Annotated in this window: 106 protein-coding genes, 1 tRNA gene and 1 riboswitch (1 of these 108 running past the window's edge); of the genes, 44 read left to right on the top strand and 63 right to left on the bottom strand. The window is 55.9% G+C overall.

Annotation, left to right across the window (positions count from 1 at the left end):
- Positions 1–27: 27 nt before the first annotated feature.
- Positions 28–660 (bottom strand): retropepsin-like aspartic protease family protein, encoded by a 633-nt coding sequence (locus B3K78_RS08510; protein WP_286695115.1) that lies wholly within the window; start codon positions 658–660, stop codon positions 28–30.
- Positions 661–757: 97 nt separating this feature from the next.
- Positions 758–1,675 carry a LysR substrate-binding domain-containing protein gene (locus B3K78_RS08515; RefSeq protein ID WP_286695116.1) on the bottom strand — a complete coding sequence of 306 codons (918 nt, stop codon included), beginning with the start codon at positions 1,673–1,675 and terminating at the stop codon, positions 758–760.
- A gap of 93 nt (positions 1,676–1,768) precedes the next feature.
- On the opposite strand from B3K78_RS08515, the gene B3K78_RS08520 reads away from it, so the two are divergent.
- Positions 1,769–2,629, top strand: coding sequence for a sterol desaturase family protein (locus tag B3K78_RS08520; protein WP_027873170.1), 861 nt, complete (start codon positions 1,769–1,771; stop codon positions 2,627–2,629).
- Here the strand turns inward: B3K78_RS08520 and thiD are convergent.
- From thiD to nrdR, 21 genes are all read right to left on the bottom strand, one after another.
- Positions 2,626–4,092, bottom strand: a complete 1,467-nt coding sequence (gene thiD, locus B3K78_RS08525; protein ID WP_286695117.1) for a bifunctional hydroxymethylpyrimidine kinase/phosphomethylpyrimidine kinase — start codon at positions 4,090–4,092, stop codon at positions 2,626–2,628. The two genes, B3K78_RS08520 and thiD, sit on opposite strands and share 4 nt — an antisense overlap.
- Positions 4,093–4,128: 36 nt before the next feature.
- A complete protein-coding gene (locus B3K78_RS08530) occupies positions 4,129–4,764 on the bottom strand; it encodes a glutathione S-transferase family protein (protein ID WP_286695118.1) in 636 nt (211 codons plus the stop codon).
- 100 nt (positions 4,765–4,864) lie between these two features.
- Positions 4,865–5,662 (bottom strand): thiazole synthase, encoded by a 798-nt coding sequence (locus B3K78_RS08535; RefSeq protein WP_286695119.1) that lies wholly within the window; start codon positions 5,660–5,662, stop codon positions 4,865–4,867.
- 32 nt (positions 5,663–5,694) lie between these two features.
- Positions 5,695–5,898: a sulfur carrier protein ThiS gene (gene thiS / locus B3K78_RS08540; protein WP_286695120.1), complete on the bottom strand. Its 204-nt coding sequence runs from the start codon at positions 5,896–5,898 to the stop codon at positions 5,695–5,697.
- On the bottom strand, positions 5,895–6,971 hold the full coding sequence (thiO, locus tag B3K78_RS08545) for a glycine oxidase ThiO (RefSeq protein WP_286695121.1): 1,077 nt from the start codon (positions 6,969–6,971) through the stop codon (positions 5,895–5,897). The genes thiS and thiO overlap by 4 nt, the downstream gene beginning before the upstream one ends.
- Before the next feature lie 6 nt (positions 6,972–6,977).
- Positions 6,978–8,864 carry a phosphomethylpyrimidine synthase ThiC gene (thiC, locus tag B3K78_RS08550; protein ID WP_286695122.1) on the bottom strand — a complete coding sequence of 629 codons (1,887 nt, stop codon included), beginning with the start codon at positions 8,862–8,864 and terminating at the stop codon, positions 6,978–6,980.
- A gap of 71 nt (positions 8,865–8,935) precedes the next feature.
- A riboswitch (TPP riboswitch) is annotated at positions 8,936–9,050 on the bottom strand.
- A gap of 116 nt (positions 9,051–9,166) precedes the next feature.
- The gene (locus B3K78_RS08555) at positions 9,167–9,370 is read right to left on the bottom strand and encodes a DUF6447 family protein (RefSeq protein WP_286695123.1); all 204 of its coding nucleotides are present in this window, start codon (positions 9,368–9,370) and stop codon (positions 9,167–9,169) included.
- Positions 9,371–9,614: 244 nt separating this feature from the next.
- Positions 9,615–10,187 (bottom strand): hypothetical protein, encoded by a 573-nt coding sequence (locus B3K78_RS08560; protein WP_286695124.1) that lies wholly within the window; start codon positions 10,185–10,187, stop codon positions 9,615–9,617.
- 249 nt (positions 10,188–10,436) lie between these two features.
- The gene (locus tag B3K78_RS08565) at positions 10,437–14,744 is read right to left on the bottom strand and encodes a beta strand repeat-containing protein (RefSeq protein WP_286695125.1); all 4,308 of its coding nucleotides are present in this window, start codon (positions 14,742–14,744) and stop codon (positions 10,437–10,439) included.
- 412 nt (positions 14,745–15,156) lie between these two features.
- The gene (locus B3K78_RS08570; RefSeq protein WP_286695126.1) at positions 15,157–16,335 is read right to left on the bottom strand and encodes a beta-barrel domain-containing protein; all 1,179 of its coding nucleotides are present in this window, start codon (positions 16,333–16,335) and stop codon (positions 15,157–15,159) included.
- Complete coding sequence (locus B3K78_RS08575) at positions 16,332–18,551, bottom strand: ATP-binding cassette domain-containing protein (RefSeq protein ID WP_286695127.1); 2,220 nt, start codon at positions 18,549–18,551, stop codon at positions 16,332–16,334. Before B3K78_RS08575 ends, B3K78_RS08570 begins: the two co-directional genes overlap by 4 nt.
- A gap of 8 nt (positions 18,552–18,559) precedes the next feature.
- Complete coding sequence (locus tag B3K78_RS08580; RefSeq protein ID WP_286695128.1) at positions 18,560–20,008, bottom strand: TolC family protein; 1,449 nt, start codon at positions 20,006–20,008, stop codon at positions 18,560–18,562.
- A gap of 379 nt (positions 20,009–20,387) precedes the next feature.
- A complete protein-coding gene (gene purT / locus B3K78_RS08585; protein WP_286695129.1) occupies positions 20,388–21,569 on the bottom strand; it encodes a formate-dependent phosphoribosylglycinamide formyltransferase in 1,182 nt (393 codons plus the stop codon).
- Between the two features lie 34 nt (positions 21,570–21,603).
- Positions 21,604–22,077: a phosphatidylglycerophosphatase A family protein gene (locus B3K78_RS08590; protein ID WP_286695130.1), complete on the bottom strand. Its 474-nt coding sequence runs from the start codon at positions 22,075–22,077 to the stop codon at positions 21,604–21,606.
- Between the two features lie 6 nt (positions 22,078–22,083).
- Positions 22,084–23,043, bottom strand: coding sequence for a thiamine-phosphate kinase (gene thiL, locus B3K78_RS08595; protein WP_286695131.1), 960 nt, complete (start codon positions 23,041–23,043; stop codon positions 22,084–22,086).
- 5 nt (positions 23,044–23,048) lie between these two features.
- Positions 23,049–23,528 carry a transcription antitermination factor NusB gene (nusB, locus tag B3K78_RS08600; RefSeq protein WP_286695132.1) on the bottom strand — a complete coding sequence of 160 codons (480 nt, stop codon included), beginning with the start codon at positions 23,526–23,528 and terminating at the stop codon, positions 23,049–23,051.
- 70 nt (positions 23,529–23,598) lie between these two features.
- Positions 23,599–24,060, bottom strand: a complete 462-nt coding sequence (gene ribH, locus B3K78_RS08605; protein ID WP_027873186.1) for a 6,7-dimethyl-8-ribityllumazine synthase — start codon at positions 24,058–24,060, stop codon at positions 23,599–23,601.
- Between the two features lie 52 nt (positions 24,061–24,112).
- Positions 24,113–25,237, bottom strand: a complete 1,125-nt coding sequence (gene ribBA / locus B3K78_RS08610) for a bifunctional 3,4-dihydroxy-2-butanone-4-phosphate synthase/GTP cyclohydrolase II (RefSeq protein ID WP_204994712.1) — start codon at positions 25,235–25,237, stop codon at positions 24,113–24,115.
- Between the two features lies 1 nt (position 25,238).
- Positions 25,239–25,901 carry a riboflavin synthase gene (locus B3K78_RS08615; RefSeq protein WP_286695133.1) on the bottom strand — a complete coding sequence of 221 codons (663 nt, stop codon included), beginning with the start codon at positions 25,899–25,901 and terminating at the stop codon, positions 25,239–25,241.
- Positions 25,901–27,046 carry a bifunctional diaminohydroxyphosphoribosylaminopyrimidine deaminase/5-amino-6-(5-phosphoribosylamino)uracil reductase RibD gene (gene ribD / locus B3K78_RS08620; protein ID WP_286695134.1) on the bottom strand — a complete coding sequence of 382 codons (1,146 nt, stop codon included), beginning with the start codon at positions 27,044–27,046 and terminating at the stop codon, positions 25,901–25,903. The genes B3K78_RS08615 and ribD overlap by 1 nt, the downstream gene beginning before the upstream one ends.
- Before the next feature lie 6 nt (positions 27,047–27,052).
- Positions 27,053–27,535, bottom strand: a complete 483-nt coding sequence (nrdR, locus tag B3K78_RS08625; RefSeq protein WP_027873190.1) for a transcriptional regulator NrdR — start codon at positions 27,533–27,535, stop codon at positions 27,053–27,055.
- A gap of 167 nt (positions 27,536–27,702) precedes the next feature.
- Between nrdR and B3K78_RS08630 the strand changes: the two genes are divergently transcribed.
- The 7 genes from B3K78_RS08630 to B3K78_RS08660 are packed head-to-tail and all read left to right on the top strand — an operon-like array spanning position 27,703 to position 36,139.
- Positions 27,703–28,950: a transglycosylase SLT domain-containing protein gene (locus B3K78_RS08630; protein WP_286695135.1), complete on the top strand. Its 1,248-nt coding sequence runs from the start codon at positions 27,703–27,705 to the stop codon at positions 28,948–28,950.
- Between the two features lies 1 nt (position 28,951).
- On the top strand, positions 28,952–29,704 hold the full coding sequence (locus tag B3K78_RS08635; RefSeq protein ID WP_286695136.1) for an ETEC_3214 domain-containing protein: 753 nt from the start codon (positions 28,952–28,954) through the stop codon (positions 29,702–29,704).
- Positions 29,704–31,230: a COG3014 family protein gene (locus tag B3K78_RS08640; protein WP_286695137.1), complete on the top strand. Its 1,527-nt coding sequence runs from the start codon at positions 29,704–29,706 to the stop codon at positions 31,228–31,230. Before B3K78_RS08635 ends, B3K78_RS08640 begins: the two co-directional genes overlap by 1 nt.
- 8 nt (positions 31,231–31,238) lie before the next feature.
- The gene (locus B3K78_RS08645) at positions 31,239–31,832 is read left to right on the top strand and encodes a penicillin-binding protein activator LpoB (RefSeq protein WP_239547404.1); all 594 of its coding nucleotides are present in this window, start codon (positions 31,239–31,241) and stop codon (positions 31,830–31,832) included.
- Positions 31,829–32,830 carry an LPP20 family lipoprotein gene (locus B3K78_RS08650; RefSeq protein WP_286695138.1) on the top strand — a complete coding sequence of 334 codons (1,002 nt, stop codon included), beginning with the start codon at positions 31,829–31,831 and terminating at the stop codon, positions 32,828–32,830. Before B3K78_RS08645 ends, B3K78_RS08650 begins: the two co-directional genes overlap by 4 nt.
- A 31-nt stretch (positions 32,831–32,861) precedes the next feature.
- On the top strand, positions 32,862–33,884 hold the full coding sequence (locus tag B3K78_RS08655; protein ID WP_286695139.1) for a hypothetical protein: 1,023 nt from the start codon (positions 32,862–32,864) through the stop codon (positions 33,882–33,884).
- A 14-nt stretch (positions 33,885–33,898) separates the two neighbouring features.
- Positions 33,899–36,139 carry a PKD domain-containing protein gene (locus B3K78_RS08660; protein WP_286695140.1) on the top strand — a complete coding sequence of 747 codons (2,241 nt, stop codon included), beginning with the start codon at positions 33,899–33,901 and terminating at the stop codon, positions 36,137–36,139.
- A gap of 100 nt (positions 36,140–36,239) precedes the next feature.
- Here the strand turns inward: B3K78_RS08660 and B3K78_RS08665 are convergent, their stop codons facing one another.
- Complete coding sequence (locus B3K78_RS08665) at positions 36,240–36,815, bottom strand: hypothetical protein (RefSeq protein ID WP_286695141.1); 576 nt, start codon at positions 36,813–36,815, stop codon at positions 36,240–36,242.
- Between the two features lie 211 nt (positions 36,816–37,026).
- Complete coding sequence (gene glyA / locus B3K78_RS08670; protein ID WP_204994727.1) at positions 37,027–38,289, bottom strand: serine hydroxymethyltransferase; 1,263 nt, start codon at positions 38,287–38,289, stop codon at positions 37,027–37,029.
- Between the two features lie 188 nt (positions 38,290–38,477).
- On the opposite strand from glyA, the gene B3K78_RS08675 reads away from it, so the two are divergent.
- Entirely contained in the window at positions 38,478–38,882 is a 405-nt protein-coding gene (locus tag B3K78_RS08675; RefSeq protein WP_286695142.1) for a gamma-butyrobetaine hydroxylase family protein, read from the top strand.
- Positions 38,883–38,928: 46 nt separating this feature from the next.
- Here B3K78_RS08675 and B3K78_RS08680 read toward each other — a convergent pair whose 3' ends face one another.
- Both B3K78_RS08680 and B3K78_RS08685 read right to left on the bottom strand, forming a co-directional pair.
- A complete protein-coding gene (locus B3K78_RS08680; protein ID WP_286695143.1) occupies positions 38,929–39,171 on the bottom strand; it encodes a hypothetical protein in 243 nt (80 codons plus the stop codon).
- Between the two features lie 108 nt (positions 39,172–39,279).
- Positions 39,280–40,665: a PhoH family protein gene (locus tag B3K78_RS08685; protein WP_027873200.1), complete on the bottom strand. Its 1,386-nt coding sequence runs from the start codon at positions 40,663–40,665 to the stop codon at positions 39,280–39,282.
- A gap of 223 nt (positions 40,666–40,888) precedes the next feature.
- Here B3K78_RS08685 and B3K78_RS08690 point away from each other — a divergent pair, with 223 nt between their 5' ends.
- On the top strand, positions 40,889–42,904 hold the full coding sequence (locus B3K78_RS08690; RefSeq protein WP_286695144.1) for a VacB/RNase II family 3'-5' exoribonuclease: 2,016 nt from the start codon (positions 40,889–40,891) through the stop codon (positions 42,902–42,904).
- Between the two features lie 22 nt (positions 42,905–42,926).
- On the opposite strand, the gene asnS is transcribed toward B3K78_RS08690, so the two are convergent.
- Positions 42,927–44,321, bottom strand: a complete 1,395-nt coding sequence (gene asnS, locus B3K78_RS08695) for an asparagine--tRNA ligase (RefSeq protein WP_286695145.1) — start codon at positions 44,319–44,321, stop codon at positions 42,927–42,929.
- Positions 44,322–44,453: 132 nt separating this feature from the next.
- Between asnS and B3K78_RS08700 the strand changes: the two genes are divergently transcribed.
- The 3 genes from B3K78_RS08700 (at position 44,454) to B3K78_RS08710 (ending at position 46,758) form a co-directional block, all read left to right on the top strand.
- Positions 44,454–45,188 (top strand): glycerophosphodiester phosphodiesterase family protein, encoded by a 735-nt coding sequence (locus tag B3K78_RS08700; RefSeq protein WP_286695146.1) that lies wholly within the window; start codon positions 44,454–44,456, stop codon positions 45,186–45,188.
- Positions 45,181–46,359, top strand: a complete 1,179-nt coding sequence (locus tag B3K78_RS08705) for a glycerol-3-phosphate dehydrogenase/oxidase (protein WP_286695147.1) — start codon at positions 45,181–45,183, stop codon at positions 46,357–46,359. The genes B3K78_RS08700 and B3K78_RS08705 overlap by 8 nt, the downstream gene beginning before the upstream one ends.
- 276 nt (positions 46,360–46,635) lie before the next feature.
- Positions 46,636–46,758 (top strand): hypothetical protein, encoded by a 123-nt coding sequence (locus B3K78_RS08710; protein WP_267878898.1) that lies wholly within the window; start codon positions 46,636–46,638, stop codon positions 46,756–46,758.
- Between the two features lie 340 nt (positions 46,759–47,098).
- On the opposite strand, the gene B3K78_RS08715 is transcribed toward B3K78_RS08710, so the two are convergent.
- Positions 47,099–47,875: a methyltransferase domain-containing protein gene (locus B3K78_RS08715; RefSeq protein ID WP_286695148.1), complete on the bottom strand. Its 777-nt coding sequence runs from the start codon at positions 47,873–47,875 to the stop codon at positions 47,099–47,101.
- A gap of 248 nt (positions 47,876–48,123) precedes the next feature.
- Complete coding sequence (locus B3K78_RS08720; protein WP_027873205.1) at positions 48,124–48,324, bottom strand: YdcH family protein; 201 nt, start codon at positions 48,322–48,324, stop codon at positions 48,124–48,126.
- A 214-nt stretch (positions 48,325–48,538) separates the two neighbouring features.
- On the opposite strand from B3K78_RS08720, the gene B3K78_RS08725 reads away from it, so the two are divergent.
- On the top strand, positions 48,539–49,666 hold the full coding sequence (locus B3K78_RS08725) for a nitronate monooxygenase (protein WP_204994735.1): 1,128 nt from the start codon (positions 48,539–48,541) through the stop codon (positions 49,664–49,666).
- 36 nt (positions 49,667–49,702) lie between these two features.
- On the opposite strand, the gene B3K78_RS08730 is transcribed toward B3K78_RS08725, so the two are convergent.
- Positions 49,703–50,329 carry a riboflavin synthase subunit alpha gene (locus B3K78_RS08730; protein ID WP_286695149.1) on the bottom strand — a complete coding sequence of 209 codons (627 nt, stop codon included), beginning with the start codon at positions 50,327–50,329 and terminating at the stop codon, positions 49,703–49,705.
- Between the two features lie 96 nt (positions 50,330–50,425).
- Between B3K78_RS08730 and B3K78_RS08735 the strand changes: the two genes are divergently transcribed.
- Positions 50,426–50,698: a DUF1145 domain-containing protein gene (locus B3K78_RS08735; RefSeq protein ID WP_286695150.1), complete on the top strand. Its 273-nt coding sequence runs from the start codon at positions 50,426–50,428 to the stop codon at positions 50,696–50,698.
- Between the two features lie 75 nt (positions 50,699–50,773).
- Positions 50,774–51,568: a ParA family protein gene (locus tag B3K78_RS08740; protein ID WP_027873209.1), complete on the top strand. Its 795-nt coding sequence runs from the start codon at positions 50,774–50,776 to the stop codon at positions 51,566–51,568.
- A gap of 8 nt (positions 51,569–51,576) precedes the next feature.
- Here the strand turns inward: B3K78_RS08740 and B3K78_RS08745 are convergent, their stop codons facing one another.
- From B3K78_RS08745 to B3K78_RS08765, 5 genes are all read right to left on the bottom strand, one after another.
- Positions 51,577–52,038, bottom strand: a complete 462-nt coding sequence (locus B3K78_RS08745) for an LEA/WHy family protein (protein ID WP_027873210.1) — start codon at positions 52,036–52,038, stop codon at positions 51,577–51,579.
- A gap of 60 nt (positions 52,039–52,098) precedes the next feature.
- Positions 52,099–52,749 carry a YiaD family glycine zipper/OmpA-like lipoprotein gene (locus tag B3K78_RS08750; protein ID WP_204995019.1) on the bottom strand — a complete coding sequence of 217 codons (651 nt, stop codon included), beginning with the start codon at positions 52,747–52,749 and terminating at the stop codon, positions 52,099–52,101.
- A 157-nt stretch (positions 52,750–52,906) separates the two neighbouring features.
- Entirely contained in the window at positions 52,907–55,639 is a 2,733-nt protein-coding gene (locus B3K78_RS08755; protein ID WP_286695151.1) for a CehA/McbA family metallohydrolase, read from the bottom strand.
- A 36-nt stretch (positions 55,640–55,675) separates the two neighbouring features.
- On the bottom strand, positions 55,676–56,809 hold the full coding sequence (locus B3K78_RS08760; protein WP_286695152.1) for an alpha/beta hydrolase family protein: 1,134 nt from the start codon (positions 56,807–56,809) through the stop codon (positions 55,676–55,678).
- A 136-nt stretch (positions 56,810–56,945) separates the two neighbouring features.
- Entirely contained in the window at positions 56,946–57,719 is a 774-nt protein-coding gene (locus B3K78_RS08765) for a ferredoxin--NADP reductase (protein ID WP_286695153.1), read from the bottom strand.
- Between the two features lie 120 nt (positions 57,720–57,839).
- Between B3K78_RS08765 and B3K78_RS08770 the strand changes: the two genes are divergently transcribed.
- Complete coding sequence (locus tag B3K78_RS08770) at positions 57,840–58,718, top strand: LysR family transcriptional regulator (RefSeq protein WP_204994741.1); 879 nt, start codon at positions 57,840–57,842, stop codon at positions 58,716–58,718.
- Between the two features lie 16 nt (positions 58,719–58,734).
- Here B3K78_RS08770 and B3K78_RS08775 read toward each other — a convergent pair whose 3' ends face one another.
- A complete protein-coding gene (locus B3K78_RS08775; RefSeq protein WP_286695154.1) occupies positions 58,735–59,946 on the bottom strand; it encodes a multidrug effflux MFS transporter in 1,212 nt (403 codons plus the stop codon).
- Between the two features lie 90 nt (positions 59,947–60,036).
- Here B3K78_RS08775 and B3K78_RS08780 point away from each other — a divergent pair, with 90 nt between their 5' ends.
- The gene (locus B3K78_RS08780) at positions 60,037–60,525 is read left to right on the top strand and encodes a MarR family winged helix-turn-helix transcriptional regulator (RefSeq protein WP_204994743.1); all 489 of its coding nucleotides are present in this window, start codon (positions 60,037–60,039) and stop codon (positions 60,523–60,525) included.
- Positions 60,526–60,541: 16 nt separating this feature from the next.
- Here B3K78_RS08780 and B3K78_RS08785 read toward each other — a convergent pair whose 3' ends face one another.
- The 3 genes from B3K78_RS08785 to B3K78_RS08795 form a co-directional block, all read right to left on the bottom strand.
- A complete protein-coding gene (locus B3K78_RS08785) occupies positions 60,542–62,179 on the bottom strand; it encodes a ShlB/FhaC/HecB family protein (protein WP_286695155.1) in 1,638 nt (545 codons plus the stop codon).
- A gap of 38 nt (positions 62,180–62,217) precedes the next feature.
- The gene (locus B3K78_RS08790; protein ID WP_286695156.1) at positions 62,218–63,057 is read right to left on the bottom strand and encodes an OmpA family protein; all 840 of its coding nucleotides are present in this window, start codon (positions 63,055–63,057) and stop codon (positions 62,218–62,220) included.
- A gap of 174 nt (positions 63,058–63,231) precedes the next feature.
- On the bottom strand, positions 63,232–63,978 hold the full coding sequence (locus B3K78_RS08795; protein WP_204994746.1) for a DUF4126 family protein: 747 nt from the start codon (positions 63,976–63,978) through the stop codon (positions 63,232–63,234).
- 225 nt (positions 63,979–64,203) lie between these two features.
- On the opposite strand from B3K78_RS08795, the gene B3K78_RS08800 reads away from it, so the two are divergent.
- Positions 64,204–64,986, top strand: a complete 783-nt coding sequence (locus tag B3K78_RS08800; RefSeq protein ID WP_286695157.1) for a DUF2889 domain-containing protein — start codon at positions 64,204–64,206, stop codon at positions 64,984–64,986.
- A 197-nt stretch (positions 64,987–65,183) separates the two neighbouring features.
- Here the strand turns inward: B3K78_RS08800 and B3K78_RS08805 are convergent, their stop codons facing one another.
- Positions 65,184–65,882 (bottom strand): SIMPL domain-containing protein, encoded by a 699-nt coding sequence (locus tag B3K78_RS08805; RefSeq protein ID WP_286695158.1) that lies wholly within the window; start codon positions 65,880–65,882, stop codon positions 65,184–65,186.
- Between the two features lie 118 nt (positions 65,883–66,000).
- On the opposite strand from B3K78_RS08805, the gene B3K78_RS08810 reads away from it, so the two are divergent.
- The 4 genes from B3K78_RS08810 (at position 66,001) to B3K78_RS08825 (ending at position 70,120) form a co-directional block, all read left to right on the top strand.
- Positions 66,001–67,449: a coniferyl aldehyde dehydrogenase gene (locus B3K78_RS08810; RefSeq protein WP_286695159.1), complete on the top strand. Its 1,449-nt coding sequence runs from the start codon at positions 66,001–66,003 to the stop codon at positions 67,447–67,449.
- Between the two features lie 146 nt (positions 67,450–67,595).
- Positions 67,596–68,042 carry an ATP-dependent zinc protease family protein gene (locus B3K78_RS08815; protein ID WP_286695160.1) on the top strand — a complete coding sequence of 149 codons (447 nt, stop codon included), beginning with the start codon at positions 67,596–67,598 and terminating at the stop codon, positions 68,040–68,042.
- Between the two features lie 37 nt (positions 68,043–68,079).
- Positions 68,080–68,985 (top strand): 30S ribosomal protein S6--L-glutamate ligase, encoded by a 906-nt coding sequence (gene rimK / locus B3K78_RS08820; RefSeq protein WP_204994751.1) that lies wholly within the window; start codon positions 68,080–68,082, stop codon positions 68,983–68,985.
- Positions 68,986–69,016: 31 nt separating this feature from the next.
- Positions 69,017–70,120 carry a succinylglutamate desuccinylase/aspartoacylase family protein gene (locus B3K78_RS08825; protein WP_204994752.1) on the top strand — a complete coding sequence of 368 codons (1,104 nt, stop codon included), beginning with the start codon at positions 69,017–69,019 and terminating at the stop codon, positions 70,118–70,120.
- Here B3K78_RS08825 and B3K78_RS08830 read toward each other — a convergent pair.
- Positions 70,117–71,325, bottom strand: a complete 1,209-nt coding sequence (locus B3K78_RS08830; RefSeq protein ID WP_286695161.1) for an alpha/beta hydrolase family protein — start codon at positions 71,323–71,325, stop codon at positions 70,117–70,119. The two genes, B3K78_RS08825 and B3K78_RS08830, sit on opposite strands and share 4 nt — an antisense overlap.
- A 146-nt stretch (positions 71,326–71,471) precedes the next feature.
- On the opposite strand from B3K78_RS08830, the gene xerC reads away from it, so the two are divergent.
- Both xerC and B3K78_RS08840 read left to right on the top strand, forming a co-directional pair.
- Positions 71,472–72,365 (top strand): tyrosine recombinase XerC, encoded by an 894-nt coding sequence (gene xerC / locus B3K78_RS08835; RefSeq protein WP_286695162.1) that lies wholly within the window; start codon positions 71,472–71,474, stop codon positions 72,363–72,365.
- Positions 72,366–72,367: 2 nt separating this feature from the next.
- Positions 72,368–73,075 carry an HAD family hydrolase gene (locus tag B3K78_RS08840; protein WP_286695163.1) on the top strand — a complete coding sequence of 236 codons (708 nt, stop codon included), beginning with the start codon at positions 72,368–72,370 and terminating at the stop codon, positions 73,073–73,075.
- On the opposite strand, the gene B3K78_RS08845 is transcribed toward B3K78_RS08840, so the two are convergent.
- From B3K78_RS08845 to B3K78_RS08865, 5 genes are all read right to left on the bottom strand, one after another.
- Entirely contained in the window at positions 73,072–73,269 is a 198-nt protein-coding gene (locus B3K78_RS08845) for a hypothetical protein (RefSeq protein WP_286695164.1), read from the bottom strand. The two genes, B3K78_RS08840 and B3K78_RS08845, sit on opposite strands and share 4 nt — an antisense overlap.
- Positions 73,270–73,469: 200 nt before the next feature.
- Complete coding sequence (gene glnK, locus B3K78_RS08850; RefSeq protein WP_027873226.1) at positions 73,470–73,808, bottom strand: P-II family nitrogen regulator; 339 nt, start codon at positions 73,806–73,808, stop codon at positions 73,470–73,472.
- Between the two features lie 145 nt (positions 73,809–73,953).
- Positions 73,954–75,213 carry an ammonium transporter AmtB gene (gene amtB, locus B3K78_RS08855; RefSeq protein WP_204994756.1) on the bottom strand — a complete coding sequence of 420 codons (1,260 nt, stop codon included), beginning with the start codon at positions 75,211–75,213 and terminating at the stop codon, positions 73,954–73,956.
- A 70-nt stretch (positions 75,214–75,283) separates the two neighbouring features.
- Positions 75,284–75,622: a P-II family nitrogen regulator gene (gene glnK / locus B3K78_RS08860; RefSeq protein ID WP_027873228.1), complete on the bottom strand. Its 339-nt coding sequence runs from the start codon at positions 75,620–75,622 to the stop codon at positions 75,284–75,286.
- Positions 75,623–75,683: 61 nt separating this feature from the next.
- Positions 75,684–76,373, bottom strand: a complete 690-nt coding sequence (locus tag B3K78_RS08865; protein ID WP_348655189.1) for a TorF family putative porin — start codon at positions 76,371–76,373, stop codon at positions 75,684–75,686.
- 339 nt (positions 76,374–76,712) lie between these two features.
- Here B3K78_RS08865 and B3K78_RS08870 point away from each other — a divergent pair, with 339 nt between their 5' ends.
- The 3 genes from B3K78_RS08870 (at position 76,713) to B3K78_RS08880 (ending at position 79,839) form a co-directional block, all read left to right on the top strand.
- Complete coding sequence (locus B3K78_RS08870) at positions 76,713–76,970, top strand: accessory factor UbiK family protein (RefSeq protein ID WP_027873229.1); 258 nt, start codon at positions 76,713–76,715, stop codon at positions 76,968–76,970.
- Between the two features lie 60 nt (positions 76,971–77,030).
- Positions 77,031–78,509, top strand: coding sequence for a YifB family Mg chelatase-like AAA ATPase (locus B3K78_RS08875; protein ID WP_286695165.1), 1,479 nt, complete (start codon positions 77,031–77,033; stop codon positions 78,507–78,509).
- Between the two features lie 91 nt (positions 78,510–78,600).
- The gene (locus B3K78_RS08880; protein WP_286695166.1) at positions 78,601–79,839 is read left to right on the top strand and encodes a GGDEF domain-containing response regulator; all 1,239 of its coding nucleotides are present in this window, start codon (positions 78,601–78,603) and stop codon (positions 79,837–79,839) included.
- A 3-nt stretch (positions 79,840–79,842) separates the two neighbouring features.
- Here B3K78_RS08880 and B3K78_RS08885 read toward each other — a convergent pair whose 3' ends face one another.
- Positions 79,843–80,835, bottom strand: a complete 993-nt coding sequence (locus tag B3K78_RS08885; protein WP_286695167.1) for a helix-turn-helix domain-containing protein — start codon at positions 80,833–80,835, stop codon at positions 79,843–79,845.
- Between the two features lie 109 nt (positions 80,836–80,944).
- Here B3K78_RS08885 and B3K78_RS08890 point away from each other — a divergent pair, with 109 nt between their 5' ends.
- From B3K78_RS08890 to rep, 5 genes are all read left to right on the top strand, one after another.
- Positions 80,945–81,463, top strand: coding sequence for a 2,4'-dihydroxyacetophenone dioxygenase family protein (locus B3K78_RS08890; RefSeq protein ID WP_204994760.1), 519 nt, complete (start codon positions 80,945–80,947; stop codon positions 81,461–81,463).
- Positions 81,460–82,446, top strand: coding sequence for an NAD-dependent epimerase/dehydratase family protein (locus B3K78_RS08895; RefSeq protein WP_286695168.1), 987 nt, complete (start codon positions 81,460–81,462; stop codon positions 82,444–82,446). The genes B3K78_RS08890 and B3K78_RS08895 overlap by 4 nt, the downstream gene beginning before the upstream one ends.
- 15 nt (positions 82,447–82,461) lie before the next feature.
- The gene (locus tag B3K78_RS08900) at positions 82,462–83,280 is read left to right on the top strand and encodes an SDR family NAD(P)-dependent oxidoreductase (RefSeq protein ID WP_286695169.1); all 819 of its coding nucleotides are present in this window, start codon (positions 82,462–82,464) and stop codon (positions 83,278–83,280) included.
- A complete protein-coding gene (locus B3K78_RS08905; protein WP_286695170.1) occupies positions 83,277–84,104 on the top strand; it encodes an alpha/beta fold hydrolase in 828 nt (275 codons plus the stop codon). The genes B3K78_RS08900 and B3K78_RS08905 overlap by 4 nt, the downstream gene beginning before the upstream one ends.
- A 109-nt stretch (positions 84,105–84,213) precedes the next feature.
- The gene (rep, locus tag B3K78_RS08910) at positions 84,214–86,220 is read left to right on the top strand and encodes a DNA helicase Rep (protein WP_204994764.1); all 2,007 of its coding nucleotides are present in this window, start codon (positions 84,214–84,216) and stop codon (positions 86,218–86,220) included.
- A gap of 1 nt (position 86,221) precedes the next feature.
- Here the strand turns inward: rep and B3K78_RS08915 are convergent, their stop codons facing one another.
- From B3K78_RS08915 to B3K78_RS08940, 6 genes are all read right to left on the bottom strand, one after another.
- On the bottom strand, positions 86,222–87,121 hold the full coding sequence (locus B3K78_RS08915; protein WP_286695171.1) for a S1 family peptidase: 900 nt from the start codon (positions 87,119–87,121) through the stop codon (positions 86,222–86,224).
- Positions 87,122–87,275: 154 nt separating this feature from the next.
- Complete coding sequence (locus B3K78_RS08920) at positions 87,276–87,704, bottom strand: c-type cytochrome (protein WP_204995020.1); 429 nt, start codon at positions 87,702–87,704, stop codon at positions 87,276–87,278.
- A gap of 201 nt (positions 87,705–87,905) precedes the next feature.
- Positions 87,906–88,895: a DUF4785 family immunoglobulin-like domain-containing protein gene (locus tag B3K78_RS08925; protein ID WP_286695172.1), complete on the bottom strand. Its 990-nt coding sequence runs from the start codon at positions 88,893–88,895 to the stop codon at positions 87,906–87,908.
- Between the two features lie 23 nt (positions 88,896–88,918).
- A complete protein-coding gene (locus B3K78_RS08930; RefSeq protein ID WP_286695173.1) occupies positions 88,919–89,926 on the bottom strand; it encodes a hypothetical protein in 1,008 nt (335 codons plus the stop codon).
- A gap of 201 nt (positions 89,927–90,127) precedes the next feature.
- Positions 90,128–90,745 carry a hypothetical protein gene (locus B3K78_RS08935; RefSeq protein ID WP_286695174.1) on the bottom strand — a complete coding sequence of 206 codons (618 nt, stop codon included), beginning with the start codon at positions 90,743–90,745 and terminating at the stop codon, positions 90,128–90,130.
- 49 nt (positions 90,746–90,794) lie between these two features.
- Complete coding sequence (locus tag B3K78_RS08940; protein ID WP_286695175.1) at positions 90,795–93,086, bottom strand: fimbria/pilus outer membrane usher protein; 2,292 nt, start codon at positions 93,084–93,086, stop codon at positions 90,795–90,797.
- Positions 93,087–93,242: 156 nt separating this feature from the next.
- Between B3K78_RS08940 and B3K78_RS08945 the strand changes: the two genes are divergently transcribed.
- From B3K78_RS08945 to B3K78_RS08955, 3 genes are all read left to right on the top strand, one after another.
- Positions 93,243–93,866: a hypothetical protein gene (locus tag B3K78_RS08945; RefSeq protein ID WP_286695176.1), complete on the top strand. Its 624-nt coding sequence runs from the start codon at positions 93,243–93,245 to the stop codon at positions 93,864–93,866.
- A 59-nt stretch (positions 93,867–93,925) separates the two neighbouring features.
- Positions 93,926–94,636: a fimbrial biogenesis chaperone gene (locus B3K78_RS08950; RefSeq protein ID WP_286695177.1), complete on the top strand. Its 711-nt coding sequence runs from the start codon at positions 93,926–93,928 to the stop codon at positions 94,634–94,636.
- A gap of 223 nt (positions 94,637–94,859) precedes the next feature.
- Positions 94,860–95,552, top strand: coding sequence for a fimbrial biogenesis chaperone (locus tag B3K78_RS08955; protein ID WP_286695178.1), 693 nt, complete (start codon positions 94,860–94,862; stop codon positions 95,550–95,552).
- A gap of 99 nt (positions 95,553–95,651) precedes the next feature.
- Here the strand turns inward: B3K78_RS08955 and B3K78_RS08960 are convergent, their stop codons facing one another.
- Positions 95,652–96,458 (bottom strand): helix-turn-helix transcriptional regulator, encoded by an 807-nt coding sequence (locus B3K78_RS08960; RefSeq protein ID WP_286695179.1) that lies wholly within the window; start codon positions 96,456–96,458, stop codon positions 95,652–95,654.
- A gap of 155 nt (positions 96,459–96,613) precedes the next feature.
- Between B3K78_RS08960 and B3K78_RS08965 the strand changes: the two genes are divergently transcribed.
- The 3 genes from B3K78_RS08965 to B3K78_RS08975 all read left to right on the top strand — a co-directional run bounded on the left by B3K78_RS08965 (position 96,614) and on the right by B3K78_RS08975 (position 99,376).
- Positions 96,614–96,690, top strand: a tRNA-Arg gene (locus B3K78_RS08965).
- 321 nt (positions 96,691–97,011) lie between these two features.
- A complete protein-coding gene (locus B3K78_RS08970) occupies positions 97,012–98,430 on the top strand; it encodes an SDR family NAD(P)-dependent oxidoreductase (protein ID WP_286695180.1) in 1,419 nt (472 codons plus the stop codon).
- Positions 98,431–98,452: 22 nt separating this feature from the next.
- Positions 98,453–99,376 (top strand): TIGR01777 family oxidoreductase, encoded by a 924-nt coding sequence (locus B3K78_RS08975; protein ID WP_286695181.1) that lies wholly within the window; start codon positions 98,453–98,455, stop codon positions 99,374–99,376.
- Between the two features lie 341 nt (positions 99,377–99,717).
- Here the strand turns inward: B3K78_RS08975 and B3K78_RS08980 are convergent, their stop codons facing one another.
- Positions 99,718–100,413 (bottom strand): FKBP-type peptidyl-prolyl cis-trans isomerase, encoded by a 696-nt coding sequence (locus B3K78_RS08980; protein WP_286695182.1) that lies wholly within the window; start codon positions 100,411–100,413, stop codon positions 99,718–99,720.
- A gap of 197 nt (positions 100,414–100,610) precedes the next feature.
- Here B3K78_RS08980 and B3K78_RS08985 point away from each other — a divergent pair, with 197 nt between their 5' ends.
- Positions 100,611–101,366: a hypothetical protein gene (locus B3K78_RS08985; RefSeq protein ID WP_286695183.1), complete on the top strand. Its 756-nt coding sequence runs from the start codon at positions 100,611–100,613 to the stop codon at positions 101,364–101,366.
- Between the two features lie 8 nt (positions 101,367–101,374).
- Here B3K78_RS08985 and B3K78_RS08990 read toward each other — a convergent pair whose 3' ends face one another.
- Positions 101,375–101,872, bottom strand: a complete 498-nt coding sequence (locus B3K78_RS08990; RefSeq protein WP_286695184.1) for a TIGR02444 family protein — start codon at positions 101,870–101,872, stop codon at positions 101,375–101,377.
- 45 nt (positions 101,873–101,917) lie between these two features.
- Here B3K78_RS08990 and B3K78_RS08995 point away from each other — a divergent pair, with 45 nt between their 5' ends.
- Positions 101,918–103,798, top strand: coding sequence for an ATP-binding cassette domain-containing protein (locus B3K78_RS08995; protein WP_286695185.1), 1,881 nt, complete (start codon positions 101,918–101,920; stop codon positions 103,796–103,798).
- Positions 103,799–103,817: 19 nt separating this feature from the next.
- On the opposite strand, the gene B3K78_RS09000 is transcribed toward B3K78_RS08995, so the two are convergent.
- Positions 103,818–104,474, bottom strand: a complete 657-nt coding sequence (locus tag B3K78_RS09000; protein ID WP_286695186.1) for a glutathione S-transferase family protein — start codon at positions 104,472–104,474, stop codon at positions 103,818–103,820.
- Between the two features lie 136 nt (positions 104,475–104,610).
- On the opposite strand from B3K78_RS09000, the gene B3K78_RS09005 reads away from it, so the two are divergent.
- On the top strand, positions 104,611–105,237 hold the full coding sequence (locus B3K78_RS09005; RefSeq protein WP_027873251.1) for a class I SAM-dependent methyltransferase: 627 nt from the start codon (positions 104,611–104,613) through the stop codon (positions 105,235–105,237).
- 1 nt (position 105,238) lies between these two features.
- On the opposite strand, the gene B3K78_RS09010 is transcribed toward B3K78_RS09005, so the two are convergent.
- Together B3K78_RS09010 and B3K78_RS09015 are read right to left on the bottom strand one after the other, a co-directional pair.
- Positions 105,239–105,895, bottom strand: a complete 657-nt coding sequence (locus B3K78_RS09010; protein WP_286695187.1) for a 2OG-Fe(II) oxygenase — start codon at positions 105,893–105,895, stop codon at positions 105,239–105,241.
- Between the two features lie 69 nt (positions 105,896–105,964).
- The gene (locus B3K78_RS09015) at positions 105,965–106,837 is read right to left on the bottom strand and encodes a hypothetical protein (RefSeq protein WP_286695188.1); all 873 of its coding nucleotides are present in this window, start codon (positions 106,835–106,837) and stop codon (positions 105,965–105,967) included.
- Positions 106,838–106,943: 106 nt separating this feature from the next.
- Between B3K78_RS09015 and argA the strand changes: the two genes are divergently transcribed.
- Together argA and B3K78_RS09025 are read left to right on the top strand one after the other, a co-directional pair.
- Entirely contained in the window at positions 106,944–108,251 is a 1,308-nt protein-coding gene (argA, locus tag B3K78_RS09020; protein ID WP_286695189.1) for an amino-acid N-acetyltransferase, read from the top strand.
- Between the two features lie 19 nt (positions 108,252–108,270).
- On the top strand, positions 108,271–109,002 hold the full coding sequence (locus B3K78_RS09025) for a 16S rRNA (uracil(1498)-N(3))-methyltransferase (RefSeq protein ID WP_286695190.1): 732 nt from the start codon (positions 108,271–108,273) through the stop codon (positions 109,000–109,002).
- Between the two features lie 3 nt (positions 109,003–109,005).
- On the opposite strand, the gene B3K78_RS09030 is transcribed toward B3K78_RS09025, so the two are convergent.
- The 3 genes from B3K78_RS09030 to B3K78_RS09040 form a co-directional block, all read right to left on the bottom strand.
- On the bottom strand, positions 109,006–109,485 hold the full coding sequence (locus B3K78_RS09030) for a CheW domain-containing protein (RefSeq protein ID WP_286695191.1): 480 nt from the start codon (positions 109,483–109,485) through the stop codon (positions 109,006–109,008).
- Positions 109,482–114,755, bottom strand: a complete 5,274-nt coding sequence (locus tag B3K78_RS09035) for a hybrid sensor histidine kinase/response regulator (RefSeq protein ID WP_286695192.1) — start codon at positions 114,753–114,755, stop codon at positions 109,482–109,484. The genes B3K78_RS09030 and B3K78_RS09035 overlap by 4 nt, the downstream gene beginning before the upstream one ends.
- A gap of 64 nt (positions 114,756–114,819) precedes the next feature.
- Positions 114,820–115,343, bottom strand: the 3' end of a protein-coding gene (locus B3K78_RS09040) for a methyl-accepting chemotaxis protein (protein WP_027873257.1). The gene runs 1,504 nt beyond the window's last position; only the last 524 of its 2,028 coding nucleotides appear in the window; its start codon lies off the right edge, out of view — the gene reads right to left on this strand; the stop codon is at positions 114,820–114,822.

Below are 115,343 nucleotides of genomic sequence, written 5' to 3' on the forward strand. Positions count from 1 at the left end.
GTGCATCTCAATTAGTGTTAACAGGCCCTAGGGGGCACTTAAGGTCATAATACTGCCGCGTTCTTGAAGATCGACATGCTCTAGAAAGCTCATTCCCAGCAGTATTACATGGGGGTATTCACCATCCACCACCACAGCGGGAATATGGTGGCGCTCTATGCCGCCTACCGCCAGTTTGTCCAGCTTCACCGCAAAACCGCGGCTGACACCAGACGCGGTGGCAATACTAACCACTGGCGCGTCGTCGTAGCGAATACCTAATTGGCGGGCATGGCGAGCGCTCATTGCTACTTTGGTGGCGCCGGTATCCACCACCGCCTCGGCGCTGCGACCATTGATCTGCAGGCGCGTTCGGTATTCTCGATTGCTGTTGCGCTGCAACACCACCTCCTGGCGCTCGCTCTCGACATACAGTGTGCCAATACGTTTATTGAGTGTGAGGCGGTGGGTTTTGCCTTGATAGCGCACCTGAGCAAATCGCGAATTCGCCGACAGCACTTTGGCCCCACCCAGGTGGCTGCTGCCGGTGCGCACTAATTGTTGCTGGCCATTGATCTCCAGCAGCACCGCGTTTTTAAATAGTCCGCGCACAATCAACTCGCTGGCGCTGGCTGTCGTAGCCGCCACCATTAAAACTGCAATTATCGCCAGCTGTTTCATACGCGCGATCTCAAAAATGGCTCTGTCTGATTATTGTGTTTGGCTACGCGCCATAGTAGCACCCACACAGCGCAGGTCGATACGTTATCTCCACAGCTTAGCCAGCACCCGGCAATCGCTGACGCCGAAGTAACTCAATAAACCAACGGTGCCCTGCATCGCCGTTCAGGCTTAGTGGCCACATCAGCCAGACGGGTATCGGCGGCACCGGCAATGGAAAGGGCAGAACCTGAATATCGTAGGCCGCAGCGTATCGCCTGGCGAGTTCGCGGGGCATAGACGCCAGGGCATCGGTTTGCTCAACCACCGACGGCATCGCCGCGAAGTGCTGAACATGAAGGTCGACCCGGCGCTCGAGCTTCTGCCCGCCCAGTGCCAATTCAAGCTGGCTGCGGTAACGGCTGCGCTGGCGCAGCAAAATGTGGCCCTCTGCAAAATACTGTTGCGCAGACAGGCTGCCAGCGATACGCGGGTGGGCACCGGCGGCAATCACTACCAGCTCTTGCTCACCCAATAGCGCCGAGCAGACTTTATCCGATTCGATCCGCACAAAGTCGATCACCGCATCGTACTCCAGGCGAGACAAGGCTTTGGCCACGTCTTGCTGGTCCAGCACCTCGTTGCGCAAGCGCAGACCCTCTCCTGAACCCTGCAATGCGCGCAGCAGCGGCCCCAGCGCCGCCATTTCCATGTAGCCGTCAGCCAACAGGCTGAATTCCCGCTCGGCGGTGGCAGGTGAGAACACTTGTTCCACGCTAAGCGCTTCAGAAATCAGTGCGAGGGCCTCGGCGACGGCCGCCTGAGCGGCAATCGCCCGTGGCGTTGGCCGCATCCCGCTGCGGGTGCGCACAAACAGCTCGTCTTTCATGGTCAGCCGCAAGCGCTGCAAGGCCGCACTGACAGCGGGCTGGCTCATGCCGAGTTGCTCCGCCACCCGAGACAAGTTTTGTTCGCGCAGCAGGGCCTCAAACACCGTGAGCAAATTAAGGTCGATCGAGCGTAAATTCAGCTTCATAAATATTAGGTATATAAATTATCAAATTTACAAATACCTCAAATCCCGTAACCTGTCTACATCAGCCGCATATAACAGTAACAAGGAGCTGCCATGACACTGCAACCTGCGCATTTCGTGACACTATTTATAATTGTTTTTGCCCTATGGGAATGGCTCAGTGGCCGCGCCCGCGCCGAGCGCAAAAGCAAGGAAGATTGGCAAATGGCGGGACTGAGTGCCGCCGGCATGGTGCTTATCCAACGGCCAGCACTTCTGTTTGGCATCGCTTGGATCGCTGGCCTCATCATCCCTCAGTATCAGGGCGGCCTAAGCTGGTTGGTAAGTGATTACTTCTGGCTAACACTCATCGGCTACATCGCCTTAGAGGAACTGTTTCACGGCCTTGGACACTGGTTTGCCCACGCCCGCCGGCCCAAATCGCGCTGGCTACAACGCCTGCAAGGCCTCTATAAGATCGGCCATCGCCCGCACCATTTGTCGGGCGGTAACGACGGCAAGGGGCAATTAACGGTGACGCAGACCTTTGTGGAGCACTGGCTGTGGTGGTTCATCATGCCCAATTACTGGTTCCAGTTTTTGGCTCTATACCTGGGGCTCACAGAGGTGTTTATTATCGGCACGCTGTTCAAAGGCCTGTGGGCGGCTCACAACCACGTGAACTGGAACTATGACTTGTACTTCCTCAACCACCGCTGGGCTTGGGTGAGAAATAGCATGTATGCCCTTTGCCACATTTTCACCTTCCCGACACAGCACCACCATCACCATGCCCGTGGCAAAAATTCAGGGAGCAACCTATGCAACCTGTTGGCGATCTACGATTGGTTGTTGTTCGGTACATTGGTGATCGAGCGCGAGAAGCCCAAGGTCTATGGCTGGCGCCAAACCCCCGAAGAGGAGCACAGCGCCTTATACCGCTACTTTTACACCGACCTTGCTAAGCTTCGCTAGTGGAGCGCCAGTAATTCGGCGACCACCGCCTCAGGGTCATCCGCCTCGGTAATCGCGGTGATCATCGCACAGCTCCCAACGCCCGTCGCCAGCACGTCGGGGGCCCGGCGGCGGTCGATCCCACCTATCGCAGTAAGGGTATAACTCGGCGACAGGATATCGACCCAACGCTTAAGCTGAGTCAGGCCCTGAGCCCCAAAGCGCATCACCTTACTGGTCGTCGGATAGACCGGGCCAATCGCGATATAACTGGGTGACAGCGCATGGGCACGAGCGATTTCATAGTAGCTGTGCGTGCTCACACCCAAGCGCAAGCCAGCAGCGGCGATCGCGCCGATGTCGGCAATATCCAGGTCTTCCTGCCCCAGGTGTACACCATAGGCGCCGGCGTCAATCGCCTGGCGCCAGTAATCATTAATAAACACCCGCGCGCTGTATTGTTGGCCCAGTGCAACAGCGCGCCGAATTTCCTCATCGAGATTGCTCTGCTCGGGGTTTTTAATCCGCAACTGGATCGTTGTAATACCGGCACGCAGCAAGCGCTCCAGCCACTCACTGCTGTCCACCACCGGGTACAAACCCAGTTCACCGCCACAATCGGGAAACGCCTGAATCGGCGCGGCGGGCAACTGCCGACTCAAACGAGGAAAGTCCTCCAGCCGCTGAGGCCAGCCCAGGTGTACAACCGGGCCGGGGCCACCACCGAGCTGCACAGCCAAACGCAGTCCCTGACTGACATAGGCCTTAGCAATGACTAAGGCATCAGCCAGTTCGTAGCCACGAGCGATCAGCGCCGCTATCGCCGACGATAGCGTACAGCCAGTGCCGTGGGTATTGAGTGTGTCGATATTTTCGCCACTCAGCCAGAAGCCACTCTCGCCATCGGTCCAATAGTCGTGACGACAGCCATCATCGGTGCTCAGGTGCCCGCCAGTTAGCAGCACCGAACGGGCGCCTAACACCACGATATCCTGGGCGGCACGCTCTACGTCAGCCGGGGAGTTAATCTCACGGTTGAGCAGGGTTTCGGCTTCGCTGATGTTTGGGGTCAGCAGGTCGGCGCGCGGCAAGATTTTTTCGATCAGCGCCTCGCTGACACCGTCTTCCATCAGCTGACCGCCACTGGTAGACACCATAACGGGGTCGCAAACCACAAAGCCGCGATAGTCAGCCAGGTACTTTGCCACCATCTCAACAACATCTTCGCCGCCGAGCATTCCCAGCTTTATCGCCGCCGCCTGCAGGTCACTGTCGAGCGCATTAATTTGCGCAGCCAGCGCTCGACGCGGCGTAATAGCCACATGCCCAACCGTAAAACTATTTTGCGCAGTTAATGCCGTAACCACTGAACAGCCGTGCACGCCAAAATCGTGAAAGCTGGCCAAGTCCGCCTGAATACCGGCTCCGCCACCGGAATCTGAGCCGGCAATCGTCCATGCAATGGGCTTTGAATGACTCGCCATAAGGCCTTTTTTCCTCTGATTAACCGTGGGGTTTCCCTACTCTGGACGAAATATGGCTTCGGCCTTGAGCCACATTGGTCGGTCGCGCAGGCGCAATAGATACGCCTGAATATTGGCGTAGGGGCCAAGCACATCGCCGCCCGCCGGCCCTGGAATCAAGGGCGAATCGAGCATCATCAGCGGAAAGGCCACCATAATATCGGCAGCGCTAAATTCACCGGCGATGTACTCTCTATTCGCCAGCAACTTCTCCATGTACCCGAGTACCGTATCGAATTCACCGTGCACAAAACTGTTGTAGGCCGGGTTATCCACGCCACTCATACCGGCGATCATATTCATCAGCACCGGCGTCATCAGCGTTGACTCAGCCGCATGAAGCCAGTGCAGATACTCAATATATTCCGGTGTCTCCGCGGCCGGCCGCAGCCGGCCCTCGCCATACTTGTCGAGCAAATATTCCACGATGGCGCCAGACTCCGGGATCACCAGACCATCATCTTCTATGACCGGTGCTTTCCCCATGGGGCTGACCTCCCAAAGCGACGGTGGCGAACGGAATGTCTCTGGGTCGCGGTCATGTTTGACCAGCTGATACTCCAGACCGAGCTCCTCCGCCAACCAAATAATTCGATCTGAACGAGAGAGACCAAGATGATGGATCGTTAACATGAAGCCTTCCTATGCTGAAATGGATTGGGGCGCGACACCCGCCTACCACTGATAATAGCAGTGCTTTGCTATCGGTACCGGCCTCGCGCCGCGGTGATGTCTATTGGTGCCAAAACGGCATACCTAGCGTCGGTGTCGACGGCGAGGCGGTTTGCCGAGCTGGCATAGTTCCTGCGCGATACGCTTTGCGGCCCGCAGAGAGTGCATCGCGAAACGCCTCGGCCATGGTGACCGGCTGACTGGCCTGGGCAACCGCGGTATTGAGCAATATGCCGTCGTATCCGAGCTCCATTGCCTGTACGGCATGAGACGGTTTACCGATGCCTGCATCCACGATCAACGGCAGCGACGGCAAGCGCTCACGAATGGTTTGTAAGTTGTAGGGGTTCATTAACCCCCTACCCGTACCAATTGGAGAGCCCCAGGGCATCAGCACTTCACAGCCGGCATCGCGCAGACGCTGACATACAACCAGGTCGTCAGTGCAATACGGGAAGACCTTAAAGCCCATCTTGCTCAATTGCTGAGCCGCTTCGATGGTGGCGATTGGGTCCGGCTGCAAATTGTAGTCGTCACCAACAACTTCCAATTTCAACCAGTCCGTCTCAAAAAGCTCGCGGCTCATTTGCGCAAGCGTCACCGCCTCTTTTACGGTGTGACAGCCCGCTGTGTTCGGCAACAGGGTTTTCCCAAGGCTTTTAATTTGCTGCCAAAATGCCTCGCCACCGCCTTGCTCAGGCGACTGGCGGCGCAGACCGACAGTAATAATTTCGGCGCCCGAGGCCAGAATAGCCTCGCACATCACCTGCGGTGACGGGTACAGCGCACTCCCTATCAACAGGCGACTGGTAAACGATTTACCGTAGAGGCTCCACGAGTCCTGCCGATCTACAGACATGCTTTATTCCTCAATTTTCGAGCAAACGAGCGCTAGCCACCTTGCACGGGTGCCAGCACGTCTAGCTGATCGCCATCGCGCAAGCGGTGCTCGCCATAGCGTGAACGCGGCACGAAGTCACCGTTTACGGCAACCGCAACCTTGCCACTTTCGAAGCCCCATTCTTGAAGCAGCGCCGCCAGGGACTTCTGCTTGTCGCACTGCTTCTGTTGATTGTTCACACTGACGGCGATCATGACGCTCGGACCCGTTCACACATACCCTGATCAAATTTTTCCAATGCCTGCTCCACGACATGAGGACTGAGCAGGTAGCCGTGACGATAGAGGCCGTTCACTACCAAACGGCCCGGCTCAGCCATGACCACCGGTAAGTTGTTTGGCATCGCCGGCCGGCAATGCGACCAGGCATGCTCTACCTCCGCTTCCGCAAAACCACTGTGCAAACTGTACAACGCCGACAGTAGCTCCAGATGACTGCGCACGGTCACCGGCGCCATCGACTCGCTCTCGATCTCCGTGGCACCAATCACATAACGATTATCCGGCCGCGGCGCGATGTAGAGCTTGTAGCGAGGGTGCATCAAGCGCACTGGGCGCTGTAAGTTCACCTCTGGCGCATGCAGCCACAATACCTCACCGCGCACGCCCCGCAGCCCCGCCAATTGTCCCTTGGCACCAATCCCACGGCAGTCGACGACGCAATCAAAATCTTGCCAGCGGCCCTGCGCATACAGACGCCCCGGCTCAATGTCAGCAACGTCGACATGCTCGTGCCACTGGCCTGAAAGATCGGCGATGGCGCGATCGAGAGCACGAAGTAGCGCGCTGTTATCGAGGTAGCCCTCGTGAGGCAGGAACAAACCGTTGCGATAACGACCCGCTAACTCCGGCTCCAGTTCCGCGAGGCGCGCCGCAGAAAGTTGCTCAACATCGGCTAAATGATCTGGCACGACCGCCTGCAACTGCTGGAGAAAATGCGCCAGTGTGGACTGGTCCAGTTCGTGCGCAACGACAACACTGCCATCAACGCGGCATGTGATATCCACGCCGGTTGCTTCGCCCAGCTCAGCAATGTGCTGTGGCCACCACGCGAGAGCGCGCAAGCCCCAATCGAAAACCTGACGCTCGGCGCTCGCCACTTCAGTGTACGGCGCCAGCATCGACGCGGCGATGCGCGCCGCGCTCTGCTCGGCAGCGCGACTGCCGCGCTCAAAGATGCAGAGCCGGTGCCCACGCTGCAGCAATTTCCAGGCGAGCAAGCGCCCCAGCAAACCGCCACCAACAACGGCAATAGACATTGCGCTCATGCGCGCCTACACCTTGTGGTAGATTTCACTACCCTGCTCTTTAAACTCGGCAGACTTTTTCGCCATCTCCTGCTCGATATCGCCTGATTCCAGCTTTGCAGCGTAATCACGCACATCTTGGGTGATTTTCATCGAACAGAACTTTGGCCCACACATTGAGCAGAAGTGTGCGACTTTCGCGGACTCCTTGGGCAGGGTTTCGTCGTGAAACTCCCTCGCGGTGTCCGGATCGAGCCCCAGGTTGAATTGGTCCTCCCAGCGGAATTCAAAGCGCGCTTTACTCAAGGCGTTATCACGCAATTGCGCGCCGGGATGCCCCTTGGCTAAGTCGGCCGCATGCGCCGCAATTTTGTAGGTAATGATGCCGGTTTTTACATCATCCTTATTGGGTAAGCCCAAGTGTTCTTTCGGAGTGACGTAACACAGCATGGCGCAGCCATACCAGCCGATCTGCGCCGCGCCAATGCCCGAGGTAATGTGGTCGTAGCCCGGCGCGATGTCAGTAGTGAGCGGCCCCAGTGTATAAAACGGCGCCTCGTCACAGTGCTTTAGCTGCTCATCCATATTCTCTTTGATCATCTGCATCGGCACGTGACCGGGGCCTTCAATCATCACCTGAACATCGTGCTTCCACGCCTTCTTGGTCAACTCACCCAAGGTACGCAGCTCGCCGAACTGCGCTTCGTCATTGGCGTCGGCAACCGAGCCAGGGCGAAGCCCATCACCCAGCGAAAACGACACATCGTAGGCCTTCATGATTTCGCAGATGTCGTCAAAGTGGGTGTAAAGGAAGTTTTCTTTGTGATGGGCCAGACACCACTTCGCCATGATCGAGCCACCGCGCGACACAATGCCGGTTACGCGCTTCGCCGTTAGCGGCACGTAACGCAGTAGCACGCCTGCGTGGATCGTAAAGTAATCCACGCCCTGCTCGGCCTGCTCTATCAGAGTATCGCGGAAGATCTCCCAGGTGAGGTCCTCGGCGATGCCGTCGACTTTTTCCAGCGCCTGGTAAATTGGCACAGTACCCACCGGCACAGGCGAATTGCGCACAATCCACTCGCGGGTCTCATGAATATTTTTGCCCGTCGACAAATCCATCATGGTGTCTGCACCCCAGCGAATGCCCCAGGTGAGTTTGGCAACCTCTTCCTCAATGGACGAACCCAGTGCGGAATTCCCGATATTGCCATTCACCTTTACCAGGAAGTTACGGCCGATAATCATCGGCTCCAGTTCAGGGTGGTTAATATTGGCCGGAATAATGGCGCGACCGCGAGCGACCTCGTCGCGAACAAACTCGGGGGTAATTTCTTTGGGAATGCTCGCCCCAAAGGATTGTCCCGGATGCTGCACCGCCAACTCCCCCGACTCACGCGCCTGCGCCAGTGCCATGTTTTCTCGTATGGCGATGTATTCCATCTCGGGTGTGATGATGCCGCGCTTAGCGTAATGCATTTGGCTAACGTTCTGACCCGCTTTCGCGCGACGCGGGCGGCGCTTTAGGTCAAACCGCAGCTGCTCAAGGCTCAAGTCAGCGGCGCGTTGACGGGTATATTCAGAGCTGTCACTGCTCAGCAGCTCGGTGTCATCGCGATCCAATATCCACTGCTCGCGAATTGGCGCTAAGCCCTTGCGAATATCAATGCTCGCCGCGGGATCAGTGTACGGACCAGACGTATCGTAAACCCGCACCGGCGCATTGGGCTCCAAGCGAGTGGAACCGTCAGGGTCTTGCACAGGCGTCGCCGTCAACTTGATTTCCCGCATCGGGACCTGGAGGTCAGAACGGCTCCCTTCAACATAAATCTTTGACGAACCCGGCAGGGGCTCAACGGCAGCGGCATCGACTTGCGCAGTTTCACGCAGCAACGGATATTCAGATGAACTCATTATTCCCCCCGCGCACGTAGGCGCTCAGTGTTGTAAACACAGGGAGCAGATCGTCAGTAGAGACGGAATATGACTGAGGCGACCTTGTTCCCTACGCTGGCATTATCCAGATCAGGTGCAACGGGACTCGCTATGCGATCTCAGCCCTGGCCGATTTGGCCGTGACGGGCGCCCCGACAAGAGTTTGTCAGTGTAGGGTGGGGGCAAGGCAATGGCAAGAGGCAAGCGGCTTGGCGCCCCACGAACAACGAGCCATAAAAAAAGCCGCTACAGCGGCTTTGTTACTCGGCTTACACAAGCGATTATTGATTCACTTTTGGCAGGGCTTCTGACAATGCGCGAGCATAGGCATTGCGGGCTGTTTGCAGTACTGCCAAATCCTGTTGAGTTGTCGCGATCTTTTGATCGGCCACTCGCACATTCATAAGCTGATTTTTGGCTTCACTACTCAGTGATTCCAAGTCGTATTCTTTTCCATCAATGGTAATGGTTTGAGCTTGCGCCATGATTAAAATTCCTTTTTTACTGTTTACAATCCGTTGTTACCTTCCAAGCACCTCATTAGTCGTATTTAAAAAAACCATTGAGACACTTTCCAGCACGTTTAAACGCGCTTCCAAGTAAACTGCTGCTTATTAATTTATAGCAAAGCACTAATACTTTGACGCAACAAATTTACCAGCTTTAAGGCATTGCCTCAATGCTACGATTAAGTAAGATTCGTCATCGCAAATCTATACCGACATCTCTTTACCTCTGCGACGCCAGCATTTCGTTGTACAGGCGATCTCTATAGTCTCTAACCTGCTGATCAACCCTCATGCGGTCTTGTAATTCGCGAGCGGCGACCTGCTCCCGCAATTCTATGCGCTCTAAACTGGTAACCGTCCCAGACGAAATTTGCCTTGCCATTTCGCTTTCCCTGGCCAAGCTCCGCTGCCACAAATCATTGCGCAACTCATCAGCATATTGAGACACGGCGCGACCGAGTTGCTCCGGCGTTCGCACCACCATCCTGCCATCCTCTTCATCCTTCGCATCCAGCGCTATTCGTGAACGCCCATACTCAAGGCGCAGCTCGACAGCGGCGCGGTGAAAATCAACATTTACAGCATCTTCTCGTTGCCACACGTCTTTACTCGGCTCCAAAGCATTCCCGGACGATTTTACGGAGGACTGTATTGCTGCTAATTCTGCGGTGCGCTTTTCATTCAAATTCTTCAATAGCGACGCATAACTATCAGAGAGCTCCTCCCTATTCGTTGACTGCGTAAACAGCTCAGAAAAATGACGGCTATTATCCTGCCCATAGGGAATTATCATTTTTTAACTCCACGGATTTCTCTAGATATTTCCAACAACCATTACTTGGCAACCAACTAAAAAGCAATCTTCATGCCCACATAGCAAGCCCCTAAAAGCCAGAGATAACAGCTAGTTAAAATTCTTATAGCGGAGCCCTATATTAATAGTCCGGCAATCTTTAGCCTTTATGGCTCCCATAAAAAAACCCGGCCGAAGCCGGGTTCTCGCGTCAGCACCGACAAGCAGCGCTGAGAGGGGTAGTCGGAATTAACCGATTTCGATAACGCCAATAGTACCTGTACCTACTGCCTCGATACCCGTATAGGCACCTACCAGCTCAACAACTGTGTCGGTCGCGCCATCCTGGAATACGAAGGTGCTATCAACAGCAGTGATGAAGCCATCGCCATCGGCATCGTACTGGAAGGCAACCGTTTCGTTGGTGCCGTTCAAGTTAGCTGCCAGGTAAGACAGGGCGTCAGTCAAGCTGATCTGGCCTGCACCGGTACCCACACCTTGATCGGCAACATAACCATCGACGTTATCGAAGGTTACCAAGCCGTTCGCGGCAATGCTGTGGGACTTCGCTGCACCGGCATTGGTACCGTTCACAGCTGCTACTGGTGCAGAGATCAGCGTTGAAGCCAGATCCAGGACATCGCTACCAGCGGTCAGGCTACCCGCCACTGTACCCAGTGCTGACGCACCTGATGATGCGTCGAAACCAACAACCACATCCCAGGCAGAAGCCGTAGACTCGCCATCGGCAATGACGATGGTGTCAATTCGGCCATCTAGAACAGACGAGTCCTGCATAACGTATTTATCTGCGCCGGTGCCACCAGTGAAGATATCGTTATTGATGCTACCCACAGCGGCATCGTTGCCAGAGCCGCCGTTAAAGGTGAGGCTGCTAGCAGCGCCAGAACCGTTCCACATCGCGACGTCGTTGCCCACACCACCGTTAAAGGTGTAGTTACCTACCCCTTGGTAGATAGAGAGGTCGGCGTTTGCAGTAGTGGTATTAGCATTCACTTCAGCCAACTTACCGTCGAGTACCGCAGAGGCGGTCTGCAAGTTGTCACCAGTCCAGCGCACGCTCAGGTTAGAACCATCGCCAACTGCCAGCATTTGGTCAGTGGTTACACCGCCACCACCAGTGTGAAGCTTGACGCTGGTTACACCGCCACCCAATGCAACGGTAGTTGTTGCCAAGGTCGCATTGATGCCCGTGCCGTTGTTATCAACCACGCTATCAATACCAGTACCTACATCGTAGGTATCGTTACCGTCTTTAGCTTGGATAGTATCGTTACCAGCACCGGTGTTAATGACGTTGTTGCCGCGGTCACCCGCCACCATGTCCCAACCACTGCCAGTTGTGATGCGGTCTGACTGTGCAGAACCCTGGATCATATTGTCGCCATTACCAGCCACAATTTTGATGCTGTTACCGGCCGAGCCAAGCGCGTCAAAGTTGTTGTCACCGTTGCCCAGTGAAACAGTGGCATTGTTGCCCAAGGAAATAACACGCGCAGTAACATCCCCACCCACAGCGGTTGAATCAAAGCTGTTCAGTGAGTTGTTAAGCGGTGCGCCCGATACCACACCCAGGTTGACGTCACCCTGAGCACTCACGCTCAAAGAGGCCATATCTTTCGCGTAGATATTGTTGATGGTCGTCATTGGCGAGTTGAAAGCACTGATCGCGCTTTCTACGTCTTCATCGGCAACCTTGATGTCCATGCCGGTAACACCGTGAGCAGTCAACTGACCAAGGGTGTAGCTCTGAGCACCTGCATCAACGAAGTCCAAAGCGGAGTTGATGTTTACGGTCAGGGCATTGGCGCTGTTGTTTTGCAGCGTTACACCGTTGAAGGTTGCGTTGAACACTTCGTTGTCGTCTACCAGGTTATTCGGATTGTTATTACCGTCAAAGGTATCCAAGTCGGCAGAGAAGTTCAGCTCTGTCAGCTTGGTGTCAGTGAGAGTAATAACATCGGTAGTTTGTACACCGGGGATATTGAATGGCTCAGCCGTCAACGGAGAAGCATCTGGGTCACCATCGGCAGCGATATCCGCCAAGATAACCAAGTTATCAACATCAGCGTTGGCCATGCCCAGTGTTACGTTTTGGTTAGCGATGATGTGCAGGTTCTCGATATCAGTCAGAGTCAGGTTACTGTCTTGACTGAAAGCAGCGCGAACTGTGTCATTACCACCAGCGTCACTGATTTTGTCGCCACCGGTAAAGTCGTCGATATTCATAAACGTCAGAATATCGTCGCCAGAGCCCAGGCGAATGTCCTGGTCCACAGTATTGATCGGCGCGACGTTATCACCCACGGTCAGGCGAAGGTCGCTCTTCTGAGCAGACGCCTCAATAACCTTGGCAACAAGGGGGTTGGCTACGGTGTATGTCTGACCCGCAACACCACCGTCCAAGGTGATTGTGCCAGTGTGCTCTTGCGCCTTAGTCAGCGTTACCGTGTTGCTCTCAGTATCGTTGTCGTGAATGGTCACATTCTCAACACGACCGTCCTGCAGATCACTGTCATTATCAAGGTTGTCGCCATCAAAGTTCAGAGTGTAATTAAATACCGTTTGGGTATTCAGATCATTCTCTACCGTGATTGCAATAGTGTCATTATTGCCCGTTGCATCTTTGAGCAAAGCATTAACTGTTGGCGCACCGGTAAAGCTTGCACCATGACGCAGAGTTAAGGCGTTCTCCGCCAGGTTTGCGTTCAGATCCATGAGGTTGAACACCCCACCACCGAAGCCCTGCTCATCACGCATCAACACACTGCTCAAGCTGGCATCGAATGCATCGAAGTCAACAGTGTGAGCACCACCTTGTTGGCGCAGCTCAAGGTTTTGGATATTGCTGATAGAAGCGTTACCAGCAATATTATTGGTAGTCCACAGCGTGTTGTTGCCTGCACCGCCATCAATCACATCACGGTTTGAAGGCGTTGTTGCCGCTACTGCAGCGCTGGTGTAGAAAGTATCATCTCCTGCACCACCTTTAACCACACCGTGTACGATCGCACCGGAGTTAGACGGGTCGGCAAAACCACCCAGTGAGCTGCTGATGTCGATGTTCATATCACCGGCAAAGGCAGTACCGTCAAGGTTCAGCAAGCCTACCGCCGCAGGGTTGTTGATACCGGGAGCGCCCAAGGACATGTACTCAGTGGACGTAACTGGCTGAACTGGCGTAAGACTTACGATATCCAGATTGCCGCTACCCGTTAAAATCAATGACTCCATTTCGTTGACGGTGAAGTTATTGATATCAACGCCATTGATGGCATTGAGGTTTACTGTCTCAAAACCTTCAACAAAAGCACCCGCGCCGCGAGCGTTTTGCATAACAGCATTTGCCAGAACATCATCCAGCTCAATATCCAGTTCCCGTGCAGGCGCATTACCATCGGTCAGTACACCTTGCTTATAGCGGAACAGTACATTGACGTTATCAGACGCTGAATTAGAAACGCGCAGATCGCCCGCAGGCGTACCAATATTGTCCACCAAGACTGAGCCAGCATCTTGAGTAACACGATCAATATTGATCTTTTGGGTCGAATCGGAGTTACGTAAATCCAGTGTCGTGGTGCTACCAGTCCAATCAATGTTGATATTCTGAATATTGATCAGCTTAGGTGTAACAACACCTGTTGTCCCTTCATCGGCGTTGATATTACCCATGGTGACATTCAAGGTATTGTCGGTTTTACCAGCTGTACCTGTGAGCACGTCTTCATCTTGCAGAGACAAGATGCGGTCAGAGCCGTCTGGAACAAATACCATAGGGGCATCGAAAACGTCAGCCGTAGCAACATCAGTGCCGCTGGTCAGCTGATAAGCGCCTGGAGTGCCGCCATTACCCGCTGGGTCAACGGTGATATTTACCGTTTGAGTAATGCTGGTTTTACCGTCCGAAATCACCACATCGAAGCTGTCGGTGCCACTGAACCCAGCATCGGGGGTGTAGGTGAATTGGTTGCTGCCGTTAACAGTTAAAGAGCCGTTTGCGGGGTTAGTGGGCGAGTAAGTCAGTGAATCGCCGTCCGCATCGGTTGCATTGATGGAGATAACGGTTGAGTCACCTTCGTCAACACTCACCGCCTGACTGGCAGCTGCCTCTGGAGCACGGTTTGCCGGTGTGCTGGACTTGCTACCGTTGTCGTCGTCATCGTCGTCTGAGGCGGCAACAATGGCCGCAGCACCGAGGACACCGGCACCGATCCACACGCCAGTAGGCACTGAGCCGCCGGACGAACCACCGGTTGATGCGCCGCCAGATGACTGTGCGTTGGTGTCAGCCAGAACCATTGCCGCAACGCCATTGTCGGCAGCAGCAACTTCTACGGCTTCAGTTTGAATTGCGCCTTCGCTAAGCGCCACTTCCTCTTCCAGCTTCTTCTCATCGTCGAAGAGGCCTTCTACAGGTGCGGTTTCTAGATCGGCTTGGGGGGCTACAGCAGCTGCCAATTCGGCAGACAATGTGTCGACAGCAGTCGTATCCACATCCACTGTAATTTGCTCACGCGTTCCTTGCTTTTTCATTTGTATCTCCCTGGGTACGAGTACTATCCGACATCCGCCGGAATCTCTACAGCAACTGATTTTGCAATCAGTATCCTGGTCAATAGCAGGCATCCTGCCTGCCGTGTCACGCGCTGTACTCAATCCTTGAAACAGACTTGCGTAACGCCGGTATGTACGAGTACCGGCTTGACATAAACTTTTTCGAGTTTGAAAGGTACGTCAGCGCTGTCAACACGTCAATACCCAGCAAAGCTGCTCGAAAGATTTTATCTTTAATTAAATCTTTTCGCTTTCCAGTTTGTTACAGCGCACTTTAATGATGCACTATTAACAATCTAATTTAATATTTAAAGCGACACCACACTTTATTTTTAGGGTTTTTATAGCATAGTACAATGCCATAAAAACGCTACAAGATAATAAAACTTTTTCAGCGCTCCGTTAACGCTTCAGCACTGCCGCGGCGCAAGGGCTTAAGAATATACTGCGCAACGGTTCTATGACCGGTAATAATCTCCGCCGTTGCTGTCATACCTGGTATCACTTCTATTGGTTCTATTCCCTTTCTTTCAGGTAACTGGGTGATCTTTACTTGCGCCCGGTAGTAAGGGTCTTCATTTTGACGCAGATCTTCATCAATCGTGTCAGGACTCACATACACCACTTCACCTTCCAGCGCGCCATAGATACTGGAGTCATAAGCATCTAACTTCACATTCGCTCTAAGCCCCGGCCTGACGAACGCCACGTCTTTTGAATAAATTCGCACCTCTATTAGCAAGGGCTCATCTGAGGGCACAATCTGCAACAGCTCATCGCCCGCTTTAAGCACCGCCCCTAAGGTTGTAATGCGAATATTTTTAATACTGCCCGACATCGGCGCACGAATAATGGTAGCCGCCAACGCCTCTTGGCGTTGCTTGTAGATCTGTAATGTTTGCTCTAACTCTGCCTGGGTGCTCGCCAGTTCTTTTTGCGCGTCGCGGCGATATTCATTTTGCCTGTTAGTAAGCTCAGCAGTGAGCTCAACCACTTGGCGTCGCGCCGATAACACTTCTGACTGAGAGGCATCACCAGTGCGCGCCAACTGTTGCAAAGCGCTTAGCTCTTCCTGTGCAAGTCGCAGTGATTTTTTAACGCTGACTCGCTCTTCGCGCTGCTGACGGAGGCGCCTCGTATGCAGGTTCTTTTGTCGGTCGGCGAGGTCGCTTTCCCTTGCTACGGCATCACTAAATTTCAGCGGCGTGCCGTTGAGCTCAGCGCGTAAGCGTTCCACGTTTGCCGTTAGATCCAGCACTTTGGAGCGGGTCTCAGCGGCATTGGCGGCAAAACGCGTGCGGTCCAGCTCTGCCAGAACGTCACCGGCATTGACCAACTCACCCTCTTTCACATTCAAACTTTGCAGAACACCACCGTCCACCACCTGGACGATTTGCGAACGACTAGAAACGATCACCTCGCCACTGGCCCTTACCTGCTCATCCAGTACTGCCCAGTTCGCCCAAGCGACACTGGCCACAACGGTCAGCCCCATTACCCATAGCATTCGCCCGGCTGCGCCAATATTGATGGGACGAGAGCGTGAGAATAAGTCCTCTGCGGATATCATTGTCCACCCCCTACATTTACAACACCCGGGCCGTTTTGGCTGCCAGCTTTTTGAGCTTGGTTTTGCACAGCGGGTGCCGATGCATCCGCAAGCAGTTCTTTGACGATTTCGCCGTTATGAATAATGAATCCGCGATCCGCCAAACTCACCCAGGATTGCTTGTGAGTTGTAAAGATTACCGTGGTGTCACGGGGCAACCCCTGGATAATATCGATAACTTTTTGTTCTAGTACTGAGTCCAAGCTGGCCGCGGGCTCATCAAGCAACCAAACTTTGGGATTTTGAAGTACTAGCCGCGTTAGCCCGACAGCCTGTCGCTGTCCGCCCGACATACCTGCCCCGCCTTCAGTGATTGGAAGCTGCAAACCCAACGGGTGGCGCTGCACAGCATCGAGCAGCCCTGTTTTTTCAAGTGCGGCGACGATCTCGTCTTCGCTGGGCATACTCATCCCGAGGGTCAGGTTGTCGAGCAAGGTCCCGGAAATCAATTTCGGCTCTTGGGGAAGGTATCCAATGACTTCACGCAACCAACTCTGCCGACAATGCTCGTAGTCGAGACCGGCGATACGGATCTCACCTTGATTTGGCGTGGCAATACCTGCAAACAATTTCAACAACGTCGATTTTCCACAGCCATTGCGACCCAACACGGCCACTTTACTGCCTGCATTAATGCGTAGCGCTTCAGCACTGAACTGCGGTAGCTGCGACCCCGTATAGGCGTACTTCACATCAACCAGTTCGAGGTCCAGCGGCAGGGCATGGGTATTCGCTTCGCGCTTGGTATCCAGGTCACTCGGGCAGGACAGCACTTGATCAAGCACTTGCAGGGAATACTTGGCATGGTGCCAACGCACCAGCAGGGCGGATATACCAGAGATACTTGCCAGCGCCCGCCCGCCCAAAATTGAGCAGGCAATTAAACCGCCCATAGTGAGTTCGCCAGTCTCAATGACATATACACCGGTAATAATAATGGCCACGTAAGAGAGCTGTTGAAAGAACGCCGTGACAATCTGCACCACGGACGACACGTAATTAAGCTCTTCACCGCGGTCGCAGGTTTCCCGTGTCGCGTTAATCCAGGCGTCACTAAATTTTGCCTCTCCACCCTGGGATTTTATTACTTCACCGCTGGACACCGCCTCATAGAGCATTCCCTGGCGGCGCACAACGGCGTCGTTATTTTCTTGTTGAATGCGCGCCAGTGGCTTGTAAGCCACCAAACCAATTAGCGTGCTTAACAGCACAAATACCAACGGCACCAGAGCAACCGGGCCAGCTATCATATAAATCGCCGCGACAAACAAACCAACGAAAGGCAGGTCAACCAATGAGAACACCGTGGACGAGGTAAAGAACTGCTTCACCGATTCATAGTCCCTGACCTGTGCGACAAGTGAGCCCTGACGACTCGGGCGTCGATCTAACTTTAGGCCCAGCAAGCGCTCAAATATGTAGAGCGACAGTGCCTCGTCCAGGCGCTTGCCGGTCGCGTCCATAATTTTTAGGCGCACCAGCTTAAAAATAACGTCAAATACATAGGCCACGCCCATACCAATTGCCAAAAACCACAGCGTGGCATAGGCAAAATTAGGAACAACTCGGTCGTATACCTGCATTGCAAACAGCGATGACATGACGGCAATGAGATTGATAAACACCGATACCAACGCGACCTTACCAAGCAGCGGCGCATGCGCCTTTATCGCAACATGAATCGCTTCAGTCGCCTTACCGCGAGGCTCGCTTTCGATAAAGCTTTCGTCCTCCTCAGCAGCAAGGGGCGCTACGGGAACCAATACCTCTGGGTTTGCCGGCAAACTGACGGGTTCTGCGCCCAACCATTTAACTACCATCGGCGACTCACTACTCGCCAGCTTGAGCACAACACCTATGCTATTCGCCGTAACCAGCCACGCCGGTAACTGGCCGGGCGACAATAAACCAGCCGTGCTGCTGGCGACGGCATGTCCCTTGAATAGCGACTTCCATGCGGCAATCAGGCGGTCGCGGCTGGTATTTGCCGTGACCTGCCCCCAGGCCTGTTCGGCTTCGTGCTTGGAGGCGTGCAAACCCCTGCGCCTTGCCATGTCCATTAGCGCTTTAGCGGCTAAGGGCATTGAAATATCCTGCTCATCGCTTGCCAACTCAGCGGGTGTAGGTCTTGCTTGCACTTCAACTTCAGCGGTGGATTCGGCGAGATTACTAGACATACTTTGACCTACTGCTCCTGGAGCGCTAATTCAATAGCCGGTGCTCCGGCATCTAATCGAGACCACATCATTCCGTGAAGGGCCAAACGCGTATTCGCCGACCAATAGCTCTTTTTAATTGCGGAAATTTGCAGCAAGGCTTCGTGCGCCTCGCGGTGAGCGTTCAATACTTCTAGCCACGCCTTTCTGCCCACTTTAAACTGCCTTAAAAAGCTATCGACTAAGTTCACTGCCGCGCGCGCCGCTTCCACTTGCGCGTAAAACTGCTCTTGCGAGGCATTGCGTTCGGAATACGCGCTGCTGACGATGTCGGTGACATCGCGTTTGGAATAGACCAAGTCTTGCTCTGCGCCGTGCAAACGCTGAAGAATTGCCCGGTAACTGTTGTACCCTTTGAGACCGCTGTCGCTGGAAAACTGCAGCACCAATTGCGTTGACGAGTCCGGCGTGAAATCCCCAGCAGATTGATCGAGCTGCGTGCTGTACTGCAAACTCAACTGCGGATAAACCGCCGACTTAGCCACCTTTACCCGTGCTTTTTGCAGCGCAATTTCGGCGCCTGCGAGTTGTGGCGCGGGGTGGTACTTGATTGCTCGAGCATCAAGTATTTTGAACATCTCTTCATGGGACAAACGATAACGCTCAGCGGGCCAGCGCACCTCTCGCACAGAACGATGCAACAAAGACTCCAAGTGAAGGCGACTGCGCAGCAATACCGATTTACTGGCCTGTAAGCCAGCCCGCGCCTGGCTCAGCCGAGTCTGGGCGGTTTGAATATCAGCCTCCGGAGACACCCCTAACGATGCACGACGACTAATCGTATCGAGCAAGGCCTGAAGATTATTGATATAACGCGCCCACAGCTGCCCCTGCTCTTTCGCCAGCACAACATTCAGATAGGCCTCGCTGGTGTCTAACGCCAAGTCCAGGCGCGTTTGATTCAGCTCGGCCAAAGCGCGATATTGTCCCGCTTCGGCCTCTTTTAGCTCTGCGGAGGTGCGCCCGCCCATCCACAACGGCTGAATAATATTGACCGTTGTGGCAGAGGCATCGTTACTCGCCTGGCGAGCAGTGACCGACATATAGGGGTAAAAGCCGCTGCGCGCCCCCGAAATTTCAAAGCCCGTAGCCTCAACCTCAGCCAGCGCCCGCACAACATTTGGGTGCTCACTCCACACGCTGGCTAACACCTGACCCAGGCTGAGCGCATCGGGCTTATCAGCATCTTCGGAATACAGTTGGACACCAACGCTTATCTCACCGTTGGGTGCCATGGGCGCAAAGGCATAGGAATTGAGAACCGTCTCCTGATCACGCGACGGCGGGGCCATTGAGCGCAGCATGACTTCTGAATAGAGCACGCCTCTCTGACTTTTCGCCGGCATCTTCGCCGATGAATCGGAGGTCGTCGAGCAACCAGCAATCACCATGGCTGCCACGCTGCTGAGGAGTATCATCCCCTTACGGATAGCGGCGACAGGCCGGGGAAATAATCGATTTGTTGTTATCTGGGGCATACCACCAACTTAACCATTCCATGGGTTGGTGACACAGGGAGGTATAGACAGCGAAAATCACGACTGGATTCTCACGTATTGCACACTATCCCTGTGCACCTTCGCACCCACCGACATCCTCGTCAGCGCCCCAACCTGGGGGATCGGCACGAATCTTCCGTTTTAAATAAGGTGGTTGTTTTATAACCACCCCAAAAAACGATCCGCGATACTAGCAGACCGCTTTACACCGCGCAATCAACTGCACATACATGCAAATTAGCGCATTGCCATAATATATACACAGCCAATTTCTGCTGGCAAGCCTAGATGCCGAGTATTACAAATTTATTTTCACTGCCTCACTCGCAGCAATGGCTTTCGCCTTGGCGTCGTTTACATCCACGCCGCGTGCCAGGGCAACCCCCATTCTTCGCTGGCCATTCACCTCTGGTTTGCCGAAGAGCCTCAGCTGGGTATCACTTTCTGCCAAGGCTTTATGGAGGTTGTCAAACCGCGTCGCGTTGGAAACGCCATCGACCAAAATCACCGCAGAGGCCGAGGCCCCATGGTTAGCAATGTTGGGGATAGGCAAGCCGAGAATCGCGCGAGCGTGCAGAGCAAACTCTGACAGATCCTGCGAAATCAGTGTGACAAGCCCCGTGTCATGGGGGCGCGGGGACACCTCACTGAACCACACCTGATCGCCTTTTATAAACAGCTCTACACCAAACAGTCCCCAACCACCGAGCGCGGCGGTGACGGATTCTGCAATAGACTTCGACGCCGCCAACGCCGCCTCAGACATCGCCTGGGGCTGCCAGGACTCTCGATAATCACCAGCCTCCTGGCGATGACCAATAGGCGCACAGAAGCTGCAGCCATCGCGGTGCCTGACAGTGAGCAGGGTAATTTCGTAATCGAAGTCGACAAAGCCTTCAACGATTACCCGCCCCGCCCCTGCGCGTCCGCCCTGCTGAGCATAGTCCCAGGCCTTAGAAAGCTCTGATGCACTGCGCAGCAGGCTCTGCCCTTTGCCGGATGAGCTCATAATGGGCTTAATCACGCAGGGAAAACCAATCGCCTCAACCGCGACACAAAAGTCATCATAGTTATCAGCAAAGCGATACGGGGAGGTTGCAATATCCAGGGTTTCCGCCGCCAGGCGCCGTATCCCTTCGCGATTCATGGTGAGTTGCGCTGCTCGTGCACTGGGCACCACATTAACGCCCTCGCGTTCAAGCTCTACCAGCACATCGGTCGCTATCGCTTCGATTTCTGGCACGACGTAGTCGGGCTTCTCTAGTTCGATAACCCTGCGCAGCTCGTCGCCATCAAGCATTGAAAAACAGTAACTTCGATCAGCCACTTGCATGGCCGGCGCATTTTCGTAGCGGTCACAGGCGATAACCTCAACTCCCAGGCGCTGCAGCTCAATGGCGACCTCTTTACCCAACTCGCCTGAGCCACACAACAGAACCTTGCAAGCACTGCTACTAAACGGCGTACCGATGGAAACCATACCTAGCTACCCTCACTACCAACACGTGTACTGATCACAATAAAAGAAACGCCAACTGCAACACGACAAAGGCATAAAAGCCTGCCAATACATCGTCGACCATAATACCCAAACCACCGTGTACTTTTGCGTCAAGCACACGAATCGGCCACGGTTTCCAGATATCAAACAGGCGAAATAATGCGAAGCCAGCCACAACCCAATACCAACCCTGAGGCAGCAAAAACAGCGCGATCCACAGGCCGACAAACTCGTCCCAGACGATGCCACCGTGGTCGTGCACGCCCAGGGCCCGCGCCGTTTCACCGCATAGGTAAATGCCTAACACAAAGGCCGCGACCACCACTAAAATGTAGCTACTGGGCGGCAGGTACTGCAGCAAATACCAAAGCGGCAACGCCGCTAGCGAGCCAAACGTGCCCGGGGCCTTGGGCGACAAGCCGCTGCCGAACCCCAACGACAGTAAGTGTGTTGGATGGCGCAAATAGCTAATCGGTATCTTTTTCATAACGCCTCAAAAATGTTGGTATCCCGCAGCGGTCTCATAGACGACGCCCTCGGCATCCAGGCACTTGAGCCCGGCGCCATCAACAACTTCCCCGATGCAGTGCAGTGGCAATGCTAAGGTTTTTTCCAGTGCGCGGAGGTGGGCCTGATATTCCTCAGGAACAGTAAAGCAAAGTTCGTAATCATCACCGCCGGACAGGGCATAGTCGACGCCTTTCGCAACATCGCGCAACCCCATCGCCACGGGCAGCCTCTCGGTATAAATGGTGGCGCCCACGCCGCTTGCTCGCAGAATGTGACCAAGATCGGCCACTAAGCCATCGGAGATATCGACTGCCGCATTGGCTACGCCACGCAGTGCCTGGCCTAAGGCCAAACGCGGCAATGGGGAATGGTAGCGCTGAAGGTAGCCTTGCTGAGCATCTGTTGGCGAGAGACTTTCAAGACAATCTAAGGCGGCTCTAGCGCCGCCCAGCTCACCGGAAACATAAACAAGGTCTCCGGGTTGCGCGCCATTGCGCAACAGCGCCTGTCCTCTGGGCACGCTGCCCATGACTTGCAGGCTAAGGCAGAGCGGGCCGCGAGTGGTATCACCACCCACCAAGGAAACGCCATAGCGCTCGGCCTCGGCGGCCAAAACGCGGCTAAACTCCGCAAGCCAACTCTCGTTAAGCTCCGGCGCGGTCAGGGCAAGCGTAAAAGCCTCAGGGTGGGCACCTGCCGCCGCTAAATCACTGATGCACACAGCCAGGGAGCGCACCGCCAGCTTCGCCGGCGCGTAGTGGCGAGGAAAATGCACCCCCTCGACCAAGGTGTCCACCGACAACACCAGTTCTTCATCTGCCGCCGGTGATAGCACCGCACAGTCATCGCCAATGCCATGACGAACAAACGGTGTCGTCCGTGACAGGGGCTTAAAAAAGCGCTCGATCAGCGCGAATTCACCGGGGCGATTCGGCGTTGTCATCTAACTTAGCCGTCGCGCCGTTTTTTCTCAGCGCCAACTTCCAGCTCACGTGCACTCGCCGCGACTTGATCTAACACACCATTAATGTAGCGATACCCATCCGTCGCACCGAAGCGCTTAGCGAGGTTTACCGTTTCGTTGATCGCCACCTTGTAGGGCACGTCGATACGGCACAGCAACTCGTAGCAACCCATGTACAACAGGCAGAGTTCAATGGGGTCCAGGTCATCGAGCTGGCGATCGAGGTGGGGCTCAAAGGCCGCCTGCAGCTCGCTCAGTTTTGCCGGAATGTTGTGCAGCAGCTCGTGGAAGAAGGCCTTGTCGACATTCTTCATGTCGTAGTCTGTCTGGAACTGCGCCTCAATAACGTTTAGAGGCTGAGAGGCCATTTGCCACTGATAAAGTGCCTGTAAAGCGTAGTGTCGCGCTTTGCGACGGGAGGCCGCCAGCTGATTTTTGGCGTGTTGCTCGGGGCGATTGGCCACAATGTTACTCCAACTATAAAGAACCGGTGCGAACGAGTTGCCGCACCGTATTACCGCTCGTTAACCGCGTTTAAATCTGCTTGAGCAGGTTGACCATTTCGATGGCCGACATCGCAGCCTCTTCACCTTTATTGCCGGCTTTAGTGCCCGCGCGCTCAATGGCTTGCTCAATGGTATCGACGGTCAGAACACCAAAGGATACGGGCACATTGTACTGCATTGACACCTGCGCCAAGCCCTTAGTGCACTCACCTGCCACGTATTCAAAATGCGGGGTGCCGCCGCGAATGACTGCACCGAGTGCGATGATGGCATCGTACTTTTCAGTGGCGGCCACTTTTTGGCAAACCAGAGGAATTTCAAACGCACCCGGCGCACGAATGATCGTGATATCGTCTTCGCTAACACCGTGGCGACGCAGTGCATCGCAAGCGCCTTCCAGCAGGCTTTCCACAACAAAGCTGTTCCAGCGACCCACTACAATGGCGAAAGAGCCCGCCACACCTGTAAATGTACCTTCGATTGTTTTCATAACCGTTCCTTAAATGTATTCAATAAGCCTAGCGCCGACGCCTCAACTGCGCTCAGGCAAAATCCTCGGGGCTGACAAATTCAACGACTTCCAGGTCGAAACCTGAAATAGCGTTGTACTTCACTGGCGCGCCCATCAGGCGCAACTTGCCGACACCAACATCGCGCAATATCTGCGAGCCCAAGCCGATATTAAAGTAGGTATTTTGGTACTGCGCACTATCTCCCTGCTGGGGCGACTTCACACCGCGCGCAATATCCAGTTCCGCAAGGATATCCTGGCCCTGCTCGCGATTCGCCAGCAATACCAATACGCCACCCTGCTCCGCCAATACCGACAAACTGCGGTGCATATTCCAGCCGGTCGTCGAGCCAGGAGGCTGCGCCTGCAATAAATCGCGAACCGTAGAGCCCAAATGAACACGGGCCAAGGTAGGCTGCTCGGCGTCGATGTCGCCTTTTTGCAGGGCAAAATGCACCTCACCAGCCACCGAATCGCGGTAGGCGTGTAGAATAAACTCACCGAAGTCGGTATTGATGGTGCCGCTGCTCAGCTTTTCGACGGTCTGCTCATTAAGCACCTGATAATGGATGAGGTCAGCAATCGTGCCCATCTTAAGGTCGTGCTCGGCAGCGAAGGTCTCGAGGTCTTCGCGGCGCGCCATCGTGCCGTCCTCGTTCATAATTTCGCAGATCACACCGGTGGGCTCAAAACCGGCAAGCTTAGACAAATCACAGGCCGCCTCAGTGTGCCCTGCGCGGCTCAACACGCCGCCGGGTTCAGCCATTAGCGGGAAAATATGGCCTGGCTGAACAATGTCTTCCGCCACGGCATTGCGGGCCGCGGCGGTACGCACCGTGTGCGCGCGATCAGCGGCGGAAATGCCCGTCGTCACGCCCTCGCGCGCTTCAATAGACAGCGTAAATTTAGTACCAAAGCCAGAGGCATTGCGGTCTACCATCAGCGGCAGCGCAAGCTGCTCGCAGCGCTCGCGCGTCATTGGCATGCAAATCAAGCCGCGCCCGTGGGTCGCCATAAAGTTGATATCCTGCGGCCGCACACACTCAGCAGCCATCACCAGATCGCCTTCATTCTCGCGATCCTCGTCATCCATCAAGATCACCATCTTGCCGAGACGGATGTCCTGAATCAGCTCTTCTACTGTGCTAAATGCCATATCATTTCGCCTTCATAAAACCATTTTCGGCCAGCGTGGCCATTGTAATTCCGCCGCTATTGCCGTGATCAGCCGCCGCGTTGAGCAGGCGTTCCAAATACCGTGCAATAACGTCTACTTCCAGATTAACCCTGCCCCCAACGGCATACTGCGCAATAATCGTTTCAGCCGCGGTATGGGGCACAATATTCAAATCAAAGGTCGCCCCGTCGACACGGTTTACCGTTAAGCTTACGCCATCGACACAAATCGACCCTTTGTGGGCGATATATCGGGCTAGTTCGTCCGGCGCTTGAATGCGCACATTGATTGAGCGCGCATCCTTTTTCATTTCCACTATTTGCCCTACGCCGTCGACGTGACCACTAACGATATGCCCGTCAAAGCGGCTGCTCGCGAGCATCGCGCGCTCAAGATTGACCGCAGCGCCAACACTGGCCTGGCCAAAATTGCTATGCGCCAGCGTTTCCCGGGACACATCTGCCCAAAAACCATCGCCGGGGAGTTCTACCACGGTTAAACAAACACCGTTCGTGGCAATGCTGTCCCCAAGCTTAACCTCGGCCAGGGGCAGCGAACCGGTACGAATATACACTCGCAGGTCGCCATTGCGAGGTTGCATTGCGGCAATTTCGCCAACCGCTTCAATAATCCCGGTAAACATCAGTTTTGCTCAACCTCTGCATCAACCACCTTTGGTCGACAGTGCCAACGCCAGTCACCCCCGATAGCGCGGCCGTCAATAATTTCTATGCGCTGTTTGTCGGCCATATTCTGAAGCGGCAAGGCCGCCAAACCCCGAGCCTCGCTTCCCAGCATGCAGGGCGCCACGTACACAAACCAATCATCAATCAAGCCTGCCTGCAAAAATGCGCCGGTCAGCGTTGCGCCGGCCTCCAGCATCACCTCGTTGCAGGCCCGCTCAGCAAGGTGTTGCAGCAGCGACTCCAGACATACCCGGCCGCGGTCGTCCGCGGGCAGGCGCTGTATCTCTGCACCAGCAGCTTGCAGCGCCGCGGCCTTCGCGTCGTGATCGCTTACCGTTGCAATGAGGACATCGCCCCCACCTGAAAACAGCTTGGCACCCGGCGGGGTGCGCAGCTGCGAGTCCACGATGACTCGCAGCGGCTGCCGCCATATCCCACCTTGATAATCGGCCAACGGCGAGCGAAAACTGTCCGGCCGCACGGTGAACGCGGCGTCATCGTCGATAACCGTGTCCACGCCACTGACAATGGCGCAGCTCTGCGCGCGCAATCGCTGAACATCAGCACGTGCCTCTGGACCCGTAATCCACTGGCTTTGTCCATTGGCCATCGCCGTTCGACCATCGAGGCTCATGGCCGACTTGGCCGTCACCCAGGGTAGCCCGCCCGCAATGCGGCGAATGAAACCCCGGTTTAATGCACGAGCTTCCTCTTCCAGCAGTCCACATTCTACGTCGATATTTGCCTCGCGCAGCATCGCAATACCGCGCCCAGCCACCAAGGGATTGGGGTCACCGGTTGCGATCACCACCCGCGTGACACCGGCGTTTATCAGCGCCTGAGCGCAGGGCGGTGTGCGACCAAAATGGCTGCATGGCTCGAGCGTGACATACGCCGTGCAACCTGTGGCGTCGTCGAGCTGGGCCAGCGCATTCACCTCCGCGTGCCCTTCTCCGGCGCGCTGGTGCCAACCCTCGGCCAGCAGCTGCCCCGAACGGGTCACCACGCACCCCACTCGCGGGTTCGGGCTCGTTGAATAACGACCGCGATCCGCCAACTGCAGGGCACGCGCCATCGCTTGTCGGTCGCTGAGGGAGGTCATCGGGACTTACTTCAACTTATTGAGGTCGACGCCGCCAGGCTCGGCGGACAAACGGTCGATTTCGGCTCGAAATTCATCAAGATCCTGAAAGCTGCGGTACACGCTGGCAAAGCGCACATAGGCTACGTGATCCAGCGCTTTCAGCGCCTCCATCACCTGCTCACCAACGTCGCGACTATGCACCTCACGCTCACCAGTGGCTTGCAGCCGCCGCTTGAGATCGCTGATCTCCGCTTCAATGCTCTCAACACTGACCGGACGCTTCTCCAGCGCTTTGAGAATACCGGAGCGCAGTTTCTCCTCGTCGAAAGGTTCGCGGGAGCCGTCCGTCTTGATCACTTTTGGCATTAACAGCTCAGCGCTCTCGTAGGTCGTAAAGCGCTCGCTGCATGAAAGGCACTCGCGCCGCCGACGCACCTGACCACCCTCAGCCACCAGGCGAGAATCAATCACTTTGGTATCGTCGAAACTGCAAAATGGGCAGCGCACAAAAATGGCCCTCCAAAAACGCAGAATTCTAGCAGCTCCGCTACTTCAGTGACAGTACAAGCACAAAAACCAACCGCGTTATGCTGGCGATTAGGGCTTGCGATACCGGGCGGCAACGCTAAAATCGGATATTTGTAGCATAAATATAAATAACGCAGGGACCCCGCGTGTCAAAAACAAACCGTAATCACCTCCTCGGCCTGTGCCTGCTGAGCCTGGCCGCCACGATCTCCTTTGCCCAAAACAGTGCCTTTGACGACAGTGAATTCGGCGACTTCGCCGGATCCTTGAGCGCAGAGTTTGCCGAGTTCGAGGCCGCTCAGACACAGGAATGGGATAGCTTCGTCAGCGAAATTCGCGCTGAGCACGACGCTTTTATCGCTGATTTAGAGCGCTACTGGGGCAATGAAACCGAGAGCAGTGACCGCAGCAAATGGGTGGAGTACGCAAAGAATCGCCGTATTAAACGCACCGTCGACTTTGAAAAGAATCAAATACGCATCTCCGTGCTGGGCACACCGGCCCCTGAGGAGATGCAGCGCATCGTCAACCAGCAGCTACAAGCCGCGCTGGAGACGCGCAGCGACCAGGCGAACCAGGAATACCCCATTGTGGCACGCATGCAGGAAGCGGCTTCAGCACCGAAACTGCCACCTGTGCCCGTGGTAGCGGAGCTCAAAGAGCTCAGCGGACAAAAAACCGCCCCCAAAGCCGCCGTAGCATTGGCGAAAAAAGCCAAGATCGATGTTGTTGAGATTAAGCCGGCACCCGCCAAAAAGAGGGCAACCGCGCCAAGCAAACCTAAGCGCACTGGTACAGCGCCCGCACCCAAGGAAACCAAAGCCACCGTCGCGGTGATCGACCTTTCCGAGAGCTGGCCGGTGCGCCGCGCCCGGAAATACAGCGAAGCAGTCACCCGCTTTGCGGCAGAAATGGACATTCCCCGCTCACTGGCCTTTGCCATCATGTATACCGAAAGCAGCTTTAACCCGGTCGCGGTGTCGCCGATCCCGGCCTACGGATTAATGCAAGTGGTACCGGGCAGTGCTGGCCGTGACGTGACGAAACTGCACTTCGGCAAAGAGCGCCTGCTTTCCCCCGACTACCTGTTTACCGCCGATAAAAACATCGAGGTCGGTATCGGTTATCTCAATATTTTGGACAAGCGCTACCTACGTAAAATTACCGACCCGCTGAGCCGAAAATACTGCACGATTGCTGCCTACAATACTGGGGCAGGCAATGTCGCCAAGGCATTTACCGGCAAACTCAACATTTCCAGAGCGTCGAAAATCATCAATGAGATGTCGCCCGACGAGGTCTACAACACCTTGCGCACCAAGCTGCCCTACGAAGAAACGCGCAAGTACATCAAAAAAGTGACCGCCGCCGAAAAACAGTTTATGAGCTTGTAACGTGGATAAAGTCGAACTTCACAATCAAAAAATTAGCGCTATCACTAACCGGCTACCCACGTGGTTAGTGTCGTTGGTCTTGCTGTTTGTCGGCCTCGGCAACTTTACCGACTCGATAGAGCTGATGAAAAACGTGTATGAGTCAATTTCCAGCAAGTTCAGCAACCAAGTGGAATACGACCGCACCCGGCACGTGCGCTCAGGGTTAAACCTGGCCTATGTGCAAGATTATATTGGCGAGCCGCAGCTCCTGAAGGAACTCGAGGGCGGCCTGCAAGTGCGCTACTACATTGATGAGAAATACCTTATTTCTCTGTATACGCAGGGCGAGCGCGTGAGCGCGTATTTAATTTTTGCCCGCGAAGACCATTTCCAGCCGGACATGCAGGGCATGAACGAACAGTCGCTGGGCGACAGCTCATTATCCCAACTTCGCCAGAATACCGACCGCGTTGCCTTTGAGCACTCGCGCAACATCGCCTACTTTCTGGAAAGCAAAGAAGTTAACTTCGGCGGCGGCTATCTCACGAACAGCTATTTAGGCTGGGTAAATTATGCAGCGCAGTTTGGCCCCAGCCCATCGCCGCAGCTCGGCGCGCTCTACGATGCAGAAATGCTCGGCGAAAACAGCGCAGGCAAATTAACAGCCGCCCGCGAGCATATACGCCCCAATGCCTTTGGCTATGGCGAGCTGAGCATTGAGCAACTTCAGCGCGGGTTACTTACCAGTGCCGAGCTGAGGTTCTTCGACTAATGACTAACGGAATAAACTGGAAACGAAGCCTCGCGGGCGTGCTGCCACTCACCCTGGCGGCCTGCTTGAGCGGCAACACCCAGCCGCAGAATACTGCGATCGCCTCCGGGCTTTCTTCACCGACACTGCCGTCAAGTAAGGACATCGCCTACGATGACCAGGACCTCGTGTCGCTATTCACCCACGCCAGCCTGCGGCGACATGAAGGCGATTACCGGGGAAGTAACCAAGCCCTTGAGCGCGCCTATCAACGCAGCGAAGAACTTTACACTCAACGGCTAAGCGAGTTTGGCAGCGCGAGCTTGCGCAAACCCGGCGCCCTGCCCTATCGACCCAATTCACTTGAAGTTGGCTTTATCAGCTACCTGAAGGCGCTCAACCATTTCGCCACCGACGCAGACCGACTACCCTTGCAGCAAAGGGAAGCGGCAGCGGTAGAAATGCGTCGCCTCGATGTACTGCAAGGCGAAGCGCGCTTTCTCCAGGACATGGGCTTAGACAGCGACAAAAACCGCGACTTGGCACAAATGGTGGTATCACTGTTTGCCGAACGCACGAACACAGAGTTAAGCCAGGGGATTGTTGACTTACAAAGCCCCTGGCTGTATGTCGTTTCCGGCATCGTCTTTGAAATCAATCAAGACCTGGACAGCGCCAGAATCAGTTACCAACGCGCCCTGGATGCGCTGCCAGAGGGCGAACTTTCGCCGCCACACAGCAATGTAAAAGTACTCGCTGAAGAGGGCGGTCTGCGCTGTATGCAACAACTCGGCGCAAGCGATCAAGCCATACAAGAATCTGCCTTTGCCGCACTGGCGCAAGACGGCGCGCCAACAACCAATAGCTGGCTGATTGAACATCTCGGCACACTTCCGACGAAAGCCCCTCTGGAAATGCTACTCACCGCCGACAGCATTCAACAGCGGCTGATCCTACGGCCAATGATTCGCGGCACAGATGCAGAAAAACGCCAGCAAAAGCAGCAATTTGCTGGACTGTCACTGCTGTACAGCAGTCCCTACAAAGATGCCATTGTCGTCGAGCTCGGCGATAACTGGAGCGCACTGGAAAGTCTCGGCCTTACCGACACAATCGGCGGCGGGATCCGTCTGTTTCTCGACTATTTCTCGGAGCCACAGCCTCACCACGCCGCTAAAGTCATTGGTGAAAACGGCGCATTGCTGCAAAGCGTTGAACTGGCCGATATCGCTGGCGACCTCCAACGCTACCAGACCCTCACACTGAAACGCCGCTTCGAGGAAGCACTGCTGCGCGAAGTCAGTAAATCCGCGGGCTATAAATCGATGACCGGCGGCATTAAGTTACCGTTTTCGCTCGGCGGCGCGCTGGCCACGTTCACCGCGGGGGCCGATTTACGCCAGTGGCAGCTTCTGCCAGCCAAGATACGCATCACGCCACTTACTGCAGATTTAGCGGGCCGCCAACTTACTATCACGCGCGGCGATCACGTCAACTCGCTGACGGTTCCCGCTGACAAACGCCTAATCAGCATTGATCACTACTGAGCCAAATCATGATGACCTTTCGCTCTCTTACTATCCTTATTCTTTCAGTGCTGCTGTGCGCCTGCGGAAGTAGCAACGTTAAACGCATGGAAAACGGCAGCCAACCCGCATTAACCGATCGCTGGAATGCCACCGACTCGCAACTTGTTGCCGAGGCACTGATTAGCGACATGCTGAGCTTTCCTTGGGCGAAATCAAGGGCGGACGGTTCACTACCTGTGATTGCGATTCAGCACATCAGCAATCGATCCCACGAGCAAATTGCAGTGGAAACCTTCATCAACTCGATCAAGCGTGAGTTGTTGCGCAGCGGTAAAGCCGAGTTTGTGGTGACCGGCGCAGAGCGCGAGCGTGTGCGCGACGAGAAGCTCGACCAGGAAATGTTTGCCAGCATGGAAAGCGCCGTTGAACTCGGCGAAGAGACGGCCGCCGGCTATGCACTGAGCGGTGTTATCACCTCATTAGTAGACCAGCTTGAGGGACAGCGCACGACCACCTACCAAGTCGACCTTAAACTGATTGATCTTAAGAGCAACCGGGAAGTTTGGAACGGTCAGAAACAGATCCACAAATACAGCAAACGCGCGAGATTCGGCCTGTGAAGCATCCACTTGTAGCCGCCAGCAAGCTCGCCGTCGCCAGTTTACTTATTGCCTGCAATACCGCGCTCGCCGCCGCGCCAGACTGGGTTAACCAACCACCCCAGCGCCAGGGTTTTGTATTCGGTGTTGGCGCGGCCGACCTCTCACTTGGTCACGCAGCTGCCAGCGAGGCGGCCAAGCTCGCCGCTCGCAATGAAATCGCCAGCAGCCTTAAGCTGCAAATTGGATCAGAGCTAACACTAAACAATATCTCCGACGAATCCGGCAGTCGCAGCGAGTTTAACAACAACATTCGCATCCGCGTTCCCGACGTCGCCCTCTCCGACATTCGCATCATCAAAACTGGGGAGGTGGCAGAGCACCAAAGCTTATACAGTTTGGCCGAGCTGGACTTGGCAAAGGCTGCGGAGCGCGTCGCCAGTGAAATTCGTTCACTGCTCGCGCAAACCTCCCCAGCCATCGACAGCACTTCGCTAGCCACTGCTCTGCGCGGCCACTACCGCGCGCTAGAACGCCAGCTCAATTTTCAGTCATTGCTGTCCCAGTATCGACTACTCGACGGCAAACAGCCGTTTAACGATAGCGCACTCAACAATGACGCCGAGCGGGCACTGAAATTTTTCGACAACTTGCTGATTCACATAGCGCCAAAGGATGAAGACAGCAAAAAAGTGGCGCGGAACATCGCCTCAGAACTGGCCGCGAAAGGCCTACAGGGCAGCGAAAGCGCTACGCAAGCGAAGCTTCAGCTGTCCATGAACAGCCAGAGAAGGACGATGGAGCGCAATGGCGCGCATTTTTGCCGGATAAAAACTGATGCGACACTCAGCGCGAATACACAGCATTTGAGCGCCGCCAGTCGCTCGGCAAAAGCGGTTTCCGGTGACCCTGAAATTGCCTGCCAGAAGGCCGCGGAGAAGCTCAGTAAAGTTGTCGCCGCCGACATCATGAACACATTTTGGAACACATTAAAATCACCGTCACCAAAGCAAAACTAAGACGGATAACACCACATAGAGGGTAAGTGAGATGACGAGAAAGGCCTCGGCAATTGCACTGGCAGCCGCAATACTATCAAGCGGCGCACTGGCGCAAGAGCAAGATCAACGAGCGAGCTTTGGCGACGATGCTAGCTATAACTACTTTGGCGGCGTATCTGTCGGTTACAAATATCAGGAGCTAGAGGCGGACACGATCCGCGATGCCTATGTGAAAACCGTCGGCCTCAATATTCTGCAGTTCGAATGGTTCCCCGAGCAGGCGACCTGGATGCAAAACGTTAGCTGGCTGGCAGCAGTGCGCCCCAAGCTGAGCTACGAAATGACACCCGGCGACAGCGCGGAACAAGATGAAATCGCCCAGGCCTCGGATTCAGAAAAAGAAGGATGGACACGCTTCGTTGCCGACCTCAGCATCGACCCCTTCCAGCTCTTCGGCGGCGAGAAGACCAATCACCGCATCGATATTAATTACGACGTACAAACATTTTTGATTACGGTGCAAGCAACACGTGATTATTTTTACGTAGAGGATAACGACGCCAAGCTGCTCACCGCCGGTGACAAAATTGACGTCAACACCACTTTTAAAGAAGCGGTAATCGGCTATAGCAACGAACCCTCACCAGGCCAAAGTTTTATGATGGGGCTATTCTCGGTGGACTATGAGAAGCCCGTTTCCAGCGATGTATCAACCCCCATAGAAGCCATTTACAAGGGCGAGTTTGAGGCTACCGGCCTGTACCTGGGTGGATCGCTGCGCTTCTTCGGAAAACTGGATGTCAGCCTGCGCTACGACTTCACCTTCGACGCGGAAGCGAATGTAGACGGCGGCAAATCGCTGACTCGTGACGAATTCGGTATCGAAGACAGTATTGAGTACGAGTCATATACCCTTAATGCTGTTTACGACCTAAGCAAAACACGAGTGAAGCTGCCAATGGAGCTGCGCTTCAACTACACCCAACGCCAGTTCGACGCCTTTGTTGAGGGCTCCACATTAAACGACGACCGTATTTTCGGTGTGTCACTTGTCGGCAGCTTCACGCTATAAGAGGGGACATAGCCATGAAAAAATTCAACATCCTAGCATCAGCGGCTGTGGCTCTCGGACTCAGCCTTCAAGGCTGCGTGTTCGACGAATCGGGTACTGAGTACAAAGAACCCAACGCCAACACCGAGCCCGTAATCAACCTCAATTACGATTCGCAACTGTCCCTGAATACCTACCTCACTTTTGAGGACGACAGCGCGGACATCGCCGTAACTTTTGGCTCACAGGAGTTTCGCTTTCCCGATCGCTCGGAAATGCGCCTGAGAGGATTTGGTGACTTTGAGACGGATCGCGTCTGGAAGACCTCCGTCATCGAAGATTCGCGTGGTATCAAGACCCTGCGCTTGGGTTACTATGTCGTAACACCAAACAGCAACGACATCAGCGCGCCAATTTTTCACAACTTTGCCAAGGACAGTCGCGGCAACATCTACTTGACTGAAACCGCCGAACAGCTGAAGTCGGACTTAGGTGTAGCGCCCTTCAGACAGCCTCAACCCGCTCTCCTATTCCCCGCCAAAGTTGAAGTTGGCGACAGCTGGGTAGCCGGCCCCACCATCGTACCGCTGTTTTACAACTTCAGCTCAGGCACCGGATGGACGGCGACCCTCATTGATGACAATGCGACAGCGCCGATCAGCGGTGAGCAGAACTGCATCGTTATCAAATACTACGGGGAGCGCTTTTCCTACTATCTGTATTTGAAAAATGGCCTCGGTGTTGTTGAGTGGACCAACTCCTGGGAAGAGGGCCAGGACGGCACGGTGGTACCTATCAACGGCTGGGCGCGCAGCAAAAATGGTGACGGTACCACAGCCATTGACTACACAAACTTCGGCTGGTCTTTCGATGACAGCAACCCCGTTGGTGCGGTGCTTTACTCCATTGGCCTGAAAGTCGTCGATGGCGAGGAAGCTAATGCGAATGGCGCCACAACTTCGCCGGTCAATGACTCTGGCTACGACTTCACCCGAGTGATCGAAACCAGCGCTCCAGCTTCAAGCACCTATCCCGCCCTGCTCGACCTGCGCCTTCCAGATGAGCGCGGGGAGGAGAGCATCGACTTTACCGATAGCAAATGGGATAGCCTGGCAGGCAAATACTACCGACCACTGGTTCGCATCAGCTTCAATGGCAAAACCTATTCAGCGGACCAAAGCAGCGGTAGCTTTGAGGTAGAAAAACTGTACAACCAACCCTTTGGCCCTGCTCGCCTGGCCTTCCTCGGCCGCGGTACACTGGTCAATGAAGCAGACGCTACGGACAGCATGGAATTTGTCGGCTTGCTGGAAGGCAACTACCTCAATGCTGGCCCTGATGGCCTGACCTCGGACTTTGCCATCTTCGGCCTAGGCCCAGACCGTCGCCTGCCTGCCGCCAAACCCGGCAGCACCTATCGCATTTACATTGGCTACGCGAACCTCAACGAGCCCTTGCGCGAGCTTTTGGAAATGGACCAGGCAAGCATTGATGAATTCAATTTGGATGAGTCCCAGCTGGGTTACACAAGCATCTGCTACGGCAATCGCACCAGCACGGACGGCCCCTGCAATAGCGGTAATGTCAGCTTTGAGATTCAAGTTCCCGATGTCGAGGGCGAGCTTGGCTTCCGCATTGGCGGCAGAAATAGTGCAGGCGAAATTAAGTCGGCCAGCCAGCTATTCTACCTCCCCGTCAGCAAGGATGCCGGCAGCAAAGGTGCGCTTACCGCACGTTTGTATGACCAATACAGCGATGTCATTCGCGGCTCACTCGATAATAACGGCGAATTCAACACCGGTATTCTCAATGCGCTGTCGTCAATATCGCCGAGCGGCAATATCGTTAAATACAGCTATGACTTAGGTGATGGCACAGTCGTCGATGACGGTATTCCATTGGGTAATCACACCTATACACAAGACGGTGAGTTCCAAATTAAACTGACGGTTACCGACGACCAGGGCAACACCGCCACGGCGTCACGCAAAGTGGTTATCAGCAATACCGGCAAGTTGATTATTCGCAATATCGCCAACGACTTTAGCAGCGGCGCCTTCACTATCGGCATCGATAACATTGATGAACCCGATGGTTATTACGACTACTACAAATTCGTTATTCTCGACAAAGGCGAAGATGAAGTCTTTGAAGTACCGGGCGGCGTGAACTACGAAGTCGACATTATCGACAACGGTGAAGTTGTGTTCACTGACGAGCGATTTGTGGACAACGCCGAGGAAGTCGTCGTTGAGGTTGATCTGGACCAAGACTAGTTAGCAGTATTATTGCAACCACAAAAAAGCCCGCCAATGGCGGGCTTTTTTGTGCGCTTACGGTCGCGGCATCAGCGACCCATAGCATTTACGCAACGTATTAGCGCGCCATTTCTTCGTTCAGCTCCTGCTGAGCTTGTGCGCCCTTAAATTGCTGCAAAAGCACCTCTCGGGTATCTGGCTGCACCTGGCGCTCACTCGCGGCCAACAGGTTATCAAACAGTGCCAGGGTTTTATCGCGCCCCATTGTCACCAATACACACAGGTTTTTCTTACCGTCGATTTCAACAAACTCCACACGCTCAGCTCGTGTACCAATCAGCGTCTGCTGGGTAAGTTGCTTCGCCACCGATGAGAAGGTTGAGCCGCTGGATACACCGCTGGACACGTCCGTGCGCTCGCGAAATACCTTGTCCAAAACTGCAACTTTCGTTTCTAGCTGTTGGGCTAAATCCGTCCGCGCATTGGCAACGGCAAGCTGGCGGTCGATCGACATATTACTGGAATACGGCACGCACTGAGCACTGGCAAAACCATCGTCAATGTAAGGATTCATCACCCACTGAGGGAGTCCACCCGCACCTTGTTGTGACTGCTGCGTATCTGCTGCCTGCTCGGTGCTTGCACACGCCGTCATTAGCACTGAGCAAGTCACACCTATTATTTTCTTCTTCATTAAGCACTCCAATATCCACGAGTAATACACATCGACACAGTCCAAATTAGGTGCCGACGTATTTCGAGTTCCTGCTCGACTGTTGCATCTCCGGCGCTCGGCAAGCAGACCAATTCATAGCAACACTCCATCTCCATTTTAGAGGGGAATGCAGCAAATGCACAGGCAAAAAAAAAGCCGGGCAATGCCCGGCTTTGCAACCCAATTTACATTAAGCGTAAACGGGGTGGCGCTTACAAACCTCAAGCACCTTCGCTTTCACTTCTTCAATTTTTGCGCTGGCATCACCAGACTCGAGTGCTTCCAATACATCGCACATCCAGTTGGCCAGATCGATACACTCTGCTTCTTTGAAGCCGCGAGTTGTCACTGCCGGCGTACCTACGCGCAGACCACTGGTGATGAACGGTGAACGTGGATCGTTAGGAACCGCGTTTTTGTTCACGGTGATGTTAGCTGCCCCTAGCGCTGCATCGGCGTCTTTGCCGGTGTAAGGCTTGCCGATCAGATCCACCAACATCAGGTGGTTCTCGGTACCGCCTGAAACAATATTGATACCGCGATCAATAAACGTCTTCGCCATCGCTTTTGCATTGGCAACCACCTGCTTTTGGTAGTCGACGTACTCAGGGCTCATTGCCTCTTTAAAGCTCACCGCTTTAGCGGCAATCACATGCATCAGCGGGCCACCCTGACCACCTGGGAAAACGGCAGAGTTCAGCTTTTTCTCAATTTCTTCGTTGGCCTTTGCCAAGATCAAACCGCCACGCGGACCACGGAGGGTTTTGTGAGTCGTGGTGGTTACCACGTCGGCAAAAGGCATTGGGTTGGGGTAGATGCCCGCCGCGACCAGACCCGCCACGTGAGCCATATCAACCATCAGGTAGGCGCCCACTTTGTCGGCGATTTCACGGAATTTCGCCCAATCGACAATGCCCGAGTACGCGGAGAAGCCCGCCACAATCATTTTGGGCTTATGCTCTAGAGCCAAGGCCTCTACTTGTGCGTAATCGATTTCGCCCGTGTCGTTGTTCAGGCCATACTGCACAGCATGATAGGTTTTGCCAGAAAAGTTTGGCTTAGCGCCGTGGGTCAAGTGACCACCCGCATCCAGGCTCATACCCAGCACTGTCTCACCTGGCAGCACCAACGCTTGATATACCGCTGCATTTGCCTGTGAGCCCGAGTGAGGCTGAACATTTGCGTAGTCAGCACCAAACAATGCCTTGGCGCGCTCAATGGCCAGAGACTCGGCTTTATCTACATACTCACAACCGCCGTAGTAGCGCTTGCCAGGATAGCCCTCGGCGTATTTATTGGTCAGCGCCGTACCCTGAGCTTGCATTACGCGGGGGCTGGTGTAGTTCTCGGAAGCAATCAGCTCGATGTGCTCTTCCTGACGAACCTCTTCTTCCTGGATTGCAGACCAAATATCGTCGTCGAAACCAGCTATCGTCATCTCTTTGTTAAACATAGAACCCCCGCAAGGCAGATACAGGCTAAGAAAAGCCGCGCATTGTACAATAAACGCGCGCCGCCGGCACCGTTTTAGGCCGCCAACTTTGTTACGCAGAGCGGTAGCGACTTAGATTCTTCGAATTTGCACTCTACAGCGCACCAACGCTCAGCTATGATGTCGCCAGAGAAACTGGAAATACTCATATGAATCAAACAGATATGCCGCCCCAGCAAATTAAGCTACACAAGAAATCACGCCTGCTGGAGCTCCGCTACGCCGACGGCAGTCACTACCAGCTCAGCTGCGAATTTTTGCGTGTCTTCTCACCCTCGGCGGAGGTACGCGGCCACGGGCGCGGCCAGGAGGTATTGCAAACTGGCAAATTGAATGTGGAGATCCGCGATATTATTGCCGTCGGGAACTATGCGATTCAGCTGGTGTTCGATGACGGGCACGACAGCGGGATATACTCTTGGCGCTACTTGCGAGAACTCGGCGAAAATCATCAGACCTTATGGGAAGGCTATCTCGCAGAGTTGCGGGCGGCAAATGCCAGCCGCGACCCAGATGAGCAGGTCGTCACACTCGTCGACCCAAGCAAGGGCTAGGGCCGGTTCGCACTAATTACGTAGTGTAAACAGCCCCTAGTCGAAATCAGTCTCTCAGGGAGATGGCCGGACGGAGATTAACGCCGCCATCTTCCTCCAAGATGCCAATGTTCATTCCTGTTGTATTTTCAACAACGACAACGGGCGGCTGAAAACGGGGACGACGGATAAACTTGATCTGCCAGCCAAAATTTTCAATACGACGCAGTGACGTTCGCTGCAGCTCAGTAAGCAGCTCAGAAAGGTTGTGAGGCACAGGTTCCGCACCAACACGCTTTTCTTCAATCATGGCCGCACTCCCTCCAATTTAACGCCGAGTTTCATACCCCAACATTAATAAAGGTGCAGTGCAGCGACTACCGCGGATTCACCCTATTGACAGACGGCGAGGCAAGCCCTACAAATTTTCTTCAGCAAACGCCGCTAACCTAGATCGTTCTATGCCATTTACATGCATCACCCCGGCGTGGGCGAAATGCTTACTTTTCTCGACTAAGTAAGTTAGCCCGGAAGTAAGCGGCGAAATATATTTGTTGTCGATTTGTGCCAGGTTTCCCAGCACCACGATCTTCGAGTTAACCCCCACCCGAGTGATAATCGACTTAAGCTGAAACTGGGTTAAGCCCTGCGCCTCATCGATGACAATATAGGCATTGTTGAACGAACGACCGCGCATAAAGTTTAGTGACTTAAACTGTATATTGGCCTTGTCTTTAACATACTCGATGCTGCTGTAGGGCGACTCATCCCCCCCGTGTAACACCTCGAGGTTGTCATCAAAGGCGGCCAACCACGGTGCCATTTTTTCTTCCTCGGTGCCAGGCAAGAAGCCGATATCTTCGGCAATTGGCGGCGTCGACCGCGCCACAATCAACTTGTCATAACGTTTTTCTTCAAGTATCGCGTGCAAGCCATAGGCCAGTGCGATCAGGGTTTTACCCGAGCCCGCCGGACCGGTGAGCACCGTCATATCAATATCCGCCTGGGCGATGAGAAAAAACGCCATCGCCTGTTCCATGTTACGCGGCGTGAGGCCCCACAGGCTTTGGTGCATTAACTGCTCAGGGCACAGATCCAATAACTCAACCCGGTCATCATCTACCGCTCTCACCAAACCGGCAAAGCCGCTGTCATCGTAGATGAACTGATTGATATGCACATGGGGAAGCACCGACCTGCTTAAAACATGCAGGGTTTGCGGCCCCTCCCGCAGGGTTTCCACACTGTCGACCTGGTCCCAGAATCGCCCGGCCAGGTGTTCATAGCCCTTCGCCATATACTGGATATCATCCAGCACCCGATCCCGCCGGTAGTCCTCAACATTTTCCAGCCCTGACCCCTTGGCCTTCAAACGCATGTTGATGTCTTTGGTTACTAAACAAACGTAGGCCTTTGGGTTTTTCACCTGTAAGTGCAAGGCAACGTTAATAATACGGTTGTCGTTCGCCTGCTGTTGGCTGCCATCCAGGTAGGGAGCCTCGGTATCGTGACTGATTAGTTGATCGGGAAAGATCGCCAGGGAGCCCGCAGCCTCGCCTTCACGCGCCGCCGGGATCGGCACCCCCTCCTGAATCTGCTTGGGGCTGGCTTTGAATAGAATTTTATCAATCGCATTGATCGCAATGCGCGCCTCACGGCTTACGTCCTTGTCACGCCGGTCCTTAATGTGATCAAGCTCTTCGAGCACCGTCATCGGCACGACCACACGATGCTCATGGAAAGCACTCAGGGCCATCGGGTCATGCAATAGAACATTGGTATCCAGAACAAAGATTTTTTCCATCAGGGGCTCTCTACTGGCTGCAAGAAACAAATCGGGCCGTTGCTCAGTCGCGCGACGAGCAACGTGGTGAGGATGTTTTGAGGAAGAGAAGACGGCGGCATGACTGCCCCCGCATAGCGGCTACCAAGCCTACAACTGATGGCCCATCGGGCCTTGTCGGAATGGGGCAAACGGCTGCTCCAATAAGGACATGCTGTCTTGAATATTAAAAGCTACCGCGGTGATGTCAACTAAATCTGGTGCCCAATGCGCCCATAACCTCGGCGAGCAAGACGCGGCGGAGGTTTTCCGCTACCCTATCGCCCCTTTCTCAGACCGAAAGCCAAGGTATCTCAACACCATGCTCGACCAAAACGCCCTGCAACAGCTAAAGCAGCTGAAAACCGACATCATTGAAAGTAAGGATCAGGGCGAAGGTGAGGTACGCGGCAGCCAGCGCCGCTTCGGCTTTGTGCGCCTGGATGATGGCCGGGATGTGTTTCTCCCCCCCGACGAGATGCTGCGCGTATTTCCCGGTGACCGGGTAAAGGTCAATGTGTTGACCGATGACAAGGGCAAGTTTAAGGGCGAGCTGGAGAAACTGGTCAATAGCCCTCTGACAAGTTTTACAGGCCGATACATCGTTCGTGGGCAAGGGCACTTTGTGGAGCCCGACCTGCCCCGCTTTAATAAACTGCTCTTCATCCCGCCTTCTGAGCGCAAAAAAGCGCAACCCGGGGATTACCTGCACTGCAAAGTCCATCGCCACCCCTGGAAAGATGGCAAGTCTCAAGTAAAAGTACTGAGTAAAATCGGCAGCCCCGAAGACGCTGGCGTAGAGGGCAAGTATACCCTGTGTAAATTTGAGCTGCCTTTTGGGTGGCCCGCCGAGGAAGAGCTCATCGACAGCCGCGCAAACCAACGTGAGGACCTGCGCGACACACCCTTTGTAACGATTGATTCTGCCAGCACGCGAGATATCGACGATGCGATCTACGCGGAAGCCAGCGACACCGGCTGGACGCTGCAAGTCGCGGTAGCCGACCCCGGCGCTTACATTGAAGCAGGCAGCGAATTGGATCGCGCCGCCCAGCAGCGCGCAAGTACGGTCTATCTACCAGGGTGCACTCAGCCCATGCTGCCCGAGCGCATCAGCCAAGACCTCTGCTCACTGGCAGAAGATGTTGAGCGCGCGGCCCTGGTTTGCAGTATGCAAATTAGCCAAAGCGGCGAAATCAAAGATATTGCCTTCTCAGAAGCCCTGATTCGCTCCCGCGCAAAACTTAGCTATGACGACGTCGCCGCCCACTTGGCAGGAGGCCCTCAACTGCCTCACGCCAGTATTGAGGCGCTACATCAAGCCTGCGGGGCGTTGCGCAAGTGGCGTGAAGAAAATGCCCTGATCATGCCTGAGCAAGCAGATTTTCACTATGACTTGGACGAGCAGGGCCGCATCACCGCCATCGTCCGCCAGGATCGCAATGACGCCCACCGCTTGGTAGAAGAATGCATGCTCGCCGCCAACCGCAGCGCCGCATTATGGCTGCGCGAAAAGCGCGGCACCGACCGTGCTTTATACAATGGTCACGCCGGATTCAGAGAGGAACGCCTCGAGAGTATCGGCAAGCTGGTCGACCACGCCCTGCCAGAATATAGCGACGTGTCGGTTCAGGAACTCGACGGCTACCGGCGCGTATTGAGCGCCGCGTCTAAGGCAGATAGCCCACTGCCGCTGCGCAGCATTATGGCTCGCATGCTTCAGCCGGGGGAGCTTAGCGCCGAACCACGCCCACATTTTGGGCTGGGCTTCGATTGCTACAGCACCTTCACCTCGCCGCTGCGTAAATACAACGACTTGGTTGTGCAGCGCTGCATTCGCGCCTGTCTGGACAACACCAGCGGCGGCGACTTGAGCGACGACGCCATTGCTCAACTGCAAGAAAAGCTGCGCAATGTGCGCCAAGCCAGCCGGCAAATGGAACAATGGCTACAGTACCAGTATCTGGCCAAACAGCCCTCGGAGCAGACCTACGCGGGCCACATTGCCCACCTCAATGGCGGCGGCTTTACCGTCGAGCTCCACGATAGCGGTATCAGCGGATTCGTTGAGGCTCGATCGATTCCGGAAAAGCTCAGTTTCGACGCTGACACCCTGCGCCTTTATAACGATCAGCAAAACTATCAACTGGAGCAGGCAGTTACGGTGAAAGTGGCCGAGATCGACCCCTTCCAGCGCAAGTTACTGTTCACACTCGCCTGAACACGAGCGCGCGTGACGCCCCTTAAAACTCCGCGTGCCTCGGTACGCGGGGGAAGGGAATCGCATCGCGGATATTGTCCATGCCGGTGATGTAATTCAACAGCCGCTCAAAACCCAGGCCGAAGCCAGCGTGAGGCACGGTACCGTAGCGGCGCAGGTCACGATACCACTCCAGCCCTTCCAACTGTTGATCCTTCATGCGTTGGTCGAGAACATCCAGGCGCTCCTCACGCTGGCTGCCGCCGATAATTTCACCAATGCCCGGTGCCAGTACATCCATGGCAGCTACCGTTCTGCCATCGTCATTCAGGCGCATGTAAAACGCTTTAATATCTTTTGGGTAGTTACTGACGATTAGCGGCCCACCCACATGTTGCTCACAAAGATAGCGCTCGTGCTCGGATTGCAGGTCTCGCCCCCATTCCACCGGGTAGTCAAAAGAGGCCTTCGCTGATGTGAGTATTTTCACCGCCTCGGTGTAATCCATACGCGCGAATTCACGCTCAGACACCGCCTGCAAGCGCGACAGCACCGTGTCGTCGATATACTGATTAAAGAAGGCCAAGTCGTCTTCGCAGTGCTCCAGCACCTGCTTAATCAGGTAGCGCAAAAAATCTTCTGCCAAGGCGGCATCGTCGTCAAGGTTGGCAAAAGCCACCTCGGGCTCAACCATCCAAAACTCAGCCAGGTGCCGGCTGGTATTTGAGTTTTCCGCGCGAAAGGTCGGCCCAAAGGTATATACCTTGCTCATCGCCAGGCAGTACGCCTCGGCATTGAGCTGCCCCGATACGGTAAGAAATGCCTCCCGGCCAAAGAAGTCCTGACTGAAGTCGACGGCGCCGTGGGCATCGCGAGGCAGGTTTTGCAAATCAAGCGTGCTGACACGAAACATTTCTCCGGCGCCCTCACAGTCACTGGCCGTTATCAGCGGCGTATTAATCCACTGAAAGTCGCGCTCAAAGAAGTAGCTGTGCACCGCATTGGCCAGCACCGTGCGCACACGCGTGATCGCGCCAAAGGTATTGGTACGCGGGCGCAGGTGCGCCACCCCACGCAGGTATTCAAAACTGTGACGCTTTTTGGCGATAGGGTAAGTATCGGGGTCGTCGACCCAGCCGTAGACCTCGATCTCCTCCGCCTGAATTTCCACGCTCTGTCCTTTACCCTGAGAGGCGACTAGCGTACCGACAACGCGCAGCGAACAGCCGGCCGTTAAGCGCTGCACATCCGACTGGTAATTAGCCAACTCGCCCGGCGCCACCACCTGCAAGGCGTGCTGGGTCGTGCCGTCGTTCACCGCCAAGAAAGAGAAGCCACCCTTGGAGTCACGACGACTGCGCAACCACCCCTTTATCTCGACCGTTGCACCCAGCTCTACGCTACCACTAAGTAGCTTTTTAACCGACGTTCCCAGCATATCCCTCCCCTGAACGCGTCATAACCGCGCAATTTCTCAAGCAATAAAGCAAATAGTTGGCTATTGTGCATCAACCATCTTTTTCCTGTAAGACGTAACAGCTAAAGTTGCCCCCTTGGCAGGAAAGACCCTATGCAGATCGAAAATTTTGTCGCCCACCGTGGCTGGCGACGGCACTTCCCAGAAAACACCTTGCTGGCACTGCGCGAAGCGGCTCGCGTGGGCGCGGTTAAGCTCGAGCTAGATGTGCAGCTCAGTGCTGACGGGACACCGTTTATCTTCCACGACCCAGCGTTAACACGTTTGTGCCAACAACCCGGCATGATCTGGGACTATACGGCGGCCGAACTTGCAACGATGTCAGCCTACGAGCCCGAGCGCTTTGGAGACCAGTTCAGAGGCACGCCGCTCAGCCCCCTACAGGCGGTGACCGGTTTACTCGACGACTACCCGTCGGTAGATATTTATGTCGAGCTGAAAGGGGAAAGTCTCGCCCAGTTTGGCGCAAACGCCATGGTCAGCGCGGTCACGCAAGCCCTACAGGGCTACCAACACCGCTGCGTGCTCATCAGCTTTGAGCTCGACGCCCTGCTGGTTGCCAAGAACAACGGCTGGCAGCGGTGCGGCGCGGTTTTCGACTACTGGCCGGACTGGCAGCTGGCGTCGCTGGCTGAATTGACGCCTGAAATCGTGTTTATGGACCGCAACTGCGTCCCCGTAGAGACCGATCTGCGCACCCTGCCGCTACCGCTGCTGATCTATGAGGTAGGCAGCGCCCTGGAGGCCCGCGACTGGTTCGAACGCGGAGCCGCCGGAATAGAAAGTTTTAATATTGGCGAAGTATTACAGGAGCTCCACCTTGTCTAACGATATCCACACCGAAGTTGCCATCATTGGCGGCGGCGTTCAGGGCGCAGGCATTGCCCAAGCCGCAGCGGCAGCGGGCTACGACAGCTGTATTTTCGAGCGCGCAACCTGGGCGGCAGGCACCTCTCAGCGCTCAAGCAAATTAATTCATGGCGGTCTGCGCTATCTGGAAACGGCGCAATTCTCCCTGGTGTTCCACAGCCTGCGCGAGCGCGCTCAGCTGCTGCGCAACGCGCCAGAGCTTGTTCGCCCGGTACCCTTTTATATTCCCATTTATAAAAATACCTCGCGCCGCCCCTGGCAAATTCGCGCCGGCTTAACGCTCTACTACTTGTTGAGTGGCGGCGGCCCACTGGGGCATTTCCGCAAACTGAAGAAAGAAGAGTGGCACAATCTTGATGGTCTGGATACCAACGGCCTGCAGGCGGTATTCCAGTACTGGGACGGTCAAACCGACGACCGGCTGTTAACCGAGGCTGTTGTCGACTCCGCCGCGCAACTGGGCGCACAAACTTTCACGGGCTGGGAGCTGTTAGAAGCCAAAAAGAACGAAGATGGCTATTCGCTGACCTTCAACACGGCTGACGGCGAGCGCCGCTGCCATTGCAAAAGCCTGGTGAATGCCACCGGCCCGTGGGTAAACCAAACGTCGCAGCGCATCGAAAACGCAGCGATGACCGAGGAGATCGAACTTGTGCGCGGCAGCCATATTGTGGTCGATAAACGCCTCGGGCGCGGTGTCTACTACATGGAGGCTCCCAGCGACCGGCGCGCCGTTTTTGCCATGCCCTGGGGCGAGCATACACTGGTTGGCACCACCGAGATCATTCACCGCGATGGGCCAGATAATATCGCGCCAAGCAACGATGAAATCACCTACCTTCAAGATACGCTCAGCCACTTTTTCCCGGGTGAGAAACCCGCGCTTATCGACGCATGGGCAGGGCTGCGCGTTCTACCGCGCTCGGATGACAGCGCCAACAAACGCCTGCGCGACACATTCCTGATGTGTGACGACGAAAATAGCCCGAAAATTCTGTCGGTATACGGCGGCAAGCTCACCGCCTATCGTCACACGGCAGAGCGAGTGCTCGGGCTGCTGAGCAAACGCTTAGGCCCCCGGACACCGCGAGCAGATACCCGGCGCACGCCCCTCGCTCCCCGGCAGTAAATTGCTTGCATGGGAAGCGGCGACCCCGCCGTTTCCCATCTATTACAGCAATTTAACCCCCGCGACATGATGGCAGGGGCTTAAACAAATGATGAACTTTTGCTTAGAATTCATTTAACACACTGATTTTATTATAATTATCTAGCATTCATAAGCTTAATTTTCGCCACCTTAGGCCACACACACGACGTCGGCTCCCCTCCTCCCTGTAACCCCTGTTAAGCCGCTTTCTCCCTATACTGACCCTGTCATCAAGACATTCACAGGAGAAACAACATGGCTCATACATTGACTATCAACGAGATCAACAAAGCAGAAGTGGTAACGGATATCGCAGCCCGTCTTGCACTGGCCAGCATCATTGCCGCCGGCTTTATTGCCAGCATCGTTGCACTGTAAAAACCACAGCAGCAAAACCGAGAGGATCACACTATGAAAGCGATCACTGCAACTGAAATGAACAATGCAGAAATTTATGCTGACATCACTGCTCGCGTGAGCTTTATCAGCATTGTCGCAGCGGGGCTTATTGCCTGTTTAATCGCGCTGTAAACGCTAGCTACTGCAGGCATACCACCTCCAACGCCGGCAGCTGAGTACAAACCGTCGCCAGTCCATCATCATCGCGACGAAATGCCGCCCGCCACATCGGCGGGCAGTCAATTCCCCGCCACACTTTAACGCCCCTACCAGAACGTAGCACCCACGCATTCTCAGGTGCCGCAGTTCGAATTGCCAACTAGACCGCCCCTCTCTTGTGGCGGCACAACAAGTGAACATAACGCCCCAAGGCCCAAAACGGCTCCTGAGCACCATACTGCCAGTCGATTTCAAGCATGTCGTCAACGCTGCGCTCGCGGCGTAATTGTCTGGACATTAGGTCATGGCTAATGCGAACCCCTCGGCGCGATACCACCTCAAGGCCCACCGCGGAAAGCGCCGCCTCAACATCCTGCGGCCGGCGGGGCGATGGCGGCGTTAAACCTCCGGGGTGTCCGGCAAAATCCTCGTCACGCAGTTTGTATAAATTGCCCTTAATCATATTGCCCAATACCAATGCATTGAGGTTATAGAACATCAGCGACAGGTGGCCGCCCTCTTTTATCCCTGCAGCGAGGTGGCGTAGCACTTGCTCCATATCGGCCACCCACTCCAGCACGGCATGACAGATCACCAACTGAAACTGTCCCTGAGCGGCCATACCTTGGATAGGCGCATGGGACAACGACAACTGCCCTGAGCGGCAGTATGAAGATAGACGCTCCCCTGCCAGATCGAGCATCTCCTGTGAAATATCATTGAGCTCAAGCCGGTGCCCCTGCTCGAGAAAGACCTCGGCCATTTGCCCTAATCCACCGCCGGCGTCCCAAATGCTTACCGGCTCACCACCAAAAAGCGCTGGTAGCTTTTCCTCGAGCTCTCGGCGGCAAATTGCCAGGCGAAGTTGGCCTTTCGGATTGCCATAGATATTGCGCTGAAAGCGTTGGGCAATTCCGTCAAAGTTTCGGTCGGACATTGGGCTAGCGTCAATGCAGAAAATGAGGCGGGCAGTGTAGAAGGTGATCGCCGCGACGGCAATTAAGGAGTAAACGCCAGAAACCAAAAAGCCGGCGCAAGCGCCGGCTTTCTGAAAATTCGACTTCCACTGTCGCATCCAATCCGTTGAATGCCTTAGTCTTCCTGACGACTGCTATTAGAGCAGGCTCGCCGTTGGGCCAACAGGCGTTATCACCAGCCCGTGTTGTGAGATATATCTCACAAACACTAGGCGTCAATGTCGGGAATCATCTCGCTGTGCAGGCGTTCGATCGTGTCTTTAATACGTAGTTTTTCTTTTTTTAGGCGCTGCAATAGCAACTGATTTTGCCAAGGGTTCGACGCCAACAACGAAATTTCTTCGTCTAAGGCGCGATGCCGGCGCTTGAGCAGCAATAGACGCGCACCTGCAGAAAGGCAATTATCCATAGTACGGTCATTTTCCAAGGTTGGATCGAAGCCCTTATTGTTACCCCCCCGGCCATGCGAAAACAAGCGTCACTAGGGCAAGCCACTGATCTTTTTCGTCACTGGGCAATGATAACTTACGCCATTGTTGCCCCCCACGGCCTTGGCAATACTGTAGCGCGTATTCATCGAACGGCACGCCAGCGGGTGTTGCCCTGATTCAGAGGCTTAGGTAATGCAAACCGAACTATGTAAAAAACTGGGTATCGAGTACCCAATCTTCGCATTCACTCACTGCCGTGACGTCGTGGTGGCCGTAAGTAAAGCCGGCGGTATCGGTGTACTTGGCGCGGTTGGCTTTTCGCCCGAAGAACTAAAAGAAGAACTTGACTGGATCGACGCCCACATTGGTGACCTGCCCTACGGCGTGGACATCGTTATTCCGCAAAAATATGAAGGCATGGGCGATATGAGCCCCGAAGAGCTGGAAAAGCAGCTCTGGGATATGGTGCCCGAGGAACACGTGGAGTTCGCACAGAAGCTGTTGGCCGACCACGGCGTTCCCGAGTGGCCAGACGGTAGCAAGGGTATGGGCCTGCTTGGCTGGACAGAAGCCACAGCCACTCCGCTGCTCAAAGAAGCCCTCACACGCCCTAAGTGTAAACTGATCGCGAACGCCCTCGGCACACCACCGGCTGACAAGGTCAAAATGATTCAAGACAGCGGCCGCCTGGTTGGCGCACTGTGCGGCAAAGTTAAGCAGGTAAAAGCTCACCGCGAAGCGGGTCTGGACTTTATCGTTGCCCAAGGCGGCGAAGGTGGCGGCCACACTGGTGATGTTGGCTCTATCGTATTCTGGCCACAGGCCGTAAAAGCGGCGGGCGACATTCCCGTACTGGCTGCTGGCGGTATTGGTAGCGGCGAACAAATGCTGGCGGCGATGGCAATGGGCTGCGCTGGTGCATGGAGCGGCTCACTGTGGCTGACCGTTGAAGAGGCGCACGCCGAACCTGCACAAAAAGAGTCGTTGCTAAAAGCAACCAGTGAAGACACTGTGCGCTCACGCTCCTGGACCGGAAAGCCCTGCCGAATGCTCAAGAATGATTGGACCGATGCGTGGTCGACCCCCGGCAACCCTGAGCCGCTGGGCATGCCGTTGCAAGGCTTGGTTACCGGCGACGGCATTCGTCGCACCGCCAAATATGCCGCAGTGGGCGAATGTCAAAAAGTTGCCTTCAACCCGGTAGGACAGGTCGTCGGACAAATCAACGAGGTCGAGTCCACCCGCAATGTGGTGTTCCGCCTGATCAACGAGTACGTCGACGCGCTGGATCGAATCAATAGCTTGATGCCAGACGCGTAAAAGCCCCGAAACAACGGCGCCTTCAAGGCGCCGTTTTTACTCCCGGTTTACGCCCTGCTCTGCCAACACCCTTTCCACCGTGTCGACAATAACCTGGGTCTGACGATCCACCTCGATATTCACTTCGCTGCCCACCACCAGTGCACTTAAATTAGTACTGCGAAGCGTTTCCGGGATCAAACAGACGGAAAAAATACCGCGCTCTTTATCCATACTCGCCACGGTCAGGCTGCAACCGTGCAAGCCAATAAAGCCCTTGTGGAACACATATTTACACAAGGCCTCGGGCAACTGGAAAAACAAACTCACATTATTTTCAGAACGCTGCACCTCACAGACTTTGGCCCGCCCATCAATATGGCCGGAAATCAGATGACCGCCGATTTCCGCCCCCTGCTTAGCGGAACGCTCAACATTGACGCTGTCACCCATTTTTAGCTGCCCCAACGTGGTGAGCGACAGCGTTTCCTGCATCGCGTCAAAGTGCACTGTCGGACCATCGATGCGAGTGACCGTCATACATACGCCATCTAGCGCAATACTGGCACCAATGCTCAGTTCATCTTGCAGAGACTCGGGTAGATCCACGGCCAGGCGTCGCAAACCCGGCTCATCGATCAAACCACACAGGGGGAAGGCGCCCTGAACAATGCCTGTATACATCCATCAACTCCTGGCTAGTGATTGCAGCAATACTACGAATATCGCATTATGCGTGGCCAACAATTATCCGCAAAGTAATAACAACAAGAGGTGCCTATGGGACTCCGTATAATGAATATTGCCACACTGATATTTTGGCTGGCTTTCGTGATCAACTTTTTCCAACCCTTGGCTGGCGACAGCAGCCACTGGATCAACTGGGTCGGCTACGGCCTTTTAGCCGCCCACTTCTGTGAATGCCTCATCTTCCGCAAAGAGTTGCACCGCGATTACGCAAACAACCTGGCGCTGGGTTACATTACCGTGCTGCTACTCGGCCTAGGCCGAACGTCGGCGTGGCTGAATGAGCGTAAATCTACCGCAGTCTAAGTCATCAGCCATAGCCCACAACCCGCGGAACTGCTAGCATTATCCACTTCGAAAAATGTGCAATAGGGCGAGTCAATGAAGCGGGTTATCTTTAACCAAAAAGGTGGCGTGGGCAAAACAAGTATCAGCTGCAACCTGGCAGCTATCAGCGCCTGGAAAGGCTTTAAAACCCTGCTGATCGACTTGGACATCCAAGGCAACAGCAGCGAGTACCTCGTCGGTGAACAGTTTCGCGACCTCGACGACAATGCCGCCAGCTTTTTTAAGCAAAAGCTGGCTCTTTTTGGCAAGAGCAAAGACGCGGGAGACTGCGTATACGAAACCGAATTCGACAATCTCTACTTGATGCCGTCAAGCCCCGAGTTAGCCGTGATCGAGCGCGAACTCGAGAGCCGACACAAAATCTACAAACTCCGCGATGCCCTGCGCGAGCTGGAAAAAGAATATGAGCATATCTATATCGATACGCCACCCGCATTGAATTTTTACAGCCGCTCAGCCCTGATTGCCGCCGACAGCCTGGTCATCCCCTTTGACTGCGATAGCTTTTCGCAGGGCGCACTGATGGGCTTACTGGAAACCGTGGAGGAGATTCGCGAAGACCACAACCCCGGGTTGCATTTAGAAGGTATTGTGGTCAATCAGTTTCAGGCCCAGGCGAGCTTGCCCGCTCAGTTGGTAGACAGTCTGCGCGCTAACGAGCTGCCCGTTTTCGAACAATACCTGAGCAGCTCTGTAAAAATGAAGGAATCGCGCAACCGACAATTGCCGCTTGTGCACCTTGCCCCCTCCCACAAACTCACGCAGCAGTTGATTGCACTGCACGACAGCTTGAGCGACAGCGGCAGCAAGGCCGCACGCCGGGCATAGCACTGCAACTAAGGCGTTGCTCGGCCATTGATGCCGACAACGCCCTTCTTGACGACCGTCATATCCCCCAGGCCGAAGTTGCCCACATCTGCACTCAACTTGAGCTCGTAATCCAGGTCGGCACCAACGTTACTCAACAAATTACGCAGTAGGCCAATGCCACTGAGCAGGTTAATACCCACTGGCACCTCAATATTGCTCTGGCCATTCGCCGGCACCCGCACTTCTTCATTAAAGCTGCCCGATGCCAGCTTGCTGCCAGCCAGGTGCATTTCATAACGCAGCCGTCCCAAATTCAGCTCAAAGCCATTTGGGTTATCCAGCTGCAAGCCCACCAGCAATTGCTGCTGAAGGCCGTTGGACGCACCAACATTAATGCGGGTTATCGCCACTTCTGGCTTGGTAATAGGGCTAAAACTTGCACAGGCACTCAACAGCAGCGCAATGGCAGCAACAAAGAATTTATTCACGGAATTTGCCTTGAAAAGAGAAGGGACGCCGAGCGGCGCCCCAAGCAGAAGAGTAGTGACTTATTGCTGCATGGGCAGCAGTTCAATCTCTACACGGCGGTTTTGAGCACGCCCGGAGGCTGTGCTGTTGTCCGCAATTGGGTCGCGAGGACCATAACCTGTTGCGCGAATACGGCTCGACGCAACACCTTGGTTCATAAAGTAACGCGCGACGCTGCCTGCACGCTGCTCTGACAGTGTCTGGTTAGTCTGAAAACTACCGGTCGAATCTGTGTAACCGTTCACTTGCATCAGCGTTTTATCAAACTCTTTAGCGACTAGCGCGACGCTGTCCAATACGCTGGTGAAGCCACTCATGATGACGGAACTACCGGTATCAAAGGTGATATTGCCCGGCATAATCAATTTGATGGTATCGCCCACACGCTGCACGCCAACGCCAGTGCCTTCCAGGCGGGCACGAAGTTTGGCTTCCTGGCGGTCCATGTAATAACCGTAGCCACCACCCGCAGCAGCGCCGGCTGCAGCGCCGATCAATGCACCTTTTTTACGGTCTTTCTTACTGGATACTGCCGCCCCCAGTACCGCACCCCCTAGTGCACCCCAGCCGGCACCCTTAGCGGTATTACTGGCCTTTTCTTCCCCTGTGTACGGGTCGATGCTACACGCAGTGACAAATAGCGCGACGGTGATACATGCAACGAGGCGCATGGACTTCTGAATACGGATCATATTTCCCCCTAACACTTTGGTATGCCTGTTTTTGCTACAGACTCTGACTCGATAATGGCACAAGCTTTCCAATAAAAAAGGGCCACTATTCACATCCAGTATTATTACTGTGGCTTATGACAATTAAATAGTAGTCCTAGTTCAGCGGTGCGCGCCACTTTCCATCTCGATTGGCATCAAAGTAAATGGGGTTACTCAGTGCCAGCGGACGCAAACCGGGGTAAAGCTGGCGGTAACGGTCACCCGCAGGCCCGCTTACCTCAACCACTACCCAGGCATCCTCCTCGACCACCAGCTCGATGACTTTGTGGTCGTTAGCCCGGCATGGCAGCTGACGATATATGCGACCGTTTACCCAGATTGTCATCTGCTCCAGCTCGACCCAGGGCGCCGAGCGCAGCTGCACATGTAGCTCTGCCCTACGCCCCGCGAAGGTATCGCCAATACCCGCTTGTTGGCCATCCTCTCGCAGGGTGAGCGCCATGAACGGGCCGGTCGTCATAAAGCTGCGCCCCTCTGACAGCGCCTCCACCAGCGCTGCCTCGCTGATGGGCAAGCCGCCGGACTCCGGCAGATAAATATAATTTCTTGGGATCGCAGCGTGCTGACGACGACCATGGGAGTCGCTATTTCCCGTCGCACCGCGTCGGGCGCCCTGGTTCAGCAGCGAGAACCAGTCGTCACGCACTGCCTCATACACCGCAAACTCACTGCCGTTGAGCACTTCCAACAAGTCAAAATCAATATCGCGGGCACCGCTGGCCGGGTCCACTTTCAGCAGGCTGTTATTGTTCTCACTATTCAAGGGCAGCGCAGGGTCATACTCTTTCCCGACAGAAAGGTGCTCGAAAAACGCCAAGTCAGTGTCTAGCGGAGCGACAGCCCGTGGATGGTTTAGCTGAAACAGTGCGCCTGGGTCACGACGCTTAACATCGGCAATCAATTCGCGCAGCGCCCTACCTTCAATTTTAGGAATACCGCCAGCGTATTGCTCCGGCCGCGCCTGCAGGGGAAATGCATTACTGTGGCCGATTGTGAACGGCGCCTCGGCAGTGTGCGCCATACCCGTGAACTCACTGCCTACTACAAGCTGCAGCACCCCGTTCAAGCCCATCGCCGCCACCGCATTGCGACCATCGACAATGCGATTGTGCTCTGAAGCGACCAGAAGTTCGGCGCCCTGCGCGGCAAAGCTGCGCAGACGCTCTTGCAGGGGCAGCACGGAATCAAAGCTGGCGCCACTGTGAACGTGTAAGTCAGCGCTTCGCCAGTCTTCGCTATACCACGCTCGCTGGGGCGGCCGAATAGGCAATTCACTGCGCTGCCCGGCGACAACCGTCAGCAGGTATTCTTCGATGTCATATTCAATTCCGCGCCCCACGAGCACGCGGTAGTGCCCCTCGGGTAGAGAAATACGCTCGGGGTCAGAGGGAACGCCGGCAAGGTCAATGCGATTCCCCTGGTCTTCATTGCGCAGGGCAATGCCCCCTTCAGAAAACGCCAGTAAGTCGTCACCAAACTCGGGGTCGGCCGTGCCATCCACACCAAAAAAATACAAACTCATGGCAACATTGCGAGGCAAACTGAGTTCACCATTTTGGGTAAACACCCAACGTCCCGAGTCATTGCGGCTATCCACCACCGAAAGCTCTCTCGCTTTGCGCTGCCCCCAGGGGGTCACTGCGCTAACCCTGACGCGCTGGGCACGATCGGGCAGGCGCACGCGAAAACTGCCATCGGCATTAGGGCGCACCTGCGTTACGGCTCTTTCATGCCGGTCCCACACTGAAAAGGACACCGCTTGGTGGCTGCTATAGCCGCGCAGCTCGGGACCCCGATAGATCTGGTCGGTGACCGATGCCACGTCGCTGCGCTTGCCTACCACCACATTAAAGTTGGCGAGCAAGCGCTCTTTTTTGTCGATATCCATAAATCGGTTCTGCAACATCGACAACCAATTCAGACGCTCACTTTGCATCCACAACGGGCGCGTCATCCAGCCGTGCATGCTGTAATCGGGAAACACAGCCAGGAACGTCGGCAGCGAGCGTCGCGTGCCACTGGCAGTAATCAGCTCAGCAGACTCAAGCTGGACGCCATAGCTGACCCCGGCCTCATAGGCGTCACTGCCAACCAGAATATTCCAGTCTGCGGGCATGAGACCATTGATCAACGAAGCGGTGTCGTGGCGATCAATCTGCTTTTGTGCAAAGCCCAGTGTCGCCTCTGGCGCATAGCTCGAATAGCTAAAGGGCGACAGTGCCCGCTGCGAGTAGAGGGTAAACAAACCGCTCAAACGCAGTGCCGGCCCCTCGGCGTAGCGGCTTATCTCTACCTGCACGTTCAGCGTTTGACTGTCTTCCTCAAGACGGTAGCGAACAATCTGACGCAAGCCATCGCGCTGGCCTAGGGTAACGATTTCGGCACCGCCATCACGAATTTCGGCGTGAATGCGCTGCACGGGAATCGCGGTGTCTTTGCTCAAACCCGTCAGGAAATTGGCGTAGCTCCACTGGTCATCGTCCCGGTCACAGTAACCAAGATCGACCAAGCTGCCACCGCCGCTAACGATGCCCGCGTCGTGTTCTACATCACTTATCGCCGCGCAAATTACACCGTTACTCAGCCACCAATCACCCACGCCGGCAATTGCATCGGGCCCACCGCGGGGATAGCTATCCATCTTAGCCAGCTGCATTTGCTCGGCCCGCAACAGTGACGATACCGCCTCCGGCTCGGCATCCACATCAGGTAAAAATTCCAGCGGCGGACGAACTAACGATTGCGCCAACACCGCAGAGGTTAGCCCGCAGAAACATACGGCGAGCAAGGCTCGCGCGCGGAAAAAAAAGCGCGGGGGACGAGTCATTAAATATCCTTTTTCATGAAAGGCCCCAAAAATGAGTTATGGCAGCTGTACGCTGACATCTGTTTGCTCGGCCGGCAGTTGCTCACCAAGAAAACGCTTAGCAGCCACACGCTGCTGCTGGCCTAAAGCGAAATGTGATTCTAAGAATGCATAAATCGCCAGGGTATTTAGCCAGTGCTGACGAATCGGGTTCATCGCCGTCGGCAGCGGCATCTGCGTACACAGCTTGGGCTGCTCAGCAAAAATTAAGCCCTCTTCCAGGCTGCCTAATTCGTGACTCCAATCATCGTCTTCGGTCTTTTCTAAGCCTTGATTGACTTGTCGGCAGCCCAAGCTGTCCGGGTTGTCCATCCATCGCAGGGCACGAGCCAAGCTGGCAAAGCCAGTGTGCGAAGCGCCATCAATGGTAACCAGTGTCGCACCGGGCACCCTCTGAGGAATATCGGCGGCATTATCCTGATAGCTGATCATCGGGTCTATGGGCGAGGCTACCATCATAAAAGGCAGTGGTCGGCTCTGGAAAAAAGCAGGGCCAAACATGTAACTGGGGCCGGCAATCGATACCGCCGCACTGACACGGGGGTCGTAAAAACGCGGATGAAAGGCGACCATTGTCGATGTCATGCCGCCCAGCGACAATCCAATAGCGGCAATACGCGAGTCGTCAATATGCTGGTAGAACTGGTTGCCCTGCTCGGCATTCCAGCTTAGGAATTGGTCAATCAGGAAGCTGATATCTCCGGGCTGATTCACCACGTCTTTTACCAATGGGCCGCCAGGGGCATTAAAATTGGTAAGCGGGTAGTCCATTGCCGCTACAATATAACCGTGGCTGGCCAAATGCTCGGCCAAATAACGGCCGCCGGTTCGGTCCGACATAAAGCCGTGGCTATATATCACCAGCGGTGCGCGACCATGCAGCACCTCGGGCAGCCATATACGCGTTTTCAGCTCGCGCTCATCGCTACCGGAAAAATCGCCGTTCGCCTGCATAGGCCGCGTGTCGTCTACAAGCGTGACATCAAAAAATGTCACTTCTTGGGGGCCGGCTTGCAACCACTGCGCCGACGCCGAATCAGCCGCCAGAGGTTCAGGCTTTTTAGTAAAGACAAATACGGCGGCAGCCGCCCCGGCGAGCACCAAGAGTGCCAAAAGAATTTTCTTTAACATATGCGGCTATCTTACGAGAAACAGAAAGCCGTAACTTAACAAGAGCCGCGCCGCGACTCCACATTCGCCATCAATATCGGGATAAAAAAGCAGCCAGAGGCAACTTTTTTATCCCGCGACCACGCCTCTCCCAGCCTCAGTGCTCAACAAATGCCCGCTCAATCACGTAGTGCCCGTAGTCGCCCGCGCGCGTTTCGCGAAATCCCAGGCTGTCGAGCAACTGCGTACTCTCCTTTAGCATGGCCGGGCTGCCGCACAACATGAAGCGATCATGTTCGGGATTCAGGGCAGGCAAACCCACATCGGACATGAGTTTTCCGCAGCGTATTAAGTCTGTTAAGCGGCCATTGTTGCGATACGCCTCTCGGGTTACCGTTGGGTAATACAATAGCTTTTCGCGCACCAGGTCGCCGAAGTACTCATTGCCGGGCAGCTCTTCACAAATCAACTTTTGGTAAGCCAGCTCGCTCTGGTAACGAACGCCGTGGGTTAAAATCACCTTATCGTATTGCTCGTAGAGCTCCGGGTCTTTAATCAGACTCATGAAGGGCGCTAAACCGGTTCCCGTAGAGAGCAGGTATAAGTTGCGCCCGGGCAACAGATTGTCTGCTATCAATGTTCCGGTCGGTTTACGGCTCACCAGCACCTCGTCGCCCACGCGTATTTTTTGCAATTGCGACGTCAGCGGCCCATCGGGAACCTTAATACTGAAAAACTCCAGCTCGTCTTCGTAGTTAGCACTCACCAGGCTGTAGGCACGCATCAGCGGGCGTCCGGCCTGCGGTAAACCGATCATTGTGAAGTGACCGTTTTTATATCTGAATGAGGGGTCACGGCTGGTTTTAAAGCTGAACAGCGTATCATTCCAATGGTGCACGCTCGTTACTCGCTCAGAACTTATCGTCTTCATTGCTCACCTCGTTGATACTGTGCTACTTGGCTGCTGCCACTGAATTTGCAGTTACTGTACGTCGCGGCTAACATATCGGTAAAACAACTTATTTGAATTTAAATAATCGGATCAATTGATATGCATTACACACTTCGCCAGCTAGAAGTCTTTCTCGCGGCCGCCCATACCGAGAACATCACTCGCGCCGCCCAACAGCTATCAATGTCCCAGTCCGCCGCGTCCAGCGCACTAAAAGACCTGGAGAAACAGTTTTCTATTCAATTGTTTGACCGCGTCGGTAAACGACTGCAAATCAATGAGTTAGGCCGCGCCCTCAGGCCGCAAGCAGAATCTTTACTCGACCAGGCACAGGCCTTAGAACACGCCTTTAAACAACATGACTGCATTGGTGAAATTAAAATTGGCGCTACGCTGACCATTGGTAATTACCTTGCCGTGGACATCATGGCGGAGTTCATTCAACGCCACCCCAGCGCCAGCGTACAGCTGCATGTCGCCAACACGGAGGCCATCGGCCAACAGGTGCTCAGCTTTAATTTGGATATGGGGCTGATTGAAGGCGAGTTCCAACACCCCGACTTGGAAGTAACGCCCTGGCGAGAGGACGAGCTGCAAGTGTTCTGCAGCCCGCTGCACCCACTTGCCAAGAAAAGCTCACTGACGGACGACGACCTTGTAAAGGCTCAGTGGATACTGCGCGAGCCGGGTTCGGGTACACGCCAAGCGTTTGATCGCGCCATGCACGATCTACTGCCAAACATGACAATTGGCCTGGAGCTGCAACATACAGAAGCGATCAAACGCGCGGTCGAGAACGGCCTGGGCATCGGCTGCCTGTCACGCGTCTCACTGGAAGCGGCCATAGATAGCGGCCGCATCATCGCTCTCCCCACGCCGAGCCGAGACCTGCGACGCAACTTCTACTTCATTTTGCACCGCCAAAAATACCGCAGCGAGGGGATCATTCGCTGGCTCGAGCTATGCCAAAACAGTTAGGGCCTGTTAACAGGCCCTAGTGAGCCTCTGCATAACTATCCGCTTCCACCTGGCGAGCGTAGAGAGAGGGGCGCGGCAAGACTATTAGCGCCAGCACAGAGCAAAGCGCCATGGTTATTGTCATCGGCCACAGCTGGTCACTGACAAAACGCGTGGACAGGGCGCTGACAAGCGCGCCAATTAAATACTGGCCACTGCCCAGCAACGCCGAAGCAATGCCGCTGTGCTTGGGGAAAAAGTGCAAACAGCAGGCCTGGGTATTGCCCATAACCCCACCCAGAGCACCCACACTCACCACAATTAGCCCGACCACCAACCACAAAGGCGGGTTAAACGGTGTGACAAGCAGCAAACCGAGGCACGCCAGCCCCTGCAGCATCACCGCACCATAGAGTATTTTGGCCGCAGGCAAGGTATTGAGCAGATAGTTATTCACCCGGTTGGCGATCGCCAGGGTAACAATATTGGCCGCAAACAGAATCGAAAACACGGCCTCACTCTGTCCGTAGTGCTCCATATACACCACAGCGGAATTGACCAGGAAGGTCATCATCACCGCGAAAGTCAGGCCTTGTACCAACACGTAGCGCATGGCCACGCGGTGACGCAACACATGACGATAGCGCTGCAACAAACTCTGCGCGGGCCCCGGCAATGCTGAGGCGTCGGTAACGTGGAGGAAGCGCCACGTTGCCAGCAGCACCACGGAGGCGTAAGCCGCCAGGGCAACGAAAACGGCTCGCCAGCCGCTCATCGTATAAAGCAAGGTGCCCAGTGCCGGCGCGATGGCAGGCGCGAAGATCGTAATCAACGCGATCAGTGCGAACAGTTTGGCAGTCGCCTGCCCCTCCGTGTTATCGCGAATAATCGCCGGCACCACCACCGAAGCAAAGCCACCGCCGACAGCCTGCAATACCCGGGCAAACCAAAAGACCTCCAGGCTCTCAGCGAAGGCCAGAATTAAGCTGGCGACAAAAAAGATCGCCAAACCACCAAATAACACCGGCCGGCGGCCCCAGTAGTCACTGAGGGGCCCACCGCAAAACTGTCCAAAGCTCAGGCCCAAAATATACAGACTTACGGTGATCGCCAGCTGCTGCACCGGCACAGAAAAGTCCCGGGCGATAGCCGGAATTGTCGGCAAATACAGGTCGATAGCCAGAGGTGACAAGGCAAAAATCGACGCTAGCAGAAAGGTAATGGGCAGCGACACCGCTCGTGAGTTCATAACGGCTCCAGTTAGGCAAGCGAGCAGAGTAACTGGCAACTATCTTTCTAGCAAGATAAAATTCTGTTCCCACACGACGGAAACAGCGCGATGGACGACCGACGCATAGGCATTGCCGAGCTGCGTGAACAGCAACGCGAGAACTGGCCCCAAGCCTACAGAGATTGCCAACCTTCGATATTGAGACTGCTGCGAAGCGCCGATGACTATTTGCGTGCCGGCAGCGAGCAGCTAGCCAGCCACAACCTATTGCCAGCAGAGTTTGATGTGCTCGCGGCACTGCGCCGCCAACCGCCGCCGCACTGCGTTAGCCCGACAGCGCTGTGCAAGGCCTTGTTGATGAGCAGCGGCGGTTTAACCAAGCTGCTGAAACGGCTGGAAACGGCGGGCTTGATTGAGCGCCCTGCCAATCCCGATGATGGCCGCAGCCAATTAGTGAAACTCAGTCCTTCGGGAATACGCCGTGCTGAGCAGGCGATGACAACACTGTGTGAGCTGCAAAAACAGTGGCTCGCACCACTGACTGATGATCAGCGCCAACAGCTTAGCCAATTACTGGATCAGCTGCTGGCACGCTAAGAGTGCGCTTAGCCGCCTACCACTGCCAGCGCAAGCTCCAATAGAAATCGACTTCCTTGCTATCCAGGCGCGCCTCGTCGTCGACGTCATCGGCCAGGGGCACTGCCGCCACCCAGTGACTACTCAAACCGTAGGGCATCTCCAAGCTCACCCCAAGGCCTGCATCGGCCAGGTTTTGCCACTCGCCGAGTTCATCGTCGGTGTCAGTAAACCTGGCGGCACCATACTCAACAAACAGCGCAGGCGTTAACGTAAGATCGCGCCATGCGTACTCTCGCTGAATCGCCATACTGGCGTGCACACCGTCATCGCCAACAAGCGTGCCCGGCAACCAGGCTGACAAGCTGCTGCCGCCACCCAGCACCCACTGGCGCTGCTGAGGCAGTTGTGTATTGTCGGACCACTGCCCCTGCGCCGACAGCCGCAACTCCGTGCCGCCATTCAGTGCAAGCGTCATCGCCACCGCGGGCTTGGCAATTAGATACTCGGCGCTGCGTCGACCAATCGCAACCTTTGCTGTCGGCTCTTGGCCAAGGCTGCCATCGTCATCGCTCAGCCCCAGCTCCGTGGCAAACTCCATTCGCGCGAATACCGGGCGACCTAACCACTGCTCGCGCAGGGTGTAGCGCGCACCGAGCTCCAGCGACACGAAGCGCTCCTCCAAAAGCGCATCACCACCGGCTTGGGGCTCAATGCGTGAGTCCACATAGGAGAGGCGCTCAAAGACATTTAAACGGCGCAGGGGGTTACTAAACAGCAGTTGCTCACCACGCAGACTTGCCTGCTGAATCTCCGCATCCAGCGGCAGTGTCAGCACCTGCTGTTGTATAGGACAGCTGATCAATGGCGGTAGGCAAAACCCACCCCCGCTGCTCGTTACGACAACCTCGGGGGCGCGCTCATAACGAATATAGGATAGATCAATGCCGTAGAGCCCGTAGCGTAACGGCTGGTCGACGCTGACCTCGACTTGCTGGTAATCATCGCCATCACCGGTCTCACCCCAGTCGCGAACAACCGTTTGCGCATTGGCCTTCAGTTCTGTGCCAGTCGCAAAACGGTGGGCAAGGCCTACACGGGCAAAATATCGCCCCAAAAACCGGCTACCGCGGTTATTGAGCTCCACATCAACATCCGTGGCATCACTATCGGCAACCTCACGCTCTACGAAGTCCAGAATCACCTCGTTGTCGGCATGGGCCTCGTAGCTAATGCTGTACTCCAGCCCCGCTCGCTCCGCGTATATCGACGCGGGCACCCGAGCGCGGTCAAACTCGTGCAGTTGCAGGTTGTCATCACCGACCAGGCCGGAGAAAAAGTGGGTGAGCAAGGGCGCACCTCGAAGGCCCTTCACACGATTTTGGGAGACCATTACCGTCACGGTGTCGCCAAGCCGGAAATAACTCAGCCCCACTAACAGGTGCCCCATATTGTAGTAGCGGCGACTCAATGCGGTGATCGCGGCAGAGGGGCTATCCGCGCCGTCCAGGATCGCCTGCAGCTGCGCCTCTGAAAGGTAAGGCGCTTCCTGAACACGCAGCAACACACCGTTAATCTCCCGCTGCACGTAGCTACCCTGGTATTGTTTCGCAAACTCGACTTGTTGTTGTGTCGCCAGCTGCGGCGGCATCACGGGTGGCAAATCAATTGCCATGTTCTTTCTCCTTAGACTGGAATTATCGGCGTCACTAACTATTCAGCTTGCAGGCGAAGCTCAACACGACGGTTGCGCGCCGGCTCGGCGGAACTTACCGGCTGCGCTTCGCCATACCCTCTTGCTCGCAAACGCTCGCCGCTAACCCCTTTGCTTATTAAGTAGTCGCGAACGGCTCCCGCACGGCGCTCAGACAGGCGAAGATTATAGGCCTCGCTGCCCGAGCTATCGGTATGACCGGCAATTTCAATGCGCCCCGAAGGCGCTTCACGCAGGACGTCCACCACCAAATTCAACACGGCTTTCGCGGACGGACTCAACTGCCAGCGGCCACTGGCAAAATGCACCCCATCCAGACGCAACGGGCTTGCCGATTCCAAATGACAGCCATTAGCCATTACCCGGCGTGACGGCGGTGTGCTTCGGCATTGGTCGTCGCGGTCACAAACGCCATCACCATCGCCGTCGCGGCAATCGAGAGGGCCGGTCTGGGCATAGGCAACTTCGTAGCGTGGGTCACGGTACTCCACCTCACCCAGCGCTGGCTGATCACCACCCTCGGCAAGGGGCCCTGCCACCAGCGCCTGGCTCGCCGGCGCATCCATCGCCGCCAGCTGTGAGCGCTCCCGCTCAGACATTCCCAACCCAACAGGGGCTAGCGGTGCCATAGAAACTGAGTCTCCCGACAAGGAGGCGTCGAGCGCCAACACGGTTTCGTCCAGAGCCAGCCCTGTTGTATCGCTCACCGCCGTTAGCACCGGCAGTAAACCTAATGCTCGGCTCAAGTCGGCCAGTAAACCAGCGTGAACAGGTACGCTGCTGCCCAACAAAACCAGGCCGAGAGCCAGCAAACGTTGGCGACAAAAAGGGCTGAACATGAGGCACTCTCTGTTGTTTTCAATAACGCGAATAGGAACGACGGTGCGTGACCCCAGCCCAATCGGGCTGAGGACAGCGACATTATGCGGCAACAATGCGCAAAAGGCAGCTTCGGTCTGGGGGTTGGGGGCATTTCCGCCGGGCTTTGAGGCTCCCAACCCTGTGCGCAGGGCTTAGCTTCGCAATAGTTTTTGCTTGGCCTGCGCAAACTCATCATCGGTAAGGCTGCCGGAGCGATGCATGCCCTCTAACTCTTTGAGCGAGTCTGCCAGCGCCTCACCCTCGTCTGGCGCAATTTCCTGCTCGGCGGCCTCACTCAAGCCCAGCCATTGCCCCAATTTGCGGAATATGCGCGCGATGCCACGCCACAATTTCGGCAGCAGCCAAATCAGCAATAACAAGAACAGCACAAATAGGATCAGGAATACCAGCGGGTGATTCAAGGCCATCCATAGGCCACCAAGCACGGCGACATCCTCGCCGATCGAGGCCGCCCAATTGCTTACCGGCTCTGGCGAGGTATTGATCAGCATACGACTGCTGGCTTTCGCAGCGTGAGTTACCGACGTCACCGAGCCGCCGACAATGCCCGCAGCGAGTTGCAGCGCCGGGCTCACATCACCCAATGAATTAGCCGCCAGTAGCGCCCCGGCGGGAATACGGATAAACGTATGCAGCGCGTCCCAGCCGGTATCAACACCAGGAATTTTATCGGCGAAGAATTCCACCCCGTACATCAGGCCCGCAGCCATAATCACTGCCGGGTCTTGCACGACCTGTAAATTCTCAGGCAATACGATGCCGCCACTGGCACCGCCCAAGCCCAACACCAAAATTGCCGCATAGAGATTCAAGCCACTGGCCCATGCCACCCCCATGGTCAGTGATATCAGGCTAATTAGCTGTTGATACTCATCCACTTGTCGTTCCTCGGCCAGGCCAACAGATTTGCTGCAATCCCCCCCAACTGGCATCGGCTCGGGGAGAATCAGCCGTTATTCTGCGCAGTCACCAACATACTGAGAATAGGCGCGAAAAGCCACGCCGCCAGCGAGTGACCTCATGCGTCACCCAAATCGACCGGAACGGTCAATCACTGCACGCGCAGAGCGGGTAGTATCAAGGGTTGAGCTTGGAGAAATACCATGTCGACCTACAACAGTTATCCAGAGAATCCCAACTACGGAAGCGGCTGCTTTCGCCGCCGAATACAGCTGCGCGCCTCTGAGTTTCAGGTGATTGCCGAATTGGAAGACCACAACCACGGTTTTCGCTTAACCCTGGACCACGACGGCAGCACGGTAACCGCCATCAATGCGGAGACACTGCGCATTCCTTTTTCGACCTGCCCAGGCGCCGTCACGCCACTGCAGGGCCTGGTGGGTTTGCCCGTCACGCAAGACAGCCAGGTACTGCTTGCCCACAGTAATCCAACCGCCAATTGCACCCACCTCTACGACCTCTGCCTGCTCGCCATTGCTCAGGCAGCACGCGGTGAAGGTGAGCGGGTTTACGATATGCGCATCGATGATGAAACCGGTGAGCAAGGTGGTATTGCCGAAGTCCGCGTCAACGACGAGCTGGTGCACCGCTGGCGCTGCCGTGATTGGACAATTCTCGAGCCCGCTGAATTCGCAGGGAATGTCTTGTTCAAAGGCTTTACAGCCTGGGCCGGTCGCGCATTTCAGGGAGAGGAGCAACGCGCCGCCTTCGCTCTACAGAAAGCCTACTTTGTTTCCAGCGCGCGGCGATACGATCTGGAAGCAATGGCCGGCGAGGCGGCTAATGATTCGCGAGAGGTTATGTATGGCGCCTGCTATACCTATACCTCACCACAAATAGAACAGGCCTATCGTGTGGCCGGCACTGTACGGGATTTCAGTCATGCCGAGCAGCACTTGTTAACGTTCAAGGACGTAACACCTTGAGTGAACCATACCCGCCTGCGGCCAGCCATTACAGCGATAGGCACAATTACGAATATTGTGACATGGGGGCAATGGCTATAGTGGAATCATGCTTAACAGCGACTGCTTCAACGCAAGCAGCCGCGAGCGAACGTCTCCATAGTAGCACCCCCGCTTGGCACCCATATGATGGGTGCTTTTTTTATGCCCGCCGCGCGCTAGTCGAGCAAAAACACCAGCGACAAACGCGACGACACGGTTTCTTTACCCAGCAGCATCGGCGCATCGGCACTGGCTTTCGCCTCCATCATCATCACGCCGGGGTTGCCACGCGGCACCGCCGGCGCACTGCTCGCGTCAATGCGGTACACCTTGCCCAGCTTGCGACCCAGATTACTGGCCAGCACCGTCGCCCGCTGGCGAGCGTCAGCCACCGCAGCAAGCAGGGCACGCTCGGCCAACACGTCGCGATCGGCGACAACAAATTGCACCTGGCCCAATTCAGTGATGCCCGCCGCCATCAAACCATCCACAAGATCCCCGTAGCGGCTCAGGTCAGCCAGCGAAATATCGACATGGCGCTCGACCCGCTGTCCCCGCAACCTGCGCTTACCGTCCTCCCAGACATAGTCGGGGTGAACTCGGATCTGCGATGCACGAATAGCCGTATCAGCAATGTCTTGTGCACGCGCGGCCGCCAGTACCGCCGCCACGCGTCGGTCGACGTTGGCTTTTGCGGCAGAGGCCGTGCTCTGCGTGTCAGACACCTGCAGACGCAATTCGGCGCTATCGGGCAACGCTTCAACTTCACCGTAGCCCTGCACAACGATATGGGGATCATCGGGGAGCGCCGACGCCAACAGTGGCAAAGGCAGGCACACCGACAGGCTCAGCAGTACATTTCGCAACAATTTCATGGGACTGGGCTTCCTTCTCTGAATCATTCCATAATCACACCGGCGGCAATGCCCCGGACAATAATATGACGCCGTTATAAACGCGCGTCACCACCACTCATCAAGCGGGAGAACAACAATGAACAGTCAGGTTGACAACAGCGCAGCAGAAAATATCCAGCGCATCCTAAACAAGCAACGCAATGCCTACATTGCCGGCGGCGCCGTCAGCGCCGAAACTCGCATCGACAGACTGACGCGCGCGATCGATTTGATCTTCGACAACCGCGACGAAATTGTCGCGACCCTGAGTGAAGACTTTGGCCACCGCAGCAGCCATCAGTCACTGATGTCTGACATCTATGCCACTATCGAATGCTTGAAGCACAGCAAAAAGCACCTCAAAAAGTGGATGAAGCACGAAAAACGCAAAGCCCCCTTCCCGATGAATCTGTTAGGTGGCAAGGCGCGTGTCGAATATCAGCCCGTGGGCGTTGTCGGCATTATCGGCACTTGGAATTTCCCCATTAATACAATCTTTTCACCGCTGGCGGGCGTGCTGGCCGCAGGCAACCGCGCGATGATTAAATGCTCGGAAGTCACACCCAAAACCGGCGAGCTGGTGGAAAAGCTGGTTGCCAAATATTTTAAAGAAGATGAACTGGTTGCCATCAACGGTGGCCCCGATGTGGGCGCCAGCTTCTCAGCGGCCCCCTTCGACCACATCATCTTCACAGGCGCGACCTCCATTGCTCGCCATATCATGCGCGCCGCCGCCGACAACCTAACGCCGGTCACGCTGGAGCTGGGCGGTAAGTCGCCAGTGATAATCAGCGACAGCTACGCGCTACAAGAAGCCGCCGAGCGTATTGTGAACGGCAAAATTCTGAACGTTGGCCAGGTCTGCCTATCGCCAGATTATGTGTTTGTGCCAGAAGCCAAGCTTGAAGACTTTATCAGCGCGGTAATGGACCACCTGGGCAGTCTGTTTCCCTCACTGCTGGACAACGCGGATTACACGTCCGTGGTCAATGGCCGCCACTTCCAGCGTTTACAGAGCTATCTGGCTGACGCGCGCGAACAAGGTGCTGACGTTCGCGAGTTCAACCCTGCGAATGAAAACTTCGACCAGCAGGATGGCACTCACAAACTGCCGCTAACCGTCATTGTTAATCCCAGTGACGAGCTCAAGGTCATGCAAGAGGAGCTGTTCGGCCCCATTCTTTGCGTGAAGAGTTACCGCAAGCTCGACGACTGTCTGGACTATATTAATGCCCGCCCCCGGCCCCTGGCGTTGTACTACTTTGGCAAAGACGATGCCGAGCAGCGCCGAATTCTCGACCACAGCATTAGCGGCGCAGTGACCATTAACGACGTTATCTTCCATGTTAGTTGTGAAGACCTGCCCTTTGGCGGCATTGGCCCTAGCGGCATGGGCAACTACCATGGCGTCGATGGTTTCCGCACATTTAGCCACGCTAAAGCGGTCTACAAACAGAGTAATCTCAACTTTCAAAAGCTGGGCGGAATGCTGCCACCCTACGGTGACAAGGCCGACAAAACACTGAACGCCATGATCCGTAAGTAGCACCCTATGCGGCCGCCCGAAACGGCGGCCGCATTTACTGAAAATAGTCCTTCTCCTTCCCCCCCGAGTTCGCGCATAATCCGCGCATTATGCTAGGGTCAACGCTATAACCCTTTATACCGTCAATACAGCGTGAGGCTTATCGCTTGGCAGCACCTCTAACAACACAAAGCGTTCTTGGTTGGCGAGAATGGGTTGGCCTGCCCGACCTGGGCATCAGCCACCTGAAGGCAAAGGTCGACACCGGCGCCCGCAGTTCGTCCCTCCACGCCTTCGACATTCAAACCTTCGACCGCGACGGCAAGCCCTGGGTGAAATTTAAAGTGCACCCTCAGCAACACGACGACACTGAAACGGTCTGCTGCGAAGCCGAAATCAAAGACTACCGCCAGGTGACCGACTCCGGCGGTCACCGCAGCATGCGTTACGTGATTGAAACAACCCTTGCGCTCGGCGATCAGCAGTTGTCTATCGAGATGACCCTCGCCGACCGCTCTGACATGCTGTTTCGAATGCTAATTGGGCGCACGGCAATGAAAAACTATATTGTCGACCCCAGTCGCTCTTACTGTGCGAGCGAGCCCCAGCCTTAACCCACTGCGCACCGAAGGTGCACGGAGAGTACCGACTATGAAAATCGCCATACTGTCACGCAATAGCCGCCTTTACTCCACCCGGCGACTGGTCGAAGCCTGCAAGGAAAGGGGCCACGAAGTGCGCGTGCTCGATACACTCAAATGCTATATGGAGCTGAGCTCTAACGAGCCTGCGGTGTGGTACAAAGGCGAAAAGCTGGAAGATTTCGACGCCATTATTCCGCGCATCGGCGCCTCTATCACGACCTATGGTTTGGCGGTTATCCGCCAGTTCGAAATGATGGGTACCTACAGCCTGACCGAGTCGGTGGCGCTGGGCCGCTCCCGAGACAAATTGCGCGCCCTGCAATTAATGTCGCGCAAAAATATCGGTATGCCCGTAACCAGCTTCGCCCACGACGTGCACAACACCAAGGAACTCATTAAATTGGTGGGCGGTGCACCGGTCGTCGTCAAACTGCTCGCGGGTACCCAAGGGCGGGGCGTGGTGTTAGCAGAAACCGCCAAGGCCGCCGAAAGTGTTATCGATGCGTTTCGTGAGCTCAAAGCTGATTTTCTCGTCCAGGAGTTCATCAAAGAGGCGGGCGGCTCGGATGTGCGCTGCCTGGTCATCGGCCGTAAAGTGGTGGCGGCCATGCAACGCACCGCGGCGAGCGGCGAGTTTCGCTCCAACCTTCATCGCGGGGGTAGCGCCGAACTCACCAAGCTGACGCCGGCGGAGCGCGCCACAGCGGTCAAGGCCGCACAAATTATGGGCCTGAATGTCGCCGGGGTAGATATATTGCGCTCCTCGCGTGGCCCTCTGGTTATGGAGGTCAACTCCTCCCCCGGACTGGAAGGGATTGAAACGGCCAGCCGCAAGAACGTCGCCGGTGAAATCGTCAAGTTTATCGAAGAAAATGCTGGCCCTAATAAAACTAAAACACGTGGCCGAGGCTAAACTCCGCCCTTTTGTTCCGGAGCCTTACTGAGTGTCTGAAAAACCCACAGCGAGCAGACGGCGTAGCCGCCCACAAGCAAAACGCATTGTTATCGCCGGCACAGAGATTATTCCCGGCAGCCGCCAACAGCTGGCGCTGCCGGTCGCCAAGCTCTACACCCATACCGAGCTTTCCATTACCATCAAAACCGTTCGCAGCAAACGCGAGGGGCCAACCCTCTTTGTCAGCGCCGCCATTCACGGCGATGAAATTAATGGCGTAGAGATTGTCCGGCGCCTGCTCCAGCATCGTTCCCTGCGCTCATTGCGCGGCACCTTGGTCACCATACCCGTGGTCAATGTACACGGTTTTCTGAACAACAGCCGCTACCTGCCCGACGGCCGAGACCTCAACCGGAGCTTCCCCGGCTCGCCCAAAAGCTCATTGGCGGGCCGCATTGCCCACAGTTTTTTTAATGAAGTGGTTGCCCATTGCGACTACGGGATTGACCTTCACACCGGCGCTCGCCACCGCGGAAACCTGCCGCAAATTCGCGCAGATCTTCAAGATGAGCGCACCCGCGCGATGGCCGAAGCCTTCGGCGCCCCGGTAATGCTGCACGCGAAAACCCGCGACGGCTCACTGCGCGAGGTGGCGAATGACCAAAAGATACCCATTCTGCTGTATGAGGCAGGGGAAGCACTGCGCTTCGACGAGGTGGCCATTCGGGCCGGTGTGTCGGGGATTATCAACGTAATGCGACAGATTGGCATGTTGCCCGCGTCCCGCAGCAAGCGCCCAAAGCGCACGCCGATGGTTACCGATCAGTCTTACTGGGTGCGCGCCAGGGTTAGCGGCGTACTGAGAGCACTCGTTCCCCTGGGCGCATTCGTCAAGAAAGATGAGGTTATTGCCGTTATCTCTGACCCTATCGGCGATAGTAGCGGGGACGTCGAGATCGTCGCAAATGATGCTGGCATCGTTATCGGCCGCACCTATCTGCCGCTGATCTACGAGGGCGACGCGCTCTTTCACATCGCCAAATATAAAGCGGATATCGACGAGGCGCTGCTGCACTACAACGAAATTATGGAAGCTTTTGAGCCAGAGGCCTCCCCGCCCGCACCCGGCGAAGACCCGCCGATCGCCAGCTAGGCCTGCGCGCGTTGTTGCAGCGTCTGCCCCTGGCAGTGGCTGTCCATAAAGCTCAGCATTAGCTTCAGGTATTCTTGGCGCCCCAGGTGGATAACATGATTGCCGGGGAACCAGTGCAAATGGCTATCGGGCCAATGGCCGTGCAGTAGCCGCACAAAGCGCGGCGGTGTAAAGCGGTCACCCGCACCACCAATAATCATCACTTTTTCAGGGTCTAGCAAAGGCTGATAACTCAAGGGGCTGTGTATCGCCATTCCTCGACGCAAGTCCATGGCCGAAAAGCCCGAGCGCCGTTCGATTAACTCCATAATCTCGTGGGTCGGCTGCCAGCTTCGAATGGTATCTACCGGCGCAACCAATGGGGAATTGGGTATGCAAAAGGCCAGACGCGGCTCAACCGCCGCCAACAAGGCGCTTAGGTAGCCCCCCAAACTCAAACCGGAAATCCCGATATGCGGCGCACCGCGCCGTTCTAGGAAGTCGACCAATACTCGCAGGTCACAGATCGATTGCAGCATGCCCTCGGTCATCTGAGCAAAGCCATCACTAAACAAACCCTGACCACTAAACAATGACAAACGCCCTGCACGCTGCCCATGAAAGGGAATAGTAAACAGAGCAATGTCATAGCCGCGCTCGTAAAACCACGGCAACGAGAAGAAACGGCTATTGAACTCGTAGTCGCTGGCTACCACGCCGTGCACAAAAATCAGCGTCGGTCGCGGCCCCTCAGGGTGACTCCAGTACTGCACCTGCGCGCGGCGATTGCGCTGATGGCTGAGGTAGCGGTCCACCATATCCGGGTTCAGTGGCTCAAAGGGGCTGTCGAAGCTGAGCTGAAGGGTGGGTACTTTCTTTCGCCAACCGGCCCAACGCGGTGTTTGCACGGCCTTTACATCCACCTGCGGGGGCGTCTTAAAAACCTTCGTGACATCGCGCTGTGCGGCCAGTCCGGCGTAAAAGTCCATGAACCGGCGCTCATCTGCCAAGGCGCTGGGGTTTAACAGTAGTTTGGGCAACAACGACGCACTGATCGCCGACCCCAACGCGGTGCGCAGCACACGGTCTACCGCAGCGGTTCCGTAAACTTGCAAGGGGGACTCACCGTCGAGCTCGGTACCGTCGGACTGACTGTAAAAATCTTCCGGGAGACTCAACCACCACGGCGGCATCTCCGTCACTTTGGGCAGCGCGTTATCCGTCATTGTTGTCCTTATTATTTATCAGCGTCTCACCTCGTTTTATCATATTCTCCATTAAATGAAAGCCCGCATGTGTCGAGATAAGCTCCTAGCCTTGCCCACTGGCGCGCGACAACCTAAGCTGAGACCTTCGAACACAGGCCAACCGTATGCTCGAACAGGAAATCCGGCAATTCCTTGACTATCAGCGCGATGTCCGACGGCTTTCCCCCCATACAGTGGAGGCCTACCAGCGCGACCTGAGCAAGCTCGCCAATTATTGCCAAGAGCGCAAACTGACGCACAGCGACGCGCTCGACGCCGCCCATATCCGCCAGTTAATTGCCCAGCAACGAAGCAGTGGCGCCTCTCCGGCGAGCATCCAGCGGCAACTGTCATCACTGCGCAGTTTTTATCAGCATCGCCAGCGCGATTTCGGTGCGAAGAAAAACCCCGCCAGTGGAATCGCCGCGCCGCGACGGGGGCGCCCCCTGCCTAAAACACTCAATGCAGAAGCGATAGCGCAATTGCTTGCCTTTCCGGGAAGTGAGCCGATTGATCTACGCGACCGCGCCATAATGGAATTGTTTTATTCATCGGGCCTGCGTCTCGCTGAGCTTGCCGACCTGGACGTCGACGATATTGATCTGCGCGAAGGATTAGTTGCGGTCACCGGCAAAGGGCGCAAGAGCCGCACACTCCCTGTGGGCCGGCTGGCGTGCCAGGCAGTTAAGAGCTGGCTGCGCTGTCGCCCCCAGCCGCAAGACACCGCGCTCTTCACCAGCATGCGCGGCGGGCGCCTCGGCCATCGCGCAATTCAGGGTCGCATCAAACTTCGGGCCCGGCAGCAAGGTATCCCTGAAAACCTTCACCCACACATGCTGCGGCACTCCTTTGCCAGCCACCTATTGGAATCCAGCAGCGACTTGCGCGGCGTACAAGAATTACTAGGTCACGCAAACTTATCCACGACCCAGGTATATACGCACTTGGATTTTCAGCACCTCGCCAAGGTTTATGATCAGGCTCACCCCAGAGCGGGACGCAAAACCAGAAAGGACTAGCCATGGCACGCATTCGCGCAATTAGCTTTGATCTCGACGACACACTCTGGCCAAGCCGCCCGGTGCTGGAGTCCGCAGAGCGCGTGTTTCAGCAAAAAGCACTAGAGCTTGCACCAAAGCTCGCGGAACATTACCCCGCCGAAGCGCTGCGCGAGCATCGCCTGGCGTTATTGAAGCAGCAACCCGCACTGCGTCACCAGATCAGTGAATGGCGTCGACTCAGTTTGGAACTTGCCCTGCGCGATTGCGGCTATGGCGAGCAGAGTCCCGAGATCGCTGCCGAAGTCTTTACTCACTTCATTGCTGCTCGCCAAAATGTTCAACTCTTTCAGCATGTAGAAGAGGTGTTACGCACGCTTAGCGAGCGATTCCTTTTGGTCAGCTTAACCAATGGCAACGCGGACCTGCGCATGCACCCCTGCAGCCGACATTTTCACGCCTGCATAAAAGCGGAGGACATCGGCATTAGCAAACCCGACCCTGCTGCCTTTCACGCCGCGCTTGCTGCCGCCGGCTGCGCTAAGGATGAGTTGCTTCATATTGGCGACCACCCACGGGATGATATTGACGGCGCGCAGGGGGCGGGCTTAACCAGCATTCAAGCACTTATGCCCGGGATTGGCCGCGAAAAGCACACGGGGGCTCACGGCCACTTTACAGATTGGCGCGAGCTACCCACGCTTATCGAGCAGGTTGAAAATATGCGTTAAACGCCGTCTTGATCAGCATCCGCATGCCCGCTGCGCATATGCGGCTCAAGCTCAGTAATATGACCACCGTGCGCCAGGAATTCAGCGACGTCCCTAGCAAGTTGCTCCCGCATACGGTCGTGACTCGTCAGCGGCTCATTCACGCCTAAGCCAAGGTGTTTTTTTGTATCACCGCCTCGAACTTTTGATCCCATCAGCTTACCCTCCGCGTTGGAGAACAGTCAGTCGTCACCGCTTTATACTGCGACCCCAGCCGGGCTGACAAGCGCCTTATTAGGCTTTTTCGTTATGTCACTCAGGCAATATCTACTCAAACAATAATAATGCGTTGATTGACGAACATTCAGGCAAAAAAAATGGCGCCGAAGCGCCATTCACTAAAAAGCTCTGCCGGTTAAATCGCTTCTTCGCCGGTTTCGCCGGTGCGAATACGAATCACCTGCTCCAGCGCGGTAACAAAGATTTTACCGTCGCCAATTTTGCCGGTATTGGCCGCTTTAGTAACGGTATCGATGACCTTCTCCAGCAGGTCATCTGCCACCGCGATTTCCAGCTTCACTTTCGGCAGAAAATCAACAACATATTCCGCGCCGCGGTATAGCTCAGTGTGCCCTTTCTGGCGTCCGAAGCCTTTTACCTCGGTAACCGTAACCCCTTGAACACCAATTTCAGACAAGGCCGCACGCACGTCATCCAGCTTAAACGGCTTAATTACTGCACTTACCAGTTTCATCTCGAAACTATCTCCCAAATGTCGACTTTGCGCTAACTTAGCCCAGGCCCAGTACCCTTGGCAAGCGTAGCGCCATTGCTGCAGCCTATCCCTACAACGGCAAAAGGGCGCCGCAAGGGCGCCCTGATCAAAAGGAGGCGTTGACTTAGCTCTTCACAAACTCGGGGTATGCTTCCATACCGCAGTCTGCCAAGTCCATGCCTTCGTATTCTTCCTCTTCGGTAACACGGATACCCATGACCATTTTCAGTACCAGCCACACTACCAGGCTTGCACCAAATACCCAGCCAAAGATGGTTGCAGCGCCGATCAGCTGACCGCTGAAGCTCGCACCGTCGTTGGTAACCGGCACCAGCAGCAGACCCAGAAGACCCACAACACCGTGAACAGAGATGGCACCAACGGGGTCGTCGATTTTCAGCTTATCCAGAGCCAGGATGCTGAATACCACCAGTACACCACCCGCAGCACCGAACAAGGTCGCTTGCAAGGCAGTAGGTGTAGAAGGTTCAGCAGTAATCGCTACCAGACCAGCAAGCGCACCGTTCAGCAGCATAGTCAGGTCAGCTTTGCCGAATAAGATGCGGGCTACCGCCAGGGCTGCTACGGCACCACCGGCTGCTGCCGCGTTGGTGTTCAAAAAGACCATGGCAACAGAGTGTGCGTTAGCAGCATCGCCGAGTTTCAGTACTGAGCCACCGTTGAAGCCGAACCAACCCATCCACAGGATGAAGGTACCCAAGGTCGCCAGTGGCAGGTTTGCGCCAGGGATCGCGTTAACCTGACCGTTTGCACCGTATTTGCCCTTACGAGCACCAAGCAGCAACACACCAGCCAGCGCCGCAGCGGCACCTGCCATGTGTACAATGCCCGAGCCAGCAAAGTCAGAGAAGCCAAGGTCGCCGAGGTTATACAAACCGAATACGTCGTTGCCACCCCAGGTCCAAGACCCTTCCAGCGGATAGATCACACCCGTCATCACAACCGCGAAAGCCAGGAATGCCCAAAGCTTCATGCGCTCAGCCACTGCACCGGATACGATCGACATTGCGGTTGCAACGAAGACTACCTGGAAGAAGAAGTCGGAAGCGCCAGAGTATACTGAACCGCCGTCAAAGCCGGCTTCTGCCGAGTCTGCCAACACGCCTTCAAGGTCGAAGTCGCCAATGCCGCTTAACAAGATGTCGCCGCCGTACATGATCGCGTAACCGCACACCAAGTACATGATGCAGCTGATCGCAAACAACGCGACGTTTTTAGTCAGGATTTCTGTGGTGTTTTTGCTGCGAACCAAGCCCGCTTCTAGCATGGCAAAGCCTGCAGCCATCCACATTACAAGTGCGCCACAGACAAGAAAGTAAAACGTGTCCATTGCGTACTGAAGTTCAAAAATTTGATTTTCCACTGGGATTCCTCCGGAAAAATTTGGGGGCCTACTGCTTTACCACCACCGCGTGGCGGGTAGCCCGCTACTCTTAGATCGCGTCTTCGCCAGCTTCGCCGGTACGAATACGGATCACCTGCTCAAGGGCAGAGACAAAGATTTTGCCGTCACCAATCTTGCCGGTATTGGCAGACTTGCTGATAGCTTCGAGCGTAGCCTCGACATCGCCATCGGCGACCGCTACCTCAATTTTCACTTTCGGCAGAAAGTCCACAACGTATTCCGCGCCGCGGTACAGTTCTGTATGACCTTTCTGTCGCCCGAAACCCTTCACCTCGGTCACGGTGATGCCTTGCACACCGATATCTGACAGGGACTCGCGAACGTCGTCGAGTTTGAAAGGCTTAATAATCGCTGTAATTAATTTCATGTTGTTCTCCTGCTAATAGCCTTGAGGGCAGGCGGGCACTGGAGTACCCGCCGCGATCTAATTACAGGCTTTTTGAGATAGAGAAGACGAAACGGTCGTCTGCAGCGCCGTCAGCCGCCGCGTCGTTGTCAACGTCAGTGCCGTAGTAGGCCAAAGTCAGCGTTACATCAGCAACGTCGTAGTTAGCACCGATCATGTAATCGATGTAGCTATCGTCGTCATCGACCAGGCCGTCTTCGTCTGTGGTAGTTTGACCCACGTGGAAGTCAAGGCTCACGTTCTCCGCCACACTCATGCTGTAGTCGAGGTTAATTACCGTTGCGTCACCGTTGCCATCACCAAAGTAATCAGGTGAATACACCAGGCCGAAGCTGAAGTCTGACACCGATACCGACGCAATATATTCTTGGTAATTCAGTGCCGCCTCATCACCGGGGTACATAAAGTGAACAACACCCAGGTCCAGGCCAACACCTTCAGCAACGTCGAAGGCATAACCGCCGTAGAAATCCATCTCGGTGGTTACTTCGCTGCCGAAGTCGACGTTAGACGCCCAAGTACCAACGTAAAAGCCGTTACCAAAGTCGACGTCAAAGCCGCCTTGGATGGCGCCTTTCTCACTAGTTTGTGAGTAGCCACGGAACACATAGTCCGTTGCCATTGTCACGTTACCGCTAATTTCCGCAGCTGAAGCCGCGAAAGGGGCTGCTGTTACAACTGCTACACCAAGCATTTTTTTCCAAGTGTTCATGTTCTAGTCTCCGATAGTCTTCTCTCGTTGAACGTATGCGGTTAAGGGAAGGCCCTGAACATCACATGCCTAGCTATATGCATGGGGCGTGCCAGGTTTTAAAGCGCCCAAAATCAGGGCTTTCCCGCCACAAAACACCCCTTCACGCCCCTTTCCGCACTATTTCAGATCACAAAACAACAACACACCTGAGTTAAGCACCATATCAGTGCAATTTCACATTACTCTCGTTTGCCGCCCCTAAACAGCGCAAACACCACCGGGAACAAAAACTGTGCACGCTCTGCGACGCCGAGCAAAAGTGCGATAAACTGTCGCCAGCAACGAGAGAGTATCGCCATGGCAAAACCCGACTTTATTTCCCAACTTGCTGAACAGGCCGGGCGCCTGATCAGCCAAGGCCCGGATATTCAGCAAGACATCGAAGCCAAACTGCAGGCACTACTACAAAGCGCCTTCAGCAAGATGAATGTGGTATCGCGAGACGAATTCGATGCGCAAACCGCGGTGCTCAATCGCACCCGCGCTCGTCTGGAAGCCGCCGAGCGGCAGCTGGCCGAGATTACTGCCAGTTTGGAAAGTGCCGAGAATAAATAAACCGTCTTGCGCGCAGCAGGACGGTTGCTCGCAATTGCAAAAATACTCAGGGATTGAGTTATGCCACTGGCCACTGTACACAGCCGTGCGCGCCTCGGGGTAGATGCCCCACTCGTCACCATAGAGGTGCACCTTTCCGCCGGACTTCCGGCCTTCAATATTGTCGGGCTGCCGGAAGCAACCGTACGCGAAGCCAAAGACCGCGTGCGCTCGGCGCTGATCAACTCTCACTTTACCTTTCCCGTCAGCCGCATCACCGTCAACTTAGCGCCAGCAGACCTACCCAAAGAGGGCGGCCGCTTTGACCTGCCTATCGCCATCGGCATCCTCGTTGCCAGCGGCCAATTACAACAACGCGAGACCGAGTCCTATGAGTTCATCGGCGAGCTGGGGCTAAGCGGCGAGCTGAGAACGGTCAATGCTGCCCTGCCCACCGCCCTGGCAACCGCAGACGCATCCAGGCAATTGGTCTTGCCCGCCGGCAGCGCCTCACTGGCAGAGTTGCTCCCCCCGGATACATTGCAGGAGGCCACAGATCTGCTTGGCGTGGTGGCTTTTCTAAAGGGCCAGCAGAGTTTGGGGCCGCCGACAGACGCCGCCGATACACGGCCCGCTGCGTATCCGGACATGCGCGATGTACGCGGTCAGTTGTTGGCAAAGCGTGGGCTGGAGATCGCTGCAGCGGGATTTCACAGCCTGCTATTTAGCGGCCCTCCCGGTACGGGCAAAACGCTGTTAGCAAGCCGGCTGCCCGGTATCCTCCCGCCCCCTACAGAGCAGGAGTGTCGCGAAATCGCCATTGTCCAGTCGATCGTTGGCCAACCACTGCAGCTTCAGCGCCCATTTCGCAACCCACATCACACCGCCTCGGCCGCTGCGCTTGTCGGCGGCGGTAGTAGCCCGCGCCCCGGCGAAATCAGCCTTGCTCATCGCGGCGTGCTTTTCCTCGATGAATTGCCCGAGTACCCACGCAAAGTGCTGGAAGTACTGCGCGAGCCCATAGAATCGGGCGAGGTGGTCATCTCCAGAGCGCGCCATCAACTCCGATTCCCGGCTCGATTCGCTTTGGTAGCGGCAATGAATCCTTGCCCCTGCGGCTTTGACGGCGATCCCCAAAAAGCTTGTCGTTGCACCCCCGACCAAATACTGCGCTATCGCAGCCGTGTATCGGGGCCGTTGTTGGACAGGATTGACTTGCGCCTGCGTCTGAATCGCATGGCCGCTGGTGAGCTACAAGACAGCCCCGAGGGCGAGCCCAGCGACGCCATACGCACCCGGGTGAGTGCAGCGCATCGGCGTCAGCTCAACCGCCAGGGCTGCAGCAACGCCCTACTTGATGCCGGCCAGCTCAGCCGGTTTTGCCGCTTGGATACCGAGGGTAAAGCCTTTATCCGGGACATCGAAGCGCGCATCAACCTCAGTGCACGCGGCCAGCACCGCCTGATAAAGACGGCGCGCACCATCGCTGACCTGGAAAGCAGCAACGATATTTGCCTTAAGCACTTGCGCGAGGCCGCGCTCTACCGCGGAGAGCTCTGATCCCAGGTAGGTGACTATACGAATCTATTTCACAGCCATCGGCACTTACAATCGAGCACTATATAAGAAGAACTTCTAGGATTTCGGAGTTATGCCGAATGTTTTGATCGTCGAGGACAACCGCTCGCTGGCCAGCATGGCCAGAGCAATTATCGAGGATATTCCCGGCTTTCAGGCCTGCGTCGCTGCCAGCGGCGCCGAAGCAAAACAGTTAATACGCGACACCAAAACGCCCTTTACCGCCGCCCTCGTCGACTTGAACCTACCTGACGCCCCCAATGGCGAAGTGGTGCCAGTGGTGCAATCCTTTGACATCCCCGTGGTGGTGCTAACCGGCTTCTTCGGCGACGAGTTGCGCAACCGCATGATCGAGCTCGGTGTTGTCGACTATGTGCTAAAGAAGAACATTAGCGCCTATGACTATGCCAGCCGGCTGGTCGAGCGCATTCATCGCAATCGCAGCACGCAGGTATTGGTTGTCGATGACTCGCCATCGACCGCCGCCATGCTGAAGCGCCATTTGGAAATTCAATGCCTGAATGTGTTGGTTTGCCACAACGGCCAAGAGGCCCTCGACTGTATTCGCGAGCAACCCAATATCCGCCTGGTACTGACTGACTACAATATGCCGGTTATGGACGGCTTCGACTTTATTCAACAAGTGCGCGCCAAGTACGCAAAGGATCAACTGGCCATCATTGGCCTGTCCAGCTCTAGCGACGCGCGGCTGTCCGCTCATTTTTTAAAAAGTGGCGCCAATGACTTTATTAGCAAACCCTTTGGCTACGAGGAGCTGCTCTGCCGGGTAAACCAAAACCTGGAATACATGGATCGCATCGACGAGATACGAGACGCGGCAAATCGCGACTACCTGACCAAACTCTACAACCGCCGCTATTTTTTCAGTGAGGCGCAATTGCGTCATCAGCAAGCGCAATTTCACGACCTTCCCCTGTCGGTTGCCATGCTGGATATCGACCATTTCAAGCACATTAATGACAGCCTCGGCCACGACGCCGGCGACACGGCGCTAAAACATATCGCTGGGCTGCTGCAGTCGGCCTTCCCCGACGACCTGATCGCCCGTTTCGGCGGCGAGGAGTTTTGCATACTCAGCGAGCAAAATGCCGAACACACCTTTGATCGACTCGACGACTTTCGCCGCAAGCTGGCGAGTAATCCCGTTAAAGAAAACGGCTACGATATTACGCTGTCCGTCAGCGGCGGCCTGAGTAATGGCCAAGATGACAGCCTGGATACACTGATAAAAATGGCTGACAGCAAGCTGTACCTAGCGAAAGAATCCGGTCGCAATCGCATTGTTGTGTAGGGCTTAAGCCAATTGCTTGCGCCACTGGCTTGGCGACACCCCCGTCCACACTTTGAAGGCCCGACTAAATACCGCCAGCTCAGAATAACCCAAGCTCAAAGCCAGCGTTGTCAGGTCAATATCGCTGTGCGCTAAATGCTCGCAGGCCAGGTATTGGCGGCGCGCGGACAGCACCTCGGCAAAGCTGCTTCCCTCGCGCTGCAGGCGCTGCTGAAGACTCCTCGGGTGCAAACCCATCACCCTAGCCACCATGCTTAAGCTGCACTCTCCCGTTGGCAGCAACGCCGTTATCGTTTGATCCAACTGCTGGCGCAGGCTTAACGAGGCCGGCTCAGATGCGCCCCGCCACTGCGCGCTTAAGCGTGAGCGCAGGCCGGGCTCTACATCCACCGCCGAGCTCATCAGCGACAATGGATAACGCAGTGCATCGCAGCCCTCATCGGGCTCTACCCGGCAGCCAAACAGCGCCGAAAGCTCCGCCGCCGCAGGTGCCTGCGCTCGCAGAGCCAGGGAGTCTGGACGCACGGGGGAGCTCTGCAACTGCTCCAAGCAACGCGCCAACAACGCCAAACTCAAGCCTGCCAGCTGCCCGCAATCCACCACCGAGGCGAAAGCAAAGTCCATGCGTATCTCGATGAATCGCTCGCTGGATATTGCGCTAACCACCACACCCCTGGCATGAAAATCGAGGTTACGCTGCATCATTCGCAGGGCATCGGCTATAGTTGCCTGCAAACACATTGCCGAACCCAGCGCCCCCACTGCCTCTAACCCCTGGCGCATTCCCAACTGCACCCCAAAATCCTCGCGCCCACAGCGTTCGGCGGCAGCCGTCATTAACTGTGCTAAGACGGTGTAGGAAAGGTATAGATCCGGGTCTTGCACCACCGCCGGCGTCAAACCAAATTCCGCCATCAGCGCATTGGGATTCTGACCGCAATCCCGGACCCACTCAGAAAAGCCCAGTAGGGCGCCACTTCGAACAAAATGCTGCACGGCAGACTCGTGTTTTATCAAATAATGACTCGCAATATATCAAGCCTAACCATAAAAACGTAGATAAGCTCCAGTCTGCAATAACGCTAATAATTAGGAGGCGCTCACCATGCTCCCCAAACCCGCTATGGATCACAAAGCATTACTCACGCTAAACACCCACGAAATGCCCATGTACAAAGATGCCTTGCCAGGCGTTCCTGGTGTTGATGCGCAACCCCTGTTCCTCGATCCCCATCAGGGCATTTGGGTGCTACGCGCCGTCTTTCACCCCGGCGTCGTCTTGCCCAAGCACTACCATACCGGCACGGTGCATCTGTTCACCCTGTCGGGCAGCTGGAACTATGTGGAATACCCCGACCAACCCCAAACTGCAGGCAGCTACCTCTATGAACCCGGCGGCTCTATTCACCAATTTACGGTGCCCGCAGACGCCAGCGAGCCAGCCGTTGCCGTGATGGTGGTTTATGGCGCCAACGTCAATTTCGACGATGAAGGCAACTACCTCGGTATTATGGATGCGAGCGATATCATGCATATGTTTGACGAGCTAGTCGCCGAGCGCGGCATGGAACCCGCCCGCTATATTCGCCCCGCCGCTGCCGACTACACGTGCCCCACAGCATGACCACAGCGCCACTGCCAAAGCGGGTATTCATCACCGGCGCACAAGGCTTTATCGGCCAGCAGTTAATGACGCGCTACCGGGACCTCGGCTGTGACGTGCGCGGCATGGACTTGCAGGGCAATCCAGAGCAAGGCATCATCGCCGCCGACCTCTGCCAGCCCAAGCAGTGGGCCCACCATGTGGAGGGTTGCGAGCTATTCATACACACCGCAGCGGTCGTGTCACTGTCGGCATCATGGGCAGACTATCGGCGCATTACCGTTGACGGCGTGCGCCACGCCTTGGCAAATGCGCAACGCGCTGGCTGTCAGCGCTTCGTGCACTTCTCTTCGATTCTTGCGATGGGCTATGACTACGTTGATGGCGCTGACGAGCAGGCTCCTGTCGTGATTGGCAAGCATTGCCGCTATGGTGTTGCCAAAGGTGCCAGCGAACACCTGGTGCTCGCCGCCCACGCCAGCAGCAACATCGACTGCTGCATTATTCGCCCTGGCGACGTTTATGGTCCTGGGTCGCGAGCCTGGCTGCTCGAGCCCCTTAAAATGGCGCGATCCGGCAGGCTTTTGTTGCCCAATGGCGGTCGCGGTATCTTTACGCCCATCTATATCGACGACCTGATAGACGGCACGCTGCTCGCGGCGCACAGCGAGGTGGCCAGCGGGCAAATTTTCATCCTGTGGGGAGAGCAAGCCGTCAGCTGCGGGGAGTTTTTCAGTTACCACTGGCGCTGGGCGGGGCGCCGCGGTCGACCACCCAGCCTGCCGCTGCAGGCCGCCATTCCCCTAACAAAAGCAATACACACCTTTAATCGATGGCGCGGCGTGCGCGATGAGGCCTGCCCGGATACGATGCGCATGTTCAACCGAAAAGGGGCCTTTAATGGCCGTAAAGCCCGGGAATTATTAGGATTTGAGCCCAAAGTCTCCCTCGCTGAGGGCATGGAATATTCAGCGCAGTGGCTTCGTGAGATCGGCGAGCGCTAAAGGCGAAATAACACTATGAAAACACCCCCTCATTGTATTATCTCCGGAGGCGCCAGCGGTCTCGGCCTTGGACTGGCACTTCGTTTGCTCGAGCGCGGCTACCGCCTCAGTATTCTCGACCTCTCATTTGGCGAAAGCGCCAAGCAGCAGCTGTCACAAGCCGCCGCATCAAGCGCGCATTGGCAGGCCTACACCGTGGATATTCGCAATGCGCAGGCCTGTGCAGAAGCCGCCGCCAGAGCGGCAGACAACTATGGCACTATCGAGCTGGCAATCAACTGTGCCGGGGTCATACTCAACTGCCGGTTTGCAGAGATGACCGCCGAGGACTTTGCCCGCGTTGTTGAGGTCAACCTCTGCGGCAGCGTGCACTTTGCCAGTGCGGTCTTGCCCCACATGTCGGCGGGCAGTCGCTTAGCACTGGTTGCTTCAATGGCAGGGCTGGTCAGCAACTATGGCTACGCCGCCTATGGCGCGTCCAAGTTCGGGGTTGTCGGCTTAGCAACCACACTGCGCTATGAATACGAGCCTCTTGGAATTGGCATCTCCTGTATTTGCCCACCCGAGGTCGAGACGCCCATGGTTGAGAGTGAGCGCCAGCATGGCGACCCGATCTCTCTGGAGCTTAAAAAATTCGCCGGTTCACTGGATACCAACACCGCACTTAACGGCATAATGCGCGGACTGGATACGGGTCGCTGGATGATCATTCCCGGTGTGCGCAGTCGTTTTACGGCGTTCCTTGCCAGATACTTTCCGTGGCTTTTTAACCGAGTTATGCAGTCCATGATCCGCCGCCTGCTGCACAAAGGCCACCATAGGAGTTCACCGTGACACCCGAACGCCATACTTTCAGCCACCGAGGACTTCGCCTGTCCTATTTGGACTCCGCTCCTAATGATCACCTACGCCCGGCTGTACTGCTGCTGCATGGTTTCCCTGATCACGCGGAAATGTGGCAAGCGCAAATACAGGCTCTGCACCAAGCGGGCTTTCGCTGCATTGCCCCGGACACCGTAGGCTGTGGCCATTCCGAGATTGCCCCCAAACAAAGTGATTATCATGCCGACGACATTATCAGCGATCATCTGGCACTGCTTAAGCACCTAAAAATCAACCAGAGCCATGTGGTCGGCCACGACTGGGGGGCCGTTATCGCTTGGATATTGGCGGCGAAGCATCCTAGCAGTGTCCAACGCCTGGCGGTTATGTCGGTCGGCCACCCCACCGTTTATGCTCGCGCGGGTTGGGGCCAAAAACGCGCGGGCTGGTATACCTTGTTTTTCCAGCTGCGCGGCCTGGCGGACAGGCTACTCGTCGGCAACGGGCGCTTCTCCCTCCGCCAGATCTTTGGGTCCCACCCAAATATCGACGAGGTGATGTCGCGTGTACGCCAAGCCGGCAGAATGCGGGCCGCAGTGCGCATTTATCGCGCCAATTTTGCCGAAATACTACTGCGCAAGCAGCCGCCGGTTACCGCGCCGACACTCGGTTTGTGGAGTGCACAAGATGCTTTCTTAACCGAGGATCAAATGCGCGACTCTGCAGCGTGGGTTAACGGGCCGTGGCGCTACCAAAAGCTCGACGGTGGACACTGGATGAGCCTCAGCCAGACCGAGACCGTAAACGCGTTATTGCTCGAGCACTTTTGCACTTGACGCCGCGCCTTCAGTAAAGAAACAGCTGCGCTCAGCGCGTGGATAGCGGTGTCGAATTAACGATGGCACTGCTACAATTGCCAGCCTTTTTTCGGCCCAGTGATTTAGCGTGAGCAAACTCAACGATCGACAACGCGAGGCGGTTCTTTACATCGACGGCCCGCTGCTGGTATTAGCCGGTGCAGGCAGCGGCAAGACCAGTGTTATCACGCGCAAGATGGCCTATTTGATCGAAAAATGCGGCATTCCCGCCCGGCATATCGCGGCGGTTACCTTCACCAACAAAGCGGCCCGCGAAATGAAGGAACGAGTGGGCACACTCGTCAAAGGCAAAGCCGCTCACGGCCTCACCGTGTCGACCTTCCACAACCTCGGCATGAATATCCTGCGCCGTGAATACGCCGCACTGAAATACAAATCGGGCTTCTCAATTTTTGATGCGCAAGATGCCCAGGCCCTGATTCGCGACCTACTTATTCAAGAACACGGCAGCGACGGCGATCAAGCGGACCGTATCCAGCAACGTATTTCCCATTGGAAAAACGAGTTCGTTATGCCCGAGCAGGCCGTCGCTGAGGCGGAAGGCCCCGCTGACATGCTCTGCGCCCAGGCTTACATTCGCTACCAAAAAGCGTTGAAAGCCTATAACGCCCTGGACTTCGACGATCTGATCCTTTTGCCAGCGCTGCTGTTTGAGCAGCACCCCGACATCCTCGACAAGTGGCGCAATAAAATTCGCTACATGCTGGTCGATGAATATCAGGATACCAATAGCGCGCAATATACGCTGGTGAAGCAATTGGTCGGCGACCGGGGCGGCCTCACCGTGGTGGGGGATGACGACCAGTCCATTTACGCCTGGCGCGGCGCAAAACCGGAAAACCTGTCACTACTAGGCAAGGACTACCCTCACCTGAAGGTCGTCAAGCTTGAGCAAAACTACCGTTCTACCGCGCGCATTCTTAAAGCGGCCAATACCGTTATCGCCAACAATCCCCACGAGCTGAACAAGGCACTGTGGTCCGACCTGGGCTTTGGCGACCCCATCCGCATTATTCGCTGCCGTAATGAAGATGCCGAAAACGAGCGGGTGGCAGTCGAGATTCTCGACCACAAGATTCGCACCGGCGGTCGCTTTGGTAATTACGCCGTGCTTTATCGCGGCAACCATCAGTCACGCCTGCTGGAACTCAAACTACAAAGCCACCAAATACCTTACAAGCTGAGCGGCGGTACCTCCTTCTTTGGTCGCAACGAGATCAAGGACATCATGGCCTATCTGCGGCTTATCATTAACCAGAATGATGACAACGCCTTTCTGCGCATCGTCAACGTGCCGCGCCGCAAAATTGGTACCTCAACACTCGAAGCCCTGGGGAGTTACGCCACCGAGCGGGAAATTAGCCTATACAGCGCCTGCGAGGAAATGGGCTTGGCCCAACGACTGCCGGAATCGGCCATCACCCGCCTGCGTGAGTTCACTCAATGGCTGGACGGGATGCGGCGGCGCTGCTACGAAGATGACGCCATCGCAGCCGTTAAACAGCTCTGCAACGATATCGACTATCTGGACTGGCTGATACAAAACAGCTCATCGGTCGCCGTCGCCGAACGACGCATGAACAATGTGCACACCCTCATTGCCTCGCTGGAGCAAAACCTCAACGACGAGGAACGCGACGAGAGCTTTGAGGAAGCGATCAGCCGACTGGTGCTCCGCGATTTAATGGAGCGCCAGGCCGACGAGGAAGAAAGTGCCGATCAAGTGCAGCTGATGACACTGCACGCTGCAAAAGGCTTGGAGTTTCCCCACGTGTTTATGATCGGCATGGAGGAAGGGCTACTACCTCACCAAAACAGTATCGACGATGACATGGTGGAAGAGGAGCGACGGCTCTGCTACGTCGGTATCACTCGCGCCCAGCGCACGCTGACGATGACCTACTGCGCCAAGCGCAAAAGCTTCGGTGAATTTACCAGCTGTGACCCCAGCCGCTTTTTAGCTGAGCTGCCGCAGGATGATGTCGAGTGGGAAGGTCGCGCCGACGCCGACCCGGCGCAAAATCAAAAACGCGGCGGTGAAACCTTGGCCAGTCTGCGCGACATGCTTGGCTGAGTTAGAGATCACCGCCGGGGCGAAAGTCTGGCCAGGTAATCAAGCTCAACCCCTTGTCGACAAAGCCATTGTCCTTGGCATAGCGCAACGCCCGATCAAGATTAACAACGCCATTTCTCAGCGGATCGAGTCGCACACCAACAGAAAGCACACTCGTGGCTGCCAGCGCTCGGCCCTGACTGTCTAATACCGGCCCGCCACTGTCTCCCGGCACCGCAGGCGTATCGGTAGATACGCTGTAAGACCAGCCGCCACCCTCAACCGCAACAATACTCCCCACCATCGTTTCTAACTCCCGAACACCAAAGTGCAGTGACGAATGGCCGTAGAGAAAAATATCCTCTCCCACGTCAGCCGTGCCAGTGGCCAGCGCAACGGGGCCACCAAAAGCGACGGTGGCAGGATGAATATTCGCAATATCATCGGGGTGCAGTTTTACCAGGGCAAAGTCGTTGTAGCGGCACGCATCTGAACCGGGGGTTTCACCCACCTCTTGCATCGCCCGCCAGCTGCTGTATACCAGCTCCGCTGGCTGCTGAGCATTTTCGACTATCACCTGATTAAAGCCGATATCCAAGCTGCGGCTCTCACAGGGGTCAACCCCGCTGTTGGTGTCGGGACTAAAGCAATGTGCGGCCACCCCAAGAAACACCGTTTCGGCGTTGAGCTGGTAAAGAAAATTACTCGTGCAGCTGGAGCCGTCGGCAACAACCTCAACACCGGGACGTATCTGAGTCGCCAGCGGCTCGCCAAAGCTCACGGCTCCACCGCCACTCACCGGCGGCTGACTGCCCCCTGTTGGGGCCTCCGGTGAACTCGGCGTATTACCGCCGCTCGAGGAGGAGCCACCACAGGCGGCTATCAAGCAGCCTGCCGTTATCAGAATGAGTACCTTGTTCATCACGTTTCGCCTGCCCCGCTCGCTAGTTACTGCATAATGTACGCAGCTATTACTCAAAACTCTACGAAATGTCACAGTATGCAGATGCCGCCAGTACCTTTTTCAACGCAAAAAAAAGCCGCGACTAGCGCGGCTTCGGCAGACTGAATAGCAATTACTTGCTGTTCTCAATCATGTAGTCGACGGCGGCGATCACCTCGTCGTCTGAGCAGCTCATGCACAGGCCTTTCGCCGGCATCATGCCAATATTGCTGAAACCGTTAATAGCATTAGCATAGACGGCGTCCAAACCTTTTTCCGTGCGCGCCGCCCAGTCAGCAACGTCACCCAACTTTGGTGCACCGCCCGCGCCAACCGCATGACAGCCCTGACAGCTGCTGGTATACACTTCTTCGCCTGATTTCGCCGCGCCGCCCGCAGCCGCCACGGTGGCGCCACAGCTGCTGTCGCCCTGCAAGCAAACTTGGCCAGCTGGCGCGATGCGAGACTCAACCTCTGCACGCTGCTTATCAGTCATTGCCCATGCTGAAACACCGGCCAGCAACGCAACGACCACTACCAGCATTTTACCCATCTGATTCATCACGATTTTCCACCCTCTCGAAATTGCGGCTGCTCAGCCTAAAAATTCTGCTGCGCATTATATCCGCATGGCGCTTATTACTCCATAAGCGTCTGTGCTCGCCTAAGCCCGACCCTATGCGTGCACTCTCAGCAAGGAGGAGTCCGAAACTAACAGACACAAAAAAGGGGGCTAAGCCCCCAAGTCTGGAGCAACCCCAAATCAGCTTTCACCGGCTCCTGTTAAACGCTCAGCCGCATCGAGCAGGTCAGCCCGTGCAAAAGGCTTCGCCGTAAACTGAGTGGGCAAACGTGGTGCCGTAGTGAGCACATTGCTCTCTACCGGGCCGAGTGCGTTCGGCATGGTGCCAACCGTACTCAGGGTCACCGATTGTAGCTGCAGAGGAGCCGTCACCCCTAGCTCGCGAAAGATCAGCCCGTAAAAGCCTAAATCCAGCCAGTGCTGCCCCGGCTCGAGCTGAAAGCTTTGCTGAGCAAAGGCTAAGGGAGCGGCGTCGAGTGTCGCCAACACGCCAGACAAATGGAAGCGGCCGGCTTGCGCTACATTCACCTTGGCTTGAACAACCAGGTTGCCGTCCTTAACCACATCGCGATAGTGCCCGGTCAGCTCGGCAGCGGGGCGGCTATAGAGAAAGCCCCCCATACTGCGATGAAGATCCTTGCCATTATCGGCAGATACCCGCAGCCCCATATTTTTGGCCTTGCCAAGCGCCGGCTGCCAATCTTCCAACAACACCAGCTCGCCCGTGTAAACACTATCGCCAGCGCGCTGATCTGCGCCCTTGCCATCATCGCGCAAAGGCAGGGAAGCGAGCACGGCATCGGGTCCTGACATCAGCTCAGCTTGCACCTGCCAAGCATCGGATTCCGCCCCCACCAGCGCCGAAGACCGGCTGACCTTTGCACTCACACGCACAACATCGCCAGGTTCATAGCGGCTGGCATCACTCCAAAATGACAAGACGGTGCCACCATCGCCACCAGTGGAAATGACCGCTGGCTCGCGCTCTGAAACGATAGGGTTCGACGCATCGCGCGCCAAGGGTTGCGACCACGCCGGATATCGCGCCTGCAAGCGGTAACTTTCGGCAGCCTGCTCGGCCAACTTGCCCAGTGATTGCGCCTGTGTAGTGCTAGCCATCACCGCTAACATCGCGCCACTCAACAGGGCGCCTTTTACTATTTTTTTCATCATCAATCTCCGAATACACGCCCTTAATAAAGAATGCTAATAAACTCAGCCGTGGTCATTGAGCTCTGTACCACCGTATTGGGTGAGCAGCTGCTGCCACTGCAAGTCCAAATTCCGTCTGGAATTTGCCGGCGGGTATCAGAGTCACTGTCATCGCGCTCATCGCCGTGGTTTTCATGGGCGGCATCGAGGTTAAAGAAACCTGAAATCTCTTGCTTATAGCTGTTATTACAGGCGTTGCTGTTGTTATAGCTGGTGCTCGCACTGCCGTCACAAGCAAAGATTGATGCGTACTGCACAACACCGTCGTCCTCACCACTCAAACAGGCACTGGCACCAAAAATAGCTTCGTAGCCGCCGGTGAGATAAATGTTTTTCGCGGGGGCAGAGGCGTAAGTACGCACTTGGACATCATTGGAACTGCGCAGCCAATAAGTGGCATCATCACAATCCTGTATCCATCCGGCGAACCAGTTACACCCGCCGCTCGACTGCCCACACACAGCGTCAGCCCCCTCGGAACCTCGGTGTGCACCACCGGTAGTCACGGCTAGGGAAACCCGGCTGGCCACCGTGTCGTAGGGGCCGTTGTAGTTGTAGTTCGGGTCTGAACTGTCGTCATTACCTAAAATGTAATCGGTAATCACTCCGCCCATGCTGTGGGCCACAATCCAAAACGTACCGCCTTGGGCGTAGCTCTTCGCGCAGCTATTGCCACCCCCGTCGGCACCACCATTGGTCGCATTCACAATCTCGCTGGCAACCTCACCCGCCGCTTCTGACTCCCAATAAGGACGCGTCCCGTTATAGCCAACCACATAGTAAGAAGCCTGGTAGTTCTTAGTCGCCGTCCGAACAAAGTCATCGCTGCCATTCACCCAATAATTTCGAGCGGCAGAATACGATGTGTAGGTATTGGTATCCGTTTGCTTACCGTGGACAAAAATCAAACACGGGTTAGCAAAGGCATCCCCCGCGGTAAATAGCAGCGCAAGGCCTAGCAGCCTCCGCATTACAGAACTTCTGAGCATCACTTTCTCCTGTTGTTATCACTATTATTCGGCGCATTTGCACGCCGGGAGTGCTGCGCATGCTATGACACATTTTCGCAACGGAGTGAATTCAAGTTCATACCTTGGCGACACGCCAATAAAATGCACCAATAGCGGGCATTCGTTGAGGGAATGTGTTAGCGCGAGGCCCGTCACAATTGACGGATCGAGGACTGCTCGCTAATGCTCTTCTGGCAGTGCCGCGCGCAGTGCCAAAGACAGATCGCGCTTCGCCATCGTAAGCGCGCCACTGGTGACAGGGATTCGCCCGCGACCGAATTCATCGCGCAGTTCAACGGCGAGTTGATGCGTTTTTGGCAACACGCCATTGTGGCGGATTAACGCACCGGGCTCGCGCCCATCAATAGTGATGTGCAGCTGACCACCACCGCTTTCACCGATTCGCACCGGCACCACCCCCTGAGGCAATTCCTCCCCCTGAGCATTGACGATAATCAGCCGATAATTCGCCGGCTCGGGGCAGGCGACTTGAAAGGCCTGAGCCTGACTAAAGGCCTCACTGTGGGCGCCCGGCCTCAGAGCGCCCAACGGCAACGCAAGAGCGCTTTGTCGCACAGAGCAACGGTGTGCCAAGCCAGCCAGAGCCGCTTGTGTCACTGCCGCCGGCGCCGCTGCGTCCGGCAAATCCGCCACGACAGCTCTACCGTTCAAGGGCCCAGAGGGAAGCTCGACGCCAGGCAAGCGCAAGGATGCCTCCGGAAGAACGCCTTCAGCTGACAGAGTCGGCAGGGGCAGAGCTTTGTCCAGCTCTAATGCCGTGACAGTAAGCGATGCCATCACTAACACCATGTTCGTTATCAGATAATAAAAACGCGTCATACCCGTTTTACGGCTCCTGGCGGAGCGCCCCCGTTGCAGCATCAAAGACAAACTCGGGAATATCATTGCCAATCCGCGGCAGGGAAACGCGGTGTGCCTTGCCCTGCCACACCAGCTCATTAACGCCCGCATGGCCATTTTCGATATAGCTGCCGACACCAAAAACCGGGTAGTCTCGGCCATTCCAGTTAACGGTATCACCGCTTTTCGCGCCATCAATGCGCAATAAAAACCCGGGCGCAGCAACCACCACTTCGACAATGCCCCGCGTGCCCGGCACCACCACCGTGTCACTGCGTTGGTGCGACGTGGTATAACCGTCCGGTAACGAATCAAGGTCGATAGCAAAATTCGTGGGGCGAAAGCCCTGCGCCGGTATCACTACGGTGCCATTGTCATCGGCCGTCACGCCCCCCTCTCCGTAGTCAACGCTAACGCCCGCCAAGCCCGTGTTCACTTCCAGGTACCCAGCCTGACTCGTGAACGGCGGCAGTGTTTTCACCGCCCCACCTGACGTTAAGGCAAGGCCGCCACTGACCCTGGCGCTGGTCGTCGCCGTCTCACCAATACTGCGATACTGAACCCCGGCATTGACGGTGCGCCAGCGTTTTGCCAATTCAAGTTCATTACGCTCTGACTCTGACAGCCGCCCCAACTCCGAAAACACCGACTGATGCCGCAAGTTGGCGCTAAAGCGCTGGTCTTCAGCGTAGAAACTCGCCTCTGCACTGTGAGTGTCCACCTCTACCCCATTAGCGTAACCATATTGCAGGCTGCGCAACGTGCCTGAGCGCCTCGGCGACCATGCCAGGCTGGCGAAATACAGGGGTTGTTCGCCCTCCACCGCACTGGCACCCAGCGACAGCCCCCAGCCGCCTATACTTCTGCTCAGCCGCAGCGCCCCACTGTGACGCCCGTCTACTCGGGTCAATGAGCCACCCAGACTGTTATTCCCTAGGCGTGTTGCGGCGAAAAAACGCTGAAAACTGGCCACGGCCTCGTCACTGCCGAGCCGCCGAAAGCCCTCCACGTAGCGACCGCTATAACCAAATACCACCGCAGGGCTGCGCATCGCAGCGCGGTTAGACACCGACCAAGTATAGGCCCGGCCTTCTCCCCGGTCGCCAACCGACGGCGCAAGGTCGTCGGGGTAGTAATTCTGCGATGCACTAAGCTCAATTTGTGCCACGGGCGTTGCCAGCATCACCCCCAATCCAGCGTTGAGTTGCTCGTCTACCGCTTCGACCAGGCCTTCAACATTAAGCCAGTTCAGCAGGCCATAGCGCACACCGGCAGCCCCCACCCGGCCGTCGTAACGATTGCTATCCTCGCGCAAAAGACCCGCCCCAAGGTCGAAGTCCAACTGGCCACGCCCCAACATTTGCGTCGTACCCAATAGCCGCGCCGACACCTCCTGCACTACGCCAAGCTCGTCGGTAAAACGCAGGGTCACATTACTGCCGTTATCACCGCGGATGTCCTCAAAACGCACGCGTCCGGCGGCAACATTTTCACGGCGAGTGCGCTCACCATCGATAAACAATTCAGCAACCCCGGGTAAGCGCGATACCGTGGCCAGATCATAGGCTGGCGTAATCACCTGCCCGGGCTGTGTGTCGAAGCGCCGGCGAAGACTCAGGCCGGCAAAGCGCTGGGCGCTGCTCAGCGGCCCCGAGGCGGTCACCGCATCGCCCAGCACAACTTCCAGTTGATGCTCTATCACCACATATTCCAGTGAACTACTGCCGCGAAGCCAGCCGCGATCTTCCAGCCACGCAGCATCGTGGCGCAGCACCGCGCCCCCGCCGAGCGAAGCCACCAGCCCAATATCCGCGGCGCTCGTCAGCGTCCTTTGATCGGCCGCCTTTTTTTCGGCTCCCCGCAGCCCCCAATTGATTTGCAAGCCATAGTTGTTTTGCGGCCGAAAGCGGCGCGCCGAGGGCACCATCGACAAGCTAGCCTCCGGCAATAAGCGCGGGTGAACCAATAGCTGCGCCGAAGCGGTGCGCTCATTAAAGCGCACATCTCCAAGGCTGCTCAGCCTAAGGCATTGCTCGCAGCCCGACGCACTTTGCCTTGGCAGCGAAGACAACGCCTCATCATCCAGCAAACGCTTGGGCAGGTCGGCCTCGGCCATTAAAAAATCGCCGGGCAGCGCCTCACTCTCAAACAACACAACCGTGGCCCGCACCGTGCCGGAAAAATCCATATCCACCACGCGCAACGACCCCGACTCAGCGGGCAGAGCAGCCAGCATAGCCAATACGAGGTAGGTAAATACGCTTCTTACACGCCGCACAGCTGCAACCAATTACACCAAAGAAGACGAAAGTGTAATAGTGAGGATTAAGCAAAGCCCTAGCAAAATTTGCTATAGCACCACTACAACACACATATATAACGTGTGTGACACGAGCCGCAGAGCTCGTCCAAACAACAGGAGAAGGAACACACGATGAAGCTACAACAAAGAACCTTGGCCGCGGCCATTTTACTAAGCAGTACAGCAGTGTTTGCGGCTACACCCAACGTATTCACCGGCGAAACCAGTGCCCCGATTACAATCAGCGGGACGATTAGTGAGGTCGTTGCGTGCTCCTTTGGCGGCACCTCGCAAGACGAATCAACCCCAGGTACCGCTGACGGTCTCTCGTTTGCCTTCGGAACTGAAGGCGCCCAGTATGAAGCAACGGCATCTGAAACACTTACAATCAGCTGTAGCGACACGGCCTCTGGAAATAATTATCAAGTTGCAATGACCGTTGCCGGCGCAACTGCAGACTTCTCCAACCGCAGCGCTGATATCTCTGTGACCATTGGAACAGACAGCAAGACAGCCACGCTGGAAGCCTCGGAAGATGACGGCGTGACCTTCACCGCTGTCGATCAAATCGCCACAAGCCTCACTGGCACTGACGGCAGCGTGAGCTACACTTTCAAAGCCACAATATCAGATACCGGCACTTCCTTTGGTAACGTAGCGGCTGATGGCGCCCAGAACCTTTATGTAAAATTTGACGCTGAAACGCCTGAAGAAGAGGATGACTTCGGCTTCCCTGAATTCCCACCAGCATCCTAAATTTGCGAGTTTAAGGCTGCCCTCTCGGGCAGCCCTCTTCCCCAACCAACGTGTTTGTTATGCAGATCCTACAAAATCGGCTTTACGCCTTGCTCACCCTGCTAATTCTGACGCCTCTGTCTTGGGGCAGTGTCACCATGACGCCCTCAGATGCCACACTGTCATCAGACAAGCGCGAAGCGAGCTTTATTCTAAGCAATGACACTGCCAGCGATATTGACGTCAGCCTGAGCATCGCCCCGTGGCTGTCCAACTATCGCGATAATGTGGAGCAGGAAAAGCGGCTGCTCAAAAACAAAGCCCTGCTGGCCTACCCACCGGTCGCACGGGTCGAGCGCGGCGGCCAGCAGGTTTTTCGGGTGATTCTGCGCGACAAAAGCGTGGCCGAGCTCCACCTGTTTCGGCTAAATGTTGCATGGAAGGCCAGCGCTGCCGACGACGAGCAACAAAATCGCGTTAGCTTACAGCCGGGCTATTCCTTTCCGCTGTTTGTTACGGCGGCCAATGCAGGCTACCAGCTGCAATACCACGCCGTTCGCCGCAACAACGACGACTACCTCGTGCTGAAAAATCACGGGGAAAAGCCCGTGTACGTTAAAGCTTATCGCCGCACCGGCGGTGAACACACCCCTTTCTTTGCCTACGCCTGGCCCGGAAAGACCCGCACCTTCAAGCTCCCCACCACCGGCGACGGTGACATCACCCTGCAGCTGCGCACCTATGGCTGGACCAAGAGCCAGCCCCCTGTCCAGCAAGCCACAAAACCATAAATCGCCGCCCCGCTGCTCGGGGTAGCAAAATTTGCTATAGCCGAGCCGCCGCCAAAAACTTACTGTAATTCCCTGCCTAGGCAGCTCCGTAGTGGGCTGCAAAGGACTTACCTTAAGTATGCTGCTGTCCCAGCGCTACTCAGTATTGCGGCTGCAGACAGAGGGAGCGCAAACGCCTTTTTCGCGCACTAATCTCGGCATAACAAGCTGCCTACACCTAACTATGAAAACGCTACGCTCCAGACTGTTTTGGCTATTGTTAACCACCCTCGCTCACGCCGCGCAGGGTTCGGTGTTTGTCACCCCCTCGGAAGCTTATCTTTCACCAACACAAAACGAGGCGACATTCACGGTTGTTAACCAAACAGATCAGCCACTGATTTTTAATTTTGGCTTGAGCCCCTGGCAAGCCAACGGCGTAGACACCGAGGCCGACGAACAGGCCATGCTCAACCGCAGAGTAGTTAAGCTATCAAGCACCCAAACGCCTATTCCGGCGAACAGCAAAATAAATATCACAATTTCCCTCAATGCGGGCGACATTGATGACTTGAGCCTGTTTCGGCTGAACGTCAACTGGCATTCAGAAAGCGACCAAGACAACCTGCATTCCCTGGTGCATTCGCTACCGGTGTTTATTACCGGCGAAAACGCCAAGGAACGCGTGCATTACCGCACGGCACACCGCGGTAATGACCACTACCTCATATTGGAGAATCACGGCAGCAAACCCGCACATATCAATGCCTATCGCTGGCAAAACGGCAAAGCCATTCCTTTCTATGCCTACGCCTGGCCTGGGGTAACCCGGTACTTCAAGTTGCCGAAAGGCGGTGAGGGAGAGATAACACTCAATATAAGTGGGCTGGGCTGGGTCTACAGTGACGACGCGCTGCAGTACGTAAGCATCTACTGAAGCTCCATGTTCAGATACACCTCGCGACGCAACGGTTCAGTTACTCAATGCGCCGTACTGGCTGAGCGTATTTACTTAGAGGCAGGGTTTTGCGGCCGCTTATGCCGCACCAGTTTCTCCGCGACTATACCACTGCACCAGTGCAGCGCGACCGCGCAACTTTAACTTGTCGTAGGCTTTATACAAGTGACTGGAGGCTGTCGACGGGGAGATACCCAAGCGCCGCCCCACTTCCTTGAAGCTGCACCCATCGACAATGCAGCGCACCACATCCATTTCCCGCTCGGTAAGCACATTTGTTGCACGGCGATCGGTGTGCGCGGCGATACGGATGCCTTCGTTGAGGTGCAGCACGCGAATATATAAGCCCTGCCATACAAAGCCTTCCACGTCTGGCGAGGGCAAGGAAAATGGCAGTGACGAACCGCCCCACGAAGGAAGCTGAGCAAGCATATGCGCTTTAAAGGCATTGCAGAAACGCACTAGCTTACCGTCGTTATTAAGCCACGCCACGCCGGTATCCTCAGGAGCAGAGACCATTCGACTGCCAACAAAACGCTGCGCATTATCGGCGGCAGCGACCATGCCCTGCGCCAGCGCATGCCACGCTTCATCCGCCATTTCAAAAGACTTGCCCATTAAACCAAACACAAGCCGGTGGCACCCGTGACTAGCACTGCTGAGCTCACAAACAACGGTTTTGCTCGCAGGGCTATCACTATATTCGCCGAGCAGACTTCGCTTCCGGGCGTCGTCACCGTCACAACCCCACCACTGACAATAAGCCAATGAGAAATCCTCACTTACCTGCCGGCAAAACTCTTCCTCGTATTTGTGTTGGGGCAGCTCTGCAGCCAGCGCATAGAGGTTATTTAAACGATCAACAATATAAGTTGTGGCGAGCATTCGCTTCAGCATCTTTTGCAAACTATGTCACATATTACGCACTATGACACATACAAGATCAACCGAAAAACAGATGAATATGGGTAAATTCCGCCCCATATTACTAACTAAATTGTGGGCTCACTGTCCCTCTGGTATAGTTGCGCGCTGCTATACCGCCCGTAGCTCAGCTGGATAGAGCGTCGCCCTCCGGAGGCGAAGGTCAGAGGTTCGAATCCTCTCGGGCGGGCCATTCGCGGTCTCTTCTCCTTTCTCTTCTGCAGCGCCCCACACCTTCGGCCTAATATTATTGCCAAAATTCTCGATAGGGCTTTGTTACCGGCTATTAGATAATGCGTCTCTCGGATGGATCCGACGGTTTTGCCACGAAGGAACGCAGCTATGTTTAATAACACCCTGAATAACCACCTTATGATTCTCACCGGTGCCATGCTGGTGTTGGCCTTATTCCTCCCAGAGATTCACTAAGCCACGGCCTTACCGACACCACTCGTCCTTGATCTGTAAACATTTGCACCGCGTAAATGTGATAAATCCTTCAGGGAGTGACGAGATGCAACAGCAATTGTTTGAACGTATCCGGGTACAGCGCGCCGTGAGCGACTGTTATTCGTACCTGCGCGACTTTTCCAACATCGAGCAGTGGGATCCGTCAGTGTATCGCGCCGAAAAAATCGAGGCTGCCTCATCGGTGCCCGCTAGCTATCGACTCAGCTTTAACAGGCCCAGCAAACAGCTGACCATGCACTATCGGGAAACCCACGCCGAGGAAAATAAATTGGTGTCCTTGGAGGGCTATTCACTGGCAGATGACGGCGGTGAAAACCCCAGCCGCCTGCACGCCGTGGACGATATCGAATTTGAAGCGCTCGGGCCCGAACTCACCGAAATTCGCTACCGCGCAACGCTCACCTTCGACGGTTTACCGTCGGCACTTTCTCCGCTTTTCAAGCCCGCCCTTAACCGGCTCAGTAAACGCGTGGCAAAGGGGATTGCCGATGCCCTGAGCCCGAAGCCGAGCCCCCGCGCCAAGCCCAAACTGTCAACGCGTATTCACGACCAACTTATCCTGCCCGGCGCCATAAATTTCAGTAAGCACGGCTATTTAAGCATGGCAGACAAAGCGCTGAGCGAACGTATGGACGGCAAGGTCGTGGTGTTAACGGGGCCTACCAGTGGTTTGGGGCTCGCCGCGGCTAAGCTTCTGGCCGGCCTGGGGGCTACGTTGGTACTACTCGGGCGCGGTGACGAGCGCTTGCGGGACTGCACTCGCGATATCCTCAACAGCAGTGGTTGCGAGACCAGTAACATACACTCTTACAACGTCGAGCTATCCTCCCTCGCACAAACCTCGGCGACGGCCAAACAGCTGCTCACTGACTTTCCAAACATTGATGTGCTCATCAACAATGCCGGAGCACTGTTTGCTGAACGTGAAGAAACCGAGGAAGGCAACGAACTTGCCTTGGCCGTAAATCTGCTCAGCCCAGTGCTGCTGAGCAAACTGCTCAGCCCCGCTTTTACTGACAGTTCGCGGATCGTCAATGTTGTGTCTGGCGGCCTGTATTTGTCGGCCCTTCGCCAACAGGACATGCAATGGCGCAAGTCGAAGTACAACGGCAGTGGCGCTTACGCAAACGCGAAGCGAGCGCTGCTGTGCTATACCCAAATTCAACAGCAAGAGACTCTGCCAGCCACCTACGCTATGCACCCAGGCTGGGCGGCCACCCCCGGCGTGGAAAAGTCACTGCCTGCGTTTAACCGACTGATGTCCGGGGTGTTGCGCGACAGCCGAATGGCTGCAGATACCGCAGTTTGGCTGGCATCCACAGCGAAATTACCGCGCAGCGGAGCGCTCTGGCTAGACCGGCAGCCGCACCCGACGTCGGTAATACCAGGCACCGAGCCCAGTGCATCGCAACAAGTCTGGCTAGAACAGTGGCTAGACGACCAACTGGCGCCGTATCTATAACCGGGTAGCCAAGGAGCACGTTATGGGAACACAACAGGAAAGTGTCGCGGTTATTGGTGCCAGCGGCTTTATAGGCCAGGCACTGTGCTGCCAACTGCTCGCTCAGGGCTACAAGGTGCACGCGGTGGGTCGCTCGAAGGCCCATTTACAAGCAATTTTTGAGGATGGGCAAGCTGACATCCAGCTGCATGATTACAGCACCTTGCGTGAAATCGACGCCCATATCGTGGTGAATCTGGCCGGGGAAAACATTGCCGCAAAGCGATGGAGCGCACAGCAAAAAAACCGCCTACTGAGCAGCCGCCTCTCAGCAACTGAGCAAGCAAACGTCGCGGTAAAACACTGGCCGTCACTTCACACCTTCATTAATGCATCGGCGATCGGCATTTATGGCGATGGCGGTGACAAAGCGCTCAATGAAAATTCCCCAATTGGCCGAGGATTCTCTGCTGAACTTTGCCAACGCTGGGAAGAGAGCATCAACAGCCCCTGTAGGACCATTATCGCCAGGTTTGCGGTCGTGCTGGACAGAGACAGAGAGGCCGGCGCTCTGGCGAAAATGCGGCCGGCCTTTTCACTCGGTGTCGGCGCCTACTTCGGCCACGGCAAGCAGTGGCAGGCCTATATCCATCGCCATGACGCCGTTAAAGCGCTACTTTTTTTGATTGAGAACAAGGAGTTAGAGGGGCCGTTCAATATCAGCGGGCCTGAGCCTGTCACAAATCGCAAGTTCAGCCAGTTACTGGCAAATAAACTGCGACGGCCCCTGCTGTTTTCAATTCCTGAATTTGCCGCGAAGATCCTGTTTGGAGAAATGCGGGAGTTATTCTACAGCTCCCAACGCATTATTCCTGACGGCTTACTGAGGGCAGGTTTTTCCTTCGACTTTCCCACCGTTGACCGTATGCTCGACGATGCGCTCCAACACCCCGACAGTCACCAGTAGACGATGTCTCACATTATCTCGCTCTGATCTCGTCTGGTGGCAGAACGAGGAAAAGCTATGATGAAGGTGTCAAGGATGACACCGGTGCATACAAGGACGTATCGCACCACTTGGGTTTTCTGCTAGGCAGTGAAACACCCCATTTTGCAGAGACGGCTTTGCAGCTCTTTCCCAAACTTTGCACAATGGCGGCGTTATACCATCGCTCAGCAAAAGCTCCCTGAGGCACTATCTCCGATCTAGAAAGAATTCACCCCAGCGAATACTGGGGTTTTTTTATTGGGGGTAAAATGCCAATAAGGGCTCTCTGAGCACCCGCACAAAAGAGCCCTTATCTTCTTTTACTTGCCTTTAATGCCCAGCAGTTCCACTTCAAAAACCAGTGCCGCATTGGGGCCAATCATCTGTCCCGCGCCACCAGGGCCGTAGGCCAGGTCAGAGGGGATAAACAGTTTCCACTTGGAGCCGACCTTCATCATCTGCAGCGCTTCAGTCCAACCCTCGATCACACCATTCACAGGGAAGCTTACGGTTTCACCGCGCTGATAGGAGCTGTCAAACACACTGCCATCCAGCAATGTTCCCTCGTAGTGCACTTCTACCGTGTCACTCTCGCTCGGGCGCGCGCCATCACCTTCAGCCAGTACCTTGTATTGCAGACCACTATCGGTGACAACAACACCCTCGGCAGACGCATTTTCAGCCAGAAATGCTTCGGCTTCTTTACGGTTTGTTTCAGCCAGGGCCTGAGATTCTACCTGACGTTCGGCCATCTGCTTTTGCTGGTAAGCCTGCAGCGTTGACATAATCTCTTCATCGCTCATTTTCAGCTCACCGCCGGCAATGGCGTCGCGCACACCCGCGCTAAATGCATCGACATCCAACGGCAAGTCGTCGCCGAATCGCGAACCAATATTTGCGCCAATTCCGTAGCTTACCTTCGCAATCTCGGAATCTAATGATGGTTCAGAGTTATTGCCACCGCAGGCAGCCAGCAACCCGCTCATTACCACCGCACCCACTACTGTTTTTTTCATGAAACTACCTTAGTTTTCAGGGAATTGGGAACCGCCGAGTCATTCGGCGACACCTGTGTCAGACCATAGTCTGCCACAAGCGTTCACATAGACACAGGCGCAGACAAAAATTGGCGCCAACCAGCAGATAGCTTCCCGCCAACAAGTTTGTATAATGGAATTTGACGGTTTTTTAATCATTCCGCGGGCCCACAACTATGGTATTCAATAAAAAGAAAGTAAAAGAGAAGCCCCTGGCCGAGCTGCAGCGCCTCCAGTCAGAACTGGAAACGCTGCGTGCCAAACAGCTCGCCACCCTAGAGAAACAACTACAAGCCATTGAAAAATCAGTAGAAACGCAGAAAGCAAAAACAGAAAAGGCGCGCCACAACCACAGTGAAGCGAAACAGCGGCTGCGCGACAAGCAAGGCGAGAAACCCAGCCTGATCAAGCGGGCAGAAGACAGCCTGACCAGGGCCCAGCAACAGCTGGACGATGCGCAAACCCAGCTTGCAGAGCTACGCAGTGAAGCATTGAGCCTAAAGCTCCAGTTGCGCAAAGAAAAAGCGGTTATAAGAGCGATGAGCGATGCCGAAAAATCGCTCAAAGCGACAAAAAAAGCGCCAGCCGTGACCAAACCGGCAAAAGCAGCTGCAACAAAAAGTACCAAGGCCGCGCCGAAAGAAAGCGCCTCCCCCTCTCCGACCAAAGCCGCATCAAAGCCGAAGCCGAAGTCAAAGCCGGAACCAAAAGCCGCCAAAAAGCCCGAAACGCCTGTAACGCCGGCCAAAAGCCAGGTTCCACCGAAGGCAAAAGCGCCAGCCACGCCGAAAAGCGCTGATGCTACCAGCACTACCGCAACGCTGGCGAAGAAAGCCACACCACGACAACGTCTGCCAAAGCGGATGAGTGACATTCCCAGCCACCCGAATAAGGCCGAAGACCGCTTGGCAAGCCTGTTCGACGACTTCTAACGCCGCCCTCACCGGTCTGTGCGTAGTGCTCTGACGAGACGGTCGAGCATAGACTTCTCGGCGGCCCCGGCAACAGCGCGGATATTACGTTGCAATAATTGCCGCGTTGGCACTTGCTCTGGATTCCAAGGCAAAACTAGCTCCGCGAGCTGTGCCAGCTGCCAGCGCTCGGCCTCAAGCTCCGCCTGTTTCAAGCTCTGATAGGTATCGCGCTGCCGCTCACAGGCCTCGCCGTCCAACGGTCGATTGGCCCGCCGCAACGCGCGAAGCGGCTCTATCAGCGAGGCCTGCAGTGCGCTCGCGCCGCTAACCAGCACTTGCACACGCGGCCCTGTCAGCGGTATGCCGCGCTCGGCCAGATAGGCTGCAACGATAATTAACAGTACGTTCGCCCCGGCTTCATCCTGCAAGGCCACGCAGCATTCGGCGACGCCATCGCGCGCATACCGCTCAAGCGCATAGTCCCACAACACACCGCTTTGTGAAGAATCTGTCTCGCTTGCCATAAAATCTGCCGACTCGCCCATACACCCGCGCTATAATCGCGCCCCATGATTGAACTGATAAATCTCAGCTTACAACGCGGTGGCAAAGCCTTGCTAGAGGAGGCGTCGCTGCGCGTGAATCCGGGCGAGCACATGGCGCTGGTTGGTGCCAATGGCAGCGGTAAATCCAGCCTGTTTAAACTGCTGTGCAATGAACTCAGCTATGACAGCGGCGACCTGCAGATACCTGCGCAATGGCAGATCGCGCAAATGCGCCAGGAAGTAGAAGCCAGCGACCGGCCGGCAATCGAATATGTGATTGACGGCCACCAGCACTACCGCCGTATCGAGGCCGATATCGAGGCCTGCAATGACGACCATCGCCTTGCCGAGCTGTTGGCGGAGATGGAGCTGATCCACGCCTACCAAATTCGCAGCGACGCCGAACAACTCCTGCAGGGGCTGGGCTTTGCGCTGACAGAGGTGGACAAGCCGGTCAGTGACTTTTCAGGGGGCTGGCGCATCCGCCTCAATCTAGCCCAGGCCCTGATGTGCCCATCAGACCTTTTGCTGCTCGACGAACCGACCAACCACTTGGACCTCGACGCCAGCCTGTGGCTGGAACAGTGGCTGCGACGCTATGAAGGTACGCTGCTGCTTATCTCCCACGACCGAGATTTTATCGACGCCTGCTGCGACTTTGTCGTTCACCTGGAACACCATCAGCTCCATCGCTATCGCGGCAATTACAGTGCCTTCGAACGCCAGCGAGCAGAGCGCCTGGCGCAGCAACAGCAAGCCTATGAAAAGCAGCAGGCTGAGCGCGCCCATATGGAAGATTTTGTGCGCCGCTTTCGCGCCAAAGCCAGTAAGGCCAAGCAGGCACAAAGCCGACTTAAAGCCCTTGAGCGCATGAGCGAGATCGCCCCCGCGCATGTGGACTCCCCCTTCCATTTTCGCTTTTATGCGCCGAGCCAGTACTCCGACCCGCTGCTGGGACTCAGTAATGCCGCGCTGGGGTATAGTGAGCCCTTACTCAACAAGGTAAACCTGAGCATTCACCCAGGCAGCAGAATAGGCCTGCTCGGTGCTAATGGCGCGGGTAAGTCGACACTAATGAAGTCCCTCGCGGGGACGCTAACGCCACTCAGCGGGCAGCGCCACAGCGGCGAACACCTGCACATGGGCTACTTCCACCAACACCAGTTGGAGTCTCTGGATCTCAATGCCAGCCCGCTGTTGCAGCTTCAGCGTCTCCGGCCCGACGCCCGAGAGCAGGATATTCGTAACTTTCTCGGCGGCTTTAACTTTAAGGGTGAGCGCGCCGAGGGTAGCTGCTTACATTTCTCCGGCGGTGAAAAAGCGCGCCTTGCACTCGCCATTATTGTTTGGCAGCGGCCCAACGTCCTGCTACTCGATGAGCCCACCAACCACCTGGACCTGGAGATGTGTCACGCGCTCACCAGCGCCCTCCAGGAATTTGAAGGTGCGGTGATTGTGGTCTCCCACGACCGCCACCTGTTGCGCAATACCGTCGACGAGCTACTGCTTGTCGACAATGGCTCGGTTAGCCCCTTCGACGGCAGCCTGGATGACTACCGCCAATGGCTATTGAGCCGCAACAGAGAACTTGGCGATAAGCCGCAGTCGGCCAGCACGGCGCCCGTTGTCGACAAGAAGAAAGCGCGCCAAGACGCCGCCGCGAAACGCGCAAAACTGGCCCCCCTCAACAATGAGATCAAAAAACTAGAGCGGACACTGCAAAAAGTCGCCGAGCAACTGCAGGCCATAGAAGCTCAGCTCGCCGACACCAGCCTGTACGACGAGGCCAACAAACAACAATTGAAAACACTATTGGCTGAGCAGGCGCGCCTGCAAACAGGAAACAACACTGCAGAAGAGGCGTGGCTGGAACTGCAAGAACAACTGGAAGCACTGGCAGACTGAGCCTGCCAGTGCTAGCGGGCTACTTGCCCTGAACCATTGCCATGAAGGCCGCCATGGCTTTTTCAGACTCCGCATCCAGCTGCTGGCTGATGGGCATCTCCGCCATGCGCGCCTTCCACTCAGGCAGACCGGCCACTTCGGCGCAGATATCTCGCTGATACAAGGCGCCGCTAACCAGTTCAACAACGACCAGAGCGTAGCGCAATACAATATCCGCAGCCGTCATCTGCTCACCCATAACAAAGGGCTGAGGCGAAACCAGCGCCGACAGCGCCCGAACGCCCTTGTCGAGTGCCTCAGCAACCTCGGCGACAACGCTGTCATCGGCTTTTGCTGCCCCCAGCACCGCTGGCAGCAACCGGCGAGCAGGAAGCTCTAAATACAGCTCGATAATCTTCATTAACTCCCGACACTTCGCTCGCTGCCACTCGTCACTTGGGAGCAGCGACTGGTCTGGGTAGCGCGCATCCAAGTACTCCACTATCACGCTGGTCTCTGCGAGGAAGCCCTGATCGGTTTCAATGCAAGGCACCTTGCCCAGTGGGCTCTTGCGCAGGTAGTCGGGCTCGGCACTCGGGTATACCGTGACCTCGTCAAAATCAATGCCCTTATGCAACAGGCTGTGCTTAACCATGTTGAAATAATTACTCACAGCAAACCCATAGAGCTTAAGCATGTTGTTCTCCAGATCGAGGTAATAAGCTCATCAGTATAGACACGCGACACAACAGAGTGAAAGCTGACAGGATGGTAAGTTGCTCACCGACAGGACTTTGGCTAAGGTTTCGCTTCCGTATTTTTTGGTGAACACCATGCCCGTTTCTCTGCCCATCGATATCGCCCTTGTGAAAGGCTTTCTCGCCGATGACGAAGCCGATGCCCTGTACCGCCACGGCTGCGAGCAAGCCCCGCGGGGCGCCCTGTTAGAAGTGGGCAGCTATTGCGGAAAATCTACTCTCTATCTTGCCAAGGCTTGCCAGGATAGCGCCCCAGAGAGCGGTGTTGTGTACGCCGTTGACCACCACATCGGCTCAGAAGAACACCAATTGGGGGAAATGTTTCACGACCCCGAGCTGTACAACGCCAACGACGCCCACTTCGACACCTTTGCAGAGTTTCGCCGAAATATCCGTCGCGCTAACTTTGAGCAGTGGGTGGTGCCGCTGGTTGCGCCCTCCGAAGTGTGTGCCAAGCATTGGCAAACCCCGTTAGCAATGGTCTTCATCGATGGTGGGCACAGTCTCGAGGCAGCCCTAAACGACTACCGGTGCTGGACAAGCCACATTCAACGCGGCGGCATTCTGGCTATTCACGACCTATTTCCCAACCCCGAAGAGGGCGGTCAAGCGCCTATTGCTATCTATCGCTTGGCACTTGCCTCCGGCTTATTTGAAGCGGTCGAGCGTGTGAATAGTCTGGGTATTTTGCGGCGCCTGTAAGCTACGACGGTGGGTCGATGTTTGCACCCAAGCTCGCATTGACCCGAAACCAACCCGCAATGCTATGGCGCAGGCGCGCGGCGGGGAGCACTTCGTGGGGAACCGTCTCGCTGAGGAAGACCACCAGGGTTCCCATCGTCGGCTTAACTGACGCCTCCACCTGACCGTCACCACTGTATATCAGCAGCTCACCGCCATCGGCAGAACCCCACTGCGGATTGAGATAGAACACCGTCGACAGTACGCGGTTGCTACGTCCGCGAAAAGCGTCGACATGTTTTTTGTAAAAACTACCCGGAGCGTAGCGCGCAAAATGGCACTCATAATCAAACAAGCCGAGGAAAAGCCGCCGATTGATACCGACGCGCAGCATTTCCATCCACGCCAAATACTCCGCCTCGCTCGGCTCGCTGTCAGAAAACCAGCGTATATGGTCGCTGCGCACAAAGTCGTCGCGCTGATAGGCCTGCTGTCGCCCCACTCCCGCAGGGCGGAAGGCACTGTCATCCAGAGAAGCGACTCGCTGCTGCAACGGGCTCGCTAAGCGGCTGGGAAGCGCAGATTGAATAACCGCGTAGCCGCGCTCCGACAGCGCCGCTGCCAGCTCATCAAACATCGCTTCGCGCGACTGCGCGCTGTCCAATGGCTCTGTTGCCACACCCCCCCCAGAAAATAGCGGCTAGAAAGTCGCGGAGTGTAACCCGCGCCAGCCCTGCCAATACATCTTTTATTTGAGCTGCCGCAGCAACAACAGTAAATCAGGCAAAAACTGCAAGTAGCTGCCGTAATGCCAAAGTTGCTCGCGCAGCGGCGGACGCAGCTGGCGATGCACCTCGTCTAACAATCGGTGCAAGCGTTGCCGACGCCACATCCGGTTCATGCCACACTCAACAAAGGGCGCAGCTAGCGGTGTCAGCAGTAATACGCCCACCATCCCCGCCGCCGCACCACTGATTGAAACCCATGCGGGCACACCAACCCAACTCGACCACCAGGCGGTTAACCAGCCTTGATTGGCAATATATAAAGAGCTGGCTGCCGACGCCCCCAACAGAGACGCGCTGCCAAACAACACTTTGTCACTCAGGCCTCTGCCGGCAAGCCCGAGAGCGAGGAACACCAGCATATCGCGACTGCTATCCTGGCTTAGCCCCCATCGCGCGACAGCTTGCTTCAGGCGCCGCTCAGCCAACTCTGGCTGCAAGGGCGCCAACTCTGACTGCAGCTGCGCGACCGCATTGGGGTCGTAATCTGGGTGAGACGCCAGCCGATTCATCAGCAGCGCTTGCAGCCCATTGAGGTCAATCACGTGGTCTGCCAACAGCTGGGCAACAGCCTGCTCTTTACCGGTAAGCGGCCTGACGCTGTGAGGTCTGCGGCGAACGATCCGCCACAGGCTGCGCGGCAGTGCCGCTAAATCCGCCGGAATATCCCGGCGGTGCTGCCAGTGACGGCGCACAACGGCGGGCAAGGCTCTGAACTCGCGACGGTACACATCATCCAGCCGCTCATGTGCTTGCAGGAAATGCCGGTCGATATCCTCGGCCAGCTCGCTCGCCCACTGCTCCACAGCCTGCGAAGGCTGCCGGCTAGGCCTCACCGCGGCCCCCTGCACTCACTAGGCCCAAGCATTTTTCAAAAATGCCTTGTAAGCTACTGACCATGCAAACAAAATACCCCTATTAACACAGCAAGCGGCCACCGCCATGTCAGAACACACCGAATACGTGAAATGGTTTAGAAATTCCGCACCGTATATCAACGCCCACCGTGGAAAAACCTTTGTACTGATGCTCGGCGGCGAGGCGATAGCCGATGCCAATTTCGCGAATATTGTGCACGATATCGCTTTGCTAAACAGCCTTGGGGTGCGGCTGGTGCTCGTGCACGGCGCCAGACCTCAGATAGAACTGCGCGTCAGCGACGCAGGCCTGTCCAGCCAATTCCACAATGACTTACGCATTACTGACGAACAAGAGCTGCGCTGCGTAACCGATGCTGCCGGCTCACTGCGCGCCCATATCGAAGCCCTGCTGTCGATGGGCGTTGCCAACTCGCCCATGCACGGGGCGGCCATTCGCGTTTGCTCAGGCAACTTTGTCACAGCCCGGCCGATGGGCGTGATCGACGGAGTCGACTTTAAGCACACCGGCGTGGTCCGCAAGGTCGATGCCAGCGCACTCCGCCAGCAGCTGGATCAGCAGGCCATCGTCTTGCTGTCGCCACTCGGCTATTCGCCAACGGGAGAAATCTTCAACCTGAGCGCCGAAGACGTTGCCGTTCATACCGCCGCGACCCTAAAAGCCGACAAGCTGATTTTGCTCACTGGCGCCGCAGGTTTATTAGACAGCGAACAGCGCCTGATCCGCCAGTGTGAGTACCGTGATGTCGATGCCGAGCTGCAACGACAGCCCACCCTGGGAAGAGACAGTATTGTGCAAGCGGTTGTTGACGCCGGAGACCTTGGCATTGATCGCTGCCATATGGTGTCGTATTCCGAGGACGGCGCCCTATTGCAAGAGCTCTTTACTCGCGACGGCGCGGGTACGCTGGTAACCCAGGAACATTACGAGCAACTCCACACCGCCAGCATTGACGATATCGGTGGCATCTTAGCGATAATTGAGCCGCTGGAGGCGAGGGGCGTATTGCTGAAACGCTCGCGCGAACTGTTGGAAAATGAAATCGGTCATTTCAAGATTTTGGTTCGCGATGGCATGGTCATCGCCTGCGCAGCACTTTACCCTTACGCCGAAGCCGGCGCCGGGGAAATAGCCTGCGTCGCCACGCACCCCGACTACCGCGGCGCCGATCGCGCCGAGCGACTGCTGGCCCAACTTGAGCGGGACGCCCGGCAACAGGGGCTAAACCAGGTTTTTGTACTAACCACGCAAACCGCTCATTGGTTTCAAGAGCAGGGCTATGTGCAATGCCCCTTTACCGAATTGCCCGAAGCCAAGCAGAAACTCTACAACTTTCAGCGCAACTCAAAAGCGTTTATCAAAGCACTGTAACGGGGAAGGTAGTTAGATAATGCGAATTCCCCGAATCTATACCTCGCAAGCCCTAAGCAATGGCCAGCAGCTTGAGTTGGAGGAGCGCGCAGCACACTACCTGCTGCAGGTGCTGCGCATGAAAGTGGGCCGCTCTGTGCGCCTGTTTAACGGCGACGGCAACGACTATCTGGCCACCATTTCCGACGCCAACCGGCGCCAGTTGTGGTGCTCGGTCACTGATGTGGACAGCTCGCAGGACTGCGAGTCACCGCTGCGAATCGAGCTTGGCATTGGTCTCTCGAAGGGCGACCGTATGGACTGGGTTGTTCAGAAAGCGACTGAACTGGGCGTTGCGCGGATAGTGCCCTTGCGCAGCGAACGGGTCGATGTGAAGCTCAATGCCGAGCGCGAAGAAAAGAAATGGCGGCATTGGCAGCAAGTCATGATCAGCGCCTGCGAACAATCCGGCCGCAGTCAGCTGGTAGATGTCGCCACCCCTCAGGAACTTGAGCACTGGATCGATAGCTGCCGCGCCGATTACAGAGCGGTACTCAGCCCTCACCACGGCGAGGATGTCGCTCCGCCGCCGGCCCCAAAAAGTGTTGCCTTATTGGTTGGCCCCGAAGGCGGACTCACTGACGATGAGGTTGCCCGCAGCACCGAGCAGGGCTTTAACTGCATGGCCCTGGGGCCGAGAATTCTGCGCACCGAAACGGCACCACTGGCGGCGATCAGTGTTCTTCAGGCGCGCTGGGGAGATTTTGCCTAGCGATCACTCCGCCTGCTCTGCAGGGGAGAGTTCCGTGAGGATCTTTTCCTCAAGTACATCAATATCCGGTATCAACAAGCGTTGGCCATGCACTTCAACGTCGGCAAAAATCGCCGGCTGGTCCTCACAGTGGTCCAAGGTTTTAACATCGCCGGCGTGAACACTTAACAAGTGGGGCACCGACGACAGCAAGATCGCGTAGTGCGGCAGGCGCTCGCGGTCGTTGAGTCCGGCCATCACCGCCACTTGCCGGATCGCTGGCTCTGCAGGCAACTCACCATCGCGCAAGCCCTCAAAGCACACCAATGGAATCTCGCGCTGGCGCCAGCGCAGCATCCCCAAGATGAAGGTCGATGACATGGCAGAGCTCAACTGTCGCGCACTGGCAACCTCCACCACACAGCTATTGGGTAGCAGCAGCCCGCCACCGGAGATGGGCATAATCAGGTTCGCCAAGGAGGCATCAGGTAAGGCATGCATCATTCCGCGTCCACCTTCGACATAACTTCCTCAATCGCTTTTAGCAGCTGTATTTCCTGATAGGGTTTACCCAGGAAGCGCGTGACACCCAGGCCTGACGCTCGCTGGCGGTGCTTCTGGCCGGTACGCGAGCTAATCATAATAATGGCAATGTCCTTGAAGCGCGGCGAGCTCTGCAGGCGGCTAGCCACCTCAAAACCGTCCATCCTCGGCATCTCTATATCCAGTAATATGACATCCGGCAGCGCGTCCATTTCCTGCAACTGGTTGACGGCTTCCAGCCCATCGCGCGCCAGTGTGACCTTCATCTGCTGACGCTCAAGTAAGCGCGACGTCACCTTGCGCACAGTCACCGAATCGTCGACGACCATGACATGTTTGACGGGAACGTCGCTGCTGGGCAACTGCCCCTGCATTTCAGAACCACTCAAGCGCCGCGTTGCATCGGCACGGATGCTGGCCAGCATATCCAAAATCACCACCACACTGCCATCACCCAGCACCGTGGCGCCAGACAATCCCGGCACGGCGGCAAACTGCGGCCCCAGTGATTTCACCACCACTTCCCGCGAACCCATCAATGAGTCGACCTGCACCGCGGTGGCCGGCTCGGCATTGCGAATCAGCAGTACAGGTTTCGGCTCCAACTGGCCCTCTAAGTGGGGGGCAGACACACCCATCAACTGCCCCATATAGCGCAGCTTGTATTGCTGACCGGCATACTCAAAATCGGGGCCACCGTCTTCGTAGTAAACCTCCAGCTCATAAGGGCTGACGCGCACGATACCTTCAATGTTGTTCAGTGGTACGGCATAGACCTCACCCCCGACACTGACCATGAGAGCGCGGTTAACCGACACCGTAAACGGTAGGCGAATTTCAAAGCGGCTGCCCTGGCCTTGCGAGGTGCTCACCTCGATGGAACCGCCGAGCTGCTTGATCTCGCTGTGCACCACATCCATACCCACGCCGCGGCCGGAGATCTGCGTAACATTGTCTGCGGTGGAAAAGCCCGCATGGAAAATAAAATCGAGTAACTGACGTTCGCTAAGTTCAGCCCCCGCTGCAACCAAGTGCATGCGCTCAGCCTTGGCCCGAACCGCAGCCAAATCAATACCCGCGCCATCGTCGCTAATCGTAATCACGACATCACCGCCCTGGCGATCAAAGCGCATCGACAGCTCACCCTGAGCAGGCTTACCGCTTTGCTGGCGCTGTTCCGCCGACTCTATGCCGTGGTCAATGGCGTTTCGCAGCATGTGTTCCAGCGCTGGAATAATCCGCTCTAACACCCTGCGGTCCATTTCGCCTTCGGCGTTGTAAACCTTGAAGTCGACGTCTTTATTCAGCTCGCCACACAGCTGACGTACGCCGCGCCGCAAACGCGGAACCATGCGAGAGAAATGCACCATTTGCGAGTGCATCAGGCCTTCTTGAAGCTCGGTATTTACTCGCGACTGCTGCAATAGCAAGGTTTCCATATCGCGACTTTTATCGACGACCGTATTGCGCAAATCGACTAAATCCGACGCCGACTCCAACAGTGCTCGCGACAGCTGTTGCAGCTGTGAGTAGCGGTCGAACTCCAATGGATCGAAGCCCTCAGCCCCCTCACTCTCCATTTGCTCCTGGCGGTGAATAATTTGCGCTTCGGTTTCCATGTCCAGCCGGCGCACCTGCTCCTGCAAGCGCTCAACGGTCATTTCCATTTCTTCCAGTGAGAAATGAACTTCACTCACCTGTTCTTCGATACGACCACGAGCAATCGAGGTTTCACCGGCGAGGTTGATCAAGCGCTCCAACAACTCAGAGGGTACTTTGATCATCTCCTGCGGGCCGCGAGCCTGTATCGCAGACCACTGCGGCGCCGTGCCTTCAGCAGGTTTAGGAGCCACTTCCTCCGACGCCGGCGCGACCTCTAAGGTCACAACCGGTTCTGCGGGGGGAGGGGCGGCTACCTCGGTGTCCAAACCGTCGAGCATTGCCACCAGTTTGTCTTGCGCCTGCTGAACAACCGGCAGCAAGTCCGCCAACGACGCCTCGCCTTTGGCGAGGGATTCGGAGATTTCGGTTTCCATCTGGTGGGCGAAATCACCCATCGCCGTTAGCCCGGTAAGACGCGCACCACCCTTAAAGGTGTGCAAATAACGCTGCACATCGTCTAGGTAGCGGGGATTGTCACGATCTTCATCCCAACTGTGCAGGGCATTGTCCAAGCCCTCCAGTAAGTCCCTTGCCTCTTCCATAAAGATTTCGAGAATATCCGGGTCGATATCCTCAAGATCGGCCGCGGGCAATGGCGCTGCCATCGCGGTACTGTCTTCAGACAACTCAGCCGATGACGCAGCCGATGAAGGAGTAGCGGCAAGACCAGCGGCGGGCGTTTCGACAAGCGCCGAGGCGTCGAAGTCGCGCAGTTGCTCAAGCAGCTCTGCATTCACCTCGGCACTGTTTTCCGCAGCAATTTGATTCAGGTCGTCCATCAGTTGGTCGAGGGCACGCTCGGTCAACTGCAAGAACTCGGCCGGTAATGGGTCGCGACCATGGCTGAGCAATACCTGCAGGGCCTGCGCTATTTCGGCGGTGCTTTCACTGCCAATATCCTCTGCGCGCTGGGCGAACTGCCCCATTATCGGCGCGTACTCCTGCATGACCGAGGCAGTTATCGACTGACCGGCATCGCGAATTTTATCGATCAAGCCCTGAATATGATCGCCAAAGGTGAGTAAGAACTGATTTAGCGCATCAGGGGCTATTTGGCCGGCTTGTCGCTGGGCCTCGGCGGTTTCCGCCTGCGCCATCAAGCTGATTTCGGCCTGCTGAATACGTTCGCGCAACGCCGATGATGCCTCCAAACTGGAAGCCGGGCTATGGCGCAAACGCTGCACTAGCTTGCGCGTTTCCGCCAGCACATCGGCGACCAACTGTATGAACGCTTCATCCACCGCGATGCGCATCGAGCGGGCTTCTTTTACCAGCCCTTCCAGCGGCGTAATGATACTGGCCACCGCCCATATTTCGGCCATTTTCGACGAGCCCTTCAAGGTATGTAGGGCGCGCTGCAACTCATCGCTGAGATGAACGGGATAGCTGTAAACACCTTGAAGAAACTGCTCAACCTGGCGCAGGTGAACTTCCGCCTCGCCGATAAACACGGCGGTTAGTTCGGCTTGTTCTCCGTCGCTGGCCGCAGGCGCCGGCGCACTGAGCTCCGGACTTTGCTCCTTTGCCAACAACTCTGCATCGGCAAGTAAATCGCGCAACTGCGACGGCGGTAAGGCCCTTTTATGAGACAGCTCTTCGATCAGCTCGGGGAGTATTTGAGCCGCTCGCTCAACCACACCAAGGCGCAGCGGATCCATCGTGAAGTAACCGTCGACAACCTTGTTGAGCATGTTCTCAATCGCCCAAGCAAAGTCGCCACACTGCTCCGCCCCCGCCATTCGCCCACTGCCTTTCAGGGTGTGGAAGGCTCGGCGCACGTCCGCTAACAGTGACGGCGATGACAGGCCATCGCGCCAGCGAGGTAACTTCTCGCCCAGGCTTGCCTGAACATCTCCAGCTTCCTCGATGAAGATATCGAGCACATCGGGATCCAGAGCCAGCTCTTCTGAGGTGGCGACGGGATCGACAAACTCTTCGCTCTCGTCCTCAGCTAAGGATGCCTCGTCAGCCGCCTTAACCGGCATGGCAACGATATTATCTGGCGCGCTTTGGTCGACGGGATAGCCCAGCCTTGCCACACACTCCGCAGCGACCCGAATCAGCCCTTGGTCTTCTACCCTCGGCCCGTCGGCACTGCGCTCCAGGTAATAATCAACGGAGGTCATTGCATCGGCCAACGCGTCGAGCATTGGCCACTCTGGCACCTGTTCGGCGTTCACTAATTGCTCGCGAATGTAATCCGCTGCCCGCCCCATCACCGCAGCGGCATCGGCGTGTTCGCTGGCCTGCAGCGCGAGCGCCAAATCACTGATACGCTGTGGCAAGCCCTGCAAATAGTGATGCTGGCACTGTTCTGCCACATAGTTGACGAGGGCTTCCTGAATGTCTGCCAATTCGGCGCGCGCCGCACCAATCGTCGACTGCTGCTCACCACTCGCCGGCAGTTGGGGTGCAACAGGCTCTGGCTCAACATCGAGCTGCTCGGCCACTCTCGCAAGCACGCGGCTCAAGCTAAGCTGTGCACTCTCAACCCCGGATTCAATACCGGCAGCCGCGCTGCGCAGCGCATACAGGGGCTGGATTAAGCCCAATATCGCCATGGCGTCGGCAAAGACCTCGACCCGTTCATTTAAGCGGCTGGCTTCAACGCCGCTATCCAGCTCTGCCGATAAATCCCGCAATGCCACAACCAAGCGCGGCTGGGCGGTGGCAATAAACTGCTGCTGGCCCTCAAAAGAGGTGAGACCGGTAGGGAAACCCTGAGTCTTGCGAAGCCGGCTCAGCGCCTCGCTCTCGTTGGCACTGCACAGTGCGTAGAACACAATATCGTCGAGCAAGGCATGTCGCGACGCATCGGAGGGTGCGCCGTTGGCAAGGGTGCGAATTTCATGCCCCAAGCGGTGCAGGAAGTCGATGCGCACCGCACCCGCGGGGAGACGGTCAGCCTGAATCGCTTCAATAAGTACACTCGCAGACTGCCACAGCAAATAGCTGGCCTGCTCACTCTGTAAGCGCGCCACGCGGCTACAGACTTTATGCAGATAGGCGAGATTTTTGTCATCGTCGCCACCGTCGAGGTAGGCCTTAAGGGCAATTTGGTACATTTTGTGAAGCTTGGCCATTAACTCAGCCAAGTCATCGCGCTGCAGCGAGGGTTCCACCGCGAGCTGTGTTTGCGAGGCCTCAAACAGCAGCCCCGAGGAAAGCAGGCGACCACCGCGCGCCGCGCGCAATTCGTTGAAAACGAGAATAAGATCGACCGGCAGTTCGCTGCGCGCATTGCGCAAAGAGTCGAAATATCGAGGTAACGCCTCACAGGCAACGGCAACCGCTTCCAGCAGGTCTCCGCGCTGCGCCACCGGTACGTCGCGCTCTATCACTCCGGTTACGGCAGCTTCCATTTCTGCCAGCAACAGCGCGGCACCGCTGAACTCGATCATTTGTAGCGAGCCCTGCACTTGGTGCAGCTGACCGCTGAGTGGCTCAAGCGTTGCCGGCTCACTGCTGTGTAACGCAGAATCGCGAATCATCGCAGCACATTGCAGCAGTGTGGCTTTAAGCTCTTCGCTCAGCCACTCCAGCGCAATAAAATCTCGGCGGTCACTCATATCCGTCAGCCTTTGTTCCTATTTTTCACCGACAGCCCCTGTCGGCCAGCGCTCAGGGCTTATGCTATTGGTTCGGCAAGGTGAAACCGGCCACCGAGCTGCGCAGGTCGTCGGTCATGGTGGCCAACTCCCCAATCGAATTCGCTGTTTCGGTACTACCCGCTGAGGTTTGCGAAGTAATTTCTTGAATGATCTTCATCGTTGACGAGATTTGCCCCGCCGACTTCGCCTGATCGGCCGCTGCGTTTGAGATCGTTTCGATCAATTCCGCCAATTCCTGAGATACCGTTTCGATCTCTGTTAGTGCGGCACCCGCGTCCTGAGCAAGGCGTGCCCCCCGGACCACTTCCGAGGTGGTTTGCTCCATGGAAATAACCGCTTCATTGGTGTCGGACTGAATCGTTTTTACCAGGGCCTCAATCTGCTTTGTCGCACCCGACGAGCGCTCAGCAAGACGCTGAACTTCATCCGCGACCACCGCAAAACCACGACCCGCATCACCGGCCATCGAGGCTTGAATAGCAGCATTCAGTGCCAGGATATTGGTCTGATCGGCAATATCGTTGATCAGCGAGACGATGTCACCGA

Source organism: Spongiibacter sp. UBA1325 (assembly GCF_002306875.1).
Lineage (GTDB): Bacteria > Pseudomonadota > Gammaproteobacteria > Pseudomonadales > Spongiibacteraceae > Spongiibacter > Spongiibacter marinus.

Coding starts and splice junctions, on each gene's coding strand:
- B3K78_RS08510 (WP_286695115.1), bottom strand. CDS start 660: ATGAAACAGCTGGCGATAATTGCAGTTTTAATGGTGGCGGCTACGACA.
- B3K78_RS08515 (WP_286695116.1), bottom strand. CDS start 1,675: ATGAAGCTGAATTTACGCTCGATCGACCTTAATTTGCTCACGGTGTTT.
- B3K78_RS08520 (WP_027873170.1), top strand. CDS start 1,769: ATGACACTGCAACCTGCGCATTTCGTGACACTATTTATAATTGTTTTT.
- thiD (WP_286695117.1), bottom strand. CDS start 4,092: ATGGCGAGTCATTCAAAGCCCATTGCATGGACGATTGCCGGCTCAGAT.
- B3K78_RS08530 (WP_286695118.1), bottom strand. CDS start 4,764: ATGTTAACGATCCATCATCTTGGTCTCTCTCGTTCAGATCGAATTATT.
- B3K78_RS08535 (WP_286695119.1), bottom strand. CDS start 5,662: ATGTCTGTAGATCGGCAGGACTCGTGGAGCCTCTACGGTAAATCGTTT.
- thiS (WP_286695120.1), bottom strand. CDS start 5,898: ATGATCGCCGTCAGTGTGAACAATCAACAGAAGCAGTGCGACAAGCAG.
- thiO (WP_286695121.1), bottom strand. CDS start 6,971: ATGAGCGCAATGTCTATTGCCGTTGTTGGTGGCGGTTTGCTGGGGCGC.
- thiC (WP_286695122.1), bottom strand. CDS start 8,864: ATGAGTTCATCTGAATATCCGTTGCTGCGTGAAACTGCGCAAGTCGAT.
- B3K78_RS08555 (WP_286695123.1), bottom strand. CDS start 9,370: ATGGCGCAAGCTCAAACCATTACCATTGATGGAAAAGAATACGACTTG.
- B3K78_RS08560 (WP_286695124.1), bottom strand. CDS start 10,187: ATGATAATTCCCTATGGGCAGGATAATAGCCGTCATTTTTCTGAGCTG.
- B3K78_RS08565 (WP_286695125.1), bottom strand. CDS start 14,744: ATGAAAAAGCAAGGAACGCGTGAGCAAATTACAGTGGATGTGGATACG.
- B3K78_RS08570 (WP_286695126.1), bottom strand. CDS start 16,335: ATGATATCCGCAGAGGACTTATTCTCACGCTCTCGTCCCATCAATATT.
- B3K78_RS08575 (WP_286695127.1), bottom strand. CDS start 18,551: ATGTCTAGTAATCTCGCCGAATCCACCGCTGAAGTTGAAGTGCAAGCA.
- B3K78_RS08580 (WP_286695128.1), bottom strand. CDS start 20,008: ATGATACTCCTCAGCAGCGTGGCAGCCATGGTGATTGCTGGTTGCTCG.
- purT (WP_286695129.1), bottom strand. CDS start 21,569: ATGGTTTCCATCGGTACGCCGTTTAGTAGCAGTGCTTGCAAGGTTCTG.
- B3K78_RS08590 (WP_286695130.1), bottom strand. CDS start 22,077: ATGAAAAAGATACCGATTAGCTATTTGCGCCATCCAACACACTTACTG.
- thiL (WP_286695131.1), bottom strand. CDS start 23,043: ATGACAACGCCGAATCGCCCCGGTGAATTCGCGCTGATCGAGCGCTTT.
- ribH (WP_027873186.1), bottom strand. CDS start 24,060: ATGAAAACAATCGAAGGTACATTTACAGGTGTGGCGGGCTCTTTCGCC.
- ribBA (WP_204994712.1), bottom strand. CDS start 25,237: ATGGCATTTAGCACAGTAGAAGAGCTGATTCAGGACATCCGTCTCGGC.
- B3K78_RS08615 (WP_286695133.1), bottom strand. CDS start 25,901: ATGTTTACCGGGATTATTGAAGCGGTTGGCGAAATTGCCGCAATGCAA.
- ribD (WP_286695134.1), bottom strand. CDS start 27,046: ATGACCTCCCTCAGCGACCGACAAGCGATGGCGCGTGCCCTGCAGTTG.
- B3K78_RS08640 (WP_286695137.1), top strand. CDS start 29,704: ATGACTAACGGAATAAACTGGAAACGAAGCCTCGCGGGCGTGCTGCCA.
- B3K78_RS08645 (WP_239547404.1), top strand. CDS start 31,239: ATGATGACCTTTCGCTCTCTTACTATCCTTATTCTTTCAGTGCTGCTG.
- B3K78_RS08655 (WP_286695139.1), top strand. CDS start 32,862: ATGACGAGAAAGGCCTCGGCAATTGCACTGGCAGCCGCAATACTATCA.
- B3K78_RS08660 (WP_286695140.1), top strand. CDS start 33,899: ATGAAAAAATTCAACATCCTAGCATCAGCGGCTGTGGCTCTCGGACTC.
- B3K78_RS08665 (WP_286695141.1), bottom strand. CDS start 36,815: ATGAAGAAGAAAATAATAGGTGTGACTTGCTCAGTGCTAATGACGGCG.
- glyA (WP_204994727.1), bottom strand. CDS start 38,289: ATGTTTAACAAAGAGATGACGATAGCTGGTTTCGACGACGATATTTGG.
- B3K78_RS08675 (WP_286695142.1), top strand. CDS start 38,478: ATGAATCAAACAGATATGCCGCCCCAGCAAATTAAGCTACACAAGAAA.
- B3K78_RS08680 (WP_286695143.1), bottom strand. CDS start 39,171: ATGATTGAAGAAAAGCGTGTTGGTGCGGAACCTGTGCCTCACAACCTT.
- B3K78_RS08685 (WP_027873200.1), bottom strand. CDS start 40,665: ATGGAAAAAATCTTTGTTCTGGATACCAATGTTCTATTGCATGACCCG.
- B3K78_RS08690 (WP_286695144.1), top strand. CDS start 40,889: ATGTCAACTAAATCTGGTGCCCAATGCGCCCATAACCTCGGCGAGCAA.
- asnS (WP_286695145.1), bottom strand. CDS start 44,321: ATGCTGGGAACGTCGGTTAAAAAGCTACTTAGTGGTAGCGTAGAGCTG.
- B3K78_RS08700 (WP_286695146.1), top strand. CDS start 44,454: ATGCAGATCGAAAATTTTGTCGCCCACCGTGGCTGGCGACGGCACTTC.
- B3K78_RS08710 (WP_267878898.1), top strand. CDS start 46,636: ATGGCTCATACATTGACTATCAACGAGATCAACAAAGCAGAAGTGGTA.
- B3K78_RS08715 (WP_286695148.1), bottom strand. CDS start 47,875: ATGTCCGACCGAAACTTTGACGGAATTGCCCAACGCTTTCAGCGCAAT.
- B3K78_RS08720 (WP_027873205.1), bottom strand. CDS start 48,324: ATGGATAATTGCCTTTCTGCAGGTGCGCGTCTATTGCTGCTCAAGCGC.
- B3K78_RS08725 (WP_204994735.1), top strand. CDS start 48,539: ATGCAAACCGAACTATGTAAAAAACTGGGTATCGAGTACCCAATCTTC.
- B3K78_RS08730 (WP_286695149.1), bottom strand. CDS start 50,329: ATGTATACAGGCATTGTTCAGGGCGCCTTCCCCCTGTGTGGTTTGATC.
- B3K78_RS08735 (WP_286695150.1), top strand. CDS start 50,426: ATGGGACTCCGTATAATGAATATTGCCACACTGATATTTTGGCTGGCT.
- B3K78_RS08740 (WP_027873209.1), top strand. CDS start 50,774: ATGAAGCGGGTTATCTTTAACCAAAAAGGTGGCGTGGGCAAAACAAGT.
- B3K78_RS08750 (WP_204995019.1), bottom strand. CDS start 52,749: ATGCGCCTCGTTGCATGTATCACCGTCGCGCTATTTGTCACTGCGTGT.
- B3K78_RS08755 (WP_286695151.1), bottom strand. CDS start 55,639: ATGACTCGTCCCCCGCGCTTTTTTTTCCGCGCGCGAGCCTTGCTCGCC.
- B3K78_RS08760 (WP_286695152.1), bottom strand. CDS start 56,809: ATGTTAAAGAAAATTCTTTTGGCACTCTTGGTGCTCGCCGGGGCGGCT.
- B3K78_RS08765 (WP_286695153.1), bottom strand. CDS start 57,719: ATGAAGACGATAAGTTCTGAGCGAGTAACGAGCGTGCACCATTGGAAT.
- B3K78_RS08770 (WP_204994741.1), top strand. CDS start 57,840: ATGCATTACACACTTCGCCAGCTAGAAGTCTTTCTCGCGGCCGCCCAT.
- B3K78_RS08775 (WP_286695154.1), bottom strand. CDS start 59,946: ATGAACTCACGAGCGGTGTCGCTGCCCATTACCTTTCTGCTAGCGTCG.
- B3K78_RS08780 (WP_204994743.1), top strand. CDS start 60,037: ATGGACGACCGACGCATAGGCATTGCCGAGCTGCGTGAACAGCAACGC.
- B3K78_RS08785 (WP_286695155.1), bottom strand. CDS start 62,179: ATGGCAATTGATTTGCCACCCGTGATGCCGCCGCAGCTGGCGACACAA.
- B3K78_RS08790 (WP_286695156.1), bottom strand. CDS start 63,057: ATGTTCAGCCCTTTTTGTCGCCAACGTTTGCTGGCTCTCGGCCTGGTT.
- B3K78_RS08800 (WP_286695157.1), top strand. CDS start 64,204: ATGTCGACCTACAACAGTTATCCAGAGAATCCCAACTACGGAAGCGGC.
- B3K78_RS08805 (WP_286695158.1), bottom strand. CDS start 65,882: ATGAAATTGTTGCGAAATGTACTGCTGAGCCTGTCGGTGTGCCTGCCT.
- B3K78_RS08810 (WP_286695159.1), top strand. CDS start 66,001: ATGAACAGTCAGGTTGACAACAGCGCAGCAGAAAATATCCAGCGCATC.
- rimK (WP_204994751.1), top strand. CDS start 68,080: ATGAAAATCGCCATACTGTCACGCAATAGCCGCCTTTACTCCACCCGG.
- B3K78_RS08830 (WP_286695161.1), bottom strand. CDS start 71,325: ATGACGGATAACGCGCTGCCCAAAGTGACGGAGATGCCGCCGTGGTGG.
- xerC (WP_286695162.1), top strand. CDS start 71,472: ATGCTCGAACAGGAAATCCGGCAATTCCTTGACTATCAGCGCGATGTC.
- B3K78_RS08840 (WP_286695163.1), top strand. CDS start 72,368: ATGGCACGCATTCGCGCAATTAGCTTTGATCTCGACGACACACTCTGG.
- B3K78_RS08845 (WP_286695164.1), bottom strand. CDS start 73,269: ATGGGATCAAAAGTTCGAGGCGGTGATACAAAAAAACACCTTGGCTTA.
- glnK (WP_027873226.1), bottom strand. CDS start 73,808: ATGAAACTGGTAAGTGCAGTAATTAAGCCGTTTAAGCTGGATGACGTG.
- glnK (WP_027873228.1), bottom strand. CDS start 75,622: ATGAAATTAATTACAGCGATTATTAAGCCTTTCAAACTCGACGACGTT.
- B3K78_RS08865 (WP_348655189.1), bottom strand. CDS start 76,373: ATGAACACTTGGAAAAAAATGCTTGGTGTAGCAGTTGTAACAGCAGCC.
- B3K78_RS08870 (WP_027873229.1), top strand. CDS start 76,713: ATGGCAAAACCCGACTTTATTTCCCAACTTGCTGAACAGGCCGGGCGC.
- B3K78_RS08875 (WP_286695165.1), top strand. CDS start 77,031: ATGCCACTGGCCACTGTACACAGCCGTGCGCGCCTCGGGGTAGATGCC.
- B3K78_RS08880 (WP_286695166.1), top strand. CDS start 78,601: ATGCCGAATGTTTTGATCGTCGAGGACAACCGCTCGCTGGCCAGCATG.
- B3K78_RS08890 (WP_204994760.1), top strand. CDS start 80,945: ATGCTCCCCAAACCCGCTATGGATCACAAAGCATTACTCACGCTAAAC.
- B3K78_RS08895 (WP_286695168.1), top strand. CDS start 81,460: ATGACCACAGCGCCACTGCCAAAGCGGGTATTCATCACCGGCGCACAA.
- B3K78_RS08900 (WP_286695169.1), top strand. CDS start 82,462: ATGAAAACACCCCCTCATTGTATTATCTCCGGAGGCGCCAGCGGTCTC.
- B3K78_RS08915 (WP_286695171.1), bottom strand. CDS start 87,121: ATGAACAAGGTACTCATTCTGATAACGGCAGGCTGCTTGATAGCCGCC.
- B3K78_RS08920 (WP_204995020.1), bottom strand. CDS start 87,704: ATGAATCAGATGGGTAAAATGCTGGTAGTGGTCGTTGCGTTGCTGGCC.
- B3K78_RS08925 (WP_286695172.1), bottom strand. CDS start 88,895: ATGAAAAAAATAGTAAAAGGCGCCCTGTTGAGTGGCGCGATGTTAGCG.
- B3K78_RS08930 (WP_286695173.1), bottom strand. CDS start 89,926: ATGCTCAGAAGTTCTGTAATGCGGAGGCTGCTAGGCCTTGCGCTGCTA.
- B3K78_RS08935 (WP_286695174.1), bottom strand. CDS start 90,745: ATGGCATCGCTTACTGTCACGGCATTAGAGCTGGACAAAGCTCTGCCC.
- B3K78_RS08945 (WP_286695176.1), top strand. CDS start 93,243: ATGAAGCTACAACAAAGAACCTTGGCCGCGGCCATTTTACTAAGCAGT.
- B3K78_RS08950 (WP_286695177.1), top strand. CDS start 93,926: ATGCAGATCCTACAAAATCGGCTTTACGCCTTGCTCACCCTGCTAATT.
- B3K78_RS08955 (WP_286695178.1), top strand. CDS start 94,860: ATGAAAACGCTACGCTCCAGACTGTTTTGGCTATTGTTAACCACCCTC.
- B3K78_RS08960 (WP_286695179.1), bottom strand. CDS start 96,458: ATGCTCGCCACAACTTATATTGTTGATCGTTTAAATAACCTCTATGCG.
- B3K78_RS08970 (WP_286695180.1), top strand. CDS start 97,012: ATGCAACAGCAATTGTTTGAACGTATCCGGGTACAGCGCGCCGTGAGC.
- B3K78_RS08975 (WP_286695181.1), top strand. CDS start 98,453: ATGGGAACACAACAGGAAAGTGTCGCGGTTATTGGTGCCAGCGGCTTT.
- B3K78_RS08980 (WP_286695182.1), bottom strand. CDS start 100,413: ATGAAAAAAACAGTAGTGGGTGCGGTGGTAATGAGCGGGTTGCTGGCT.
- B3K78_RS08985 (WP_286695183.1), top strand. CDS start 100,611: ATGGTATTCAATAAAAAGAAAGTAAAAGAGAAGCCCCTGGCCGAGCTG.
- B3K78_RS08990 (WP_286695184.1), bottom strand. CDS start 101,872: ATGGCAAGCGAGACAGATTCTTCACAAAGCGGTGTGTTGTGGGACTAT.
- B3K78_RS08995 (WP_286695185.1), top strand. CDS start 101,918: ATGATTGAACTGATAAATCTCAGCTTACAACGCGGTGGCAAAGCCTTG.
- B3K78_RS09000 (WP_286695186.1), bottom strand. CDS start 104,474: ATGCTTAAGCTCTATGGGTTTGCTGTGAGTAATTATTTCAACATGGTT.
- B3K78_RS09005 (WP_027873251.1), top strand. CDS start 104,611: ATGCCCGTTTCTCTGCCCATCGATATCGCCCTTGTGAAAGGCTTTCTC.
- argA (WP_286695189.1), top strand. CDS start 106,944: ATGTCAGAACACACCGAATACGTGAAATGGTTTAGAAATTCCGCACCG.
- B3K78_RS09025 (WP_286695190.1), top strand. CDS start 108,271: ATGCGAATTCCCCGAATCTATACCTCGCAAGCCCTAAGCAATGGCCAG.
- B3K78_RS09030 (WP_286695191.1), bottom strand. CDS start 109,485: ATGATGCATGCCTTACCTGATGCCTCCTTGGCGAACCTGATTATGCCC.
- B3K78_RS09035 (WP_286695192.1), bottom strand. CDS start 114,755: ATGAGTGACCGCCGAGATTTTATTGCGCTGGAGTGGCTGAGCGAAGAG.